General features: G+C 66.1%; 103 protein-coding genes, 1 pseudogene and 2 riboswitches (1 of these 106 running past the window's edge). Of the genes and pseudogenes, 48 read left to right on the forward strand and 56 right to left on the reverse strand.

Annotation, left to right across the window (positions count from 1 at the left end; all coding sequences use genetic code 11):
* Window positions 1-770 precede the first annotated feature (770 nt).
* On the reverse strand, window positions 771-1,691 hold the full coding sequence (locus tag ACEN9N_RS27870) for a LysR family transcriptional regulator (RefSeq protein ID WP_028253983.1): 921 nt from the start codon (window positions 1,689-1,691) through the stop codon (window positions 771-773).
* Window positions 1,692-1,854: 163 nt separating this feature from the next.
* On the opposite strand from ACEN9N_RS27870, the gene ACEN9N_RS27875 reads away from it, so the two are divergent.
* Together ACEN9N_RS27875 and ACEN9N_RS27880 are read left to right on the forward strand one after the other, a co-directional pair.
* Window positions 1,855-2,463, forward strand: a complete 609-nt coding sequence (locus ACEN9N_RS27875; RefSeq protein ID WP_028253982.1) for an FMN-dependent NADH-azoreductase — start codon at window positions 1,855-1,857, stop codon at window positions 2,461-2,463.
* Window positions 2,464-2,495: 32 nt separating this feature from the next.
* A complete protein-coding gene (locus tag ACEN9N_RS27880; RefSeq protein ID WP_028253981.1) occupies window positions 2,496-3,083 on the forward strand; it encodes an NADPH-dependent F420 reductase in 588 nt (195 codons plus the stop codon).
* A 650-nt stretch (window positions 3,084-3,733) separates the two neighbouring features.
* On the opposite strand, the gene ACEN9N_RS27885 is transcribed toward ACEN9N_RS27880, so the two are convergent.
* The 8 genes from ACEN9N_RS27885 to ACEN9N_RS27920 form a co-directional block, all read right to left on the reverse strand.
* A complete protein-coding gene (locus ACEN9N_RS27885) occupies window positions 3,734-4,609 on the reverse strand; it encodes a toll/interleukin-1 receptor domain-containing protein (protein WP_028253980.1) in 876 nt (291 codons plus the stop codon).
* A 59-nt stretch (window positions 4,610-4,668) separates the two neighbouring features.
* Window positions 4,669-5,148, reverse strand: a complete 480-nt coding sequence (locus ACEN9N_RS27890) for a DUF6650 family protein (protein WP_413747850.1) — start codon at window positions 5,146-5,148, stop codon at window positions 4,669-4,671.
* A 94-nt stretch (window positions 5,149-5,242) separates the two neighbouring features.
* Window positions 5,243-6,916, reverse strand: a complete 1,674-nt coding sequence (locus ACEN9N_RS27895; protein ID WP_028253979.1) for an ApeA N-terminal domain 1-containing protein — start codon at window positions 6,914-6,916, stop codon at window positions 5,243-5,245.
* 239 nt (window positions 6,917-7,155) lie between these two features.
* Window positions 7,156-8,034: a hypothetical protein gene (locus tag ACEN9N_RS27900; protein WP_413747849.1), complete on the reverse strand. Its 879-nt coding sequence runs from the start codon at window positions 8,032-8,034 to the stop codon at window positions 7,156-7,158.
* Between the two features lie 45 nt (window positions 8,035-8,079).
* The gene (locus tag ACEN9N_RS27905; RefSeq protein WP_028253977.1) at window positions 8,080-8,370 is read right to left on the reverse strand and encodes a helix-turn-helix transcriptional regulator; all 291 of its coding nucleotides are present in this window, start codon (window positions 8,368-8,370) and stop codon (window positions 8,080-8,082) included.
* A 47-nt stretch (window positions 8,371-8,417) separates the two neighbouring features.
* On the reverse strand, window positions 8,418-9,389 hold the full coding sequence (locus tag ACEN9N_RS27910) for a hypothetical protein (RefSeq protein WP_028253976.1): 972 nt from the start codon (window positions 9,387-9,389) through the stop codon (window positions 8,418-8,420).
* Window positions 9,390-9,394: 5 nt separating this feature from the next.
* Window positions 9,395-9,784, reverse strand: a complete 390-nt coding sequence (locus ACEN9N_RS27915; protein ID WP_028253975.1) for a hypothetical protein — start codon at window positions 9,782-9,784, stop codon at window positions 9,395-9,397.
* A gap of 267 nt (window positions 9,785-10,051) precedes the next feature.
* Complete coding sequence (locus ACEN9N_RS27920; protein WP_028253974.1) at window positions 10,052-11,338, reverse strand: tyrosine-type recombinase/integrase; 1,287 nt, start codon at window positions 11,336-11,338, stop codon at window positions 10,052-10,054.
* Window positions 11,339-11,492: 154 nt separating this feature from the next.
* On the opposite strand from ACEN9N_RS27920, the gene ACEN9N_RS27925 reads away from it, so the two are divergent.
* Window positions 11,493-12,563 (forward strand): AraC family transcriptional regulator, encoded by a 1,071-nt coding sequence (locus ACEN9N_RS27925; RefSeq protein WP_413332732.1) that lies wholly within the window; start codon window positions 11,493-11,495, stop codon window positions 12,561-12,563.
* A gap of 33 nt (window positions 12,564-12,596) precedes the next feature.
* Here ACEN9N_RS27925 and ACEN9N_RS27930 read toward each other — a convergent pair whose 3' ends face one another.
* On the reverse strand, window positions 12,597-13,505 hold the full coding sequence (locus ACEN9N_RS27930; RefSeq protein ID WP_007831090.1) for a LysR family transcriptional regulator: 909 nt from the start codon (window positions 13,503-13,505) through the stop codon (window positions 12,597-12,599).
* 179 nt (window positions 13,506-13,684) lie between these two features.
* Here ACEN9N_RS27930 and ACEN9N_RS27935 point away from each other — a divergent pair, with 179 nt between their 5' ends.
* The 10 genes from ACEN9N_RS27935 (at window position 13,685) to ACEN9N_RS27980 (ending at window position 22,011) form a co-directional block, all read left to right on the forward strand.
* Window positions 13,685-14,404 carry a pirin family protein gene (locus ACEN9N_RS27935; RefSeq protein WP_495655014.1) on the forward strand — a complete coding sequence of 240 codons (720 nt, stop codon included), beginning with the start codon at window positions 13,685-13,687 and terminating at the stop codon, window positions 14,402-14,404.
* Between the two features lie 141 nt (window positions 14,405-14,545).
* Window positions 14,546-15,199 (forward strand): hydrolase, encoded by a 654-nt coding sequence (locus ACEN9N_RS27940; protein ID WP_007831100.1) that lies wholly within the window; start codon window positions 14,546-14,548, stop codon window positions 15,197-15,199.
* 20 nt (window positions 15,200-15,219) lie between these two features.
* The gene (locus ACEN9N_RS27945; protein WP_413313613.1) at window positions 15,220-15,513 is read left to right on the forward strand and encodes a DUF1427 family protein; all 294 of its coding nucleotides are present in this window, start codon (window positions 15,220-15,222) and stop codon (window positions 15,511-15,513) included.
* Window positions 15,514-15,617: 104 nt separating this feature from the next.
* Complete coding sequence (locus tag ACEN9N_RS27950) at window positions 15,618-17,507, forward strand: amidohydrolase (protein WP_495655015.1); 1,890 nt, start codon at window positions 15,618-15,620, stop codon at window positions 17,505-17,507.
* Window positions 17,507-17,914 carry a DoxX family protein gene (locus ACEN9N_RS27955; protein WP_200955479.1) on the forward strand — a complete coding sequence of 136 codons (408 nt, stop codon included), beginning with the start codon at window positions 17,507-17,509 and terminating at the stop codon, window positions 17,912-17,914. Before ACEN9N_RS27950 ends, ACEN9N_RS27955 begins: the two co-directional genes overlap by 1 nt.
* On the forward strand, window positions 17,907-19,508 hold the full coding sequence (locus ACEN9N_RS27960; protein WP_413313606.1) for an MFS transporter: 1,602 nt from the start codon (window positions 17,907-17,909) through the stop codon (window positions 19,506-19,508). Before ACEN9N_RS27955 ends, ACEN9N_RS27960 begins: the two co-directional genes overlap by 8 nt.
* Before the next feature lie 45 nt (window positions 19,509-19,553).
* On the forward strand, window positions 19,554-20,102 hold the full coding sequence (locus ACEN9N_RS27965; RefSeq protein ID WP_007831109.1) for a Dps family protein: 549 nt from the start codon (window positions 19,554-19,556) through the stop codon (window positions 20,100-20,102).
* Between the two features lie 58 nt (window positions 20,103-20,160).
* On the forward strand, window positions 20,161-20,982 hold the full coding sequence (locus ACEN9N_RS27970; protein ID WP_495655016.1) for an alpha/beta fold hydrolase: 822 nt from the start codon (window positions 20,161-20,163) through the stop codon (window positions 20,980-20,982).
* A gap of 82 nt (window positions 20,983-21,064) precedes the next feature.
* Window positions 21,065-21,382 (forward strand): GNAT family N-acetyltransferase, encoded by a 318-nt coding sequence (locus ACEN9N_RS27975; RefSeq protein WP_007831113.1) that lies wholly within the window; start codon window positions 21,065-21,067, stop codon window positions 21,380-21,382.
* A gap of 14 nt (window positions 21,383-21,396) precedes the next feature.
* Entirely contained in the window at window positions 21,397-22,011 is a 615-nt protein-coding gene (locus tag ACEN9N_RS27980; RefSeq protein WP_495655017.1) for an antibiotic biosynthesis monooxygenase, read from the forward strand.
* Here the strand turns inward: ACEN9N_RS27980 and ACEN9N_RS27985 are convergent.
* From ACEN9N_RS27985 to ACEN9N_RS27995, 3 genes are all read right to left on the reverse strand, one after another.
* Window positions 22,002-22,712, reverse strand: coding sequence for a DUF1275 family protein (locus ACEN9N_RS27985; RefSeq protein ID WP_007831116.1), 711 nt, complete (start codon window positions 22,710-22,712; stop codon window positions 22,002-22,004). The two genes, ACEN9N_RS27980 and ACEN9N_RS27985, sit on opposite strands and share 10 nt — an antisense overlap.
* Window positions 22,713-22,830: 118 nt before the next feature.
* Window positions 22,831-23,778 carry a helix-turn-helix domain-containing protein gene (locus ACEN9N_RS27990; protein WP_007831117.1) on the reverse strand — a complete coding sequence of 316 codons (948 nt, stop codon included), beginning with the start codon at window positions 23,776-23,778 and terminating at the stop codon, window positions 22,831-22,833.
* A gap of 234 nt (window positions 23,779-24,012) precedes the next feature.
* Window positions 24,013-25,395 carry an MFS transporter gene (locus ACEN9N_RS27995; protein ID WP_495655018.1) on the reverse strand — a complete coding sequence of 461 codons (1,383 nt, stop codon included), beginning with the start codon at window positions 25,393-25,395 and terminating at the stop codon, window positions 24,013-24,015.
* A 318-nt stretch (window positions 25,396-25,713) separates the two neighbouring features.
* On the opposite strand from ACEN9N_RS27995, the gene ACEN9N_RS28000 reads away from it, so the two are divergent.
* From ACEN9N_RS28000 to ACEN9N_RS28010, 3 genes are read left to right on the forward strand one after another with little or no spacing between them, the layout of a single operon-like run.
* Window positions 25,714-26,697 carry an amidohydrolase family protein gene (locus ACEN9N_RS28000; RefSeq protein WP_495655019.1) on the forward strand — a complete coding sequence of 328 codons (984 nt, stop codon included), beginning with the start codon at window positions 25,714-25,716 and terminating at the stop codon, window positions 26,695-26,697.
* A gap of 25 nt (window positions 26,698-26,722) precedes the next feature.
* Window positions 26,723-27,592, forward strand: a complete 870-nt coding sequence (locus ACEN9N_RS28005) for an intradiol ring-cleavage dioxygenase (protein WP_495655020.1) — start codon at window positions 26,723-26,725, stop codon at window positions 27,590-27,592.
* A gap of 4 nt (window positions 27,593-27,596) precedes the next feature.
* Window positions 27,597-27,911, forward strand: a complete 315-nt coding sequence (locus ACEN9N_RS28010) for a Dabb family protein (protein WP_413313601.1) — start codon at window positions 27,597-27,599, stop codon at window positions 27,909-27,911.
* On the opposite strand, the gene ACEN9N_RS28015 is transcribed toward ACEN9N_RS28010, so the two are convergent.
* Window positions 27,887-28,837, reverse strand: a complete 951-nt coding sequence (locus tag ACEN9N_RS28015) for a LysR family transcriptional regulator (protein ID WP_007831123.1) — start codon at window positions 28,835-28,837, stop codon at window positions 27,887-27,889. The two genes, ACEN9N_RS28010 and ACEN9N_RS28015, sit on opposite strands and share 25 nt — an antisense overlap.
* A gap of 7 nt (window positions 28,838-28,844) precedes the next feature.
* On the reverse strand, window positions 28,845-29,228 hold the full coding sequence (locus tag ACEN9N_RS28020; RefSeq protein ID WP_007831124.1) for a MarR family winged helix-turn-helix transcriptional regulator: 384 nt from the start codon (window positions 29,226-29,228) through the stop codon (window positions 28,845-28,847).
* A gap of 286 nt (window positions 29,229-29,514) precedes the next feature.
* Between ACEN9N_RS28020 and ACEN9N_RS28025 the strand changes: the two genes are divergently transcribed.
* Together ACEN9N_RS28025 and ACEN9N_RS28030 are read left to right on the forward strand one after the other, a co-directional pair.
* Window positions 29,515-30,780 carry an acyl-CoA dehydrogenase family protein gene (locus ACEN9N_RS28025; RefSeq protein WP_007831126.1) on the forward strand — a complete coding sequence of 422 codons (1,266 nt, stop codon included), beginning with the start codon at window positions 29,515-29,517 and terminating at the stop codon, window positions 30,778-30,780.
* Window positions 30,781-30,794: 14 nt separating this feature from the next.
* Window positions 30,795-31,340: a flavin reductase family protein gene (locus tag ACEN9N_RS28030; RefSeq protein ID WP_007831128.1), complete on the forward strand. Its 546-nt coding sequence runs from the start codon at window positions 30,795-30,797 to the stop codon at window positions 31,338-31,340.
* 16 nt (window positions 31,341-31,356) lie between these two features.
* Here the strand turns inward: ACEN9N_RS28030 and ACEN9N_RS28035 are convergent, their stop codons facing one another.
* The gene (locus tag ACEN9N_RS28035) at window positions 31,357-32,139 is read right to left on the reverse strand and encodes an IclR family transcriptional regulator (protein ID WP_413332748.1); all 783 of its coding nucleotides are present in this window, start codon (window positions 32,137-32,139) and stop codon (window positions 31,357-31,359) included.
* A 108-nt stretch (window positions 32,140-32,247) separates the two neighbouring features.
* Between ACEN9N_RS28035 and ACEN9N_RS28040 the strand changes: the two genes are divergently transcribed.
* Genes ACEN9N_RS28040 through ACEN9N_RS28060 form a run of 5 tightly spaced genes read left to right on the forward strand, consistent with a single transcriptional unit; the run spans window position 32,248 to window position 36,621 of the window.
* Window positions 32,248-33,258 (forward strand): TRAP transporter substrate-binding protein, encoded by a 1,011-nt coding sequence (locus ACEN9N_RS28040; RefSeq protein ID WP_495655021.1) that lies wholly within the window; start codon window positions 32,248-32,250, stop codon window positions 33,256-33,258.
* A gap of 26 nt (window positions 33,259-33,284) precedes the next feature.
* A complete protein-coding gene (locus tag ACEN9N_RS28045) occupies window positions 33,285-33,731 on the forward strand; it encodes a type II 3-dehydroquinate dehydratase (protein WP_056512998.1) in 447 nt (148 codons plus the stop codon).
* 15 nt (window positions 33,732-33,746) lie between these two features.
* Window positions 33,747-34,313 carry a TRAP transporter small permease gene (locus ACEN9N_RS28050; protein WP_495655022.1) on the forward strand — a complete coding sequence of 189 codons (567 nt, stop codon included), beginning with the start codon at window positions 33,747-33,749 and terminating at the stop codon, window positions 34,311-34,313.
* Window positions 34,310-35,590: a TRAP transporter large permease gene (locus ACEN9N_RS28055; protein WP_495655023.1), complete on the forward strand. Its 1,281-nt coding sequence runs from the start codon at window positions 34,310-34,312 to the stop codon at window positions 35,588-35,590. Before ACEN9N_RS28050 ends, ACEN9N_RS28055 begins: the two co-directional genes overlap by 4 nt.
* Before the next feature lie 23 nt (window positions 35,591-35,613).
* A complete protein-coding gene (locus tag ACEN9N_RS28060; protein ID WP_495655024.1) occupies window positions 35,614-36,621 on the forward strand; it encodes a TRAP transporter substrate-binding protein in 1,008 nt (335 codons plus the stop codon).
* A gap of 13 nt (window positions 36,622-36,634) precedes the next feature.
* On the opposite strand, the gene ACEN9N_RS28065 is transcribed toward ACEN9N_RS28060, so the two are convergent.
* Both ACEN9N_RS28065 and ACEN9N_RS28070 read right to left on the reverse strand, forming a co-directional pair.
* Window positions 36,635-37,330: an aspartate/glutamate racemase family protein gene (locus ACEN9N_RS28065; protein ID WP_495655025.1), complete on the reverse strand. Its 696-nt coding sequence runs from the start codon at window positions 37,328-37,330 to the stop codon at window positions 36,635-36,637.
* Window positions 37,331-37,386: 56 nt separating this feature from the next.
* Window positions 37,387-38,805, reverse strand: coding sequence for an MFS transporter (locus ACEN9N_RS28070; protein WP_495655026.1), 1,419 nt, complete (start codon window positions 38,803-38,805; stop codon window positions 37,387-37,389).
* Between the two features lie 260 nt (window positions 38,806-39,065).
* Here ACEN9N_RS28070 and ACEN9N_RS28075 point away from each other — a divergent pair, with 260 nt between their 5' ends.
* From ACEN9N_RS28075 to ACEN9N_RS28085, 3 genes are all read left to right on the forward strand, one after another.
* A complete protein-coding gene (locus ACEN9N_RS28075) occupies window positions 39,066-40,415 on the forward strand; it encodes a dicarboxylate/amino acid:cation symporter (RefSeq protein ID WP_413313598.1) in 1,350 nt (449 codons plus the stop codon).
* 76 nt (window positions 40,416-40,491) lie between these two features.
* Window positions 40,492-42,348: a sensor histidine kinase gene (locus ACEN9N_RS28080; protein ID WP_495655027.1), complete on the forward strand. Its 1,857-nt coding sequence runs from the start codon at window positions 40,492-40,494 to the stop codon at window positions 42,346-42,348.
* Between the two features lie 7 nt (window positions 42,349-42,355).
* Window positions 42,356-43,732, forward strand: a complete 1,377-nt coding sequence (locus ACEN9N_RS28085; protein ID WP_495655028.1) for a sigma-54-dependent transcriptional regulator — start codon at window positions 42,356-42,358, stop codon at window positions 43,730-43,732.
* A gap of 18 nt (window positions 43,733-43,750) precedes the next feature.
* On the opposite strand, the gene nadE is transcribed toward ACEN9N_RS28085, so the two are convergent.
* The 5 genes from nadE to ACEN9N_RS28110 form a co-directional block, all read right to left on the reverse strand.
* A complete protein-coding gene (gene nadE / locus ACEN9N_RS28090; protein WP_007838875.1) occupies window positions 43,751-44,590 on the reverse strand; it encodes an NAD(+) synthase in 840 nt (279 codons plus the stop codon).
* A gap of 121 nt (window positions 44,591-44,711) precedes the next feature.
* A complete protein-coding gene (locus tag ACEN9N_RS28095; protein ID WP_413313595.1) occupies window positions 44,712-45,890 on the reverse strand; it encodes a phospholipase A in 1,179 nt (392 codons plus the stop codon).
* Window positions 45,887-46,351 carry a hypothetical protein gene (locus ACEN9N_RS28100; protein ID WP_007838878.1) on the reverse strand — a complete coding sequence of 155 codons (465 nt, stop codon included), beginning with the start codon at window positions 46,349-46,351 and terminating at the stop codon, window positions 45,887-45,889. Before ACEN9N_RS28100 ends, ACEN9N_RS28095 begins: the two co-directional genes overlap by 4 nt.
* Window positions 46,348-48,444, reverse strand: coding sequence for an ATP-dependent helicase (locus ACEN9N_RS28105; RefSeq protein WP_007838879.1), 2,097 nt, complete (start codon window positions 48,442-48,444; stop codon window positions 46,348-46,350). Before ACEN9N_RS28105 ends, ACEN9N_RS28100 begins: the two co-directional genes overlap by 4 nt.
* Before the next feature lie 262 nt (window positions 48,445-48,706).
* A complete protein-coding gene (locus ACEN9N_RS28110; RefSeq protein ID WP_495655029.1) occupies window positions 48,707-49,381 on the reverse strand; it encodes a hypothetical protein in 675 nt (224 codons plus the stop codon).
* Between the two features lie 236 nt (window positions 49,382-49,617).
* On the opposite strand from ACEN9N_RS28110, the gene ACEN9N_RS28115 reads away from it, so the two are divergent.
* Window positions 49,618-49,827, forward strand: a complete 210-nt coding sequence (locus tag ACEN9N_RS28115; RefSeq protein ID WP_007838881.1) for a hypothetical protein — start codon at window positions 49,618-49,620, stop codon at window positions 49,825-49,827.
* A 33-nt stretch (window positions 49,828-49,860) separates the two neighbouring features.
* On the opposite strand, the gene priA is transcribed toward ACEN9N_RS28115, so the two are convergent.
* The 7 genes and pseudogenes from priA to ACEN9N_RS28150 form a co-directional block, all read right to left on the reverse strand.
* Window positions 49,861-51,960, reverse strand: a complete 2,100-nt coding sequence (gene priA, locus ACEN9N_RS28120) for a replication restart helicase PriA (protein WP_495656428.1) — start codon at window positions 51,958-51,960, stop codon at window positions 49,861-49,863.
* 451 nt (window positions 51,961-52,411) lie between these two features.
* The gene (gene hemE / locus ACEN9N_RS28125; protein ID WP_007838885.1) at window positions 52,412-53,521 is read right to left on the reverse strand and encodes a uroporphyrinogen decarboxylase; all 1,110 of its coding nucleotides are present in this window, start codon (window positions 53,519-53,521) and stop codon (window positions 52,412-52,414) included.
* A 64-nt stretch (window positions 53,522-53,585) separates the two neighbouring features.
* Window positions 53,586-54,923, reverse strand: coding sequence for an MFS transporter (locus tag ACEN9N_RS28130; RefSeq protein ID WP_007838887.1), 1,338 nt, complete (start codon window positions 54,921-54,923; stop codon window positions 53,586-53,588).
* Between the two features lie 81 nt (window positions 54,924-55,004).
* Window positions 55,005-55,640 carry a methyltransferase domain-containing protein gene (locus ACEN9N_RS28135; protein ID WP_495655030.1) on the reverse strand — a complete coding sequence of 212 codons (636 nt, stop codon included), beginning with the start codon at window positions 55,638-55,640 and terminating at the stop codon, window positions 55,005-55,007.
* Between the two features lie 11 nt (window positions 55,641-55,651).
* Complete coding sequence (locus tag ACEN9N_RS28140) at window positions 55,652-56,344, reverse strand: thioredoxin family protein (protein ID WP_495655031.1); 693 nt, start codon at window positions 56,342-56,344, stop codon at window positions 55,652-55,654.
* Between the two features lie 93 nt (window positions 56,345-56,437).
* Window positions 56,438-58,658: pseudogene (locus ACEN9N_RS28145) on the reverse strand (protein-disulfide reductase DsbD family protein).
* 44 nt (window positions 58,659-58,702) lie between these two features.
* Window positions 58,703-59,461, reverse strand: coding sequence for an alanyl-tRNA editing protein (locus ACEN9N_RS28150; protein ID WP_413313586.1), 759 nt, complete (start codon window positions 59,459-59,461; stop codon window positions 58,703-58,705).
* A gap of 130 nt (window positions 59,462-59,591) precedes the next feature.
* Between ACEN9N_RS28150 and ACEN9N_RS28155 the strand changes: the two genes are divergently transcribed.
* Window positions 59,592-60,935 carry a PQQ-dependent sugar dehydrogenase gene (locus ACEN9N_RS28155; protein ID WP_495655032.1) on the forward strand — a complete coding sequence of 448 codons (1,344 nt, stop codon included), beginning with the start codon at window positions 59,592-59,594 and terminating at the stop codon, window positions 60,933-60,935.
* 6 nt (window positions 60,936-60,941) lie between these two features.
* Here ACEN9N_RS28155 and ACEN9N_RS28160 read toward each other — a convergent pair whose 3' ends face one another.
* Window positions 60,942-61,496 (reverse strand): GNAT family N-acetyltransferase, encoded by a 555-nt coding sequence (locus tag ACEN9N_RS28160; RefSeq protein ID WP_495655033.1) that lies wholly within the window; start codon window positions 61,494-61,496, stop codon window positions 60,942-60,944.
* A 72-nt stretch (window positions 61,497-61,568) separates the two neighbouring features.
* Here ACEN9N_RS28160 and ACEN9N_RS28165 point away from each other — a divergent pair, with 72 nt between their 5' ends.
* Window positions 61,569-61,994, forward strand: coding sequence for a MarR family winged helix-turn-helix transcriptional regulator (locus tag ACEN9N_RS28165; RefSeq protein WP_007838903.1), 426 nt, complete (start codon window positions 61,569-61,571; stop codon window positions 61,992-61,994).
* A complete protein-coding gene (locus ACEN9N_RS28170; RefSeq protein ID WP_495655034.1) occupies window positions 61,991-63,757 on the forward strand; it encodes a chloride channel protein in 1,767 nt (588 codons plus the stop codon). The genes ACEN9N_RS28165 and ACEN9N_RS28170 overlap by 4 nt, the downstream gene beginning before the upstream one ends.
* A gap of 1 nt (window position 63,758) precedes the next feature.
* Here ACEN9N_RS28170 and ACEN9N_RS28175 read toward each other — a convergent pair whose 3' ends face one another.
* Complete coding sequence (locus tag ACEN9N_RS28175) at window positions 63,759-64,769, reverse strand: zinc-binding alcohol dehydrogenase family protein (protein WP_495655035.1); 1,011 nt, start codon at window positions 64,767-64,769, stop codon at window positions 63,759-63,761.
* Between the two features lie 86 nt (window positions 64,770-64,855).
* Here ACEN9N_RS28175 and ACEN9N_RS28180 point away from each other — a divergent pair, with 86 nt between their 5' ends.
* Window positions 64,856-65,764: a LysR family transcriptional regulator gene (locus ACEN9N_RS28180; protein WP_495655036.1), complete on the forward strand. Its 909-nt coding sequence runs from the start codon at window positions 64,856-64,858 to the stop codon at window positions 65,762-65,764.
* A gap of 81 nt (window positions 65,765-65,845) precedes the next feature.
* On the opposite strand, the gene ACEN9N_RS28185 is transcribed toward ACEN9N_RS28180, so the two are convergent.
* The 6 genes from ACEN9N_RS28185 to ACEN9N_RS28210 form a co-directional block, all read right to left on the reverse strand.
* Entirely contained in the window at window positions 65,846-66,643 is a 798-nt protein-coding gene (locus tag ACEN9N_RS28185) for an SDR family oxidoreductase (RefSeq protein WP_495655037.1), read from the reverse strand.
* A 113-nt stretch (window positions 66,644-66,756) separates the two neighbouring features.
* On the reverse strand, window positions 66,757-67,338 hold the full coding sequence (gene pgaD / locus ACEN9N_RS28190; protein ID WP_495655038.1) for a poly-beta-1,6-N-acetyl-D-glucosamine biosynthesis protein PgaD: 582 nt from the start codon (window positions 67,336-67,338) through the stop codon (window positions 66,757-66,759).
* Window positions 67,328-68,605, reverse strand: a complete 1,278-nt coding sequence (gene pgaC / locus ACEN9N_RS28195; RefSeq protein WP_495655039.1) for a poly-beta-1,6-N-acetyl-D-glucosamine synthase — start codon at window positions 68,603-68,605, stop codon at window positions 67,328-67,330. Before pgaC ends, pgaD begins: the two co-directional genes overlap by 11 nt.
* On the reverse strand, window positions 68,602-70,662 hold the full coding sequence (gene pgaB, locus ACEN9N_RS28200; protein WP_495655040.1) for a poly-beta-1,6-N-acetyl-D-glucosamine N-deacetylase PgaB: 2,061 nt from the start codon (window positions 70,660-70,662) through the stop codon (window positions 68,602-68,604). Before pgaB ends, pgaC begins: the two co-directional genes overlap by 4 nt.
* Complete coding sequence (locus ACEN9N_RS28205; RefSeq protein WP_495656429.1) at window positions 70,662-71,867, reverse strand: PgaA family protein; 1,206 nt, start codon at window positions 71,865-71,867, stop codon at window positions 70,662-70,664. Before ACEN9N_RS28205 ends, pgaB begins: the two co-directional genes overlap by 1 nt.
* A gap of 5 nt (window positions 71,868-71,872) precedes the next feature.
* On the reverse strand, window positions 71,873-73,147 hold the full coding sequence (locus ACEN9N_RS28210) for a PgaA family protein (protein ID WP_495655041.1): 1,275 nt from the start codon (window positions 73,145-73,147) through the stop codon (window positions 71,873-71,875).
* 371 nt (window positions 73,148-73,518) lie between these two features.
* On the opposite strand from ACEN9N_RS28210, the gene ACEN9N_RS28215 reads away from it, so the two are divergent.
* The gene (locus tag ACEN9N_RS28215; RefSeq protein WP_495655042.1) at window positions 73,519-74,349 is read left to right on the forward strand and encodes a creatininase family protein; all 831 of its coding nucleotides are present in this window, start codon (window positions 73,519-73,521) and stop codon (window positions 74,347-74,349) included.
* A 78-nt stretch (window positions 74,350-74,427) separates the two neighbouring features.
* Here the strand turns inward: ACEN9N_RS28215 and ACEN9N_RS28220 are convergent, their stop codons facing one another.
* From ACEN9N_RS28220 to ACEN9N_RS28270, 11 genes are all read right to left on the reverse strand, one after another.
* Entirely contained in the window at window positions 74,428-74,637 is a 210-nt protein-coding gene (locus tag ACEN9N_RS28220; protein WP_495655043.1) for a hypothetical protein, read from the reverse strand.
* Between the two features lie 172 nt (window positions 74,638-74,809).
* Window positions 74,810-75,781 carry a threonine dehydratase gene (locus ACEN9N_RS28225; protein ID WP_007838927.1) on the reverse strand — a complete coding sequence of 324 codons (972 nt, stop codon included), beginning with the start codon at window positions 75,779-75,781 and terminating at the stop codon, window positions 74,810-74,812.
* Between the two features lie 12 nt (window positions 75,782-75,793).
* Complete coding sequence (locus ACEN9N_RS28230; protein WP_007838930.1) at window positions 75,794-76,426, reverse strand: LysE family translocator; 633 nt, start codon at window positions 76,424-76,426, stop codon at window positions 75,794-75,796.
* A gap of 2 nt (window positions 76,427-76,428) precedes the next feature.
* The gene (locus ACEN9N_RS28235) at window positions 76,429-77,121 is read right to left on the reverse strand and encodes a VOC family protein (protein ID WP_495655044.1); all 693 of its coding nucleotides are present in this window, start codon (window positions 77,119-77,121) and stop codon (window positions 76,429-76,431) included.
* A 23-nt stretch (window positions 77,122-77,144) separates the two neighbouring features.
* A complete protein-coding gene (locus tag ACEN9N_RS28240; protein ID WP_007838935.1) occupies window positions 77,145-78,068 on the reverse strand; it encodes a PhzF family phenazine biosynthesis protein in 924 nt (307 codons plus the stop codon).
* A gap of 132 nt (window positions 78,069-78,200) precedes the next feature.
* Window positions 78,201-78,842, reverse strand: a complete 642-nt coding sequence (locus tag ACEN9N_RS28245; RefSeq protein WP_007838937.1) for a glutathione S-transferase family protein — start codon at window positions 78,840-78,842, stop codon at window positions 78,201-78,203.
* Window positions 78,843-78,856: 14 nt separating this feature from the next.
* Window positions 78,857-79,495: a LysE family translocator gene (locus ACEN9N_RS28250; RefSeq protein ID WP_495655045.1), complete on the reverse strand. Its 639-nt coding sequence runs from the start codon at window positions 79,493-79,495 to the stop codon at window positions 78,857-78,859.
* A 14-nt stretch (window positions 79,496-79,509) separates the two neighbouring features.
* Window positions 79,510-80,712 carry an aminotransferase-like domain-containing protein gene (locus tag ACEN9N_RS28255; RefSeq protein WP_007838940.1) on the reverse strand — a complete coding sequence of 401 codons (1,203 nt, stop codon included), beginning with the start codon at window positions 80,710-80,712 and terminating at the stop codon, window positions 79,510-79,512.
* Between the two features lie 58 nt (window positions 80,713-80,770).
* A complete protein-coding gene (locus ACEN9N_RS28260) occupies window positions 80,771-81,178 on the reverse strand; it encodes a VOC family protein (RefSeq protein WP_413315850.1) in 408 nt (135 codons plus the stop codon).
* A 2-nt stretch (window positions 81,179-81,180) separates the two neighbouring features.
* Window positions 81,181-82,128: a DMT family transporter gene (locus ACEN9N_RS28265; protein ID WP_495655046.1), complete on the reverse strand. Its 948-nt coding sequence runs from the start codon at window positions 82,126-82,128 to the stop codon at window positions 81,181-81,183.
* A gap of 8 nt (window positions 82,129-82,136) precedes the next feature.
* On the reverse strand, window positions 82,137-82,736 hold the full coding sequence (locus ACEN9N_RS28270; protein ID WP_413315846.1) for a LysE family translocator: 600 nt from the start codon (window positions 82,734-82,736) through the stop codon (window positions 82,137-82,139).
* A gap of 113 nt (window positions 82,737-82,849) precedes the next feature.
* Here ACEN9N_RS28270 and ACEN9N_RS28275 point away from each other — a divergent pair, with 113 nt between their 5' ends.
* The 3 genes from ACEN9N_RS28275 (at window position 82,850) to ACEN9N_RS28285 (ending at window position 86,428) form a co-directional block, all read left to right on the forward strand.
* Entirely contained in the window at window positions 82,850-84,274 is a 1,425-nt protein-coding gene (locus tag ACEN9N_RS28275; protein WP_413335051.1) for an aminotransferase-like domain-containing protein, read from the forward strand.
* A 78-nt stretch (window positions 84,275-84,352) separates the two neighbouring features.
* Window positions 84,353-85,102, forward strand: coding sequence for a PhaM family polyhydroxyalkanoate granule multifunctional regulatory protein (locus tag ACEN9N_RS28280; RefSeq protein ID WP_495655047.1), 750 nt, complete (start codon window positions 84,353-84,355; stop codon window positions 85,100-85,102).
* 45 nt (window positions 85,103-85,147) lie between these two features.
* The gene (locus ACEN9N_RS28285) at window positions 85,148-86,428 is read left to right on the forward strand and encodes an FIST signal transduction protein (protein ID WP_495655048.1); all 1,281 of its coding nucleotides are present in this window, start codon (window positions 85,148-85,150) and stop codon (window positions 86,426-86,428) included.
* A 6-nt stretch (window positions 86,429-86,434) separates the two neighbouring features.
* On the opposite strand, the gene ACEN9N_RS28290 is transcribed toward ACEN9N_RS28285, so the two are convergent.
* Window positions 86,435-87,736 carry a D-amino acid dehydrogenase gene (locus ACEN9N_RS28290; protein ID WP_413335057.1) on the reverse strand — a complete coding sequence of 434 codons (1,302 nt, stop codon included), beginning with the start codon at window positions 87,734-87,736 and terminating at the stop codon, window positions 86,435-86,437.
* Between the two features lie 91 nt (window positions 87,737-87,827).
* Window positions 87,828-87,933: riboswitch (glycine riboswitch) on the reverse strand.
* Window positions 87,934-87,940: 7 nt separating this feature from the next.
* Window positions 87,941-88,037: riboswitch (glycine riboswitch) on the reverse strand.
* 115 nt (window positions 88,038-88,152) lie between these two features.
* On the opposite strand from ACEN9N_RS28290, the gene rfbB reads away from it, so the two are divergent.
* Genes rfbB through rfbC form a run of 4 tightly spaced genes read left to right on the forward strand, consistent with a single transcriptional unit; the run spans window position 88,153 to window position 91,572 of the window.
* A complete protein-coding gene (gene rfbB, locus ACEN9N_RS28295) occupies window positions 88,153-89,223 on the forward strand; it encodes a dTDP-glucose 4,6-dehydratase (protein WP_495655049.1) in 1,071 nt (356 codons plus the stop codon).
* Window positions 89,220-90,110, forward strand: coding sequence for a dTDP-4-dehydrorhamnose reductase (rfbD, locus tag ACEN9N_RS28300; RefSeq protein WP_495655050.1), 891 nt, complete (start codon window positions 89,220-89,222; stop codon window positions 90,108-90,110). Before rfbB ends, rfbD begins: the two co-directional genes overlap by 4 nt.
* A 20-nt stretch (window positions 90,111-90,130) precedes the next feature.
* Window positions 90,131-91,027 (forward strand): glucose-1-phosphate thymidylyltransferase RfbA, encoded by an 897-nt coding sequence (rfbA, locus tag ACEN9N_RS28305; RefSeq protein WP_495655051.1) that lies wholly within the window; start codon window positions 90,131-90,133, stop codon window positions 91,025-91,027.
* On the forward strand, window positions 91,024-91,572 hold the full coding sequence (rfbC, locus tag ACEN9N_RS28310; protein ID WP_478179903.1) for a dTDP-4-dehydrorhamnose 3,5-epimerase: 549 nt from the start codon (window positions 91,024-91,026) through the stop codon (window positions 91,570-91,572). Before rfbA ends, rfbC begins: the two co-directional genes overlap by 4 nt.
* Here the strand turns inward: rfbC and ACEN9N_RS28315 are convergent.
* Together ACEN9N_RS28315 and gmd are read right to left on the reverse strand one after the other, a co-directional pair.
* The gene (locus ACEN9N_RS28315) at window positions 91,565-92,452 is read right to left on the reverse strand and encodes an NAD-dependent epimerase/dehydratase family protein (protein ID WP_495655052.1); all 888 of its coding nucleotides are present in this window, start codon (window positions 92,450-92,452) and stop codon (window positions 91,565-91,567) included. The genes rfbC and ACEN9N_RS28315 overlap by 8 nt on opposite strands.
* A complete protein-coding gene (gene gmd / locus ACEN9N_RS28320) occupies window positions 92,449-93,486 on the reverse strand; it encodes a GDP-mannose 4,6-dehydratase (protein WP_478179905.1) in 1,038 nt (345 codons plus the stop codon). Before gmd ends, ACEN9N_RS28315 begins: the two co-directional genes overlap by 4 nt.
* Before the next feature lie 263 nt (window positions 93,487-93,749).
* Here gmd and ACEN9N_RS28325 point away from each other — a divergent pair, with 263 nt between their 5' ends.
* The 5 genes from ACEN9N_RS28325 to ACEN9N_RS28345 all read left to right on the forward strand — a co-directional run bounded on the left by ACEN9N_RS28325 (window position 93,750) and on the right by ACEN9N_RS28345 (window position 103,814).
* Entirely contained in the window at window positions 93,750-96,983 is a 3,234-nt protein-coding gene (locus ACEN9N_RS28325) for an FkbM family methyltransferase (protein ID WP_495656430.1), read from the forward strand.
* 115 nt (window positions 96,984-97,098) lie between these two features.
* Window positions 97,099-99,498 (forward strand): glycosyltransferase, encoded by a 2,400-nt coding sequence (locus ACEN9N_RS28330; RefSeq protein WP_495655053.1) that lies wholly within the window; start codon window positions 97,099-97,101, stop codon window positions 99,496-99,498.
* 3 nt (window positions 99,499-99,501) lie between these two features.
* Complete coding sequence (locus tag ACEN9N_RS28335) at window positions 99,502-100,659, forward strand: glycosyltransferase (RefSeq protein ID WP_495655054.1); 1,158 nt, start codon at window positions 99,502-99,504, stop codon at window positions 100,657-100,659.
* A 64-nt stretch (window positions 100,660-100,723) separates the two neighbouring features.
* A complete protein-coding gene (locus ACEN9N_RS28340; RefSeq protein WP_495656431.1) occupies window positions 100,724-101,677 on the forward strand; it encodes a GDP-L-fucose synthase family protein in 954 nt (317 codons plus the stop codon).
* Window positions 101,670-103,814 (forward strand): glycosyltransferase family 4 protein, encoded by a 2,145-nt coding sequence (locus ACEN9N_RS28345; RefSeq protein WP_495655055.1) that lies wholly within the window; start codon window positions 101,670-101,672, stop codon window positions 103,812-103,814. Before ACEN9N_RS28340 ends, ACEN9N_RS28345 begins: the two co-directional genes overlap by 8 nt.
* Window positions 103,815-103,823: 9 nt before the next feature.
* On the opposite strand, the gene ACEN9N_RS28350 is transcribed toward ACEN9N_RS28345, so the two are convergent.
* Genes ACEN9N_RS28350 through ACEN9N_RS28360 form a run of 3 tightly spaced genes read right to left on the reverse strand, consistent with a single transcriptional unit; the run spans window position 103,824 to window position 106,747 of the window.
* Window positions 103,824-104,525, reverse strand: a complete 702-nt coding sequence (locus ACEN9N_RS28350; RefSeq protein ID WP_478179909.1) for an ABC transporter ATP-binding protein — start codon at window positions 104,523-104,525, stop codon at window positions 103,824-103,826.
* Window positions 104,526-104,528: 3 nt separating this feature from the next.
* Complete coding sequence (locus ACEN9N_RS28355; RefSeq protein ID WP_478179910.1) at window positions 104,529-105,332, reverse strand: ABC transporter permease; 804 nt, start codon at window positions 105,330-105,332, stop codon at window positions 104,529-104,531.
* Window positions 105,329-106,747, reverse strand: coding sequence for a mannose-1-phosphate guanylyltransferase/mannose-6-phosphate isomerase (locus tag ACEN9N_RS28360; protein WP_478179911.1), 1,419 nt, complete (start codon window positions 106,745-106,747; stop codon window positions 105,329-105,331). The genes ACEN9N_RS28355 and ACEN9N_RS28360 overlap by 4 nt, the downstream gene beginning before the upstream one ends.
* Window positions 106,748-106,962: 215 nt before the next feature.
* On the opposite strand from ACEN9N_RS28360, the gene ACEN9N_RS28365 reads away from it, so the two are divergent.
* Entirely contained in the window at window positions 106,963-108,825 is a 1,863-nt protein-coding gene (locus ACEN9N_RS28365) for a glycosyltransferase family 2 protein (protein ID WP_478179912.1), read from the forward strand.
* Window positions 108,825-109,808, forward strand: a complete 984-nt coding sequence (locus ACEN9N_RS28370; RefSeq protein WP_413315825.1) for a glycosyltransferase family 2 protein — start codon at window positions 108,825-108,827, stop codon at window positions 109,806-109,808. The genes ACEN9N_RS28365 and ACEN9N_RS28370 overlap by 1 nt, the downstream gene beginning before the upstream one ends.
* 1 nt (window position 109,809) lies before the next feature.
* Here the strand turns inward: ACEN9N_RS28370 and ACEN9N_RS28375 are convergent, their stop codons facing one another.
* Window positions 109,810-110,511, reverse strand: a complete 702-nt coding sequence (locus ACEN9N_RS28375; RefSeq protein WP_495655056.1) for a glycosyltransferase family 2 protein — start codon at window positions 110,509-110,511, stop codon at window positions 109,810-109,812.
* 89 nt (window positions 110,512-110,600) lie between these two features.
* Here ACEN9N_RS28375 and ACEN9N_RS28380 point away from each other — a divergent pair, with 89 nt between their 5' ends.
* Together ACEN9N_RS28380 and argB are read left to right on the forward strand one after the other, a co-directional pair.
* The gene (locus ACEN9N_RS28380; RefSeq protein WP_413316088.1) at window positions 110,601-111,698 is read left to right on the forward strand and encodes a glycosyltransferase family 4 protein; all 1,098 of its coding nucleotides are present in this window, start codon (window positions 110,601-110,603) and stop codon (window positions 111,696-111,698) included.
* Window positions 111,699-111,886: 188 nt separating this feature from the next.
* A protein-coding gene (gene argB, locus ACEN9N_RS28385; RefSeq protein WP_007838986.1) for an acetylglutamate kinase crosses the window boundary here: on the forward strand, window positions 111,887-112,562 show its 5' portion. The gene runs 218 nt beyond the window's last position; only the first 676 of its 894 coding nucleotides appear in the window; its start codon is at window positions 111,887-111,889; its stop codon lies off the right edge, out of view.

Here is a 112,562-nt window from a genome sequence, read left to right on the forward strand (position 1 = left end):
TGCGCTGGTCTTGACTTCGTAGGGTGCCCTCCGTAGGTGCATAAGCATTCGCAGAACGCGCGGCGACCGCCTCAAGAGAAGCAGGATTTCGCAAAATGTGGGCGCCTTTGGCATCTCGAAGCTCGAGCGCCGAGCCGGGACTTGCGTCTGGCGAGCCTGCTTCGCGCCACTGCAGGCTGCGCCGGCATCGCGTTGCACGAATGCGAGATCTACTCGCTCTTCGAGGTATCCCGGTACCGAGACGCTCAAGCCGATGGTCGTGGCCGGATCCGTCGGAAGACCAGGATAGGGAGTTCGCGATTACAGGTTGAGTTCTCTGGTCATCGTATGCTGTTGGCTAGGACACGATTGATGAAATCATCGCTGGGTCTTTATGACAAGAGTGCGTGTTGCCGCCTGCGCGGCGGGCGGTGTTCCCCATTGGGCGGCTCACGCGCCAGGGCCAACGGTTTTTAACCAACCAACGGTAATTGGGTGTTTACGTGCCCGTGGTTATCGACGGTTGGGCGGTCCGCCTCATCGTTGGCGCTAAAGCGGCTTGTATCCGAAGCGTTTCGCTAGGGCAGGGAATTGCTCCCCAAGCCGACTTACGGAATGTCGCGCGCTAAACGGCCGCTTCAGACTGGGAGCGGTCGTTTGGCGCCGGACGATCAATGACGGTGAAGGGCATGAAGCGGTCTCTGGCCTCAGTCTGCGTCGTGACCGTTCTACAGAGAGATCAGACGCAAGTCTGGGCCACCACCGAGTCACGGCGTGAGCGTTTCAACAGGCTAAGTCTTTAACTCCATTGCGTCGTGCGCAAAGCGCGCCTTCAGGTCGTCGACGAACCACCTGGCCGCGGGTCCGGGCGGCTCCGAGGCGCGACGGAACGCCGCCATCGTCAGTGAAAAGCCGGCAGGCAGCATGTCCTCGACATCGAGTGAAACAAGCGCGCCGCTCGCAAGGTCGCCCTGCACCATGTGCATCGGCATGTTGCCCCAGCCCACGCCGTCCCTGAGAAATGCGTGCTTTGTGGAAAGGTCTGCCAATCTCCAGGTTGAAGCCGACTTGACGCCGAAGTCCCGGCCCGCGCTCAACTCCGACCGGTCAGTGAGAACGAGTTGGACGTGCTTGGACAATGCAGCCTTTGGAATTCTTCGCTTGAAGCTCGCCAGCGGGTGGTCAGGTGCGGCCACGGTGACCAAAGTCACCTGGCCAATGCTCTCGCTGCTCAGCGACGGAAACTCGACCGCCAGCGGCGCCAGTATTCCCAGGCTGCAGCGTCCGTCCAGCACCGGCTCGTATCCCGCACCCAGACCTTCCACGAACAACCTCAACGGCGTGAGCGGAAATCGGCTCACAAACGCCTTCGCAGCCGCACTGACGAGCGCCGTCGGAAAAAAGACGTCCACCACGACAGAGAGTTCCGCTTCCAACCCGGCAGACATCAACCTTGCGCGGGCCTTCATCGTGTCGACGCCGGACACGATGTTGCGTGCGTCCGCGAGCAAGAGAACGCCCTCAGGTGTCAGCTTGGGGTACCGGCCTGACCTGTCGAACAGCACGACTCCGATTTGGCCCTCCAGGCTGCTGACCCACCCGCTCACCGCGGACTGGACGCGATTGAGCCGCCGGGCCGCCGCCGAGAAGCTGCCTTCATCCACGGCCGCGATGAAGGTTCGCAGCTGGTCCAGGGACACGCCATCGAGCATTTGAACTCCTTCCATCTCCAGGGCAGATGGATTAAATCTCAATATACCGGCTTCTCAGAATGATGCTGTGTCTCCACCATTCAAGCCACGGGAAAAGACTTCCCGAGGCCCTGTACGCCGAAGCGGGCAGGTCGGACTTCTTCATCAATCTTTCGAGGCTCTCATGCAACTCCTTCATCTCGACTCCAGTGTGCTCGGCGGCGCGTCCGTCAGCAGGCAACTTTCCGCCGAACTCGTCGCGCGCCACCGCGCCCTGCACCCCGGCATCCAGGTCGTGTCCCGCGACCTGGCGGCCGACCCGGCGCTGCACCTCTCCGGCGCCCACATGGCCGCCTTCAACGGTGCAGCCACCGAAGACGCGACCATCACGGCGGATCTGGTCAAGGGCAACGCGTACATGGACGAACTCTTCGCGTCGGACATCCTCGTCATCGGCGCGCCCATGTACAACTTGTCGATTCCGACGCCACTCAAGGCTTGGATCGACCGTATCGCAGTCGCAGGCAAGACCTTCCGCTATACCGCCACCGGCCCCGAGGGCCTGCTGAAGGGCAAGAAGGCATTCATCGCCTCGGCGCGAGGGGGTGTGTATTCGGCTGGAAGCCCGGCGGCGGGTCTAGAACACCAGGAGAGCTACCTCATCGGCTTGCTTGCGTTCCTGGGAATCACCGACGTGACCGTTGTGCGAGCTGAAGGCATCGCCATGGGCCCCGAGGCCAAAAAGGCTGCCGTCGCAGAGGCGCTTGCCGACATCGCAGCCATCTCGGCCTAAGGCCTCAACGTTCAATCATTCAAGGAATTCTCATGACTTACGCCATCATCGGCTCAGGCAACGTCGGCTCGGCGCTTGCCCGACAGTTCGCACGCAGCGGCATCGCTGTCGGCGTCGCCAACACCCGCGGCCCCGACTCCATCGAAACCCTCGAGAAGGAACTCTCTGGCTACGTCACTGCATTGACATTGCAGGACGCGGTCAAGGCAGACGTGGTCATTCTCGCGGTGCCGTTCAGCGCACACGTCGATGTCGCCCGCGCTGGAGGGCAGTGGACCGACAAGATCGTGGTCGACGCCATGAACACCTACGGCGTTCCGCCGGAAGCGCTGAAAGGTCAGCCGTCCACGGTCGTGGTGGCTTCTGCCTTTCCTGGTGCACGCGTGGTCAAGACGTTCAATCAACTTCCGGCCAGGCTGCTTGCGATGAATCCGGTCGAGCAAGGAGGACGGCGGGTAATGTTCGTGGCCGGTGATGAGACGCAGGCCACCGCCGTCATCTCGAAGCTGGTCGGCGACCTGGGCTTTGCACCGATCGTCCTCGGGACACTCGCGGAGTCCGGTACCTTGCTGGACAAGGGCGGCGCGCTGGTTCTGCAGAACCTCATCAAGCAGGGGTGACGCTCGCTCGCGCTTGTGCTTGTGCTTGTGCTTGTGCTTGAGATCTTCGAATAGCTCATCGCATCACGGCACGTCCGACGACTGCGATGAGTCGCGAAGCAGTCATTCAAAAATCGGCGGCCAACGACCGTAGTCGCTGCAAAGCCGCCGTGCTTTCTAAATGCCCCAGAAGAAGCAATGAAGTCCTAAGGCGACGCTCACCGAACTCTGAAGCAGCCATTTGGCCGGATCTCTTCAGAAGCGCGAGCGTGTCAGTCATGTGACGAAGGACGTGGTGTCCTCCAACACGTACCTTCATCAAGGTTACCCATCGTCACGTAGTGCTCATTCACACTTTGGATGCCGACCTTCACTTAACCCCCTTAGGAGGACCAGTGAACAGTCTGAGGTCGCGGTTCGAATTACCCGTAGTGCAATCCTCTGCGGAAGGACCCCTGACCTCACGCGCGCAGTGCCCGAAGGGGAGGCCGTCTACTCCGTAGAAATTGCGGGCTGTCGCTGGCGGCCCCTCAGAGTTTGAGGTCCTGACAGGAGCGGCTACAACTCACTTTCAAGACCTAGCGTTCGACAACTGAATTTGGCGAATGCCACAAGCTGCCCGGTGCTAGGAGGGCTAGCCCACGCGCCTGGCGGGGCGAGCGTGCATTGGCCTACATTCCGTAGTACTTGCTGCTGAAGCTGACCGAAAGCGGCGCCCCGTCATAAAGGCACGAGACGCTGACCTTCAATCGCTTCTTATGATCGTAGTAAGTATGGAAGTGAGTCTTCTTGCGAACCAATTCCAGCTCTGAAGGATTGATGCTCAAGGCTCCCAGAACCCTCTCGGAATCGAACTCCTGATCTTGCCGATGGGGTGCGGTTCTCTTGAGTTCTACGTCAACGTAGCTGATGAAGTTTCCTTCGGCTTCAAGGCACATATGACATTCATCTGTATCAATGATGATGTTCCCTACATCGTTTGGAGTGCCACCTGTGGCATGCGCTGCATCTTGAATAGTCATGCCCATGTACTGGAACGGGCGATGAAAAGGCCGTGAGAGCATCGGCAGCGCCGTACTCCACGCCTTGTCTAGTGCTTGACCAAGAGTTGTGACACCGGTCGACGGAGTAAATGCGTTTCTATTGAAAACTACACCAAGGCTCCGAACAAGGTCCTCGAAGGCAACTGGATAGCGATCTTCCCCGGTGAAGTCTGCGTAGCGCTTACCCAGTAAGAATCCTGGCAGATCGCACTCTCGGTACATCAATGGCAGGACCTTTACCTGACGCCCCATGATTTCCTGATTCATGGCGACGTCGACTTCTCGTTGAACCCAAGGAGACGCCACAGAGTTGGGCGAAAGCACGACAGCGACAAAGTGAACTTTGTCGATCCCGGCACGAATCTTTTCGATCAGCGACTCACCGACTTTGATTTCAGCTTCGTCGAGCCAGTAAGGAATTCCTTGATTGTCCAAGTCAGTGGCGAGGCGTCGGACAAAGGGCTTGTCAGCATGGTTATGGCTTAAAAAAACGCTGGGAATCATGGTGTTGATGAATGGTCTTAACAAAATAAGCCAGCGAACGCTGAAAGCGATCCGCCGAATCAGCCTGTCTGGGGCAAGTTGTTGAAGGGCATGATGGATGCGAGGTCGTCTTCAACATCGAGGCCGTACGCTATAGCGATAGCCGCCACAGCACCTCCAACAGTCTTCCGAAGCTTGACAAGTTCGCGAGAAAGCAGCGACCTTTGGATAGGAAGCACGGACTGAATAAATGCAGGCGAACCGACTATGTCGCAGAATTCGCGGCAGGCTCTACGAATCTTCGCGAACTGTTTTCCAAGAGGATTTTTAGGATTGACTTGCTGAAGAGCGCCCGTGAGGGCGTGACGCATATCTTCAACGGAGCGAAGGCAGTATTCAGCGCCCTCCATTTCTTGAGGCCGGTAGAGCACACGCTTGTCCTCCAACGTTCTGAGAACACTGCGAGCAACGGTTACCTCTGCCATCACTGGCTTCCATTGGATGCCAAAAATTGGGATGCTGACGCCAGTCACACTTGCGAGAATTTCTTTGAAATGCAATGACGTCTCCCTGTTTTCCGCACGCAGTTCAGATCATGTCAATTTGCCAGAACTATCTGGCGCGGCCAAGTCCATCTTAGTATTTGCATCCAGCTTAATCCGGAAGGCGAGAAAGGTCGATGAGCACCGTGGAATGAAGAGCCTCTATCTGCTTGCCGTCCTCGAAGTATGCGTCACCAATGTAAGTCACTGCCTCCTCGGGCAGGCGAAGGAGTTCGTGGTGACGCACTCCAAGGCGCGCACTCAGTGCGTTTTCAATCTCCTCCGAATGGCTCGCCGAGTATGAAATGACGCCACTCCGGTCTCGAACAAAGCAGTTGCAGAGCAGCCTCCGCGAACGCTGTTGAATCACTTGCAGCGCCTGCGGAGATACTCGGAAGAACGACGTTGGCTTGAGCGTTCGATCAAGATGCACTTGGTCCACGTCGGAGTCCATGCGCAATCTGTTGAGCGGCCTCGCGAGGCACTGAAGGAACACGTCGCGCCCCAAGCCGACGTCAATGAAGAAAAGGTGCGTCAGTAGCAGGATGATCCGGTTCGTTATCACGAAGATGGGCGTTATGTCTGGCCCGGCGAACGAGGGCTGCTGGCCATGCGCAACCTCGTCCCGCAGATCCTTGATAGTCTCGAAGTCGGCATGTGACAGGTTGATAACCTTGAGGACGTCCGCGTCGAGGGTGTTCAGTAACTGCTGGAACTTGCTCGCGAAGGTGTCGTTCGCTGAGAAGATTTGCGTTGCAGCTTTCATCACATCGCCCTGCTGTGCTTGGTCGAGTGGCGGCTTGATGGCACCGAGGGCCGCTTGCAAGCGCAGGAGCTTCTTCGTCGGCGGCGCGGAAGGTCCCTTCTTTGGGATTTGTGAGACATAACTGTCCAGGAGGGTCACGTAGCCAAGGACGCGATGCTCCCAGAAGCCCTCATAGCTCTGCATCCCCGCAACACGGCTCCAAATGACCTCCCGATAGTTCGAGCGGAAGAATCTGTTGACGATGTCATCCCAGTAGGCGTCGACATCACTCTTCGCTGTGAGGAATGTTCGCCACGAGACTCGGTCTTGGTCGTTCTGGAGCGGTTCCCGCTTCGGCGGTGACTTGAAGAGTCCATAGAACAACCGCCAGCCGTGCTTGCCATCCGCGGACACGTCGACAGAGACGATCGAGCACGGATGCCCCAACAGGAGGGAAAAGAGATTCGAGAACCGTTGCGCGCGTTGCTTGACCTCGGCGAGTGAGAAGCGGTCTTGGGTAGCCGTAAAGCAGAACTCGAAATGCTGGTGGAGGTTTCGATCCTCTCCTTGACGCTCGAGGGAGCCGACGTAGAAGCTCGACGATTTGAAGTGGTGGCCTGGCAGGGAGACTTCCGCAACGAGTGGCACAGGCGCACCGCCCCATTCAAGCCTTTCGCCGGGATCGCCGTCGATGGACATCTGCTGGAAGAACCATTCCGATACGTTCGAATACCGGACTTCGAAGCTTAGGAACTGCGAAGCCTTGACCTCGCCGCCGATGACGAATTCTGGAAAGAGCGTGCGATCTCTGCACTCGCAATTGAACAGGCTCAATCGCGTACCGTCGTCCGCATGCGCCAGCAGCCCCTCGGCCAACTGGGCATCGCTCAACGAAATTTCGCGGCCCAGACCGTCGAGGACGAACCGCGCTAAGCAGCTGTATCCGAAGGTGATTGAGCCCTCGCCAATGTCTCCCACGTCGGGATGCGACAGCCTGACGCGTAGCGTCCGCTGGTGGTTGGAATCGTTCGATAGCCCCATCTAGTATTCCAGCGACTTCATGTCCTATGAACCCGGCACGATTGTGGACCGACTCGGCAATCCGCACCGGGTTCGCATCCCCATCCCCTCCAGGATGGTCCAGCGTGTATCGACCGGCTCTGCCGGAACTCGTGCGTTCTGGCACGGCTGCAACCATTCAGAGGTTGCGTCCTCGTGCTGGAGCGCGCGCAGTTGAGGGACAAATGGCCACTTGGACGTGAAATCCGATGGGGCGATGCTCAAGCGCACACGTCCGCCCCTGATTTCTCCGCGGCACGCTTGACCCGTGCGGTGAACGCGACATAGTTCTCGCCTTGCCCCACCGAGAACGCCGCTTCGTCCCATGCATCGAGGCCGAGGGCGCTCGCCTTCGCATCGATCCCGCTGCGCGTCTGGTCCCATGCGACAGCAGGCAGATCCGGACTCTCGCCGATCTCTTCCGCCTCCTGCACCTGGCGCTTCACGATGCTGAGCAGGTATGCCATCCCCTTCGACGGGTTCGCCTTGACGCACACCTCCGCAGCCCGCTTGAAGACCTCCACGTCGACACCTTTTTCGACGAGGGCGCGTAGCGTCGGGTGCGAGGGGTTCACGTCAGTCACACCGATGGCATGGATGGCCTTGCAAATCGCGGCTGCTTTCGTTGAGATCCGAGCTTCGTCAGCCGAGCTATCTGCCGATTGCCGAGCGTCCGGCGTCATCTTCTCCGCTCCGTTTTCACCGTCTGCTGAAGGTGCAGCGATATGCAGATCCCGAAGATGGGAAGAGACAGCGCCACCAGCTGCCGCATTCCCCGTCTCGCGCTCCCGCTGCCGACGCTTTCTTTCGGCGCCCCCATCGTCCTCACGCTCCCTCTTGGGCTGGCGCCGCTCCCAGGCCACCAGACGGCCGGTGTCTTTGGCGATCAGCGCCTTGTCCCGCATCAGTCCGTAGACCCGCTGCGTGATGCCTTCCTCCACCCCAAGGGCAAAGTCCATCGATTCAAAATCCGGTACCCCGGGATTGCCCCGGTCCTCGGACTCGCTCGCCGCCTCCAGCAGATGGGCCCAGATGGCGATCACCTCCGCCATGGACACGCCGGCCTTCTTGGCGATCAACCCGAGCTTCGGATCGGTCACGGTTCCGTGATGCCATCTGAACCAATGCATATCCGCCATGACGCGTCAGACCTCCGATGCTTGCGTCTCGCGGAGCCTGGGGGACCGCACATTCGCGCCGTTCGCCGAGTCGACCTGCTCGACGATCCAGGCATCGATGGACGACTTCAGCCAGACGGTGCAGCGCCGGCCCAGGGAGATGCTGCGGGGAAAGGCCCCAGCGGACATGCGCGCATAGATCGCGCTCTTCTTCAGACACACGCGGCGCTCGACCTCCTGGATGCGGAGGAAGCGATCTCCTGGCGCTGCTTTGAGGACGGGTGGGGCTTCCATACGGACAGATTCGGAATTGAACATGGAGCGAGGATCGCGCGACAAAGCTGACATCCGTAAGGCACGCGATGTCACGTGGAAACCATTTCCAGATCGGCTGCGCGGTGGTTTTCGTGCCCCCTCGCTTCGCGTTCGACCGCCTCCTTGACGCGACGGAAGTACGCCGGCCAGTGCTCGCGATCGGCGCCGAGGTCGAACTCCCGCCATCGCCCGATGCCAAGCTCCTCGGCTTTCGCCTCGATGCTGGCCCGGCTTTCGTCCCATGCAGCCTGCGGCATCCCCGGTCGCTCGCCGATGTCCACCGCCTCCCGCAACTGGCGCTCCACAATGCCAAGCAGGTATCCCATGCCCTTGGCGGGGTGCGCTCTGGTGCAGATCTCGGCGGCCTGCTCGAAGGTCTCCACGCCGATGCCTTTGTCGATCAACGCGCGCAGCTTCGGATGCGACGGGCTCACATCGGTCACCCCCTTGGCCCTGATCGCCTTGCAGACGGTTCCCGCTTTCGTGGAGGTTTGAGATTCGTCGCCCCCCACTTCCCCCGCTTGCGGGGGGTAGGGGGGTGTTCTCTTATCTCTTCTCCTCTCCTCTCCTCTGGGTGTGACTTGGCGGGACATGGCGTGACATGGCGTGACACTGATGGATTCGGTGTGACCTGGCGGGACAGCCGCCGTCACGCCTGCCGCTTCGCGTTCCCGCTGGCGGCGCTTTCTGTCCGCGCTGGTCTCGTCGTCGCGTTCACGTCTGGGCTGCCGCTTCTCCCATGCGGCAAGGCGTCCGGTGTCGCTGTCGATCAGGGCCCGGTCCTGCATGAGCCCGTAAACCCGCGCGGTGGTGCCCTCATCAACCCCGAGGGCGAAGTCGAGGGCCTCGAAGTCAAGCGCCCCCGGATGGCCGCGATCCTCGGAAGCGCTGGCCGCTTCGAGCAGGCAGGCCCATACCGCGATGACCTCGGCCATCGAGGTGCCCGCCTTCTTTGCAATCAAACCCAGCTTCGGATCAGTGACCGTTCCGTGGTGCCATCGGAACCAATGCATGTCGGCCATGGTGGCTAGGCTCCCTGTTCTTCGGGTCTCGGGCATCCCTGGCGGCGGGCCCCGTCCAGCGCATCGCATTGGCGCTCGATCTGGGCGCTGAGCAGTCCCAGCGACACCGACATGAGCCGTTCCAGCGCGCCGCGGTGGCATGCGTTGAAGAAGGGCGCAGGGCTTGCGTCGGAGCAAGCCGCCTCGCGCCGGTCTTCGTCCCAGGAAAGCAATTGGGCGAGCATGTGCGTGCCTTGCACCACGTCGCGCGCGTCGTTCAGGAATTCGGCGAGCCGCTGCTGCGGAGGGCTCAACCCTTCCCCTCGAACCCATTCGAAGGGCTTGAATTGAGCGGTGGGGCGATAGCTCGCGAAGGAGCTGCCGGCGTCGGCGCCAGCGTCAGAAGAATCGGCCATGGGCCTCCAAGGACTTCGGTTTGCAAAAACCGCCGTCCCTGAGACCAATCAAAGGCGGCAGCTCGACGGGTTGGTCTACCGGGAAGTCCTTGCGGAAACCGGCCGGGCTTGCGCCCGCCCATCGAGCCGCCAAAAAAGGGGCACGAACGACAAAGCCGCAGACCAAGGCGGTAACTGCGGCTTTCGTCGCAGGACTTCTTCGGGAGACCAATCCCGACCTCGCTCATCGCGAGGCGACATAACTGTAAGCGGTGTCCGCCGCCCTCGTCAAGCTGCGCGCAGCTTCACCACGTCGGCGCCATGGCGCAATTCGTCAAGGTAGTCGGCCCACTTTTGCATCATCGAGAAACGTTCCACGCGAAACTCCGTGCGGTTGTAGGCGCGGCCGAGGCTGTCTTTGACGGCATGTGCGAGCTGCGCCTCGATCACCGACTCGTCGACGCCCAGGCGCTCCGCGAGGATGGTGCGCGCGGTCGCTCGGAAGCCATGGGCGGTCACTTCGTCTTTGCCGAAGCCCATCGCGCGCAGCGCGGCGTTGATGGCGGCATCGCTCATGGGGCGTTCGTGGCTGCGCTCGCCGGTGAAGACATAAGCGCTTCGCCCCGTGAGCGGGTGCAGGTCGCGCAAGGCTTCGACCGCCTGCCTCGCCAGGGGCACCAGGTGCGGTGCGCCGTGCAGCTTGCCAACCTTCTTGCGCTTCATGCGTGCAGCGGGCACGGTCCACAACGCAGCATCAAGGTCGATCTCTTCCCACTTCGCATGCCGCAGCTCGCCCGGACGCAGCAGGACCATGGGGGCCAGCTTCAGCGCGGTGCGGACCACGTGTGTGCCCTTGTAGCCGTCGCAGGCGCGCAGCAGCTCGCCCAGGCGCTTGGGGTCGGTGATGGCCGGGAAGTGCTGCACGAGCGGTTTGCGCAAGGCGTCCTTCAGGTCGCGGGCCGGATTGCTCGTCGCGCGGCCGGTGGCGACGGCAAAGCGGAAGACCTGGCCGCAGTTCTCCAGCGCGCGGTGGGCGGTCTCGACCACGCCGCGCGACTCGATGCGGCGGATGACCGTCAGCAGCTCGGGCGGGTCGATCTGCGCGATGGGGCGCGTGCCGATGTAGGGGAACACATCGTTCTCCAGCCGGCCGATGATCTTGACGCCGTAGCTCTCGGCCCAGTCGGCGCGGCGCACGTCGTACCACTCGCGTGCGACGTGCTCAAAGCTGTCGAGGACAGGCAGGCCGGCGTCGGCGCGCGCCGACGCTTCACGGGCCTGGACATGCGCCGCACGGACGGCCTTCCTGGCCTCGCTGGGGTCGATGCCCTGGGCCACCTTCCTGCGGGCGTCCTCGGCGCGCTCGCGGGCCAGGGCGATGCCGATGGTGGGGTAGGTGCCGAGCGAGAGCGTTTTGCGCTTGCCGGCGAAGCTGTAGTCAAAGCGCCAGCCGTGGGCGCCGCCGTTCACGAAGAGCAGGATGTAGAGGCCGTCACCGTCGGAAATGCGCCGGCGCGGATCGCCGGGTTTGATGGAGCGGAGGGCGGTGTCGGAACCGATTAGATTGCGTGGCATGTTGATTTTGGGGTGCAGTAACTGATGCAGGAACTCAGGTTCACACCCGAACCAAATTCTAGAGCTGGCGCGGCTTTCAAGGCATCTTGCGGTAGAGCCCCAGGCCACCATCTTTTCATCCTCGGAAGTCCGGGGAATGCCCAAAAGCCCTCACGTGACAACACGTCAGGGCTTTTTTGTTGTCCAGGTGAATCCGGGACAAACCAACTCACTGCAGTCGGTCGAACAACGGATCGTCGGTGACCCGGAGCGGGGTGTGCCTGCCGAACTAAGATGTGCCCGGACAGCGCCACAGCACTTCGCTTACATGCCGACCGCACACTGCCCCAACAACCGATTCGGCCAACACCTGGCGAAGCAGTACGGCGTCGATGTCGTCCCGTCGCTCGTCGCTACGTCGCGCTGGGGGTCGGAGCTCGGCATTGCGCGCCTTCACTACGATCTCCCGCATCTTTTCGTCCTGCCGCCCTTGCCGGCCGAAGACGCTTTCGTGCTCAGCGTGGAAATCTCGTCGGGCGGCTCCCGGCGGATTCGCAGCGGCGGCACCGTGCTGCGGCTCGGCCCGCAGCGAGAAGGCGCTTTTCACATCACCGACCTGTCGGAATGCAACTCTGCCTATGTGTGCAGCCCGTTTCATTCGATGCTGTTCCACGTGCCGCGCGAAACCATCGACTCCTTTGCCGAGGAAATGGACGTACCCCGCGTGCGTGCACTGCGTTGCGACGCGGGCACGGTCGACACCGTGGTGGCGAGCCTCGGCCGCGCGATGCTGCCGGCATTGATGCAGCCCGGAGAGGCGAGCACCTTGTTCGTCGATCACCTCGCGCTGGCATTGAAGGCCCATGTGCTGCATGCCTACGGTGGCGCGGCGGGCGTGGCCAATGCAGACTCACGAGGCCTGGCGCCCTGGCAGGAGCGCCGTGCCAAGGCCTTCCTGATGGCGCACCTGGCCAGTGATGTGTCACTCGCCGAGGTTGCGCGCGAGTGCGGGCTGTCGCGCAGCCATTTCAGCAAGGCCTTCAAGCAGACTTTCGGCCAGGCCCCGCACGCGTGGCTGGTGGCGCAGCGCGTCGATGCCGCGCGCCGCCTGCTGCGCCAGCCCGATCTTCCAATCGCGGAGATCGCCGCGACCTGCGGCTTTGCCGATCAGAGCCATCTGACGCGTGTGTTCTCCGCGCACATCGGGACTCCGCCGGCGCGCTGGCGTCGCCTGAACGCCGGCTGATCCGCGCGCCGCTTCCGGCTGCGGCTCAGGGCATCACGCCGAGCGTGGCAACAAGGCCGGCACCAACGGCCGATTCAGCTGCTTCACCCACCACTGCAGCGCCTGCCCCGTGGCACCCGTCTTCCACCCCAGCCAGAACGCCTCCGGCGCGCGCGGCTCCTCGGTCTGCAATTCAATCAGCGTGCCGCGCGCCAGCTCGCCCTCGACGCAGGCGCGCGGCAGGAAGCCGTGGCCGAGCCCGGCCACCTGGCACGCGACCTTCGCGGTCATCGACGGCACCGCGATGCGCGGCTGGCCCGCCAGCAGGCCCACGGTGCGGTCCGACAAGGTACGCGCGCTGTCGCTCACCACGATGGCGTTGTGCTCCAGCAGGTCGCCTCGCCGCACCGGGCGCATCACACGCGCCAGCGCATGCGTAGGGGCGACGCAGAAAGCGAAATCGAGACTGCCCACCATCACGGCCTGGTAGCCACCGCCCGCCGGACCTTCGCCCGCGGCAATGACCACGTCGGCGCGGCCCTCGCGCAGCGCCTCCCAACTGCCGGTGAGCGCCTCGCAGCCGATGCGCAGCCGCGTGCCGCAGCGCAGCTCTTCGAAGGCGCGGACGTCGTCGATGAGCGACTGCGTGGGAATGAGCGAGTCGTGCACGAGCCGCAGCTCTGACTCGAAGCCGGTGGCGATCTGGCGCATGCGCGATTCGAGGTCGCTCGCCGCGCCGAGCAGCCAGCGCCCCTCCTTGAGCATCTCGCGGCCCGCGTCCGTGAGCGCGATGCGCGGCCCGTTGCGCTCGAACAGCTGCATGCCCAGTTGCTCCTCCAGCTTGCCCACGGCGTACGAGATGGTGGAAGGCACCTTGTTCAGGCGCGTGGCGGCGGCGGCGAAGGAGCCGTGGCGGTCGATCGCATCGACCACCTCGATGGCTTCCAGGCTGAGCTTGAGCATGCGGCGTTTCCTTCAAAAAAATGGCGCCCGGATCAATGATCGAAAAATTCGATGATAGATGGCAAAAACGTTCGTCAACAAGACCTTCTTGAAGGTCGATGATTCATCCCATGCCTCGGAAACTCCTCCGATGCCAATTATGAATTCAATCGAATTCAAGAACCGCAAAGGAATGAACCATGTTGGAAATTCGCAGTGCCGCCGACCGCGGAATCGCAGACTTCGGATGGCTGAAGTCCCGCCACACCTTCTCGTTCGGCCATTACCACGACCCGAAGCAGGAAGGCTTCTCCGACCTGCTAGTGATCAACGACGACCGCGTGACCCCCGGCCGCGGCTTCGGCACCCATCCGCACCGCGACATGGAGATCTTCTCGTACGTGCTCGACGGCGCGCTCGAGCACAAGGACTCGATGGGCACCGGCTCGGTCATCCGCCCCGGTGACGTGCAGATGATGAGCGCCGGCACCGGCGTGCGCCACAGCGAGTTCAATTCTTCGTCCACCGAGGCGCTGCATTTCCTGCAGATCTGGATCGTGCCGGCCAAGAAGGGCGTGCCGCCGCGCTACCAGCAGGTGCACTTCGCACCGGAAGAAAAGCGCGGCGGCCTGCGCCTGATCATTTCGCCCGAAGGCACCGACGGCTCGCTCGCGGTGCACCAGGACGCCCGCGTCTACGCAGGGCTGTTCGACGGCGCCGAGCAGGCCTCGCTCACGCTCGATGCCGACCGTTACGCCTATGTCCATGTGGCTCGCGGCAGCGTGGCGCTCAACGGCCAGCGCCTGAACGAGGGCGACGGTGTGCGGCTGCGCGACGTGCGCCAGCTCGACTTGGCCCAGGGTGAGGGCGCCGAAGTGCTGGTGTTCGACCTTCGCCCCAACGAGCTGCCTGCGTTCTGAGCCACGCGACGGCAAATGTCCAAACCGCCTCATTAATCGACAAGACACGCACCCTCGCTCCCAACGAGGATTGCTTCACGGGTTAACCCCAGTTTTTTCTCTCGCCGATCTCTCATCCCATCCCATTCACGGAGTTATTTCATGTCCATCAAAGCCACCCCCACCGCCGGCGCCAAGCTGCTCACCCCCAAGGACCACACGCTCGTCATGATCGACTTCCAGTCGCAGATGGCCTTCGCCACGCACTCGATCGACGCGGTCAATTTGCGGAACAACGCCGCGCTGGTGGCCAACGCGGCCGCAGGCTTCGGTGTGTCGACCATCCTCACGACGGTGGCCGAGAAGAGTTTTTCGGGCCCGATGTTCAGCGAGATCACCGACGCCTTCCCGGGCCAGAAGATGCTCGACCGTACCTCGATGAACACCTGGGAAGATGCCGCCGTGATCGACCGCATCAACGAGATCGGCAAGAAGCGCATCGTGCTGTCCGGCCTGTGGACCGGCGTGTGCATCGTCGGCCCGGCGCTGTCGGCGCTGGACCAGGGCTTCGAGGTGTACGTGATCGCCGACGCCTGCGGCGACGTGTCCGCCGAGGCGCACAACCGCGCGATGGACCGCATGGTGCAGGCCGGCGCGCAGCCCATGACCTCGCTGCAATACCTGCTCGAGCTGCAACGCGACTGGGCTCGCACCGACACCTACGAGCTGACCACCGGCATCGCCAAGAAGTTCGGCGGCGCCTACGGCCTGGGCGTGACCTACGCCAAGACCATGTTCGGCGCGCACGAAGGCTGAATCCCGCGGTGAGCACGAAGATGAAGCCCTATGTCCTGTCGCTTGCGCTCGGCCTGCTGGTCGGCGTGATCTACGCACTGTTCCAGGTGCGCTCGCCGGCCCCGCCGGTCATCGCCCTGGTGGGGCTTCTCGGGATCCTGCTCGGCGAGCAGATCCCGCCGCTCATCAAGAGCGTGATCAAGCCCGATACCGTGGCCACCTCGTGGCTGCAGCACCAGGTCGCGCCGCATGTGTTCGGCGAGTTGCCGCAGCGCGCGAAGGCCGAGCCCGCTGCCGCAGCCGCCGCCGTATCGACCACACACAAAGAGTCATGAGCGATCTGTTCGACGAACAACGCCGCCGCCTGTGCCTGGGCACACTCGGTGCCGCCATTGCCGGCTCGGCAATGACCCCCTCTCATGCCCAAAGGAAGTCTGACATGGCCAGTTCCTCCGCCCCCGATCTGATCCTGCATAACGGCCGCTTCACCACGCTGGACCGCGCCAACCCCGAGGCCAGCGCCGTGGCCATCAAGGACGGCCGCTTCCTGCGGGTCGGTCGCAGCGAAGACGTGCTGCCGCTGGCCGGCACCGGCACCCGCGTGGTCGACCTGCAGGGCAAGCGCGTGCTGCCGGGGTTGATCGACAACCACCTGCACATCATTCGCGGCGGGCTCAACTACAACCTCGAACTGCGCTGGGACGGCGTGCGCAGCCTGGCCGATGCCATGGGCATGCTCAAGCGCCAGGTCGCCATCACGCCGGCGCCCCAATGGGTGCGCGTGGTGGGTGGCTTCACCGAGCACCAGTTCGCCGAGAAGCGCCTGCCGACCATCGAGGAACTGAACGCCGTGGCGCCCGACACGCCGGTGTTCATCCTGCACCTGTACGACCGCGCGCTGCTCAACGGCGCCGCCATGCGCGCCGTGGGCTACACCAAGGACACACCCGCACCGCCCGGCGGCGAGATCGTGCGCGACAGCGCCGGCAACCCGACCGGCCTGCTGCTGGCCAAGCCCAACGCGTCCATCCTGTATGCCACGCTGGCCAAGGGCCCGAAGCTGCCGTTCGACTACCAGGTGAACTCCACGCGCCACTTCATGCGCGAGCTCAACCGCCTGGGCGTGACCGGCGCCATCGACGCGGGCGGCGGCTTCCAGAACTACCCCGAGGACTACCAGGTGATCCAGCAGCTGGCCGATGCCGGCCAGCTCACCATCCGCCTGGCCTACAACCTGTTCACGCAGAAGCCCAAGCAGGAGAAGCAGGACTTCCTGAACTGGACCGCCACCTCCAAATACAAGCAGGGCGACGACTACTTCCGCCACAACGGCGCGGGCGAAATGCTGGTGTTCTCGGCCGCCGACTTCGAGGACTTCCGCCAGCCGCGCCCCGACATGGCGCCTGAGATGGAAGGCGAGCTGGAAGAAGTGGTGCGCGTGCTCGCGCAGAACCGCTGGCCCTGGCGCCTGCACGCCACTTACGACGAAACCATCGACCGCGCGCTCGATGTGTTCGAGAAGGTCAACCGCGACACGCCGCTGGCCGGCCTGAACTGGTTCTTCGATCACTGCGAAACCATCTCCGAGAAGTCGATCGACCGCATCGCGGCGCTCGGCGGCGGCATTGCCGTGCAGCACCGCATGGCCTACCAGGGCGAGTACTTCGTCGAGCGCTACGGTGTCGGCGCGGCCGAGGCCACGCCGCCCGTGAAGCGCATGCTCGAGAAGGGCGTGAACGTGTCCGCCGGCACCGACGCCACGCGCGTCGCGTCGTACAACCCGTGGGTGTCGCTGTCGTGGCTCGTCACCGGCAAGACCGTGGGCGGCATGCAGCTCACGCCGCAGCGCAACTGCATCGACCGCGAGACGGCGCTGCGCATGTGGACCGAGAAGGTCACCTGGTTCTCCAACGAGGTCGGCAAGAAGGGCCGCATCGAGGCCGGCCAGCTGGCCGACCTGATGGTGCCCGACCGCGACTTCTTCGCCTGCGCCGAATCGGACATCGCCGGCACCACCGCGCTGCTCACCATGGTGGGCGGCAAGGTGGTCTACGGCGCCGGTCCGTTCGCACCGCTGGACGAAGGCACGCCGCCGCCGGCCATGCCCGACTGGTCGCCCGCGCGCACCTTCGGCGGCTACGCGGGCTGGGGCGACAAGGAAGGGCGCCCCTTGCAGCAGACGATCCGTCGCATGGCGGCGGATTGCGCCTGCGCCAACGACTGCAACGTGCACGGCCACCAGCACGCCACGGCCTGGAGCAGCAAGCTGCCCATTGCCGATCTGAAGAGTTTCTGGGGCGCGCTGGGCTGCGCCTGCTGGGCGGTGTGATGAAGACGATGCACTGGCAACCTTCACCCGTGCTGCGCTGGATCGCGCTGCTGCTGCTGTGCGCGGCCTACCTGCAGGGTGGTTTCAACAAGGCGATGGACTTCGGCTCGGCCATCGCCGAGATGAACCACTTCGGCGTGTCACCCGCGGCACCGATGGCGGCCGCCGTCATCGTGCTGGAGCTGGGCGCCTCGGCGCTCATCCTCACGGGCTTCTATCGTTGGCTGGGTGCCGTGGCGCTGGCTGCGTTCACACTGTTCGCCACCTTCGTGGCGCTGCGCTTCTGGCAGATGCCGGTGGGCCAGGAACGCTTCATGGCCGCCAACTCGTTCTTCGAGCACCTTGGACTGGTTGGCGGCTTCCTGCTGGTGGCGTGGCACGACTTGCAGGGACGCAAGAATGACTGAGGCCGTCAAAGCCGCGCAGCCAGCCGGTGGCGGCGGTGGCAGCTTCGCGCCGCTGCGCCAGCCCGTCTTCGCCGTGCTGTGGACCGCCACCGTGCTCGGCAACATCGGCAGCTTCATGCGCGACGTGGCGAGTTCATGGCTGGTGACCGACTTGTCGGCCAGCCCGACGGCCGTGGCGCTGATCCAGACCGCGGCCACGCTGCCGATCTTCCTGCTGGCCATTCCAGCGGGCGTGCTGTCGGACATCCTCGATCGCCGGCGCTTCCTGATCTTCGTGCAGCTGGTGCTGGCCAGCGTGAGCAGTACGTTGCTGGTGCTGTCGCACACAGGCGCGCTCACCGTCGAGTACCTGATTGCGCTGACCTTCGTCGGCGGCGTCGGCGCGGCGCTGATGGGGCCGACCTGGCAGTCGATCGTGCCGGAGCTGGTGCCCAGATCCGACCTGAAGGGCGCGGTGGCGCTGAACTCGCTGGGCATCAACATCGCGCGTTCCATCGGCCCTGCGGCGGGCGGCCTGATCCTCGCGAGCTTCGGTGCGGCCCTGACCTACGGCGCCGACGTGCTGAGCTACGTGTTCGTCATTGCCGCGCTGATCTGGTGGAAGCGCCCGGCCGCGGTCGACAGCGGCCTGTCGGAGAACTTCCTCGGCGCCTTCCGTGCCGGCCTGCGCTACACGCGCGCCAGCAAGGAACTGCACCGCGTGCTGTTGCGCGCGGCCGTGTTCTTCCTGTTCGCAAGTTCGGTGTGGGCATTGCTGCCGCTGGTGGCACGCCAGATGCTGGGCGGCACCGCCGGCTTCTACGGCGTGCTGCTGGGCGCCGTTGGCGCGGGCGCCATTGCCGGTGCGCTGGTCATGCCGCGGCTGCGCCAGCGGCTCGATGCCGATGGCCTCGTGCTGCTGGCCTCGGTGATTACCGCCGCCGTGATGGGCGCGCTCGTGTTCGCACCGCCGAAGTGGCTGGCCATCGTGCTGCTGTTGCTGCTGGGCCTGGGCTGGATCATTGCGCTGACCACGCTCAACGGCGTGGCGCAGGCCATCCTGCCGAACTGGGTGCGCGGCCGCGGGCTGGCGGTGTACCTCACCGTGTTCAACGGCGCCATGGCGGCCGGCAGCCTCGGCTGGGGCCTGGTTGCACAGGAAATTGGCGTGCCCTACACGCTGGTGGCCGGCGCCATCGGCCTGGTGATCGTGGCCGTGCTGTTCCACCGTGCGCGGCTGCCCACGGGCGAGTCGGACCTGCAGGCTTCCAACCATTGGCCCGAACCGCTGGTGGCCGAGCCCATTGCGCACGACCGTGGCCCGGTGATGATCCAGGTCGAGTACCGCATCCGCAAGGAAGACCGCCCGGCCTTCCTCGACGCGATGAAGCGCCTCTCGCTGGAGCGCCGCCGCGATGGGGCGTACGCATGGGGCATCACCGAGCACACCGGTGACACCGAGCGCGTGATGGAGTGGTTCCTCGTCGAATCGTGGGCCGAGCACCTGCGCCAGCACCACCGCGTTTCGCACGCCGACGCCGACTTGCAGAGCGAGGCCGTGCGCTTTCACATCGGGCCGGACAAGCCCGCGGTGCATCACTTTCTTTCTCTCTGACGACAGATGAATTTCGCCGACAACCCGGGCGTACCAAGGAAAAACATGGCTACTTCAAAATCCACCAAGGCCGCCAAGGCCCTGGCCAGCAGCACCAAGGCGCGCCGCGTCGCGTCGCTGCACACCCCGAGCGACCTGGGCGCCGACGCCACGCGCGACATTTCCGCGGCGCTCAATGTGCTGCTGGCCGACGTGTTCGCGCTGTACTTCAAGACGAAGAACTTCCACTGGCACATGTCGGGCCCCTCGTTCCGCGACTACCACCTGCTGCTGGACGAGCAGGCCGACCAGATCTTCGCCACGGTCGACCCCATTGCCGAGCGCGTGCGCAAGGTGGGCGGCACCACGCTGCGCTCCACCGGCCACGCCGCGCGGCTGCAGCGCCTGTCGGACAACGACGCCGACTTCGTGACCCCCATCGGCATGCTGGCCGAGCTGCGCGAGGACAACCAGCGCCTGGCCGGCTTCATGCGCGGCACGCACGCAGTGTGCGACGAGTACGGCGACGTGGCCACGGCCAGCGTGCTGGAGAACTGGATCGACGAGGCCGAGCAGCGCACGTGGTTCCTGTTCGAGTCCGTGCGCCAAGGCTGAGCGCACCCGCCTTCCTGCATCTTTTTTTCCCCTTCACACCATTCCGAAAAGGAAGACCATGACCACACTCACCCTGCGCGACGGCACCGAGCTCTACTACAAGGACTGGGGCTCGGGCCAGCCCATCCTGTTCAGCCACGGCTGGCCGCTGAGCGCCGACATGTGGGACGCGCAGATGCTGTTCTTCGCGGAGCGCGGCTACCGCACGATCGCGTTCGACCGCCGCGGCTTCGGCCGTTCGAGCCAGCCCTGGACCGGCTACGACTACGACACCTTCGCCGACGACATCGCCGAGCTGATCGAGAAACTCGACCTGAAGGACGTGATCCTCGCGGGCTTTTCCATGGGCGGCGGCGACGTCACGCGCTACATCGCGCGCAAGGGCAGCTCACGCGTCGCCAAGCTCGCGCTCATCAGCGCCGTGACGCCGCTGTTCATGAAGACGGCCGACCATCCCGGCGGGCCCGATGCGTCGCTGTTCGCCAGCATCCGCGCCGGCCTGGCTGCCGATCGGCCGCAGTTCCTGGACGACTTCAGCACGCTGTTCTACGGCACCAACCGCCCGGGCGCCAAGGTGTCCCAGGGCGTGTTCAAGCAGACGCTGCAGATCGCGCTGCAGGCCTCCATCAAGGCCACCATCGACTGCGTGACGGCCTTCTCCGAAACCGATTTCCGCCCCGACATGGCGAAGATCGACGTGCCCATGCTCGTGATCCACGGCGACGACGACCAGGTCGTGCCCATCGAGGCCACGGGCAAGCTGGCGGCCGAGATGATCAAGGGCAGCCAGTTCAAGGCGTACGCCGGCGCGCCGCATGCCACCTGCAACACGCACGCCGACCAGGTGAATGCCGACCTGCTGGCTTTCATCAAGGGCTGATGCTGCCGCCGCCCCGGCAGGGCGCCTGTAGCGACCTGCCGGGACGGTGCTTCATGCGCGCCCGGCACATCAAGAATTTCTCATGACCACTTCTCCTTCTTCCATCCAGGTCCGCGACAACCCCGCAAAGCACCGCTTCGAATACGCGGCTCAGGGTGAGCGTGCCGTCGCAATCTATTCGCTCGAAGGCAACGTCATCACTTTCATCCACACGCTGGTGCCCGAAGCCCTGCAAGGCCAGGGCATCGCGAAGCAGCTGGTGCTGGCCGGCCTCGCTTCGGCGCGTGAGCGCGGGCTGCGCGTGGTGCCGCAGTGCCCCGTGTTCAACGCCTACATGCGGTCTCACCCCGAGACGCACGACCTGCTGGCCGACGAAGGCCGCAAGCTGCTCGGCCTCTGAGAAAGGCACCGCGCATGACCGCCGACGACCGCCAACCCGGGTTGCGCACCGCCACGCTGGACGAGATTGCCGGGCGCGTGCTGCCGGGTGCCGAAACCGTCACCGCCGTCATCCAGCAGACGGTGAAGCGCGAGTCCGTGGCCGCCTACGAGCAATGGCTGAAGAAGGTGGTGCCCATCGCCTCGCGCTTTCCCGGGCACCGCGGCGTCAACATCATCCACCCGGCCGGCGGCGGCCTGCAGTACACCATCGCCATCCGCTTCGATTCGCTCGCGCATGCGCAGGACTGGTTTGCCTCCGTCGCGCGCCGCCAGCTGGTGGAAGAGGTGGCGCCGTTCCTCGACGCCGACGAGAAGGTGGAAACGCGCAGCGGGCTCGAGTTCTGGTTCCATCCGCCCGCAGGGCAGCCGCTGGCCAAGCGCTACAAGCAGTTCCTGTTGACGCTGTCGGTGATCTATCCGCTGACCATGCTGGTGCCGGCGGTGCTGCACCGTCTGCTGGCCTCGGTGCCCGTGCTGTCCGACTACTGGCTGGCGCACTTGTTGGCCGCGGCGACCATCGTCGGGCTGATGGTGTACCTCGTCATGCCGAGGTACACGCGCCTGATGGCGCGCTGGCTCTACAGGTGAGGCGCAGCTGACGCCGGCGCAGGATCGCCTTCGTGCGTACTGCGCTGGAGCATCACGGCGCAGGCTGCCAGCACGGGCGGCACGGCAAAGCACCATACGTTCCACTGCAGGTAGATGAGCGCCGCCGCCGCGCAGCCGGCGGCGAACCAGACCACCGCGGCCGACATGCGCCGCATGCGCGCGCGGGCGGCGGCCGCTTCTTCGGGCGCCTGCTTGCCGCGCATCAGGTCGGCGAGATCGACCATGACCTGCGTCGTCGTGCCGGTCATCAGCGTGGTCGGCGGTGCGCTGCCCAGGTGGATGCGGTGCACCGCGTTCTGGATCGCCATGGCCGACACCAGCACCAGGCCCGTGAGCATCGCGCTTGCGCTGTCGCCATCGGCGAAGGGGCCGAAGCGGATGGCCAGGATGGCGCCCGCCAGCAGCAGCGCGGCCTTGAGCACCAGCATCGTGCGCAGCACCGGCAGGCCGAAGCCGGGAAGGCCATAGCTCAACAACCGTGCGAGCACGACCACGATGCAGAACACCGGCAGCGCAAGCAGCTTGGTGATCGTGCCCGAGGTGCCATGCACCAGCGCCGCGCCGATGGTGACGAAGTTGCCGGTGACGTGCGCGGTGAACAGGCCATGCAGCGCCAGGAAGCCGGCGGTGTCGACGAAGCCGCCGTTGAGGCTCATGAGCTGCGGCAGGGAGGGTTTCATGGTGGTTCCTTCGATGGGGATCCCATGGTGCGCGCAGCGGCGCGCGCCGTCTTGCAGGGTTGGACGCGGCTTTGCATATTCGGACGCATTCCGTATCGGCGTCCGCATTCGGATCCTTTCACATGCCGATTCGGATCTCTCTGCGCCAGGCGCCTGGCGGCTTGCCGGTGTACTGGGAAAAGACGCGTGTGAAGTGGCTCTGGTCCGCAAAGCCGCAGGCCGTCGCAATCTCCACCAGCGGTCGTTCGAAGTCCATCAGCAGCGCTTGCGCACGTTCGATCCGCTGCGCGATCAGCCATTGGTGCGGCGTCTGTCCGGTGGTCTCGCGGAAGGCGTGGATGAAATAGCTGCGCGACAGGTTGCAGGCGTCGGCGATCTCGGCAATCGAGATGCCGCCATTCATCTTGCTGCGCAGCATCTCCTTGACCCGCGCCTCGTGCGAACGCGAAAGCAGCCGGTTCGTCCGGGGCCCGGTTGCCGTGGCTCCGCGGCCGTAGTTGTCGACCAGGTAGCTCGTCATCGCGACGCCGATCTGGTCGATGAACAGCTGGCTGACCTCGGCAGGGCGTTCCAGCGCAGGGGTCAGCGCGCTCGCGAGGTGGGCGAGCACGTCGTCCCTGGCGCCCGCAACATCGACGAGGCCGCCGACGCGAGGCCCCTGCTTTTCGTCGATGGCGCGTTCCAGGGCCGGATGCGAGATCTCGAGCAGCACGAAGTCGAAGCCGCTTTGCATGTCCGCGCGGTAGCGGTCGCAAAAATCACGGACATAGATCGAGCCCTTGCCGAAGTCATGGCACGACGCATGGTGCTCATGGAGGATTCGCCTGCGGTGGCCGTCGCGCAACGAGATGCCGAGCAGCACCCCGCGCGCGCTTGCAGCTGTTTCCACGTAGTGGAGTTCATTGGCGTTCACGGTCTTGCGGTAGATCCGCAAGCCGTTGGCCGACAGTGCCTGGTCTTTCTGGAGATGACCGACCGTGCATCCCAGCATGTCTTTTGGCGTGGGCCCTGCCGCCGGCTGGGGGAGGCCACTTCGTGCCTCGAGGAGACCGCTTTCAGCGCGCATGGATGGAAGAGAGCGGAGATTGAATTAGCCGAGTATCCGATCGGCGACGCTGCGGCCGATCACATATGGGAATTTTGCACACTTTCCTGGTGAAGTTTCGTTCGGAATCGAGCGAGAACGCGAATTTTCAGGTAATGCACCGGCGGCGCCCGTTTTTGGACAATGACCGTACGATGAAAAAAGCGGCCTTGTCAGGCCGCCCGGAAGAGGTGCAGGAGCAGATCGCCTTGTCGCTCACGAGCCGGCCAATTGCTTGCCGTCGTTCCCCGGCTCGGTTCGCGGCCGGCCGGCATCGACCATCTGCGCAGACGCAGACGCAGACCGGCCGTGATTGATCAGAAGAACCGCAACCATGCCGATCACGGCCGGAATCGCGATCGCCATGAAGTTCTGCTGCAGCGGCAGGTTCATGCCCACGAGCACGCCGATCAGGATGGGAGCCAGGATCGCGCCGCTGCGCCCGATTCCCAGTGCCCACCCGAGACCCGTGGCGCGCACTGCCATCGGATAGAACTGGCCGGTGTATGCGTTGGCCACGATCTGCGTGCCGATGGTCGACGCACCGGCCAGGCCGATGAGGACGAACAGCACCGGCGTCGGCATCTTGTAGCCAAGCAGCGTGAGCGAAATCGCGGCCAGCGCATACATGCCTGCCAGCACGTACTTGATGTGGAAGCGGTCCGCGAGCCAGCCGCCGCCGATTGCACCGACCATCGCGCCCGCGTTGAGCACCAGCACGAACGTCAATGCCGAGCCGAGGCTGTAGCCCGCACCGGCCATGAGTTTCGTCAGCCATGAACTCAGCGCGAACACCATGAAAAGGCACATGAAGAATGCGAGCCAGAACATGACGGTGCTGAAGCCGCGGCCCTCCTGGAAGAGATGCCTGATCGGTGCGCCGGCAGCCCGGTCGGCGGGCGGCACGACGAAGCGGTCGGTTGCCAGCGGCTTGTAGCCCGGGTCGAGCCTGGAGGCGATCTTCTTCAGCTCTTCGGTTCGTCCCCGGGCCAGCAGGAACGGCATCGATTCCGGCATGTACTTCAGGATGAAGGGGATCAGAACCAGCGGCATGCCCGCCGCGAAGAACACCGACTGCCAGCCGTAGGTTTCGATCAGGCCCTTGCCGAGCAGCGCGGCGATGATCCCGCCGACCGCATAGCCGCTGAACATCAGCGTGACGAGGGTCGCGCGCATCTTCTTCGGCGAGTATTCGGTCATCTGCGCAACGACGTTCGGCATGACCCCGCCGATGCCCAGCCCCGCGAGGAAGCGGACCACGCCGAAGGTGACGGGGTCCCTGGCGAACCCGGCTGCCGCGGTGAACACGCTGAACAGGCCCACGCAGATGACGATGGCCCATCGACGGCCGATCCTGTCGGCGATGGTGCCGAGAAAGATGGCGCCGAACATCATGCCGAAGAGTGCTGAACTGACCATGAAGCCGGCGTTGGTGGGCTGGACGCCCATGTTCGCCATGATCGAAGGCAGCGCGATGCCGACCACGGAGAGGTCGTAGCCATCGAACACGATGATCAGGGCGCACCAGAACAGCACGAGCCCGTGGAAGCGGTTGAAGCGGGTTTCGTCGGCCAGCTTGTGAAGGTCGATCTGACGCATGACTCGTGTCTCCGAGTTGATGGAAAAAGGGGTGCGTCAGCGCCTTGTCGGCGGGCGAACGTTGACGGCGTTCGCATGGTGGATTGCGGGTGCGCGAAGGTCCAACGCATTTTCAGGATGTTCTCTATGAAGCCTGGAAATGTTGGGGCGGGTCTACCCACAAGCTGCCCTTCATGCGAAATCCAGATGTGCGCCATCACCGAATTTCGTTCGACGCTGCAGCGAGGCTTTCGTAAATTGACCTGCAAGGCAAGCGCCGCTGTTGGCGCTGCCGCGAATCAACAGCTGCGGACCGTGCCCGCAAAAAAGGAAACAGCCATGCAAGGAAAGATCGGCCTCGAGGAACACTTTGCGCTTCCCGAGACGCTGCAGGACTCGGCCGGCTTCGTGCCTGGGGATTACTGGAAGGAACTCAGCAGCCGTCTCATCGACATCCATGAAGGGCGCTTGCGCCAGATGGACGAAAACGGCATGGAGATGATGATTCTTTCGCTCAACGCGCCCGCCGTGCAGGCGGTTCCCGATCCGGTCAAGGCCCATGAACTCTCTGTCCGCGCCAACGATTTCCTGGCGGAGCAGGTCGCGAAGCGGCCCGACCGCTTCCAGGCATTCGCCGCCTTGCCGATGCAGGACCCCGACAAGGCGACCGAGGAGCTCGAGCGCTGCATGACCGTGCTCGGTTTCCGTGGCGCGCTGGTCAACGGGTTCTCGCAGGTCGGCACGGCCGACAACGCCGTCTACTACGACGCGCCGCAGTACGCGTCCTTCTGGGCCGCGGCGGAGCGGCTCGATGCGCCGTTCTATCTGCATCCGCGCAACCCGCTCGCGAGCTGGGCCCAGATCTACGAAGGCCACCCGTGGCTGCTCGGGCCCACGTGGGCCTTTGCACAGGAAACCGCCGTCCATGCCCTGCGCCTCATGGCCAGCGGCCTCTTCGACCGGCATCCCGGCCTGAAGATCATCCTTGGCCATCTCGGCGAAGGCCTCCCATACAACATGTGGCGGGTCGACCACCGCAATGCCTGGGTCAAGGCGCCCAAAGGCTATCCCGCCAAGCGCAAGCTTTGCGAGTACTTCCACGAGAACTTCTATCTCACGACGTCCGGCAACTTCCGCACCCAGACGCTGATCGACGCGATGCTGGAAGTCGGTTCGGACCGGATCCTGTTCTCGACCGACTGGCCCTTCGAGAACGTGGACCACGCATCGAACTGGTTCGACGGTACGAGCATCAGCGAAGCCGACCAGCTGAAGATCGGCCGCACGAACGCACTGTCGCTGTTCAAGCTGAAGCAATCCTGAGGTGCCGGCGCGGCGAGAAGACCAGATGATCGACATCGACGAATGGACCATCACCGGCGCAACGCTGAAGGCGCAGGGCGGAACAGCCAGCGCGCGCCTGAAGACGGTGATGGACAGCCTTGTGCGCCATCTGCACGATTTCGCGCGAGAGGTGCAGCTCACCGAAGCCGAATGGTCCCGCGGCATCGACTTCCTCACGCGCGTCGGCAGGATCACCGATGACAAGCGCCAGGAGTTCATCCTGCTGTCGGATGTGCTCGGGCTTTCGACGCTCGTTACCGCGCAGTGCAACCGGCGTCCGACGGGCTGCACGGAGGCGACCGTCTTCGGTCCCTTCTATGTCCCCGACGCACCGAAGTACCAGAACGGCGACGACATCTCCAACGGCGCGCACGGCATGCCCTGCTTCGTCCGGGGCAGCGTGCGGGGCATCCAGGGCGAGCGCATCGCCGATGCGCGGATCGACGTCTGGCAGTCCGACGACGAAGGCTTCTACGACGTCCAGCGCCCCGAACTGAGCAGTGCCCAGGGCCGTGGCCAGCTGAGCACGCGCGAGGACGGCCGCTTCGATTTCAGGTCCATCCTGGCCGTGCCGTATCCCATCCCCCACGACGGCCCCGTGGGGCAGCTGCTGGAGCAACTCGGCCGCCATCCCTGGCGTCCTGCCCACCTGCACTTCATGATCCAGGCGCCGGGGTACGAGACGCTCATCACCCACGTGTTCCGCTCGGGCGGCACGTACCTGGATTCCGATGCCGTGTTCGGCGTGCGCTCCTCGCTCATCGCCGACTGGAAGCGCCATGAGCCCGGCGTCGCGCCGGACGGAACGCGCATGGACGAACCCTTCTACACGCTCGACCACGACTTCGTGCTGAACAAGGCGCCACGGGATTGAAGGCATGGAAATCAAGCACATCGTCATGTGGCGCGTCGCCGGAGCCTCGGCCGCGGAACGAAGCGCGAACTGCATCGCGGTGCGCGATGCATTCGAAGGGCTGCGCGGCCGCATCCCGGGGCTCCTGGAGCTGGAAGTCGGAATCGATGTGAGCCGCATCGACTACGCCTGCGACGTGGTGCTCTGCACGCGCTTTCGCGATGCGCGCAGCCTCGAAGACTATGCGACCCATCCCGAGCACCTTCGCGTGAAGCGCGAACTCGGCAGCATCCGCACCGAGCGCCATCAGGTCGACTACGCCTGCTTGCCGGCGCCCTGATGCCGCTGCGAGCGCTCATGGAACAGGCCGAATATCAGCTCGCGCAGCCAGCGGTTGCCGCTGTCCTGGTGAAATCGCTCGTGCCACTGCTGCCGGATCTCGAAGGGCACGACCTCGAACGGCGCATTGACGATGTGCAGGTCAGTGCGCGACGCCACCATCGCCTGGGCGAGGCGCGCCGGTGCCGTCAGCAGCAGTCCCGACGAGGCGACGATCGAAGACAGGCCCAGTGAATGGGCGGCCGTCAGCACCACGCGCCGCCGATCGAGCGCGCCGGCTCGTTCCAGTGTCTGCTGCAATTGAAAGTCGGTCGTTCCATGGGGGCGGTACGCGATGTGTTCGGCCGCAAGATACTCGTCGAGACCAATGCTGTCGCGCCCGCCCAGGGGCGAGGCCCTGGACGTGAGCACGACGAATGTCTCGTCGAACAGCCGCTGCTGGTAGAACGACGGCCCTATAGGCTCCCAGCTGCCCAGGGCGATGTCGATCTGCCCGTGGAGCATGCGCTGGCGCGCCTCGGCAATGGGCACATCGACGGTCTCGAATCGCACCCCTGGCGCTATGCCGCGCGCGACCAGGAGCAGCTCCGACATCATGACCAGCTGCCCGATGTCGTTGACGGCAATTCGAAACGTGCGCCCGGATGTCTGCGCCTCGAAGGTCCTGCCCTGGTCGACCGCCTGCATCAGGCAGGCGAGGCCTTCCTCGATCGGGGTGATGAGCCGCTCGGCGACCGGCGTCGGGACCATGCCGTCGGTCGAGCGCACGAACAGCGCGTCGTTGAAGCGCTCGCGCAGGCGCTTCAGGGCATTGCTCATCGCCGACTGGGTCATGCCGAGGCGCTCGCCCGCCAGCGTGACGCTGCGCGTGGCGTAGATCGCCTGGAACGCCAGGAAGAGGTTCAGGTCGATGGTGTTGATGTTCACCGCGGCATCACTCGTTGTCGAGCACTTCCAGGTTGTCGTAGACCATGCGAAGCATGTCCCTCAGCGACTCGGCCTGCGCGAAGCTCAGCCCTGACAACGACACCCGCTCGTAGAGCTGCGCCAGCGGAATGATCCGCAGCGCGAGGTCGCGCCCCGCGTCGGTCAGGCTCAGGGCAAGCGCGCGGGCGTCTTCGTCCGACCGGTCGCGCACCAGGATGCCGCGCTGCAGCAGCCCGTCGACCACCCGCGAAAGCGTGGAGGGCTCCGTCGAGGTGTGCAGCGCCAGGTCGGACAGCCGCTGATGCGCCGCGTGGTGCAGTGCGACGCACACCCGCCACTCGGTCAGCGAGAGGTTGAACTGCTTGAGCTCCCTGCTGAACGATTGCCCCATCCTTGTTCCTGCGCGCGCAAGCAGGTAGGGGATTGCGCGCTCCAGGTCGTGCTGGGGCAATTTATCTGTAGATGCATTCAATTCACGCGCCAATTCCGCCGACGGACCGGGCCGCTCGGAGGAAGGAAGCGAGGAGGGTTTTCTCTTTGCCATGGCCGATCTTACAAACAATCATCGGTGCCTTCATAGCGTTAATACCTAGGCTTATTTGATTGCATTTGCAAATGTTTTCTTCTCCAATCAAGGCTCCAACCCCGAGATTCATCCGACCCTTCCTGGAGACCCCATGACAGATGCCGCGAACCCGTTTGCCCAACTCAATCACGTCGACCTCCCGGCCCCCGGCAGAAAATCGCCCGTGAAAGACGCGCCTCCGATCGAATCGATAGTTGCATCCGCAAGCGAATTGGTGCCGCTGCTTCGTTCCCGAGCGCAGCGCACCGAGCAGGATCGACGCGTTTCCGACGAAACCACGCGTGCCTTCCACGATGCGGGCTTCTTCAAGCTGATGCAGCCGGCGCGCTATGGCGGCTTCGAGTACGGATTCACCGCCTTCATCGATGTGGTGAGCGAACTGGCGCGGGGCTGCACCTCGTCGGCGTGGGGCTGCTCGCTGGGAGCCATCCACCAGTGGCTCGTCGCGACCTTTCCCGAGGAGGCACAGGACGACGTGTGGCGCAAGGACCCCGGCGCGATCGTCTGCGGTTCGTACGCGCCCGCGACGATGGCCGAGAAGGTCGACGGCGGCTACCTCGTGCAAGGCAAGTGGCTCTTCGCGTCCAACGTGGACAACTCTCAGTGGGCCTTGCTGGGCGTGCAGTTCCCGCCCGAGGAAAAAGGCGCGCCGCCGACTGCGGGCTTCCTGCTCGCCCCTCGGTCGGACTGGTCGATCGAGGACAACTGGCACGTCGCTGGCCAGGCGGGCACGGGCTCGAAGGCGGTCGTCATCGACAAGCCCGCCTTCATCCCCGGGCATCGCAAGCTCACGTTCGCCGAGGCCTCCTCGAACTGCCCGCCCGGCGCCAGCGTCAATGCGAATCCGATCTACCGCATTCCCTTTCTCTCGGCGGTGCCGGTCTGCCTCGTGTCGCCCATCCTCGGCACCGCTCAGGGCGCGGTCGACGAGCTGATCGAGCTGGCCGGCTCGCGCGTCACCCGCGGCGCGGTGGCCGGCGCAGGCAGCAGGCTGAGCGAGTTCTTCCCTGTGCAGTCCCGCCTGGCCGAGGCGTCGGCAAGCGTCGATGCGGCGCGGCTGCTGCTCTACCGCGACACCGCGCAGGTGGAGCAGATGGCGCTCGACGGCCATGTCATCAGCGTCGAGCAGCGCATCCGCAATCGCCGCGACCATGCCTTCGCCGCGCGCCTGTCGCGCGATGCCGTCGAGGCGGTTTTCGCCAGCGTGGGAGGCGCGGGCCTGTCGCTGAACCAGCCGATCCAGCGGATGTGGCGCGACGCCAATGCCATCTCGCGCCACATCAGCCTCAACTGGGACGCGGTCTCCTCCATGGTGGGGCAATACCTGCTCGGCCTCGAGCCGAAGGGCCAGTACTGATCGAGGCGCCGGCCATGTACTCCTGGGCTCTGATCACGGGCGACGCCGCCGAAACGGCCGATGCCCGCCAACTCCGGCAGGCGCTCGGCGCCTTTCCCACGGGGGTGTGCCTCGTGACGACCACCACGCCGGACGGCAAGCGCGAGGGGATGACGATCAACTCCTTCTCGTCGGTGTCGCTGGACCCGCCGCTGATCCTGTGGAGCATCCGCGACGACACGCGCAGCGCCGACGCGTTTCTTGCGGCGCGCTCCTTCAACCTCAGCGTCCTGGCTGCCGAGCAGCGCGACCTGGCCTGGCATTTCGCCAAGCCTGCGGCGGACAAGTTCGAGCGCTTCGGCGAAGCCTTCGCCCTTGCATCCAACGGATGCGCGCGATTGACGCGCAGCGTCGCGACATTCGAATGCTCGACGTATTCGCGCCACCAGGAGGGGGACCACACGATCATCCTCGGTCGCGTGGATCGCTTCTCGCGCACCGACACGCCGCCCTTGCTCTTTCATTCGGGGCAGATGGGCTCGCTGTGGGAGCTTGCGGAAACGCTGGCGAGGCCGCAGTAGCGTTGCGTGTGTCCGGTCAGGCCCTTCGCTTGAACAGCGCGGAGGCCCCGCTGGCCAGCGCCACGTCCTCGGCCGACGCCAGCAGCACCGGTCCGAGCTCGAGCATCCGTTCTTCCGTGAGCCGCACCAGCGGCCCGGCGATGGTGATCACGCCGATCACCGCGCCGTTGCCGCTGCGCACCGGTGCGGCCATGGCCGTCATCGCCGGTGCGAACACCTCGCTGATCATCGCGAAGCCGCGCTTGCGTGCCGCGCGCAGGTATGCGAGCAATGCCTTCACGGTGGTCGGCGCCTTCGGGCCATAGTCCTCGGGCTTGCCGAAGCCCCGCTTTGCCACGAGCTGCAGCGCTTGCTCGTCCGTCATCGTCGAAAGCCAGGCGTGGCCCGCGGAGCTGCACGAGAGGTTCACCGACAGGCCCATGTCGGGGTCGTAGCGCAGGCCGCGCGTCGCGCCCTGGGCCTTGGCGACGAAGGTGAGTTCCTCGCCGTCGACAACGGCCAGCCGCACCAGTTCGCCAGACTCGGCCGCGAGCCGGTCGAGCAGCGGTTGCGCCACGTCGACGATGCCGCTGTTGCTCAGGAAGCTCAGGCCCAGCGATACCAGCTTGATCGTAAGAAAGTAGTCGCCGTGGCTCTGGTCCTGGCGCACGTAGCCGCAGCGCACCAGCTCGGCCAGCAGGCGATGGGTGGCGCTCAGCGGCATTTCCAGCTCGGCCGAGAGGGTGGACAACGCCCGGCCTTCGGGGTGGCCGGCCAGGTGTTCGAGGACCTTGAAGCTGCGTTCGAGTATGGCTGTCATGGCGGCACTCTAGCGTTTTTGCCAAGCGTTTTCACTAGTGGAAATACTTTCCACATTCCGCCTAAGATCGCGCCGCACTGCACCTTCGCACCGCTGGAGACATACATCTTGAGAACCCTTCATCGCTCGCTGGCCGCCGTCGGCCTGACCCTCGCGCTGGCCGTTCCCGCGCTCGCGCAGGGCGTGCAGGACCGTGTGATCCGCTTCGGCCACCTCAACAACGCCGACCATCCCGTGAGCTTCGGCGTGAAGCGTTTCGCCGAACTGCTCGCAGCCAAGAGCGGCGGCAGGATGAAGGTGCAGGAGTTTCCCGCTTCTCAGCTGGGCAACGAGATGCAGCAGCAGTCGGCGCTGCAGGGCGGTGTGCAGCAGATGTCGGCGCCGGCCACCACTTCGCTGGCGGGCATCGTCAAGGAGTTCGGCCTCATCGACTTTCCGTTCGCGGTGGGCAGCTTCGCGCAGGCCGATGCGCTGCTCGACGGTCCGCTGGGGCAGGCGCTGATCGCGAAGCTGCCGGAGAAGGGCCTCGTGGCGCTGGGCTACTGGGACCTGGGCTTTCGCAACGTCACCAACAGCAAGCGCCCGATCACCAAGCCCGAAGACCTGGAAGGCCTGAAGATCCGCGTGATTCCGAACCCCGTGTTCCTCGAGACCTTCAAGGCCTTCAAGGCGAACCCTGTGCCGATGCCCTTCGCCGAGCTGTACGGCGCGCTCGAGGCGAAGGCGGTCGACGGCCAGGAGAACCCGTACTCGGTAATTCTGTCGAACAAGTTCTACGAGGTGCAGAAGTACGTGAGCGCCACGAACCACGTGTACGCGGCCAACATCGTGCTGGTCAGCAAGAAGTTCTGGGACTCGCTGAGCCCCGCCGAGCAGAAGATGATGCACGAGGCCGCCGACGAAACGCGCGGCTACCAGCGCCAGGTGAGCCGCGCCGCCGCGCAGCGCGCCGTGGGCGACCTGCAGGCCAAGGGCGCGCAGTTCAACGAACTCGCACCCGCCGAACAGGCGCGCATGCGGCAGGTCGCCAGGCCCGTCACCGAGCGCTTTGCCGCGAGCTACGACCCCGCCATCGTCAAGCTCTACACCGACGAGCTTGCGCGCATCCGCAAGCAGTAAGCAAGACTCCGACCGAAGGCGCCTCCATGAAGATCCTCGTGCTGCACGGGCCGAACCTCAACCTGTTCGGCCGCCGCGAACCCCATATCTACGGCAAGACCACGCTGGCCGAAATCAACGCGCAGCTGCAGCAGCTCGCCAACGAACTCGGCGTGGCGCTGGACATCATCCAGTCGAACCACGAAGGCGAGCTGGTCGACTTCCTGCACACGCATATCGATGACGCCCAGGGCGCGCTGGTCAACCCGGCCGGCCTCACGCAGCACGGCGTGCCGCTGCACGACGCGATCAAGGCCATGCCGTTCCCGATCATCGAGGTGCACATGTCCAACATCGCCGCGCGCGAAGCATGGCGCGCGCATTCGATCATCTCGCCGGCCGTGAAGGGCACGGTCCAGGGGCTGGGTCCGCACTCGTACCTGGCTGCGCTGCGCGCGCTGGTCGAGATGCAGAAGCAGCCCGCGTCGGCCTGAGTGGGAAGCACACCCATGAATCGATGGATCGACCGATGCTGCGCCGGCATCGAAGCCGTGATCGCGGCCGCGCTCGCGGTCATGGTCGTGCTGGTCTTCGGCAACGTGGTGCTGCGCTACGGCTTCAACTCGGGCATCACGGTGTCCGAAGAGGTCTCGCGCTGGCTCTTCATCTGGATGACTTTTCTCGGCGCGGTCGTCGCGCTGAAGGAGCACGGCCACCTGGGCGTCGACATGGTGGTGCAGAAGCTGCCGCCCATCGGCAAGAAGATCTGCCTCGCGGTGGGACATGCGGTGATGCTCTACATCGTGTGGCTGCTGTTCCAGGGCAGCGTGGTGCAGGCGCGCATCAACTGGGACGTGACGGCGCCGGTCACCGGCGCATCGATGGCGGTGGTGTACCTGTCGGGCGTGGTGTTTTCGGTGCTGGCTGCATTCATCCTCGCGCTCGATCTGCTGCGCCTGCTCACCGGGCGCATTGCCGAAAGCGATCTCGTGATGGTGCAGGAGTCCGAAGAAGCGGTGCAGCTGCAGCAGATCCTCGGTTCGCAAGGCGATGCACAACAGGGGCCGCGCAAATGACCATCTTCGTCTTCGTCGGCTCACTGCTCCTCGCCATGGCGATGGGCATTCCCATTGCGTTCTCCCTGTTGGCCAGCGGCGTTGCGCTGATGTGGCATCTCGACCTGTTCGACGCGCAGATCCTTGCGCAGAACGTGATCGGCGGCGCAGACAGCTTTCCGCTGCTGGCCGTACCCTTCTTCATGCTGGCCGGCGAGATCATGAACGTAGGCGGCCTCTCCAAGCGCATCGTCGACTTCGCGCTCGCGGTGGTTGGCCACGTGAAGGGCGGCCTGGGCTACGTGACCATCATGGCTGGCTGCCTGCTCTCCGCGCTTTCAGGCTCCGCTGTGGCCGACGCGGCCGCGCTCACCGCGCTGCTGCTGCCCATGATGGTCAAGGCGGGCCACGACAAGGCGCGCGCGGGCGGGCTCATCGCGGCAACCGGCGTCATCGGGCCCGTGATACCGCCGAGCATCGGGCTCGTGATCTTCGGCGTGGCCGCCAACGTGTCGATCTCCAAGCTGTTCCTTGCGGCCATCGTGCCGGGGCTCCTGATCGGCGGTGCGCTGTGGATCACCTGGGCATGGCTGGTGCGCCGCGAGAAGATCGTGCCGCCGCCGCGCAAGTCGGGCGCCGAGATATTCACCGCGTTCCGCAAGGCGCTGTGGGCGCTGATGCTGCCGGTGATCATCCTCGTGGGCCTGCGCATGGGCGTGTTCACGCCCACCGAGGCGGCCGTGGTGGCCGCCGCCTACGCGCTCTTCGTGTCGATCGTGGTCTACCGCGAGCTGAGCTGGAAAGACCTCTACGCGGTGTTCGTGGGCGCGGCCAAGACCAGTGCCATCGTGATGTTCCTGATCGCCGCGGCCATGGTGAGCGCATGGCTCATCACCGTGGCCGACCTGCCGTCGAAGGTGGTCGGCCTGCTGCAGCCCTTCATGGGCAACCAGATCCTGCTGATGTTCGCGATCATGGTGCTCGTGATGGTCGTGGGCACCGCGATGGACATGACACCGACCATCCTGATTCTCACGCCCGTGCTGATGCCCATCGTGAAGGCCGCAGACATCGACCCCGTGTACTTCGGCGTGCTCTTCATCATCAACAACTCGATCGGGCTGGTGACACCGCCGGTGGGCACGGTGCTCAACGTGGTGGCCGGCGTCGGGAAGATATCGATGGACGACGTCACGCGCGGCGTGGTGCCTTTCATGATTGCCGAGTTCGCCGTCATGTTCCTGATGGTGCTGTTCCCGTGGCTGGTGACGGGGCCGGCCAGGCTGTTCCACGGATAGACAACTACAAGGAGATATTCACCATGAAGAAGCGTTCGATTCTAAAAATGCTGGTTGCTGCCGTTGCGGTGTTCACCGTGTGCAGCGCCGGCGCGCAGGTCAAGGAGCGCACGCTCAAGTTCGCATTCCAGAACCAGACCGGCCATCCGCAGGCGCAAGGCGCGCAGAAGTTCGCCGACCTCGTGGCAGCCAAGTCGGGCGGCAAGATCACCGTCAAGCTGTTCGCGGGCGGCGCGCTCGGCGGCGACCTGCAGACCGTGTCGGCGCTGCAGGGCGGCACGGTGGAACTCACGGTGCTCAACGCCGGCATTCTCTCGGCGCAGGTGAAGGAGTTCGCGGCCTACGACTTTCCGTTTCTGTTCAACAGCGGCAAGGAGGCCGATGCCGTCACCGACGGGCCCTTCGGCCAGAAGCTGATGGCCAAGCTCGAAGACAAGGGCCTGCACGGCCTGGGCTACTGGGACCTGGGCTTTCGCAATCTCACCAACAGCAAGCGGCCGGTCGTGAAGGCCGACGACATCGCGGGGCTGAAGATCCGTGTGATCCAGTCGCCGATCTACATCGACCTGTTCAGCGCGCTGGGCGCCAATGCCACGCCGCTGCCGTTCCCCGAGCTGTACCCGGCGCTCGACCAGAAGGCGGTCGACGGGCAGGAGAACCCGAACACCACCATCCTGTCGTCCAAGTTCGCCGAGGTGCAGAAGTACATCACGCAGACCCGGCATATCTACAACCCGCAGGCGCTGCTGATCAGCAAGAAGACCTGGGACGGCATGAGCGCGGACGAGAAGAAGATCATCACCGAGGCGTCGGCCGAATCGACCGCGTTCCAGCGCCAGGCCTCGCGCGGCGCCGCCGACAGTGCACTCGATGCGCTGAAGAAGGCGGGCATGACCGTGTCGGAGCTGCCGCCCGAGGAAATGGCGAAGCTGCGCGCGAAGGTCAAGCCGGTGATCGACAAGTACTCGGCCTCGGTCGGCGAGGCCACCGTGAAGGAGCTGATGGCCGAGATCGACAAGGTGCGCAAGTAGGCGGCAGCGCCTCTCAGCCGGCTGTCGCGCGCCGCAGCGCTGCGCGTGCCAGCAGGCGCGTCGAGTCGAGCGTCGGCAGCGCGGAGTTGCCGTCGCTCAGCACCAGCGGCAGCTCGGTGCAGCCCAGCGCTACGGCATCGCAGCCGCGCGCCTTCAGGTTTTCGATCATGCGCTGCAGCGCGGCCGTGGATTCCGGCCGGAACACGCCGCACACCAGCTCGTCCATGATGATGCGGCCGAGCTCGGCGCGTTCGCCGGCATCCGGCCGCACGGCGTCCAGCCCGGCGGCCGACAGCGCCTGCGGGTAGACCTCGCTGTCGACCAGCCAGCGCGTGCCCAGCACCCCCACGCGGCGAAAGCCCCGCGACAGCGCCTGCGCCGCGACCACCTCGGCGATGTGCAGCCATGGCAGCGGCGAGTGCGGCAGCACAAGGTGCATCGCCTGGTGGATCGTGTTGTCGGGGCAGACCAGGAAATCCGCACCGGCCGCCGCCAGCTTGCCCGCCGAGGACAGCATCAGCTGCGCGACGCCGTCCAGGTCGCCGCGGTCGAGGCAGTCCACATACGCGGCGAGCGAGTGGGTATGCATCGACACCTCCGGGTGCGCGTGGGCCGCGCCAAGGTGCGAGGCGCCTTCAACGCAGAGCGTGCGGTAGCAGAGCGCGGCGCCTTCGGCCGAGCAACCGACCACACCGATATGCAATGGCATGACAACTTCTCCTGAACGGGTGAATGGAAGATCGGGCGCGTCCACGGCTGTAGCGTTCATCGCCTGTGCGATACCGCCATGCCGGCCTGGCGATCGAGCCGCAGCGTCATCAGCGTCGCGATGGCCATCAGCAGGCCGACCACGTACCAGGCATGGTGGAAGTCCGCGAGCTGCACGGCCGGCGCGCCGCGCAGCGCCTGCGATGCGCCGAGCACCATCGCGCCCAGCGCCACGCCGAGCGCGAGCGACACCTGCTGCAGCATCGTGCCGAGCGTGCTCGCGCCGGCGCGCGATTCGTCGGGCACGTCGGCAAAGGCCAGCGTGTTGACCGCGGTGAAGTTCATCGAGCGCGCCATGCCCGCCGCGACGAGCAGCACGCACACCCACGGCAGCGGGTCGCCCGGCGACAGCAGCCCGCAGCCGAACAGCGTGGCGGCGCAGATCGCGCCGTTCACCGTCAGCACCCTGCGAAAGCCGAAGCGCCGCAGCACCGCCGTGGTGGCGCTCTTCATCACGAGGTTGCCGCCCATGTACACCAGCAGCATGGAGCCGGCCTGGAACGCGTTCATGCCGAAGCCGATCTGGAACATCAGCGGCAGCAGGAAGGGCGAGGCGTTGATCGCGACACGCGAGACGAAGCCGGCCGTCGCGGTGGCCAGCGCATAGGTCGGCACCGCCAGCGCGCGCAGGTCGAGCAGGGGCGCCGCCGTCCGCCGCGCATGACGCACCGCGGCGGCAGCCGCCACGGCGCCCAGGGCCAGCAGGCCGAGGGTGGTGGGCGAGCCCGGCTGCGGCCCGCCCAGGCGCGTGAGGCCTTCGACCAGCGCGGCCAGCGCGATGGCGGTGAGCACGAAGCCGGCCGCATCGAAGCGCGCCGGAGCCGCGTCGGTGCGGCGCGGAAACAGCCGCATGATCAGCCACAGCCCCGCGAGGCCCAGCGGCACGTTCAGCAGGAAGATCCAGCGCCACGATGCATGCGTGGCGATGAGCCCGCCCAGCGGCGGGCCGATCACCGGCGCGATGAGCCCCGGCCAGGTGATGGTGCCGATGGCCTCGATCAGCCGGTGCTTCGGCGTCTCGCGCAGCACCACGAGCCGGCCCACCGGCGACATGAAGGCCGCCGCCGCGCCCTGCAGCACGCGCGCCGCGACGAACACCTCGAAGGTGGGCGCGAGCCCGCAGGCGAGCGAGGCCGAGGTGAAGGCGCCGACCGCGAGCGCGAACACCCGCCGCGCCCCGAAGCGCCCGGCGCACCAGCCCGCCGCCGGCACCAGCGCCGCCATCGCGATCAGGTAGACGGTGACGCCCAGGCTCGCGTCGAGCGCGCCCATGCCGAAGCCGGCGCCGATGGCCGGCAGCGCGGTGACGATGATGGTGGCGTCCAGCGTCTCCATGAAGAAGGCGGCCGCCACGGTGAGCGCGATGCGCTTCGAGGCGCCGTCCGTGGCCGCTGGCGGCTGCGCGGTGTCGTTCATGGAACCGAGTCTGACACCGTCCCGGGCCTAGGGTTTTCCCCGAGATGTCGATCCGGCAGATCGGACGGGCCCTGCCTGCGCCATCCGGATCGTCGGCGGGGCGCCGTTCGACCGTTCGTGAAAAGGTCCATCAAATCAAGGACTTGGCGCGCAGTCGACGCGCCCTTGGCGGTGGCATGTCGATTGCTCAATCACAAGGCCGGCCGTGCGCCCTGCTACGGAGCCTGGCCCGAATTGGAGACAAACCGATGAGCACCCCCATGGAACATCCCACCGCACCCAAACCCTTCTACAAGTCCCTGTACTTCCAGGTCATCACCGCCATCGTGCTCGGTGTGCTGCTGGGGCATTTCTACCCCGACACCGGCGCGTCGATGAAGCCGCTGGGCGACGGCTTCATCAAGCTGATCAAGATGATCATTGCGCCGATCATCTTCTGCACGGTGGTGGTCGGCATCGCCGGCATGGAGGACATGAAGAAGGTCGGCAAGACCGGCGGGCTGGCGCTGCTGTATTTCGAGATCGTGAGCAGCGTCGCGCTGGTGGTGGGCCTCGTCATCATCAACCTCGTGCGGCCCGGCGCGGGCATGAACGTCGACGTGAGCCAGCTCGACACCAAGGGCATCGCGGCCTACACCGGCCCGGGCAAGATGACCGGCACGGTCGACTTCCTGCTCAACATCATCCCGAGCACGCTGGTCGATGCCTTCGCCAAGGGCGAGATCCTGCAGGTGCTGCTGATCGCTGTGCTGTTCGGCTTCGCGCTGCACCGCTTCGGCGGGCGTGGCACGCTGGTGTTCGACGTGATCGAGAAGGGCTCGCACGTGCTCTTCGTGATCGTCGGCTACATCATGAAGCTCGCGCCCATCGGCGCCTTCGGCGCGATGGCCTTCACCATCGGCAAGTACGGCGTGAGCTCGCTGCTGCAGCTGGGCCAGCTGATGGCCACCTTCTACGCCACCTGCCTGTTCTTCATCTTCGTGGTGCTGGGGCTCATCGCGCGCTTCCACGGCTTCAGCATCTGGAAGTTCATCAAGTACATCAAGGAAGAGCTGCTGATCGTGCTGGGCACGTCGTCGAGCGAATCGGTGCTGCCGCGCATGATGGCCAAGCTGGAGAACCTGGGTGCGAAGAAGTCGGTGGTCGGGCTGGTGGTGCCCACGGGCTACTCGTTCAACCTCGACGGCACCTCGATCTACCTGACGATGGCGGCCGTGTTCATCGCGCAGGCCACCAACACCGACATGACGCTCACGCAGCAGCTCACGCTGCTGGCCGTGCTGCTGCTCACCTCGAAGGGCGCGGCCGGCGTCACGGGCAGCGGCTTCATCGTGCTGGCGGCCACGCTGTCGGCCGTGGGCCATGTGCCGGTGGCGGGCCTCGCGCTGATCCTGGGCATCGACCGCTTCATGTCGGAAGCCCGCGCGCTGACCAACCTGATCGGCAACGGCGTGGCCACGCTGGTCGTCGCCAAGTGGACCGGCGACCTCGACACCGTGCGCATGCACCAGCATCTGAACCAGGAAAGCACCGCCGAAGCCGACGAGCCCGAGCGCGTGCTCGACGCCGCCCAGGCGCACATGCCCGCCGGCCAGGCACGGCAGGCCTGACCCTGCCTTCGGCCCCGCCAGGGGCCATCGGGCTGCCACCGATGCGGACGGCCCGGCCTTGTGCAATAACGCTCCCATGATTTCAAGGGAGCCGGGCCTGCATTTCGATGGACCTTTCGACCACACGAGGGGATGGCGCGCCCTGCCGCGCTGGTGTGGCGCGCTGGCGCTGGTGGCCGTGGCCGCCTTCGCCGGCCAGCAGATCGCCATGCAGGCCGGCCTGGCGCGCCTGCGCGAGGCGGCCGAGCACCGGCTCGACATGCTCGCGACCGGGCTCGACGCCGACCTCGCCCGCTTCGACTACCTGCCCGCGCTGCTGGAGATGACGCCCGTCGTGCCGGAGCTGCTCGGCACGCCGTCGGACACGCGCCTGCGCGACGCGGTCAACCGCTACCTCGACGGCGTCAACGCCACGGCCGGCGCCGAGATGCTCTACGTGCTCGACGCCTCCGGCACCTCGCTGGCCGCGTCCGACTGGGACAAGCCCGGCACCACCGTCGGCCAGGACCTGTCGTTCCGGCCCTACGTGATCGACGCGCTGGGGCAGGGCCGGGGCCGCTTCTACGGGGTGGGCATCACCAGCAAGAAGCCGGGCTACTACCTGTCGTATGCGCTGCGCCGCGGCCAGTCCTCGCGCGGGGTGGTGGCCGTCAAGATCAACCTCGAGGAGGCCGAGCGCGCCTGGCGCAAGCTGCCCGGCGACGTGGCGCTGATCGACCAGCGCGGCGTGGTGATCCTTTCCACCCGCGAAGACCTCAAGTTTCGCCCGCTGCTGCCGCTCGATGCGCTGCAGCGCGCCGAGGTGCTGCGCTCGCGACCCTACGGCGAGGCCAGCCTGCAGCCGCTGCGGTGGACGCAGAAGGAGGCGCTGGACCGCGACGTGCAGGTGATCTCGCTCGACGGCGTGGACCAGCTCGCGTCGGCGCGCATCCTGCGCGGCGCACCGTGGCAGCTGGTGGTGCTCGACGACCTCGCGCCGCTGCGCACGGCGGCACGCTACGCGGCGATCACCGCCAGCCTGGCGATGGCGGTGCTGCTGCTGGTGGCCGTCGCGCTGTGGCAGCGCCGCCGCGCGGTGCGCCAGAAGCTGGCCAGCCAGGCTGCGCTGCAGGCGGCGCACGACACGCTCGAATCGACCGTGGTGGCGCGCACCGCGCAGCTGCGCGCGGCGCAGGGCGAGCTGGTGCATGCCGGCAAGATGGCCGCGCTGGGCCAGATGTCGGCCGGCGTGGTGCACGAGCTCAACCAGCCGCTCACGGCCATGCGCACGCTGTCGGAAAGCGCCGTCATCCTGCTCGACAAGAACCGCATCGACGACGTGCGCGGCAACCTTCAGCGCATCCGCAACATGGTCGACCGGCTCGCGCGCCTGACCTCGCAGCTGCGCACCTTCGCCTACAAGGGCGAGGTGCCGCTGGCGCCGGTGCCGCTGTCGCAGGCGATCGCCGAAGCGCAGGCGATCGTCGCCGACGCCGCAAAGAAGCAGCGCGTGGCCATCGAGGTCGACGTGCAGCCCGCGGCGCTGAGCGCCATGGCCGAGGACGCCGCGCTGGGCAGCGTGCTCGCCAACCTGATGCGCAACGCCATCGACGCCATGCAGGACGCGCCGCTGCGCACGCTGCGGCTGGAAGCGCGGCCGAAGGAGGGGCGCGTGCTCCTTTCGGTGACCGACACCGGCCCGGGCATTCGCCCCGATATCCTGCCGCGCCTGTTCGAACCCTTCGTCACCGGCAAGGCCGCGGGTTCCGGGCTGGGCCTGGGGCTCGTGATCTCGGCACAATTGGTGCGCGCCATGGACGGCACGCTGCGCGCGGCCAACCTGGATGGCGGCGGCGCATGCTTCGTCATCGACCTGCCCGCCGCCATTGCCGTGATCCACAACCCGCCCGTATCCTCTCATTCACCCCCCCTTTCCACTGCACAACAGGAGTGACCCCCAAGTGAGCGAAGCCCCTGCCATCCGGGTGCTGCTGGTCGAGGACGACGAAGACGTCCGCATCAGCACGACCCAGGTGCTGACCCTGGCCGGTTTCGAGGTCGAATCCTTCGCGAGCGCCGAGCGCGCGCGCCCGCACATCGGCTTCGGCGTGCCGGCCGTCGTGGTCAGCGATGTGCGCCTGCCGGGCCTGAGCGGCACCGAGTGGCTGCCCGAGCTGCGCAACGTCGATGCCGAGCTGCCCGTGATCCTGGTCACAGGCCACGGCCACATCGCGATGGCCGTGCAGGCCATGCGCGAGGGTGCCTACGACTTCATCGAGAAGCCTTTCAGCTCCGAGCGGCTGGTGGCCATCGTGCGCCACGCCATCGAGCGCCGGCAGCTCAGCCTGCAGGTGCGCGCGCTGCGCGACGCGCTGGAAAACTGGCAGGGCATCCAGTCGGTGCTGATCGGCCGTTCGGCGCAGATGCAGCAGGTGCGCCAGACCGTGAAGACGCTGGCCGAGACCTCGGCCGACGTGCTGGTCTACGGCGAGACCGGCACCGGCAAGGAGCTGGTGGCGCGATGCCTGCACGACCACAGCGCGCGCCGCCGCCAGCATTTCGTGCCGCTCAATTGCGGCGGCCTGCCGGAGTCGCTGGCCGAGAGCGAGCTGTTTGGCCACGAGGCCGGCGCCTTCACCGGCGCCAACCGCGTGCGCGTGGGCAAGTTCGAATACGCCAGCGGCGGTACGCTGTTCCTCGACGAGATCGAGAGCATGCCGATGGCTGTGCAGATCAAGCTGCTGCGCGCGCTGCAGGAGCGCAGCATCGAGCGCATCGGCTCCAACAAGACCATTCCCTTCGACTGCCGCGTGGTGGCCGCGAGCAAGGACGACCTGAAGGCCATGAGCGACCAGCAGAAGTTCAGGGCCGACCTGTACTACCGCCTGGGCGTCGCCTTCATCGAGCTGCCGCCGCTGCGCGAGCGGCGCGAGGACATCCCGCTGCTGTTCGAGCACTTCACGCTGCAGGCCGCGAGCCGCTACGAGCGCTCCGCGCCGCTGCTGAGCAACGCGCAGCTGGCCGACCTGATGGCCTACGCCTGGCCCGGCAACGTGCGCGAGCTGCGCAACGTGGCCGACCGCTTCGTGCTGGGCCTGCTCGGCGAGCGCCTGACGCAGACGCGCGGCGGCAACGGCGCCGACGGCGTGCCGGCCTTGCCGCGCGGGCTGCCGCAGCAGGTGGAATCGTTCGAACGCGCGGTGATCGTCGAGGAGCTGCGGCGGCAGCACGGCGACCAGCCCGCCACGGCCGCCGCGCTCGGCATCGCGCGCCAGACGCTGCACGACAAGGTGCGCAAGCTCGGCCTGACGGTGGAAGAGTTCAAGCCCGCGGCCTGACCGGCAGCAGGGCCGCCGTCAGAAGGGTTCGACAGGCAGCGCGCGCTTGTGCGCGCTCCTGCGGTGCGTCGCAAGAATGATCCGGCGGGCTTCGGCCGACACCGGCTTGCCTTCGAGGAAGTCGTCGATCTGCTCGTAGGTGACGCCGAAGGCGTCTTCGTCGGGCTTGCCCGGCACCAGCGATTCGAGGTCGGCGGTCGGCACCTTGTAGACCAGCGCGTCGGACGCGCCCAGCAGTTGCGCCACCGCGCGCACGCGGCGCTTGTTGAGACCCGTGAGCGGCGTGATGTCGGCCGCGCCGTCACCGAACTTGGTGAAGAAGCCCATCAGCGCCTCGGCCGCGTGGTCGGTGCCGATGACGATGCCGTCGTGCGCGCCGGCCACCGCGAACTGCGCGATCATGCGCTGGCGCGCCTTGATGTTGCCGAGCACGAAGTCTTCGTGCGCCGCATCGCGGAACGCCAGGTCGCCAGCCTTCAGCGCCGCGAGCATGCCGTCGGCGGCGGGGCGGATGTCGACGGTGATGGTGCGGTCGGGCTTCATCACTGCGAGCGAGGCCTGCGCCTCGGCTTCGTCCTTCTGCACGCCGTAGGGCAGGCGCATCGCGATGAAGGTGGCGTCGTAGCCCGTGGCGCGCAGCTTTTCGACGGCGCGCTGCGCGAGGCAGCCGGCAGTCAGCGAATCGACGCCGCCGCTGATGCCCAGCACCAGCGTCTTCAGGCCGGTCTGCTTCAGGTAGCCGGCGAGAAAGTCGACGCGCCGCTCCAGTTCGCGGGCGGCATCGAAGACGGGCGCGACGTGCAGCGCGGCGATGATCTCGCGCTGCGTGTCGTCGACGGGAGTGAGGTCCTGATTCATACGGCGATTCTTCCTTGCATTCTTTCAGTGGAACACCGCGGAACCGGCTTTGCCGGGCCGCAGGTGTTGCCCCCGGCAGGGGGGCGAAGCGACACGAAGCGCGCGAAGCCTGGGGGCGAGCTTAAAAATCCACGAGGCTGAGGCCGATGCTCAGGACGGTCCGCTTGCGGTTGTAGTCCACCAGCGTATCGCCATAGCCCGAGAACAGCTGCGTGTGGAAGCGCAGGTTGCTCTTGGTCGGGTCGCCGATGGCCTTGAGCCATTCGAGGCGCACCGAGCCGCGGCCGCTGTCGCGCAGGTTGTTGCGCACGGTCACGGCGAGCTGGTTGTCGCGGTTGAGGTTCCAGCGGCCGGTGAGCTCGGCGCGGCCGATGTAGTCGGAGATGTCGGGGTTGTCGTCCTTGGCGGCGCTCTCGGAAACGCGCTTCCAGATGCGCCCGGTGATGGTGAAGCGGTCGTCGAGCTCGGCGCCGCCCATCAGGTAGACGCGGTTCCAGCTGCGCGACAGCGGCAGGGTCTGGCCGTTCGACTGGTGCACGATGCCAAGGCCCGAATAGCGCCAGCGCCAGCCCCCGGGCAGCTTGAAGTCGGTCGGGTAGACGTACATCAGCTCGGGTTCGTGGTCGGTGGTGCGGAAGGGCCGCGAGATGGCGCCGTTGAACAGCTGCCACGTCGACTGCTGGCTGTAGGCGAACCACAGCGAGTCTTTCCTGCTGGCCGGATCGTTCTGCGTGAGCATGCCCTGGGCGAGCTTGGTGCGCACCGACAGGCCGATGCGCATTTCGTTGGCCTGGTAAGCCACGGGGTCGGCGGTGTGGCCGGCCGAGGGCGAGGTCGGCGTCTCGGGTTTCTTGGTGGCGGCCGAGACCGACACGTTGAGCGGGCGGTAGCCGCGGAAGCCGAAGGTGCCGCAATCGGTGGCCTCCTCCAGTTCCCAGAAGCGCGAGAGCACCGAGTACTGGCGGTCGCGGCAGCCTTCGGTGGTGGCGACCGAGACGACGCGCGTGGCCGGGATCGAGGCGTCCACCGGCGGCTGGGTGTTCGCCAGCACGGGCGGCGCGGCGGGAACCGACACCGAGGGCAGCGTCTGCTGCTGCGACCAGCGGTCGAAGCAGGCCAGGCGCGCCTCGTTGTTGGCACCGAGTGCGGCGCACTGCTGCCAGGTGAGCTGGGCGTCGGCCAGCGGACTCGCGGGCTTGTCCACGGCCTGTGCGTGCGCCGTGGCGCCGCCGCCGAGGCAGGCGGCCACGGCCGCGAGCGCGGCCAGGTTGAAGTGAGGTTGTCGTCGTGTCGTCGTCATTGCTTTCCTTCCTGCGCGACTGTCTTGCTGAGCACGAACGGGTGCGTGCTCTCGTCCGCGGCGTTGCGCCACGTGCCCCTGAATTCGCGCCCGCACGAGCCGGCCTGCAGCTTGCCCGACCAGACGGCGCTGATGGCGCGGCCGTCCTGCGATTCGTCGATGGAGAGCGCGCCTTCGTCGTCCACGTCGCCCGCGAGTTGCGCGACCGCGGCTTTCGCAGGGTTGGCGCCGTGGCGTGTGATGGTTCCGCGCACGCCGTCGTAGTCGGGGTGCTTTCCGAGCTGCACGGCGGCCACGGCCGGCAGGCCGTCGAAGTGCGCATCCCAGCGGCCGTAGAGCGATTGCAGCGGCAGGTCGCGCGCGTCGGCGGGGCAGTCGGCGCTGCCCCGCACGGAGGCGCAGCCCGACAGCGAAAGAAGAACGGCGCCGGCCAGCAGCGCGGAAAAGCTGTTCGCCTTCATGACGCTGCCGCCGCCTTCGCCGCGTTGTCCTGTGCCTTGCGCGCGAACTCGGCGCGCAGCGCCTTGAGTTTCTCGCGCGGGTCTTCCTTGATGGTTGTCTTGTCGAGGCCCATCTCGGCGATGAAGCGGCTCGGCACGCAGGGCACCATCTCGCGGCCCTGCTTGCGCTTCTTGGTCCAGCTCACGGCCAGGCTGCGCTGCGCGCGCGTGATGCCCACGTACATCAGGCGGCGCTCTTCCTGCAGGCGCTGCAGCGTGTCGTCGCTCACCACCTTCTGGCGGCCGTTGTCGTCCTCGAGCTTGAAGGGCAGCAGGCCCTCGGTCACGCCGATCAGCATCACGTGCGGCCATTCGAGGCCCTTGGAGGCGTGCAGCGTCGAGAGCGTGACCACGTCCTGGTCCTGCTCGCGCTCGCTGATGGTCGACAGCAGCGAGATGGTCTGCGCCACTTCGAGCAGGCTCTTGCGCTCGGTCTCGACGTTGTCGTTGGCGCCCGAGGCATCGTCGAGCGTGCCGCCGGCGCGCTGCGACATCCAGTCGACGAACTCCAGCACGTTGGTCCAGCGCGAGGCCGCGGCGGCCTCGCTGTCCTCGCCGTCGTAGAGGTGCTTCTCGTAGTCGATCTCCTTGAGCCAGTCGAGCATGAAGGTGCGCGAGTCTTCGGCGCCCATGGTGCGGCGCGCGCGGTATTCCAGGTCGTTGATGTAGCGGCCGAACTCGTGGATGCCTTCGAGCGTGCGCTTGGGCATCACGCTCGGCAGCGAGGGGCTGAACAGCGCCTCGAACAGGCTCAGCTTGTACTGGCTCGCGAAGGTGCCCAGGCTCGCCAGCGTGGTGTGGCCGATGCCGCGCTTGGGCGTGGTGATGGCGCGCAGGAACGCGGGGTCGTCGTCGTTGTTGACCCACAGGCGGAACCAGCCGCACAGGTCCTTGATCTCGGCGCGGTCGAAGAAGCTCTGGCCGCCCGACACCTTGTACGGAATCTGCGCCTTGCGCAGCGCCTGCTCGAACACGCGCGCCTGGTGGTTGGCGCGGTACAGGATCGCGAAGTCGCGGAACTCCTTGTACTGCTTGCCCTGCGCGATGACGTCGCCCGCGCGGATGCTGACGATGCGCGCCACCGCGCGCTCGGCCTCGTGCACTTCGCTGTCGGCATCGACGATGCGCACCGGCTCGCCTTCGCCGAGCTCGGAGAACAGCGTCTTCGGAAACAGCTTGGGGTTGGGGCCGATCACGTTGTTGGCCGCGCGCAGGATGGCGCTGGTGGAGCGGTAGTTCTGCTCCAGCTTGATGACCTTGAGCGTGGGGTAGTCGACCGGCAGCTTGCGCAGGTTGTCGAGCGTGGCGCCGCGCCATCCGTAGATCGACTGGTCGTCGTCGCCCACGGCGGTGAAGTGGCCGCGCTCGCCGGCCAGGGCCTTGAGCACTTCGTACTGCGTGGCGTTGGTGTCCTGGTATTCGTCCACCAGGATGTGGCCGAGCGCGGCCTGCCACTTGGCGCGCACCTCGGGAAATTCGTAGAGCAGCTTGAGCGGCATGCCGATCAGGTCGTCGAAGTCCACGCTCTGGTAGGCCGCGAGGCGCTCTTCGTAGCGCGCCATGATCTTCGCGGTGATGCGCTCGTTGTCGTCGGCAGCCTGGGCTTCGGCCTGCGCGGCGTTCAGGCCCATGTTCTTCCACTTGCTGATGGTCCACTGCCAGATGCGCGCGGTGGCCGCATCGGTGGTGCCGCCGGCGTCCTTCAGGATCTTGGTGACGTCGTCGGAATCGAGGATGCTGAAGGCCTTCTTCAGGCCGAGCACCGCGCCGTCCTCGCGCATCATGCGCACGCCCAGCGCGTGGAAGGTGCAGACCACGACCTTGCGGGCGTCCTTGCCGATCAGGTCCTTCGCGCGCTCGCGCATCTCGGCGGCCGCCTTGTTCGTGAAGGTGATGGCCGCGATGCGCTGCGGCTCGATGCCCGACTGGATCAGCCGGCCGATCTTGTGCGTGATCACCCGCGTCTTGCCCGAGCCCGCACCGGCAAGCACCAGGCAGGGACCATGCATGTAGTTGACCGCTTCTTGTTGCGCGAGATTGAGACCGTGAGACATGGGAGAAAAAGAACCGGGAAGGCCGCGAAGAAGGCCGTGGGGAACGGCTGGCGCAAAGCGGGCAATGATACGGGGCCGGCCTTTGCGGGGTTATAGCCCGGACACCCCCATGCAGCCCTGGAGCGGCCCGGCGACAGCGGACCGGTGCCGCCTGTAGTCCTTGTTACTTTCCCTTTCTTTGCGCCGAGCGCGGCCGCACCGCCCGCGTCGTCCACTGGACGACGGGGGACCGCCTTCTTCAGCTTTCCGCTCGCGGCGCGCGCTACGGGGTCAGCACGCCGAGCTTGTACGGATCGGCATCGGCGAGGCGCTCGCACTTCGAGAAGTCGCGGCCCTGCGTGCCGTCGCAGTAGTAGGTGTTGTAGACACGCCCGAAGAGCGTGGGACTGGCGGTGAAGAGCACGCCGTGGTCGGGCTGCCAGTTGTCCTTGGGCGGCGGGGCACTCGCTTCCACCGGCTTGGCCGCCGACCCGGCGGTCGGCGTGAAGTCGGCCAGCGTCTTGTGGGTTTCGTCGCCGCGCCAGCGCACCGCGAGCTCGGCAGCCGTGGGCCGCGCCGCCACCGGCAGCAGGATGCCGTTGACTTGCGGGCCGTAGCCGAAGCGGTGCGTCCTGCCCGCCAGGAAGGCATAGGCACAGGCCGCCATGCACTGGCCGCGAACCTCGGTCTGCACGCCGCTCGCACGGATGGCGTCGGCAAAGGCGCCGGCCGCTTCGGCGGTGCCGCCGAACGAATCCTTGAAGACCACGACATGCACCGTGCCGCTGGCCAGCTGCTCGGTGAATTCCTTGATGGCGCTGCCGTCGAGCATGCCCGACACCAGCAGCCGGCTGCCCTGCACCTCCAGTTCGGCCGCGCAAGCCGAAGGCACGCCCGCGATGCAGGCGAGGCTCGAAGCGAGCGAGAGGACCCAAACAGAGAAAGACGACGGTTTCACGGCGACCCTTGCCTTTGCGACGAGCGAGCTTGCTTGGAACACGGTCCCCGCGGGGGGCTGGCGCTGTGACAGCTTGGCCAGCGCCGGGGTATGGCGTCAACTCTTTTTTCACAAATTTTCGGGTAGGCCGAGGCAGGCCGTAAGGCATAGCTATCGCTATCACTTCAGATGAATACTTGAGTTTGCAGATGAGCTGCTACAGTGTTTGCAAGTCAAAGATGTGAATGGAGCGCGCGATGGCAATTCTTTCTCGCATCCTGCTGTGGTTGGCCTGGCTCTTCGTGGTCGGCTGGTTCTGGCATGCCGACAGGTTCGGCACTGCCACCGCGATAGCGCTCGCCGCGCTGAGCCTCGTGGTGTTCGCGTGGCCCGGGAGCATCGTGCGGCGCAGGCATGGCGAGCTGCGCTACGTCGACATGGGCAAGGAGCCCGTCGGCCACCACTGAAACCGCGGCTTCAGGGTCGCTGGCGTTCCAGGTTCAGATGCTGTGCGGGTCGACGTCGACCAGCCAGCGGATCACGCCCTTGCCCTCGGGCGTGCGCCGCAGTTCGTGCAACAGCGGCTGCCAGGCGGCCAGCAGGCGCTGCAGCGCGGCGCGCGAGGGGCTTTCGATCAGCATCTGCGCACGCTCCACATTCGCCACGCGCTGGATCGCCAGCGGCACGGCCGGGTAGCGCGTGACGAGCTCGGCACCCGGCAGCGCCTCGGCCTTGTCCGCGGCCGTGTTCAGGAAGCCCTGCGCCACCGGCTGCTCGCGCGCGTCGGCCCGCAGCAGCGCCTGGAACGCGAACGGCGGCATGCCGGCGGCGCGGCGCTCGTCGAGCTGCTGCTGCGCGAAGCTGGCGTAGTCGTGCCTGCGCAGCGCCATGAACAGTGGGTGCTGCGCATGGTGCGTCTGGATCCACATCTCGGCCTTGGCGCCTTGCGCGGCGAGGTAGGCGGCGTCGCGGCCTGCGCGGCCGGCCGACTGCATCAGCAGGCTGAACAGCCGCTCAGGCGCGCGGAAGTCGCTGGAGAACAGCGCACCGTCGGGGTTCACCGCGGCCACCAGCGTGATGCGGCGGAAGTCGTGGCCCTTGGCGATCATCTGCGTGCCGACCAGCACGTCGACCTCGCCCGCGTGCACGGCCGCGAGCTGCGATTCGAGCGCGCCCTGTTTCTTTGTGCTGTCGGCGTCGATGCGCGCGATGCGCACCGCACTGCCGTCCGGGTGCTTCACGCCTGCGAACAGCTCGGCCAGGTGTTCTTCGAGCCGTTCCGTGCCGCGGCCCACGGGCGCGATGTCGGGGTTGCCGCAGGCCGGGCAGGCGCGCGGCACGCGCTCGGTGAAGCCGCAGTGGTGGCAGCGCAGCGTGCGGTCGATCTTGTGGAACACGCGGTAGGCGCTGCAGTGCGGGCACTCGCTCTTCCAGCCGCAGTCGCCGCAGGCCAGCACCGGCGCATAGCCGCGCCGGTTCAGGAAGATCATGCTCTGCTCGCCGCGCGCGATGCGCTGGCCGATGGCGTCGAGCAGCGCGGCGGAAATCACCGTTTTCGGCGGCTGCAGGTTCATGTCGACGAGCCGCACGGCGGGCAGCTCACCGGCGCCGATGCGCGAGGGCATGGCCAGCCGCACGTAGCGCCCGCCCGGGTCGTCGCCCTCGGCGGGCCGGCTCTGGTGCCAGCTCTCGAGCGAGGGCGTGGCCGAGCCCAGGATCACCTTGGCCTTCTCGCGCTGGCCGCGCCACACGGCGAGGTCGCGCGCCGAGTAGCGCGCGCCTTCCTGCTGCTTGTAGCTCGGGTCATGCTCCTCGTCGACCACGATGAGCTTCAGCCCCGGGATCGACGCGAACACCGCCATGCGCGTGCCCAGCACGATGCGCGCGGCGCCGCCGTGCGCCGCCAGCCAGCTCGCGAGCCGCTGCGGATTCGTCATGCCGCTGTGCAGCGACACCACGGCCTCGTCGCCGAAGCGGGCCTTGAAGCGGGCTTCGAGCTGCGGCGTGAGGTTGATCTCGGGCACCATCACCAGCGCCTGCGCCTCGGGGTCGCGCGCGAGCAGGTCGGCCACGCAGCGCAGGTAGACCTCGGTCTTGCCGCTGCCGGTGCTGCCGACCAGCAGGAAGGTGCCCGTTTCTGCCTCGATGCGCGCCAGCGCGGCGGTCTGCTCCGCGCTCAGCGCGATCAGGTTGGCGGATTCGGCCGTCTCGGCCACCGGCCCGGCCGCCGTCCCGCGCTTGAGCCGGCGCGCCAGCTGCGCGGTCGACAGGTCGCGCAGCTGCGGCGGCAGCGCGGCCAGCGCGATCTCGCCGATCGAGCGCTGGTAGTAGCGCGCGGCGAAGGCCACCAGGTCGCGCCAGGCCTCGCCCAGCGGGGCCAGTGCGTCGAGCGCCGCGCCCACGGGCTTCAGCGCCATGTCGGGCTCGACGCCCGCCAGCGAAACCGGCTCGTTCCAGACCACGCCCAGCACCTCGCGCTTGCCCAGCGGCACGCGCACCAGCGTGCCCGGCACCAGCGGCTCGGTGCCGGCGTAGCTCAGCAGGTCGCCGAGCGCGGCATGCGCGGGCGTCTGCACCGCGATGTCGAGCCGCCACGGCAGGGCCGGCGAAGCGCCGTCCGTCGTCTGGTGAGCCCCGCCGAGGGGTGAGCCGGCTGTGGAGATGAGCGGTCCTTCTTGGAAAGGTTTGTTAATGCGACTTTGAGCAAAAGCGCTTAAGTCATTGATTTGTCTGGGCTTTGAGGCCCATCCAGAGTTTCTGTGGATAACTTTGTTGACAAGCGGGCTCGACTCGCTGCGAGGCCTTGAAAATCAAGGCTCTGGCTGGAATGCCCGGAAAAAAAGCAAAGTTCAAATCCTATATAAATCAACAACTTAGCTTCGCTATTTCTTTAGGAGCAAAGAAAGAGGCCACTCAGATAATCTTGCGCGGTGCAACACCTGTTTTGTGCATAAGTCAGCGCTGATAGACCGTTTTTGTGCTTGACAAACGGCTGCAAACCCACTTTCGGGCAGGTCCGGCGCCATCGCCGGCCCGCCTCGGGTGACGACTTCAACCGCGCAGCGCGCGCGACTGGGCATGCACCGCCTGCACCAGCGCCGCCACGTGCTCCGGTGGCGTGAACTGGCTGATGCCATGGCCCAGGTTGAAGATGTGGGTCGGGCCCTTGGCGTTGCGGTCGGCGTGAGGCTTGCCGAAGGCGTTCAGCACCTTCGCCACCTCGGCCTCGATCTGCGCGGGCGGCGCGAACAGCACGTTGGGGTCGATGTTGCCCTGCAGCGCCTTGGCCTTGCCGTCGGTGCCTTCAGCGATCTGCCTGCGCGCGGTGGCGAGGTTCACGGTCCAGTCGACGCCCAGCACTTCGCAGTCGAGCTCGCGCATGGCGTCGAGCCACAGGCCACCGCCCTTGGTGAACACGATGCGCGGCACGGGCTGGCCGTCGGCGCCGGTGCGTTTGAGGCCTGCCAGCACGCGGGCTGTGTAGGCGAGGCTGAATTCCTGGAACGCGCCGTCGGCCAGCACGCCGCCCCAGCTGTCGAACACCATCACGGCCTGCGCGCCGGCGTCGATCTGGGCGTTGAGGTACGTGGCCACCGAGTCGGCATTCACGGCCAGCAGGCGGTGCATGAGGTCGGGGCGGCCGTACAGCATGCTCTTCACGAGGCGGTAGTCGCTGGAACCCGCGCCTTCCACCATGTAGCAGGCCAGCGTCCACGGGCTGCCCGAGAAGCCGATCAGCGGCACGCGGCCATCCAGCGCCTTGCGGATCGAGGCCACGGCATCGAACACGTAGCGCAGCTTGTCCATGTCGGGCACTTCGAGCGCGGCCACGGCCGCCTCGTCGCGCACCGGGTGCGCGAAGCGCGGGCCCTCGCCGGCTTCGAACGACAGGCCCAGGCCCATCGCGTCGGGCACCGTCAGGATGTCGGAGAACAGGATGGCCGCGTCCAGCGGGTAGCGCGCCAGCGGCTGCAGCGTGACCTCGGTGGCGTAGTCGGTGTTGGTCGCCAGCCCCATGAAGCTGCCCGCCTTGGCGCGCGTGGCGACGTACTCCGGCAGGTAGCGGCCGGCCTGGCGCATGAGCCAGACGGGTGTGTGGTCGGTGGCCTGGCGCCAGCAGGCTCGCAGGAACGTGTCGTTTTGCAGGGGGGCGAAAGGCATTCCGCGATTGTCGCAGGGGTGTGTCCCGGGTCCCCGCAGCCCGGCCTATCGCCTATCGATGCGCTCAGACCACCGGCACGCGCCGCGCATCGGCCGGGTCCACGTTGCGCCGGTACAGCAGCAGCGTCGCAATCAGCCCGCACACCGCGGCGGCCGTCATCCACAGCCCCGGCGCGCCCTTGTCGCCGGTCATCTCGATCAGCCCTGTCGCGATCGCCGGCGTGAAGCCGCCGAACAGCGCCGTCGCCAGGCTGTACGCGAGCGAGAAGCCGGCGGTGCGCACGTTCACCGGCATCACCTCGGTGAGCGCCACGACCATCGCGCCGTTGTAGCTTGCGTAGAGGAACGACAGCCACAGCTCGACCTCGAGCATGCGTACAAAACTCGGCGCGCCGACCAGCCACTTGAGCGACGGGTACGCGGTCAGGATGGTCAGCACCGTGAACAGGATCAGCAGCGGCTTGCGGCCCACGCGGTCCGACAGCGAGCCCATGATCGGCAGCCAGATGAAGTTGGAAATGGCCACGCACAGCGTGACGATCAGCGCGTCGGTCGTGCTCAGGTGCAGCACGGCCTTGCCGAAGGTGGGCGTGTAGACGGTGATCAGGTAGAACGACACGGTGGTCATCGACACCAGCATCATCCCGGCGAGCACGAGGCCCCAGTTGGCGATCATCGACTGGAAGATCTCGCGCGCGTCGGGCCGGTGCTTGCGCGCCATGAACTCCTCGGTCTCCTGCAGCGAGCGGCGGATGATGAACAGCGCCGGCACGATCAGGCAGCCCACGAAGAACGGAATGCGCCAGTAGAAGTCGCCGATCTCCTGCGGCGTGAAGGTCACGTTGAGCCAGTAGCCGAGCGCAGCCGCCACGACGATGGCCACCTGTTGGCTGGCCGACTGCCAGCTCACGTAGAAGCCCTTGCGGCCCGGCGTGGCCATTTCCGACAGGTACACCGACACGCCGCCCAACTCCACGCCGGCCGAGAAGCCCTGCAGCAGCCGGCCGACCAGCACCAGCAGCGGCGCGACGAGGCCGATGGTGGCGTAGGAAGGTACGCAGGCGATCAGCAGGGTGCCGACGGCCATCAGCGCGAGCGTGACGATCAGGCCCTGGCGGCGGCCGACGCGGTCGACATACGCACCGAGAAAGATCGCGCCCAGCGGCCGCATCAGGAAGCCCGCGCCGAAGGTCATGAACGTGAGCATCAGCGAGGCGAACTCGTTGCCCGCGGGGAAGAACGCCTTCGAGATCTGCGTGGCGTAGAAGCCGAACAGGAAGAAGTCGAACATCTCCATGAAGTTGCCGCCGGTCACGCGCAGGACGGTGGCGAACTTGGAGGAAGAGGCGGAGGAGGCGTGGGCGGCCGTGCCCGGTTGCGCGGCGGTGGGCGCAGGATTCATCTGGTTGTCCCCTTGGGCGATATTGGCGATGTGCTCGCCCGAGGGTAGGTGGGCTTCCCGACCGCTGGCTGACTGTGCGAGTCAGGTAGCTGTCACTGGCAGCGTCACGCGCGAGGCCCGGGCCCCGAGGACGAGGACGCTCCATGTCACATCTGCGCGGCCGAGCATGTCCTCGCGCTGGCCTAGAAACCGGCGCCGCAGACCGTGCGCTTCGGCAAGCTCGCAGGTCTCCTGAGCCGACACCTCGAACATCCGCCGGCCCGCGGGCACGGGGCCATGGCGCAGCGACATTGCAATCTGCCCGCCGTCGGCCACCAGTCCGGCAAGGGCCGCCATCGCGGCGCGGCGTTCCGCGTCGTCGAGGTGCATCCAGACGGCGGTCAGCAGGATCAGGTCGTATCGCTCGCCGAGCGCCCGGGTGCGATGCAGGCCGGGCAGGTGGTCGTCGACCCACTCGATGGGCAGCGCGGCGTGGCGGCGCAGGCCTTCGGCGCGGAGTTCGGCGGTCGGTTCCACGGCCACGACCTGGTGGCCCAGCGCGGCCAGCGCCGCCGCGTCGCGCCCGGCGCCGGCGCCGATGTCGAGCACGCGGGCCGGCGGCGGGGGAAAGAGATGCAGCACCTCGCGGTGTACGTCGGCGAAGCGCAGGCTTTCGTACTGGGTGGCCAGCGCCGCGGCGTTGGCTCCGTATCCGGCGGTGCCCGGGACTTGCGCCATCCGGGTCGGGCTCAGGTCTTGTACTTGATCGAGCAGCCGTAGGGCCGCGTGCTGGCGGCCGAGATCGGCTTGCCGCCGAAGGCCTCGCCCAGTGCCTGGTTCACGTAGTTGGTCGCGGTCTTGATGTCGTCCGCCCGCGCCGAGGCGATGCTGTCGATGCCGCCCGCGTACACCAGCGTGCCCTTGGGGTCGATGATGAAGATGTGCGGCGTGGTGCGCGCGCCGTAGACCTGGCCGATGACGCCGTCCTCGTCCATCAGCACGGCGGTGGGCGCGGCCTTCTGCGACTTCATCCAGGCGTCGAGCGCATCGGGCTTGAGGTAGTCGGTGGCGGCGCGCTCGGTGGAATTGATGGCCAGCCACACCACGCCCTTGTCGGTCGCGGCCTTCTGGGTGGCGGGCATGTTGCCGCTGCCGTAATGCTTGCGCACGAAGGGGCAGCCGGGGTTGGTCCATTCGAGCACCACGAACTTGCCCGCGAAATCGGACAGCTTGTGCTTGGCGCCGCTGGTGTCGACGGCGATGAAATCGGGCGCCTGCTGGCCCACCGCGGGCGCGGCGGCGGCATTGGTACCCATCAGGAAGGTGGCGCCGAGCGCCACGGCGGCGGCAACGACCGCACGGCGGGAGGCCCGGCTCAGTGCGGCGCGGGCATGGCGCGCGGCACGGCGGGAGCGCGAGTCTGTGGTTGACGAAAGAGACATGGCCAGCTTGAACTCCAGAACAAATTCCAAACAACAACTGCAGCTTAGAACGGTTTCTTCAAGTGCATGTGACAACCCATGTCACGCTGGTGGTCAAAGCGCGGCGAGGGCGGCGCGGACTTCGTCCTTGCCCAATATCTCGGTCAGCACGACGGGCGGCTTGCCCGGCGCCTGCAGCACGTACACCGGCACGCCGCTGCGGCCCAGCGCGGTGAGCGCGGCGGTGATGGCGGGGTCGCGCCGGGTCCAGTCGGCGCGCAGCATGGCGACCTTCTTCGCGTCGAAGTCGGCCAGCACCGCGGCATCGGAGAGCGTGCTCTTCTTGTTGTACTGGCAGGTCACGCACCACGCAGCGGTGAAGTCGATGAACACCGGCTGGCCGGCGCCCGACAGCTCGGACACTCGCTCGGCGGACCAGGGCTGCCAGCGCTGGCCGGCGGTGCCGGATGCCGCCGCCAGCCGGGCCGGCTCCACCACCTGCAGCACATTGCGGCCGATGGTGGCGGTCAGCACGGCCGTGAAGCCGATCAGCACGGTGGCGATCACGACCCGCGTGCGCCCGCGCAGCGTGAGCGCCCAGACGATGGCGGCCAGGCACACCAGCAGCGCGAGCAGCGTGCCCGCGCCGTCGATGCCGCTTTGCTGGCCCAGCACCCACACCAGCCACGCCACGGTGGCGAACATCGGAAAGGCGAGCAAGCGGCGCAGCGTGCCCATCCACGGGCCGGGCTTCGGCAGCAGGTACGCCACGGCGGGCACGAAGCCGGCCACGAGGTACGGCAGCGCCAGCCCGAAGCCCAGCGCCGCGAACAGCAGCAGCGCCTGGCCGGCCGGCAGGCCGATGGCGAAACCCAGCGACACGCCCATGAACGGCGCGGTGCAGGGCGAGGCGATGACCACGGCGAGCACGCCGGAGAGGAAGTCGTTGGCCAGCGGGTGCTTGGCCTGCGCGCTGCACACCGACGAGGGCGCCGCGCGGCCGAACTCGAACACGCCCACGAGGTTGAGCCCGATCAGCGTGAACAGCGCCGCCAGCGCAGCGACCACGCCCGGCGACTGCAGCTGGAAGCCCCAGCCCAGCCCGGCGCCGGCCGCGCGCAGCGCCAGCATGCCGCCGCCCAGCGCGAGGAAGGACAGCATCACGCCGCCGGTGTAGGCCAGCCCGGCCTTGCGGTGCGCGCTGGCGTTGCCCGCCTGCCGCGCGAAGCCCAGTACCTTGATCGCGAGGATCGGGAACACGCAGGGCATGAGGTTGAGCAGCAGGCCGCCGATCAGCGCGCCCAGCAGCGCGGCCATGAAGGTGGTCGAGGAGGGCGCCGGAGCATCGCCGGCCGGGGCTGTTGCCTTGGCCGCATTGGCGGTGAGCGCAGCCTGCAGCGCCGGCGACACCTCGGCGCGCGGCGCAGCGCCTGCCGGCCAGGCGCCCGTGACCGGCGCTTCGGCGCGCCAGGCCGACCGGCTGGCCGGCCTGCCGGTCGGCCTCGGCCAGCGCCACCACCACCGGCATCACCGTGGGGCTCGCGCTACGCTGATCGGCCAGCGGCAGCGTCGCCGTCCAGGTGCCGCCCTGCCAGGATTGGGTCCAGTCCTTGCCGGAGACGGCCGCGGTGCGGATCACCTCGGGGGTCTCGGGGAAGAAGCCCAGCGTCTTGCCCTGCACGGCGGCGGGCAGGCCTTCGAGGCGCACTTTCAGGTTGTGGCCATCGACCTCGATGGTGCCGGCCTTGGCCAGCGGCTGCGGCTGGGCCGCCAGTGCGGCGTCGAACTCGGCCTTGTGCAGCGCGGTCGAGCCCTGCAGCGGCAGGGGCAGCGTGAACGTGCCTTCTTCGGGGATGCATTCCTTGCGGCAGACCAGCCAGGAAGCCTTGAGCCGGATGTCCATGGCCGGCGTGCCGCCGCCCAGCGCCACCGGCGGCTTGTAGAGCGTCGACACCTCCAGCGGCACCGGCAGCAGCACGGTGTTTTCGTAGCCGTAGTTGGCGAGGTTGCCGACCGGGATCTTCGTCGGCACCGGCCAGGCGATCTCGCCGGTGGACACGCCGGCCGGCAGCGTCCACGCCATCTCGGTGGGCAGGCCCGAATCGCCGGCGTTCTTCCAGTAGGTGTGCCACTCGGGCTGGTGCGTGATCTGCAGGCCGACCCAGACCGGGGCGCCGGGCGCCACGCCGTCGGGGGCGTGGGCGATCAGTTCGGCGCGCACGTGGGGGGTGGTCACCACGGCGCCTGGTTTGGAAGCCAATTGCGCCGCAGCCGGCATGCTGGCTGCGGAGATTGCTATCAGAAGCGTAGCGAAATGGATGCGCGAAAAGATCATGCCGTCAGTCGGAGCATTCAATGGGGGCGAAGTTCCGGGCCGTTTCAGGCCGCCGCAGGGGCCCAGCCCAGCACCACGCGGCGGCTGTTGGCGCTCTTCTTCTCGATCTTGGTGACCATCACCGCCCCGATCTCGGAAGTGTTTGCAACATGCGTGCCGCCACAGGGCTGGAAGTCGATCTGGGCATCGCCGTCGCCGCCGATGCGGATGGTGCGCACCGTGCCCGTGCCGCGCGGCGGCTGCACGCTCATGCTCTTGACCAGCGCGGGGTTGGCGTCGAGTTCCTCGTCGGTGATGGCGCCCACGGTCAGCGGATGGGCCGCTTCGACCAGTTTCGCGAGCCCGGCGGTCAGCGCTTCCTTGTCCAGCGGATCGGTCATGTGGAAGTCGATGCGTGCGTATTCGGGCGTGATGGAGCAGCCGTTCACCGGCACCGGCACGAGGTGGCACAGCAGGTGGGAGGCGGTGTGGAAGCGCATCAGGCGATGGCGGCGCTCCCAGTCGAGGCGGGCGGTCACGGTGTCGCCGGGCTTCAGCGCGGCCAGCAGGTCGGCTTGTTCCGGGGCGGGCACGTGCACGAATTCATTCGTGGGCTGGCCTTCTTCGTTCCTGGCCTTGCGGGTGTCGGCAATGACCAGTTCGCGCCCGTCGGCCAGCGCCAGCACGCCGGTGTCGCCGGCCTGTCCGCCGCCCAGCGGATAGAACACCGTGCGGTCCAGCACGATGCCGGTTTCGTCGATGCGCAGGACGCGGGCGTCGCAGGTGCGCAGGTAGGCGTCGGCTCGGAACAGGTCGTCGGTCATCCGGCGATGGTAGCGGCGATGCGCAAATGAGGTGCGCCCACGCCAGAAAGCGCCCGTGGCCGACAACCCCGGGGCTGCCCGGCTGGGGATCATCCGGTGCATGCGGCACCCGGCCGCGCAAGGAATACGCATGACAGCACCGCAGCAAGCATCCGCACTGGCCCTGGCCGCCGCGCTGCTGCTTGTCGCCGGCTGCGGCGAGACCGCCAAGCTGGCCCCGGAGCTCACGACCGGCCCTCGCCCGCAACTGGCCCAGCCGAACAAGACCCTGATTCCCACCGTCAACGTCGCGACCGCCGTCGGCTGGACCGACACCGCCTCGCCCATCCCCGCCGAAGGCCTGCAGGTGACGGCACTGGCGCGCGGCCTCGACCATCCGCGCTGGGTCTATACCCTGCCCAACGGCGACATCCTCGTGGCCGAGAGCAACAAGCCGCCCAAGCCGGGCGGCAGCAGCGACGGCGGCAGCGGCGTGGTCGCGAAGGTGCGCAACTGGGTCATGGGCAAGCTCATGGCCCGCGCCGGCGCGGGCGTGCCCAGCGCCAACCGCATCACCCTGCTGCGCGACGCCGACGGCGACGGCCTCGCCGAGGTGAAGCAGGTGTTCATGACCAACCTGATGTCGCCGTACGGCATGGCGCTGGTCGGCAACGAACTCTTCATCGCCAATGCCGACGCGCTGGTGAAGGTGCCGTATACCGAGGGCCAGACCTCCATCAGCGCCAACCCGACGCTGGTGACGCAGCTGCCCGCCGGCATCAACCACCACTGGACCAAGAACGTCATCGCCAATGCCGACGGCAGCAAGCTCTATGTGACGGTCGGCTCCAACAGCAACATCGGCGAGAACGGCCTCGCGGCTGAAGAGGGCCGTGCCGCCATCTGGGAAGTCGACACGAAGAGCGGCGAGAAGCGCCTGTTCGCGAGCGGCCTGCGCAACCCCAACGGCATGGGCTGGGACCCGGACACGAAGGCGCTGTGGACCGTGGTGAACGAACGCGACGAGATCGGCAGCGACCTCGTGCCCGACTACCTCACCTCGGTGAAGGACGGCGCCTTCTACGGCTGGCCCTGGAGCTACTACGGCGGCATCGTCGACGCCCGCGTCACGCCGCAGAACCCCGAGATGACGGCCAAGGCCATCGCGCCCGACTACGCGCTGGGCGCGCACGTCGCGCCGCTGGGCATGGCGTTCTCGCGCCCGGGCGGCATGCCCGAGCAGTTCGCCAGCGGCGTCTTCATCGGCGAGCACGGCTCGTGGAACCGCAAGCCCAAGTCGGGCTACAAGGTGGTGTTCGTGCCCTTCATCGGAGGCAAGCCCAGCGGACCGCCGGTCGATGTGCTGACCGGCTTCCTGACCGCCGACGAAAAGGCGCAGGGCCGGCCGGTGGGCGTGGCGCTCGACAAGGGCGGGGCACTGCTGGTGGCCGACGATGTCGGCAACGCCGTGTGGCGGGTGTCGAGGGCGAAGTAGCTTTCTTCAGCGCTGCGGTCGGGCGATGCGGTAGAGCCTGTGCCGGCGCAGTGCGTGTCCTTCGGGCACCAGCGGATGGTCGAAGGCGCCGGCCGCGTCTTCCTTCATGCCGATGCGCTCCATCACCGCGCTCGAGCGCGTGTTGTTCCAGGCGGTGAAGGCGACGATCTCGTCCAGCCCGATCCGCTCGAAGCCGACCTGCAGCGCAGCGCGTGCGGCCTCGCTCGCGAAACCCTGGCCCCACCAGCCGCGCCCGAATCGCCAGCCGATCTCGACGCACGGCGAGAACGCAAGCGTGACCGCCGGTGAGTTCAGGCCGGTGAAGCCCATGAACCCGCCGGACGCCTTGTGCTCCACCGCCCACAAGCCCCAGCCGTTTTCCGCGAAGCGCGCGCGGATGCGATCGGCCAGCGCATCGCTGTCGGCGCGCGTGGGCAGCGGCAGCAGGAACTCCATCACCTGCGGGTCGCAAGCCAGCGCGAAGAAGGGCGCCAGATCGCTCTCGCGCCACTGGCGCAAGCGCAGGCGCGGAGTGTCGAATTCGATGGGGTCGGCGGTCATGCACCCATTGTGTCGCACGGTATATATGTCACGACGTGATATATTTCGGCCATTCCGGCATCTCCCATCGCCATGGCTTCCACCCCCCGCAAGCTCGCCAAGAAAGACTTCGAGGCGCTTTCCCAGTTCCGCTACCAGATGCGCCGCTTCGAGCGCTTCTCCGAGCGCGCCGCGCAGGCCGAGGGCCTCACGCCGCAGCAATACCTGGTGCTGCTGCACATCAAGGGCGTGCCCGGCCGCGACTGGGCCTCGGTGGGCGAGATCGCCGAACGCCTGCAGCTGCAGCCGCACGGCGCGGTTGCGCTCGTCACGCGCTGCGAAGCGCTCGGACTGGTGCAGCGCCGGCCCAGCGAAACGGACCGCCGGCAGGTCGAGGTGCACCTGCTCGCCGAGGGCGAGAAGCTGCTGCTGCGGCTGGCCGAGCTCCACCGCGCGGAACTGCGCTCGCTCAAGGGCGTGTTCGACGTGCCGCAAATCGATCTTCCGGAAATTCCATGAGCTCCAAAGCCAACTCCCATCCGCCGCGCGGCGACTTCGCGCTCAACACGCGCCTCATGCGCATCACCGTCATGGCGGCCGTCATCGGCGCCGTCAGCACCGTGGCCGCGCGCGTGCTGCTCGACCTGATCCGCTTCTTCACCAACCTGTTCTTCTTCCAGACTTTCTCGCTGGCCGACCGTTCGCCGGCCACGCACACGCTGGGCGCCTGGGTCATCGTGGTGCCGGTGATAGGCGGTCTGATCGTCGGCCTGGTCGCGCGCTACGGCTCCGACAAGATCCGCGGCCACGGCATTCCCGAGGCCATCGAGGCGATCCTGTTTGGCAAGAGCAAGATGTCGCCGAAGGTCGCGCTGCTCAAGCCGCTGTCCTCGGGCATCGTCATCGGCAGCGGCGGCCCGTTCGGCGCCGAAGGGCCGATCATCATGACCGGGGGCGCCATCGGCTCGCTGATCGCGCAGCACTTTCATCTCACGGCGGCCGAGCGCAAGGCGCTGCTGGTGGCGGGCGCCACGGCCGGCATGACGGCCGTGTTCGGCACGCCCGTGGCGGCGGTGCTGCTGGCCGTCGAACTGCTGCTGTTCGAACTGCGCCCGCGCAGCCTGCTGCCGGTGGCCGTGGCCTGCGCGGTGGCGGGCTTCGCGCGGCCGTTGCTGATGGACGCCGGCCCGCTGTTCCCGCTGCAGACGGCCGTGCCCGGCCCGCTCGCCATGCTGTCGTGCGTGATCGCCGGCGTGCTGTGCGGCGCGCTGTCGGCGTCGTTGTCGATCTCGCTCTACAAGGTGGAAGACTGGTTCGGCAAGCTGCCGCTGCACTGGATGTGGTGGCCCGCCATCGGCGGCCTCGCGGTCGGCATCGGCGGCTGGCTGCAGCCGCGTGCGCTGGGCGTGGGCTACGACGTGATCGGCGACCTGCTGCACAACCACCTCGCGCTCGGCGTGGTGATCGCGCTGCTGGCGGTGAAGGCCGTCATCTGGGTCATCTCGCTGGGCTCGGGCACCTCGGGTGGCGTGCTGGCGCCGCTGCTGATGATGGGCGCCGGCCTGGGCGTGGTGCTCTCGCACATCCTGCCGGGCAACGACCCGATGCTGTGGCCGCTGGTCTGCATGGCGGCCACGCTGGGCGGCGTGATGCGTGCGCCGCTCACCGCCACCATCTTCGCCTTCGGGCTCACGCACGACAGCAATGCGCTGCTGCCGCTGCTGACCACCTCTGCCGTGGCCTACGGCTTCACGGTGCTCACGATGCGCCGCTCGATCCTCACCGAGAAAATCGCGCGCCGCGGCTATCACATTTACCGCGAGTACGGCATCGATCCGCTGGAGCGGCATTCGGTCGAGGAGGTGATGACGCGCGAGGTGCGCAGCATCGACGCGGCCATGCCGGTGGCGCAGGCGCTGTTCAGCTACTTCGGCGAAGGGCAGGCGCACCGTGCGTTCCCCGTGCTGCGCAACGGCGCGGTGATCGGCGTGGCCGACCGCGCGATGCTGGCCGCGCGCGGTACGTGCGACCCGATCGCAACCGTGGGCGATGCCTGCGCCGACGCGCCGCTGTACTTCGCGCTGCCTGGCGAGAACTGCCGCGCCGTCGCGACCCGGCTCGCGCGCCACCGGCTCGAACGGCTGCCGGTGGTGAAGGACCCGCAATCGCTCGCGCTGGCCGGCATCGTGGCGCGCAGCGACCTCATCAAGCCTTCGCTCGCGCACTTCGACGAGGAAGAAAAGCGCGAGCGCATGCGCGGGCTGCCGTGGCAGTCCACGTAGCTCAGAACCCGGCCAGCACGACTTTCCCTTGCGCCTTGCCGCTCTCGATGAGCGCATGCGCCTTCTTCAGGTTCGCCGCATTGATGGTGCCGAAGCTCGCATTGGCGGTGGTGCGGACGCGGCCCGCGTCGACCAGCGCCGCAACCTCCGCCAGCAGCGCGCCTTGCTCGGCGACGTCCGGCGTCTCGAAGCGCGAGCGCGCGAACATCATTTCCCAGTGCAGCGAGATGCACTTGGTCTTCAGCGGCATCGCATCGAGCATCTTCATGTCGTCGATCACCGCGATCTGGCCCTGGGGCTTGAGGCTCTCGATGATCTGCGCGTAGTGCTGCTCGGTCTGCGTGAGGCTGGCGACCATGTCGACTTCGCCGATGCCGGCCGCCTTGAGCTCGGCCGCGAGCGGCTTCGAGTGGTCGATGACGGTGTGCGCGCCGAGCGCCAGGCACCATTCGCGCGTTTCGGCGCGCGAGGCGGTGGCGACGACGCGCAGCTTCGTGAGCTGGCGCGCGAGCTGGATCAGGATCGAGCCCACGCCGCCCGCGCCGCCGGTGATCAGCAGCGTCTGGCCTTCGCCGCCGCCCTTGGGCACCCGCAGGCGGTCGAACAGCAGTTCATACGCGGTGATGGTGGTCAGCGGCAGCGCGGCGGCCTGCGCGTCGTCGAGGGTCTTCGGCGCGATCGCCGCGATGCGCTCGTCCACCGCATGCAGTTCGGCGTTGGCACCCGGGCGGACGATCGAGCCCGCGTAGTACACGCGGTCGCCCACCTTGAAGTTCTTCACGCCGCTGCCGATGGCCTCGACCGTGCCCACGGCATCCCAGCCCAGCACCTTGGCCTGGCCGGCCTCGGGTGCGGCGTTCTTGCGGACCTTGGTGTCCACGGGGTTGACCGACACCGCCTTCACGCGCACCAGCAGGTCCCGCGGGCCGGCCACGGGGGCGGGCAACTCGATGTCCTGCAGCGATTCGGGGTTGTCGATGGGAAGGGGCTGGTAGTAGCCGACGGCTTTCATGGGGAGGAACCTTTCAGTGACGATGCCTGAACTGTAGGATTGCAAGGAAGGTTTGATAAGGCGGCTTGAATCAGCAACACTTTCAAATGAAGATTGAAAATCTCTCCGACCTGCAGGTACTGGTGCAGACAGCGCGCGGCGGCACGCTCACGGCGGCGGCGCATGCGCTGGGCATCACGCCCGCGGCCGCCAGCGCCACGCTCAAGCGGCTGGAGGCACAGCTCGGCGCGCGCCTGTTCGAGCGCTCCACGCGCGCCATGCGCCTCACGCCGCAGGGCCAGACGCTGCTCGACTACGCGGTGCGCGCCTTCGAGCTGCTGGACGAGGGCGAGTCGCTCGTCACGGCCGACCGCGGCGATCTGGTCGGCACCTTGCGGGTGGCTTCGCCCTCGGACCTCACGCGCAGCACGCTGCTGCCGTGGTTCGACGAATTCCTGGCGCTGCATCCCGGCGTGCAGCTCTCGCTGTCGGTCGGCGACCGTCCACTGGACGTGATGCGCGACGAGGTCGATGTGGCGTTGCGCTACGGTGCGCTGGCCGATTCGCGCCTGGTGGCGCGGCCCTTCGCGCTGACCAACCCGGTGCTCACGGCGTCACCGGGCTACCTGCGCCGCCATCCCGCGCCGAAGGTGCCGCACGACCTGGTGCACCACAACTGCCTGATCTTCAACCGCTCGGGGCGCCGCCACCGCGTCTGGCGCTTCGCGCAGAACGGCCAGTGGACCGAAGTGCGCGTGAACGGCAACCGCAGCGTGGACGACGCCTCGCTCGCGCGCGAATGGACGGTGGCGGGCTACGGCGTGTCGCTCAAGTCCGCGCTCGACGTGCGCAACGACATCCGCGAAGGCCGCCTCGTGCGCCTGCTGCCCGACTGGGAGACGGAGCCCTACCCGCTGCATGCGCTGCTGCCGAGCGGGCGCTTCGTGCCCGCGCGCGTGCGGGCGTTCGTCGATTTCCTGGCGCTGAAGTTCGAGGCGTTGCAGGCTGTTGCCTGAGTAAAGAGGCTGCTCCGGATCGGCTCCCTCTCCCTCCTGGAGAGGGTTGGGGTGAGGGCGGCGGCGCTTGAAACCGCGCCTTCAGATCATCGGCGTCACCGCGCCGTCCATCGCCACGATGGCGCCCGTCACGTAGCTCGCCTTCGGTGACGCGAGGAAGACCACCGTGTTGGCGATTTCCTCGGGCGTCGCGATGCGCCCCAGCGGCAGGCGTGCCTTGGCGCGCGCCAGCGCCTCATCGGTGCCGATGCCCTGCAGCTTCGCGTCGGCCTTCATGCCTTCCTGCAGCCGTTCGGTCAGCGTGAGCCCCGGGTTCACCGCGTTCACGCGCACGCCCTTGGCGGCATAGGCCGCGGCCATGCCGGCACTCACCAGCATCAGCGCTGCATTGGCCGCGCCGCCGGCCATGTGCACCGGGCTCGCGACCTTGCCGCCCTGGCCGATCACGTTGACGATGGCGCCGCGGCCGCGCTGGCCCATGCGCTTCACCACAGGGTCGATCATGTGGATGTAGGTGAAGTATTTCGCGTCCATCGCGTCGTGCCACGACGCGGCCGTCAGTTCGTCGGGCGGGGTGCGGCGCGCGGCGCCGGCCGAGTTGACGAGCACGTCGACCGCACCGAACACCTGCTCGGCCGCGTCGAGCGCGGCCACGGCGCCGGCCGGGTCCTTGAGGTCGGCCGCATGCACCGAGATCCGGCCTTCGGCCTGCGCGAAGGCATCCACCAGCGTCCTGCGGCCCTGTTCCAGATTGACGAGATCGCGCGACACGAGGCTCACGCGTGCGCCTTCGCGCAGGAAACCCAGCGCGCACGCCAGGCCGATGCCCTTGCTGCCGCCGGTGACGAGAACGTGCTGGTCCTGGAGCTGGAGATCCATGAAAGAGTCCTTGATGGAGGGTGGAGGGTGGAGGGTGGAGTGTGGCGGCGATTGGAGCACCGCCGCGAAACCCCTGCACGGATGCGGCCGTATGCCGCCGTGCCCGTCCGGCGTCAGTGCCCCGCGGCCGCGCGCTGCAGCGGCTCGGGCTCCAGCGCTCCCGGCGCGGTGTCCGTGGCGTCGCGCAGGTGGCCGTTGTTGTCGTGGTGCACCAGCAGCTGCCGCGCGCGCTGCCAGGCCGACAGCCGCGCCGGCGGCACCTCGATGTAGGAGGCCAGCGCGAACAGCGACGACTGTTCCTGGTCCGGCGGCGTCTCGCGCGTCTGCTGGCGGCGGCGCAGCGGCGCCATCACCAGCATCGAGACCATGATCGCGCCGATCGCGATGGCATAGAAACCGAGCAGCTGCATCACCTCGGGCTGCGAGCGCGCGCCGAGCACATAGGGCCATGCGTACCAGATCGCGCAGAGCCAGACGCCGAGGGTGACCGCCGGGCGCAGCACGCGCAGCCACAGATACATGGCCAGCGTGCGCAGTGGCGAGCGGCCCGAGCCGAAGGCGCGCAGCGGGATTCGTGCAGCGTCGATGATCGGCTCGTCCACCGCGGGCTGCCCCCAGGAGCGCTGGCGGCTCGGGGGCGGCCTGTCGTCGTGCGTCTCGTGCAGGCGGCTTGGGGCATGGGTCTCAGGGCGCATCGGAAACTCCTCGGTCGGGGCTCGTCCACACCGCGCGCTTGCCGCGGCGGCGTATCAGAGCATTGGGAAGGGCGACGACGGTGGTCGCCATCGTGATGATCCAGAAGGCGATCGGGTACCAGATCGTTCCGGCGAAATAGCGCATCAGGTCGCGGTCGTAGCGGCGGTCGATCCACAGGCTCAGCAGCATCTGCAGGATGCAGGTCATGGCCAGCAGCGTGCCTTGCCAGTGCGGCAGCAGCGCCGAATGCCAGGACGAGTTCGCCGGCAGCAGCGGCCGCACGAGGCCGATCGCCAGCACCGCTGCCATGCAATAGGCCCACACCACGCTGGTCATGTATTCCAGGTAGATCGGCCACATCCGCCAGTGGCGCGGCCGCAGGATGCGCGAGGTGTAGCGCAGCATGGTCTGGATGCCGCCGACGGCCCAGCGCAGGCGCTGTTTCCAGAGGCCGCGCAAGGTCTCGGGCATCAGGATCCAGCACAGCGCGCGCGGCTGGAAGCGCAGCTTCCAGCCGCCGAGCTGGAGCTTCCAGCTCATGTCGATGTCCTCGGTGAGTACGTCGGGGCTCCAGAAGCCGACCTCGATCACGGCGCGGCGCCGGAACATGGCGAGCACGCCCGAGACGGTGAAGAGCGTGCCCACCAGCTGCTGCGAGCGCTTGATGAGCCCGATGATCGAAGAGAACTCGCCCACCTGCATGCGTCCGAGCAGCGTGGTGCGCGTACGGATGCGCGGATTGCCGGTGACCGCGCCGATGCGTTCGGAGCGCAGCATCGGCCGCAGCATCCATGCGATGGCGTCGACGTCCACCAGCGCATCGCCGTCGATGCCCAGGATGTATTCGCCGCGCGCGAGCTGGCAGGCGGTGTTGAGCCCGACCGCCTTGCCCTGGTTGCTGGCGTTGTGGATCACGCGCAGGCGGCTGTATTCCTGCGTCATCTGGTCGAGCAGCTCGCCGGTGCCGTCGGTGCTGCCGTCGTTCACGGCGATGACCTCGTAGTGCGGGTAGCGCGTGCGCATCAGCTGCTCGATCACCTCGCGCAGGTGCGGCGCTTCGTTGAAGCAGGGCACCACCACCGTGACCAGCGGGCGCGAGGGCAGCGAGTCGAGCGGATTGGCGTCGGCGTCGCGCCTGCGCTCGAACACCCATGCATGCGAGAGACCGCCCGCCATCCACACGTAGGCCATGAAGAAGGGGTAGTAGAAGACGAAGCCGAACAGCAGCGTGGGCAACGAGTGCGCGAGGATCTGGACGGTGCTCATGGCGCGGGCTGTGCAGGGGTCGTCGCGGCGGCCGGGGCACGCAGCGCGCGCGGCAGCAGCGTGCGCATCGAGATCGCGCGGCGCACGGTTTCCAGCGAGGGTTGGTCGTTCAGGAAGTCGTCGGGGTAGTAGCCCAGGTGGCGCACGCCGGCGCGCTGCAGCAGCGTCCATTGGCGGGTGAGCTCGGCGTCGGGCACGGGCTTGCCGGTGTGCCAGTCGCGCGCCTGCAGTTCGAACACGGTGCCGTCGAGGCCGCGCGGCGTGCCGGCCGCACGCTGCGCGAGCCGCGAGAGCCAGGCATCGCTGTCGGCGTCGGTTCGGGCCTCGCGCTCCATGCGCGGCATCGCCATGAGCCCGACGTAGTCGTAGGCCGCGAGCGAGGCCTCGTAGTTCTGCGCGAACCATTGCTCGGCCTGGGGGTCGAGAACCGGTCGTGCATAAAGGTTGCGCGCGGTTTCCAGCGCGGGCCGCCATGCGCCCACGCGCGCGGCCAGTTCGTGCGTGAAGTCGATCAGGTAGCGCGTCTTGGCGGCGGTCCAGCGCGCCGTCAGTTCCGGCTTCGCGCGGATCGCGGCCACGTCGGCCGGCAGGCCCCAGCGGGCGTAGGTGGCGAGGGCGGCGGGGCTCGCATCCTCGTCGTCGGACAGCGTCGCGTCGTCGTGGAACAGCAGGCCGCCGAAGAAGGCGTGGCGGCCGAGGTCTTCGTAGATGTCGCCGACCAGCGCGCGCACCGCGGGGTCGAAAGGCGTGAGCCGGTGGTAGCGGCCGGCCGGCATCGCGCCGCCCTGCGCCATCACCGTGTGGGTGGCGAGCGGATTCGAGGCCGGCAGGCGGAAGGCCGTCACCGGCATCCATGCATAGACCTTCACGCCGGCGCGGCTGCGCAGCTGCCAGGCCGCGCGGCTGAACAGGTCGGCGCGCATCGGCAGGTGCCGGTTGGGAAAGTACAGCGCGTCGGCCACGCCGTCGCCGTCGGGGTCGGCGTAGGCCTGCAGGAACACCGAGCGCGGGCGCACGGCGGCCACGCGGTCGATCAGCTTCGAGAGGTTGCGCTCCTGCTGGGCCGGGTCGGGGTCGTACACGTAGTCGAGGTCCACGTGCATCACGCGGTTGACGGGCCAGACCTCGCCGCCTGCGGGGCTGCGCAGCAGCCGGGCGTATTCGGGCGCCTCGTTGTCGTACTCCGCAAGCGCGCGGCGGACGCGCGCGAGCGGCACCGTCGGCGTGTTCGAGCCGTCGTCCAGCGTGAGGGTGATGGGCATGCCCGCGCGCTCGGAGGCTTTCAGCGCTGCCGCGTTGTAGGCGCCATAGGGCCACACCATCGAGCGCACCTTCGCGCCGGTGCGCTTTTCGATGAGTTCGCGGCTGCGGCGCAGGTCGGACTCGATGCGCTGCGTGTAGGCGGCATCGTCCTCGTAACGCCCGGTCTTGGGGTCGTAGCGGTGCGTGGCAGCGGCCGGCAGCATGTTGCCCTGCGGGTTGGCGAGGATGCCGGTGTGCATGGCGTCGCTGTGGCTCGCGAATTCGACGAGGCCCGAGCGGGCCATCTCGGCGGCCTCGCTCCACAGCAGGAAGTTCTCGCGCGGCGCGGGCTTGTCGCCCCAGTGCACCGGCTGACCCTCGGGCACCTCGAGCCAGCTCGTCACCAGCGCGAACAGCGCCGGGTAGTTGTAGCGCTTGAGCAGCGGGAACACCTTGGTGTAGGCGCTGCGATAGCCGTCGTCGAAGGTCAGCAGCACGGGCTTGGGCGGCAGCGGCTTGCCGCCGGCGCGCGCATCGACGATCTGCTGCAGGCTCACCGGGTGGTGGCCGTTGTACTGCAGCCAGGCCAAGGTCTCGGCGAAGGTGCGCTCGTCCACCGCGGTCGCCTCGGGCGAGGTTTCGAAGCTCGCGCGCACGTTGGCGCGCACGTCGTGGAAGGCGATCACGCGAAAGCTCACGCCGTCGTCGGGGTCGGCGCTCGGCAGGGGCTGCGCAAGGGCCGGCAGCGAAAGCGCCAGCAGCAGCCACGCAAGGGCCGCGCGCAGGAAGGTGAAAGGGTTGTTCGTCGTTCGCATCACTGCAGGGGCATCGAGAGGTTCAGGAAAACGCCGCGCTGTAGTTCGCGCACGCCGTCGTAGGGGTGGCTGGCAATGCGCAGGCCGTAGCGCAGCGCGAGCTTGGAACCGAGGTTCCAGCGGTGCTCGTAGCGCAGGCTCCACGTCGGGCCGCTGCCGAAGCCCGCCTGCCGATAGGTGCCCCCGCCGAGCTCGACGACGTGGAAGAACTGTCGGTCGTCGCGCTTCCAGCCAAGCCATTGCGCGCGTGCCGAGAGCTGCGCGCTGCCGTCGCTCGACGGGTTGAAGTAGGGCGCGGTGTCGATGTCGCGGCCGCGGCTCGCGTCGGCGCCGAGCGTCGTTTCGAGCTGGAACGCCGGCGTGCTCACCCAGCGTTCGCGCCAGCCGAGGCCGAGACCGCTGCGCAGGTTGCCGTCGCTGAAGTCGAGCTGCTGCCACTTCAGGTCGAAGCGGCGCGATTCGTTCACCACGTAGCCCACGCTCGCGCCGGCCTCGTGCGCGCCGATGCCGGCCACGCGCGCTTTCCACGGCAGTTCCTTGCTGTCGCCGTCGTAGGTGGCCGACAGCCGCCAGGCGTCGCTTGCGCGGTAGTCGAGCCGGCCAGCCGCGCTGTTGCGGTAGGGGCCGCCGTTCGCATGCTGCAGCACGCCTTCGGCCAGCCAGCGGCCGCGCTGCCAGCCCAGGCCGAGGCCGCCGCGCGCCCAGTTCGCGCTGCCGAGGTCGGTGGTTCCGCGGCCCAGCGACTGGTCGTAGAACACGCGCCACTGGTCGTCGATGAGGCCCGAGGCGAGCCGGCTGTCGATGCGCCATTCGCGGTTGGCGATGGCCGCGCCGCCGGAGGAGGCTCCGGCGTCCACGTCGAGCCGTGGGCCGACCTGGGTGAGCCGCCTGCGTTCCATGTCGCGCACCTGCTTAGAGTCGGGCAGGTCGGCGGCGAGCGATTCCGCGCGGCGGCGGGCTTCGCCGAATTCACCGGCATCGAGCAGCGCCTCGACGTGGCCGGTGCGCGCGCCGACGTCGTAGGGCGCGTCAGTCGCCAGCGCCTCGAAGCGTGCGAGCGCGGCTTCGGGGTGCTCGCGCAGCCGCTCGGTGAGGGCGGCGCCAGAGGCGTAGCCGGCGTTGAACGGCGCTTCGCGCGCCAGGGCCGCGAAGCTTTGCTGCGCGAGCGCCGGCCGGTCGGTGTAGAGCTGCATCAGCCCGCGCATGCCGCTCACCTCGGTGTACTCGCCGTTGGGGCGGCCGGCTTCCGGCGCGAGGTGCAGCAGGGCCGGCGTGGCGGCTTCGAGCCGCTGCAGCAGTGCCTCGGCATCGCTGAAGCGGCCGACGTCTTGATAGGCGTAGACCAGCCCCAGGTGGATGTCGTTGGGCATGGGCAGGTCGGCGCCGCCGCGGGCGATGGCCGTTTCGTAGATCGGCACGGCCTCGGCCGAGCGGCGCCGAGCCCGTAGGGCGGCAGTTCCGTGCCTGTGGCGCGCACTGTGTCGTAGAGCGCGACGGCGTCGGCCGGGTGGCCGCGTTCGACCAGCGCGAGCAGGCGATCGGACAGCAGCCGCGCGCGCACGGTGCGCCATGCGCCGGCGTCTTCGGGCGCGGCTTTCGAGGCCGCGGCGTCGGCCCGTGCCAAGGCGGCTTCCTGGTCGCCGAGCACGCGATCGAGTGCAGTGACGCGCTCCGCGCCAATGCGCTGGTCGCGCGCCTGGATCGCCCATCGCAGCCGCTGCGCCAGCGCCTCCTGCTGCAGGGTGGAAAACGCCAGCGGCGAAAAGCTGCCCGGCGCGGCGCGCTCCGCCGCCTCGGCGTTGTCGAAGGCGCTCGATGCGGCGCCGCTGCTCGCGAGCAGGAAGTCGGCCTCGCGCCGGATGTCGCCGCGCCCGGGCCGCAGTGCGCCGGCCTCGGTATAGGCGGCGAGCGCCTGCAGCGGATCTTTTTCGGCGCGCGCCAGGGCGGCGCGCAGCTCCAGCAGCGCGACGCGGTCTTCGACCTGCGTGGGCGCCGGCTGCGACAGCGCGCGGTACAGCGCCTGCGCGCCCGCGACGTCGCCGCTGTCGAGGCGCCAGTAGGCCTCGTGGATGCGCGCCTCGCGCGCCCCGGGCTGATGCGCGCGCCAGAGGCCGATGGCCTCGCCCTGCAGGGCAAGGTCATGCGTGCGCCGCGCGGCCAGTGCGAGCGGGCCCAGGGCGTAGTCGCTCAGTTTCGACGGCTTGGCCTGGCGGCCCAGCGCGGCGGCTTCGGCAAAGCGGCCGTCGGCGGAGGCGATCGCGATCGCATCGGAGGCCACTCGCTGGCGGGCTGCGCCGTCGATCGGCGCGGCGAGCCAGTCCTTCAATTGCTGCAGCGCCTGGGCCGCGGTGATGCGGCCTTCGCGGCGCGCGACGATCAGCGCATCGTGCCGCTGGGCGTCGTAGGCTGATGCACTCCGGTCGACCGCGGGTGCCGCGGTGACCGACGGTCCTGCGAATACCCCGGACGCGCCGAAGGCCAGCATGCAGACGAGGGACGGAAATTCTCGTGCCGCCTGCGCGAGATGGCGAGGCAACGATCGGGCGGACGCCGATTTGCGTCCGTCCGTGATCGTGCCTCCAGTTATTTTCTGGATGAACACTCTGCTCCCTTGGAATCACAGCTTTCACGACTAAAGATGCCGCCGCGAAAGCCGAACCACCGATATGTGACAGGTCGGCGGTTCTAGAAAATCAAATCAAGAATCACTCTAGACAGAACTGTTAACTAACGCAAACCAAAGTGCCACGAACTGGTTGTATGTGTGAATAGCTTGGCGTTTTTGGCGTCCGCGTCGACCGCCTTGTCCGGACCGAAGCTTTCGAGGCCGGCTCGCCACCAGCCTAAGATTGCGTGATGAATGCTCCTTCGGCCCCTTCGTTGCCCCGCTTCTGGTCCCAGCTCACCACGCGCGATTTCGCGTCGCTCGATGCGGCGACCACCGTCGCGGTGCTGCCGCTGGGCGCGACCGAGCAGCACGGCCCGCACCTGCCGCTGGGCGTGGACACCGTGCTGGCCGACGGCATCGTCGCCGCCTCGCTGCCCCTGCTGCCGGCCGAACTGCCGGTGCTGTTCCTGCCGACCCAGCAGATCGGCCTGAGCCCCGAGCACGCGCGCTTCGCGGGCACGCTCACGCTGTCGGCCGAAACGCTGATCCGCATGTGGAAGGAAATCGGCGCCGGCGTTGCGCGCGCCGGGGTGAAGAAGCTGGTGCTGTTCAACGCCCACGGCGGCCACGTGGGCCCGATGGACATCGTGGCGCGCGAGCTGCGCGCCGAGCATGGGCTCATCGTCTACAGCGTGAGCTGGTTCAACCTGCCGCTGGGCGACGCGGGCGCGCAGTTCAGCGCGCAGGAGCACCGGTTCGGCGTGCACGCGGGCGAGATCGAGACCTCGATGATGCTGGCGCTGTCGCCGCAGCTGGTTCGCATGGGCGAGGCGCAGGATTTCGACTCCACCTCGCGCCAGCGCGCGGCCGACTACGCGATCCTGGGCAACGGCAAGAGCGCCAAGCTCGGCTGGGCCATCGAGGACTACAACCCGCACGGCGCCGCCGGCAACGCGGCCGCCGCCACGGCGGCGCATGGGCAGGCGGTGGTCGACGAGGCCGCGCGTCAGCTTGCGCTGCTGCTGGAAGAGGTGTCGAGGCTGCCGCTGGACACGGCCAATACCGGTCCGCTGCCATGAGCTGGTGACGTCCTCACGCGCGACAGCAGAGTGATTGGCGCCTTCGCGAAGCTCAGCTCCATGGCCGAGGCGACGAGGTCAGGGCCTGATGATCCAGCGCAAAGGTTCCTCGGCGCCGATGCCGCTCTCGCGGCGGCGCTGGCCGCAGTCGCTGTTCCATTCTTCCGGGAAGGTGGGCCAGTAGCACAGCCGCTCGGCCAGGCTGTGCAGCGGCGCCCAGATGAAGTTCACCGCGTAGCTGGTGAAGGTCGCACCTGAGGTGCCTTTGCCCAAGATGTCGTCCGGCATGGCACCGGGGACCCGATGCACACGCATGTGGTCCACGCCGACTCCAGCCGGGTCGATGTCCGGATTGAACGGCCTTCTGGCGTTGGCCGTTCCCGGCGTGCAGGCACGCGGTGGCGGTGCCGATGAGACATCGCCAACACCGGCCCGCTGCCCAGGCCCTGCTGACTCCGGATTACGAAGCGCTGTGCCCCAGCACCGCGGCAAACATGCCGGTATCGACATTGCCCCCGCTCAGGCACACGCCCACCGTCTTGCCGCGCCAGCGTTCCTGCTGCTGAAGCGCGCCCGCCAGCGCCGCGGCGCCCGCGCCCTCGGCCACGTTGTGCGTGTCGCTGAACAGGATGCGCATGGCCTCGGCGATCTCGTCGTCGGTGACGGTGATGACGTCGTCGGCTTCGCGCAGGATCACCTCGACCGACTCGGGCACCGGCACGCGGCAGGCCATGCCGTCGGCCAGCCGCGTGGTGACGGGCGACTCGACGGGCTTGCCGGCGCGGAAGGAGTCGCGGTAGGCCGTGGCGTGCGCCGACACCACGCCGATGAGCTTCGTCGACGCGCCGCAATGCGCACGCGCCGCCGCTGCCGCGGCAAAGCCGGAGCCCAGGCCGATGGGCACGAACAGCACGTCGGGCGGCGTGGCCGACAGGGCGTCGAAGAACTCCACATACGCGGTCGACACGCCGCGCACCAGTTCGCGATGGAACGATGGCACGCGGTGCAGGCCGTCGCGCTCGGCCAGCGCGGCCGCGTGCTCGGCAGCCGCCTGGAAGTCGTCACCGTGCTCCACCAGCGTGACGCCGAGCGCGCGCATCGCGGCGTTCTTCTCGGTCGAATTGCCGTGCGGTACCACGATGGTCGCGCCCAGCCCATGGCGCCGCGCCGCGAAGCCGACCGACTGGCCGTGGTTGCCGCGCGTGGCGCTGATGGCGTGGCGCACGCCCGGCTGCTCGCGCGCCAGGGTCTCGAAGTAGGTCAGCCCGCCGCGGATCTTGAAAGCGCCGGCCGGCGTGTGGTTCTCGTGCTTGGCCCACACGTTGGCGCCCAGGCGCTGCGACAGAAGCGGCCAGGCGTACTGCGGCGTGGGCGGCATGGCCGCATGCACGGTGCGCTGCGCGGCTTCGATTTCTTCGCGGGTGAACCTCATCGGGTGTCCCATCTATTTGCGTTCCGTCAGCGCGACGCGCACGGCCAGGGCAGCGAGCACGCTGCCCATGATGTAGCGCTGCGCGCGCAGCCAGCCGGCGCTTTGCGACAGCACGGCCGTGATGCTCGCGGCGCCGACGATCATCACCGTGTTGACCGCGGCGCTCGCGGTCATCTGCGCGACGCCCAGCTGCATGCTCTGCAGCAGCACCGATCCGCGCTCGGGATGGATGAACTGCGGAAAGAACGAGAGATAGAACATGGCCACCTTCGGGTTCAGCAGGTTCGTCAGAAAGCCCATGCGGAACAGCCTGGCCGGCGGATCGGCCGGCAGCACGCGCGCCTCGAAAGGTGCATTGCCGCCGGGCCTGACCGCCTGCCACGCGAGCCACAGCAGGTAGGCCGCGCCCGCGATGCGGATCGCGTCGAACGCGAGCGGCACGGCCAGCAGCAGCGCGGTGAGCCCGAGCGCGGCGGCGAACAGGTGCGCCAGGAAGGCGATCAGCACGCCGCCCAGCGAGATGAGCCCGGCGCGGCGGCCCTGGATCAGCGTGCGCGAGACGCAATAGATCATGTTCGGCCCCGGCGTGAGCGCCAGCAGCAGCGAGGCGAGGGCGAACAAGGCGATTTCAGGGAGGCTCAGCATGGTCAGAGTCCTTGGGATTCGAGGGTGACGGGGCCGCGCGGCGTGTCGAGCACGGCGATGAGGTTGGGCGCTCCGGCAGCGACGGCCATGCCGGTCATGCCGATGGCCGACAGCGCGGCGGAGAGCGCGGGCGCACGCGGATGCACGGCGCGCAGCGAGCGCATCGAAAGACCCGACGCAGGCATGGCATCGGTCGGATGCACCGGCCCCCACTGGATCAGCGTGGGCAGCGCGCCGTAGAACAGCCGCTGGCCGTCGTCGCGCACGGTGATCTGCCACTCGAGCCGGCCGGCGGGCGTGTCGCGCGAGGCTTCGAGCAGCTGGCCGCGGTCGATGTGCGCGTGCTCTTCATGCGCGAGCGCACGCGTTGCCGCATGCGCATCGGGCACGCGGGCGACGAAATGGATCAGCCGCGGCCCGTGCCGCGCGAGCCCGGCCTGCATCGCGGCGTCGTCGAGGTCGAACCAGCGGTGCGTCTTGGGGCGCGAGGGCCGCTTGCCCGGCTCGATCGCGATGATCTCCGCGTAGGCGGCAGGAAAGGCGTCGCTCGCGATGTTCAGCAGGCGGTTGTGCGTGCCCATCAGCGGATGCGAGCCGCCCGGTGCCGGCGTCACGCCGAGCGTCGCTTCGCACCACGCCACGCCCTCGGCGAGCGAGGCGGCGGCAATCACGAGGTGGTCGAGCTGCGCGTGCATGGTGCGATGGTTCTCGCCGAGGTTCAGAGCGTGACGTGGCCGTCGATGCAGGTCACGGCATCGCCGCCGACCCAGATCTTTCCCTCGGGGTCGCGCTCGATGTGGACGCGGCCCGCGCGGCCCAGGCACTGGCCTTGCGCGGCGAGGTAGCGCTCGGGCATGTGGCCGTCGGCGATCAGCCATTCGGCCAGGCTCGCGTTGAGGCTGCCGGTGACCGGGTCTTCCTGCACGCCGATGGGTTCGGCGAAGGCGCGCACTTCGAGGTCGATCTTCGCGCCGTCGTCGTAAGCGGCCGCCGGGCGGTTGCCGAAGGCGCGCGCCTCGCGGTTCGAGCGGCCGATCAGCGGCGAGGTGTCGAGCGCGGCGGGCACGCCGGCCACACCCGCCTTCACGCCCAGCTCCTTGAGCATGCGGTGATCGGGCGCGAGCGCCAGCACGGCGTCGGCATCGTTGACCAGCAGGCCGAACCAGACCGGGCCGTTGTCGAGCACCTGCGCCGCGATGATCTGCTGCGCCTTCAGGCCCAGCGCGCCGGCCACCTTGGCCAGCAGCGCGGGGCTCGGGGCGCTGCGCCTGAGCGGCGGCGCGGCGAAGGCCAGGCGGCTGCCTTCACGGCGCAGCGGCACGAGGCCGGCGCCGCACTGCTGCACCACGAGGCCGGCGGCCTTCGGCTTGCCGCCGGCCTGCAGCCACGCATGGCAGCTGCCGATGGTCGGGTGGCCGGCGAACGGCAGCTCGCCGCCGGGCGTGAAGATGCGCACGCGATAGTCGGCGCCCGGGTCGGTGGGCGGCAGCAGGAAGGTGGTCTCGGACAGGTTGGTCCACTGCGCGAAGCGCTGCATCGCGGCGTCGTCGAGGTCCGTGCCGTCGATGACGACGGCGAGCGGATTGCCGCGGTAGGCCGTGGCGGTGAAGACGTCGACTTGCTTGAAGGGGCGGGATTTCATTGGAGACTCGGGAGGATCAGATCAATGGGCGATGTCAGTCGGGGAAACACCGTGGATCGGCTTTCCCGGGCCACAGGTGCTGCCCCCTGGAAGGGGGTGGCGAAGCGACACGAAGTGCGCGGAGACCGGGGGTCATTCCAGGCTCAGGTCGAGCACGCCGCGCGTGCCCGGGCGGGAAAGCAGTTCGGCATACCAGCGCTCGACGTTCGGCCACGTCGGCCGGCGGTATTCGGCGGGGGGCAGGCCGAACCAGCGGTGCGCCTCGCAGCCGATGGGGATGTCGGCCATGGTGAAGCGCTCGCCGGCCATGTACGGCTGGCGGGCGAGGTGCGCGTCGAGCATTGCGAACAGCGCCTCGCTGGCGCGCACCGAGTCGTCGATGAGCGTCAACTGTCGCTCCGACGGCGGCGTGCGCACCCATTGCACGAAGGCGTCGCGGCTCGCGCGGTTGAGCGTGGTCTGCTGCCAGTCCATCCAGCGCTCGGCGTCGAAGCGCGCGGGCAGCTCGCTCGGGTAGAGGGTGCCGTGCGAATGCTTCGCGCAGAGGTAGCGCACGATCACGTTCGACTCCCACAGCGTCACGCGCTCGGCGCCTTCGCCGTCGTCGATGGTGGGCACCATCGCATTCGGGTTGAGCGCGAGGTATTCGGGCGTCTGCACCACGCCGAACCTGCCGCCGGCCTCGGTGCGCTGGAAGTCGAGCCCGAGTTCCTGTGCGCACCACACCACCTTGCGGACGTTGATCGAACTGATGCGGCCCCAGATGTTGAGCATGGTCGGTTTCTTTGTCAGCGGGGTGAAGGACGGTCGAGGAAGAGCAGGCGCACGGCCAGCCCCAGCATCACGGCGGCCAGCAGGCCGCTCTGGAACCGTGCCGCACCGGGTCGGCTGTGCAGCCAGCGGCCGATCTGGCCGCTGCATGCGCCCAGCAGCGTGTTGAAGGCCAGCGCGGCCATCGACAGCACCACGCCGAGCTGCACCAGCTGCAGCGGCACGCTGCCGCGCGCCGGATCGACGAACTGCGGCAGGAACACCATGAAGAACAGCAGCGCCTTCGGGTTGACGAGGTTGTTCAGCAGCGCCATGCGCACGATGCGCCCGAACCCGGCCGGCTGCGCCTGCGCGCCCGTGCGAAGGCCGCCGCCGCTTCGCAGCGCCTGCACTGCCAGCCACACCAGGTACAGCGCGCCCGCATAGCGCAGCACGTCGAACGAGGGCGGCCACGCCGCCACCAGCGCGGTGACGCCTGTGGCGGCGAACAGCGTGTGCACGAGGTCGGCCGCCGAGATGCCGAGGGCCGCCGCAAAGCCGCCGCGCGGACCGTGGGCCACGCCGTGCGAGAGCACGAAGGCCATGTTCGGGCCGGGCGACAGGAACAGCGCCAGTACCGCGAGCAGGAAGAGCGAGAGCGTTACGAGGCCGATCAAGGGAGGCTCCTGGGTCAGACCTGCGCGGCGGCCAGTTGCCTGTCGCCGAGCAGCACCAGCTCTTCGCGCAGCGTCTGTGCCAGCGCGGCGATGGCGATGTCGATTTCTTCCACGCTGGCCGTCACGAACGACAGGCGCAGCGTGCGCGGATCGCCTTCGCCCGCATAGAACGGCGCGCCGGGCACGAAGGCCACGTTGCGCTCCACCGCCTTGGGCAGCAGCGTGACGGTGTCGACGCCCTCGGGCAGCCGCGCCCACAGGAACATGCCGCCCTTGGGCGCGTTGAACTTCACGTCCAGGCCCTTCATCTCGCGCGTGAGCGCGGCGATCATCGCGTCGCGCTGGCGCTTGTAGAGGGCGCGGATGGTGGGCACGTGGCGGTCGAGGAACTTGTCCTTCATCACGGCAGAGACCATGCGCTGCGTGAAGATCGGCGTGTGCAGGTCGACCGCCTGCTTGGCCTGCAGCAGCTTCGGGTAGATGGACTTCGGCGCCACCAGGAAGCCCAGGCGCAGGCCGGGCGCCAGCACCTTCGAGAACGAGCCCAGGTAGATCACGCCCTCGGGGTTGCGCGCGGCCAGCGGCAGCGGCGGGGCTTCGTCGAACCAGAGTTCGCCGTAGGGGTTGTCCTCGACGATGGGCAGGTTGGCGGCCGTGGCGGCGGCGGACACGGCGGCGCGGCGCTCCTCGGTCATGGTGCGGCCGGTGGGGTTCTGGAAGTTGGGCAGCAGGTAGACGAAGCGAGCGTCCTTGGCCTTGGCCACGAGGTCTTCGACGATCACGCCGTCATCGTCGCTGGCCACGCCCACCGGGTGCGGCTCCATCGGGCCGAAGGCCTGCAGCGCGCCGAGGTACGTGGGCGTCTCGACCAGCACCTTGCTGCCCGGGTCGATCAGCACCTTGGCCACCAGGTCGAGGCCCTGCTGCGAGCCGGTGGTGATGAGCACCTGCGAGGCATCGACGTCCCACGGCAGCATGTCGGCCACGGCCTGGCGCAGCGGCGCGTAGCCTTCGCTGGCGGCGTACTGCAGCGCGGCCTGGCCGTCGTTGTGCAGCACTTCGGCGCAGGCATCGGCAAAGGCCTGGATCGGGAAGGTCTTGGGCGAGGGCAGGCCGCCGGCCAGGCTGATGATGCCGGGGCGCTCGGTGACCTTGAGGATTTCACGCAGCACCGAAGGATTCATCTTGGCGGCGCGGGCGGCGAGTTTCCAGTTCATGGCTTTCTTCTTTCAGGCGGTGAGGTGAGATTCGGATAGGGGGCAGGCGGGCCGGAGGTCAGTCCGTTGGGATGTCGCCACGGTACACGACATGGATTTTGTTGCTGTCCGGGTCGCGCAGGTAGGCGCCGTAATAGCCATGGCCATAGCGTGGGCGGGGGCCCGGCGCGCCTTCGTCGCGGCCGCCGTGGCGCAGGGCCGCCTCGTGGGCGGCATTCACGGCTTCGGCCGAGGCCGCGGAGAACGCGACCATGCTGCCGTTGCCGGCGCTGGCGGGTTCGCCGTCCAGCGGGATGTACACGTAGAAGCGCGGCAGCACCTGCCCCGGCACGACCCAGCAGGCCGCCTCGGGCCCGCCGTCGGGCGTGACCGGGCGGCGCTTCAGGCCGAGCGGGGCGAGCAGCGCGTCGTAGAAGGCGGCGGCGCGCGGCAGGTCGGTGCAGCCGACGGTGATGTGGCTGAACATCGTCAGCTTCTCCCCGGGCCGACGGCGCCTGCGGGCAGCGATGCTGCAGCTGGCGCGGCCTGCGGTTGCGACAGGCGCTTGCCGATGACCACCGTGGCCACCACCGCGATGGCGAAGCCCAGCGTCACCACGTCGAGCGGTTCGCCCAGCAGCGGGATCGACGCGAGGATCGACAGGAAGGGCTGCAGCAGCTGCGTCTGGCTTACGCGCAGCGCGCCGCCGAGGGCGAGGCCGCGGTACCAGGCGAAGAAGCCGATCCACATCGAGAACATGCCGACGTAGACGAAGCCCACCCAGGCCGACACCGCGACGGGCTGCTGCGGCCACAGCGCCAGCGCGGCCGGCAGCGTAAAGGGCAGCGCCATCACGCAGACCCAGCAGATCACGCGCTCGGCGCCTAGCGATGGTGTGACCTGTGCGCCGTAGATGTAGCCGAAGGAGGCGGCGATGACCGCGCCCACCAGCAGCAGGTCGGCCCACTCGAAACCGAAGCCATGGCCACCCTGGCTCGCGCGCAGTACCGAGAACGCCACCACCAGCAGGCTGCCCGCAATGGCGCAGAGCCAGAAGCCGAGCCGCGCGCGCTGGTGCAGCACCCGGGCCGCCACGGCGGCCGTGACCAGCGGCAGCAGCGCCGTCACCACCGCCGCGTGGCTGGCCGTGACCACGCGCAGCGCAAAGGCCAGCAGAAGCGGAAAGCCGATGGCGTTGCCCAGCACGGCCATGCCCAGCGGCTTCCACTGGTGCGCGGCGGGCCTCGGCGAGCGCGTTGCCAGCAGGAAGATGGCCGACAGCACGCCTGCCAGCGCCGCACGGCCGAGCGTGACGAACCACGGCGACAGCTGCGGCGCGTCCTGCGAGCCGGTGGCCAGGCGCGTCATGGGCAGGGTGACGGCGAACATCGCGACGCCGATGACGCCGAGCCACATGCCCAGCGTCTCGTCTTTCATGGCGAGCTTCATACGCTCACCATCCACCAGGCGGTGAGCACGAGGACGAGACCCATCGCGCGGTTGAACCACAGCAGCCGCGAACCCTTGGCAAGCCATTCGCGCAGCAGCGCGCCGACCATCGCATAGGCGAAATTGCTCGTGAAGGCATAGATGAGCATTACCGGCGCCACGATGGCGAAGCGGCCCAGGGCGTCGGGCTGGCCGGCGATCCAGCCCGCCACCAGCGTGAGCGCGAGCAGCCACGCCTTGATGTTCACGAACTGCAGCATCACGCCCTGTCCGAAGCCGACCGACAGGCTCGCCCCGTCGGCCTTGCCGAGCGTGGCGCTGCCGCTGAGCTTGTACGCGAGCCACAGCAGGTAGCCGATGCCCAGCCCCTTGATGGCCAGGCGCAGCGAGGGCATGGCCACCACCAGCGCGCCAATGCCGGCGGCGCACAGCGCCAGCAGCAGGGTCCAGCCCACGGGCACCGCGACCACGAAGCGCATGGCGCGCGGCAGGCCGCCGTTGGCCGCGAGGGCGGTGGAGAGCGTGGTGTTGGGACCGGGCGAGAAGCTCATCGCCGTGGCCAGCACCAGCAGCGCGGTGAATTCTTGCCAGTTCATGACACACACTCTAAACTTGAGACCATTACAGTTCCGGTACAGATGATCGAACAATCAGGCAATCTGTATTGGTCAGTCCTTCGACACAGAAGCCGGCCCGGCCCGGAAAACGCATGCTGACACGCACCTCCACCCAGTCGCTGACGGGGCAGTTGGCCGACCGCCTGGCCGAGCGCATCCGCACCCGCCTGCTGCCGCCCGGCGCCCGCCTGCCCTCGGTGCGCGAATGCGCGCGGCAGCAGGGCGTGAGTCCCTATACCGTCGTCGCCGCCTACGATCAGCTGCTGGCGCAGGGCCTCGTCGAGGCCCGCCGGCAGCGCGGCTTCTATGTGCGGGATTCCGCCCCTGCGCAGGAGGGCCGTCCGCCGAATCCGGCCGCGGCCGCGCCCATGGTCATGCAGATGATGGCCTCGCGCATACCGGCGGATGCGAGCTCGCTGATCCGCAGCATGTTCCACCGCCCGAGCGACAAGCCGCAGCCGGGCATGGGCGTGTTCCCGCCGGACTGGATGGCGTCGACCTTCATGCCCACGGCCGTGCGGCGCATGACCAGTACAGCCGCCCTGCAGGAGCTGTCGCTCCAGTACGGCGAGCCGGCCGGCGACATGAGCCTGCGGCGCAGCCTCTCGCAGAAGCTGGTGGGCATCAACGTGCCGGCGTCGCCCGAGCAGATCGTGACCACCATCGGCGCCACGCATGCGCTGGACATCGTGAGCCGCACGCTGTTGCGCGCGGGCGATCCGGTGATGGTCGAGGAGCCGGGCTGGGCGCTGGAGTTCGCGCGGCTCGAGGCGCTGGGCATGCGCATCCTGCCCGTGCCGCGCCGTGCCGACGGGCCCGACCTGGAGGTGATGGCGCAGTACTGCAGGCTGCACAGCCCCAAGCTGTTCGTCAGCGTGAGCGTGCTGCACAACCCGACCGGCTACAGCCTCACGCCGGGCAGCGCGCACCGCGTGCTCAAGCTGGCGAACGAGCACGACTTCCACATCGTCGAGGACGACACCTACAGCCACCTCGCACCCGAGCACGCCACCCGGCTCAGCGCGCTCGACGGGCTGCAGCGCACCATCTACGTGAGCGGCTTCGCGAAGATCCTGGCGCCCAACTGGCGCATCGGCTTCCTGGCCGCGCCGCCCGCGCTGAAGGAACGGCTGCTCGAAACCAAGCTGCTGGCCACGCTGACCTCGCCCACGCTGTTCGAGCGGGCCTTGTCGTGGTGCATCGACCAGGGGCAACTGCGCCGGCATTCGGAGCGCGTGCGCATCCGCCTCGACGGTGCACGGGGACGGGCGGTGAAGCTGGCCATGTCGCATGGCTGCACTTTCGCCTCGGAGCCAGCGGGGCTGTTCGGCTGGGTCGATACGGGCGTGGACACCGACGCGCTCACCCAGCGCATGCTCGACCAGGGCTACCTGTTGGCGCCGGGCTCGCTGTTCCACGCGCGCCGCCCGCCGAGCACCATGATGCGGATCAACTTCGCGACCTCGCAGGACGCGGCCTTCTGGAAGGTCTTCAGCAAGGTCCGAAGCGAACTCTGACGGTGCCGAAAGGCCGAAAAAGGCCGGGGGCTTGGAGTAAGCTGGCAACACAAGAAAACCATCCCAGGAGACCTCCGCATGAGCAACGCCAGCAAGCCCTTCGACTTCAGCCAGTTCGTTCCCGGATTCGACTTCTTGAAGAACCTCGCCGGCGGCGCCGCGGCGGGCTCGGGCGCCGGCTCGGTGCCGGGGATGCCGAGCCTTGCGAGCTGGGTGGCGCCCACGCTGAGCGTGGAAGAGGTCGACAAGCGCATCCAGGAACTCAAGACCGTGCAGTACTGGCTCGAACAGAACGGCCATGCCCTCAAGGCCACCATCCAGGCGCTCGAAGTGCAGAAGATGACCTTGTCGACGCTGCGCGGCATGAATGTGCGGATGGAAGACATCGCCAACGCGTTCACCAAGCAGGCAGCCGCGATGGCGCCAGCGGCATCCCCCGAGCCCGAACCCGACCCCGAACCCGAAGAGGTCGAAGACGCGGACGAGATGCCCGAGGAGCAAGCTCCGGCGCCGAAGAAGCCGCGCAGCAGGCCTGCTGCGGCCAAGGCGAATGCCGGCTCGCCCGACGGCCCCGGCGTGGTCGACCCCATGCAGTGGTGGGGCTCGCTCACCGAGCAGTTCCAGCAGATCGCAAGCTCGGCGCTGCAGGACGCGGCGCAGCTGAAGGTGCCGGCCATGGCCCAGCCGTTGGTCGACGCGGTCGACACGGTCATGGGCAAGCCCGCTGCGGCTGCCCGCAAGCCCGCAGCAGCCAAGAAGACTGCAGCGCCGGCCGCAAAGAAAAGGCCGTCGACCGCCGCCCGCAAGCGAACCTCCGGCCGGCGTTGACGTCATACACATTCATTCGTTGAAGAGAACGGGTTGGCACGCACCATGAAGTTGTTTCCCTCCGGCCACGCCACCCATCCGCAATGGCGTATGGCGGCCGGCCTCGTGCTGGCCCAGCTGCGCGCACAGATGGCCTTGCCCGACTACGCGTCTTCGCCGACGCTCGGGCTGCTCTACATCACCGACCACTATGCGAGCGAGGCGCAGGACATCCTCGATCACCTGAGCGCGGAGCTGCCCGAAGTGACCGACTGGTCGGGCACGGTCGGCGTCGGCGTGTCGGCCAACAATGCCGAGTATTTCGACGAGCCCGGGCTGAGCCTGATGCTCTGTGCCCTGCCCAGCGACCAATACCGCGTGTTCTCGGGCGTGGCGCCGTTGGGCAACTCCGAGATGAGCGGCTTCGAGGCCCACACGGCGCTGGTGCATGCCGACCCGGCCACCCCCGACCTTGCCGAGCTGATCGCCGAGATGGCGGGGCGCACGAACACGGGCTACCTGTTCGGCGGCTTGTCTTCGGGGCGTGGCAGCGCGCTGCAGTTCGCGGTCGGCGGCAACGGCAACATCCGCGGGCACGGGGCGGCGGGCGGGGTGTTCTCGGGCGGCCTGTCAGGCGTGGTTTTCGGCGAGGGCGTGCGGCTGGTGTCGCGCGTCACGCAGGGCTGCCAGCCGCTGCGATCGGGGGCGGCGCGCGAGCGCGAGATCACCGAGGCCGACGGCAACCTGCTGCTGAAGCTCGACGGCGAGCCGGCGCTCGACGTGCTGCTGGCCGACCTGCAGGTGTCGCTCGAGCGGCCGCAGGAGGCCATCGACGCCGTGCGTAACACGCTGGTCGGCCTGGCCGACGCGGGCAGCGACGGCATCCGCCGCACCGGCGACCTGGGTGCCGACGTGCTGGTGCGCCACATCATCGGGCTGGACCCGACGCGCCGCGGCATCGCGATCGCCGACGTGGCCGAGGCCGGCATGCGGCTGAGCTTCTGCCGCCGCAATGCGCAAGCCGCGCGTGCCGACCTGATGCGCATCTGCGCCGAAATCCGCGAGGAACTGGAGCCCGAAGAGCAGACGCTGGCCACGGCGCGCGCCGTCGCGGCGGGCGAGGCCGAGGCGGCGCCGCATCCGGCGCGGCACATCGCGGGGGCGGTGTACGTCAGCTGTTCCGGGCGCGGCGGTCCGCCCGGCGGCGCGCCGGGTGCGGAACTGCAGATCGTGCGGCACGCGCTGGGCGACGTGCCGCTGGTGGGGTTCTTCGCGGCGGGCGAGATCGCCCGCCACCATCTGTATGGCTACACCGGCGTGCTGACGGTGTTCGCCAGCAACGACTGACTGCGATCAGGCCGGCTGCAGCGCGCGCGGCGCGGGCGCGGGCATGCCGGTGAACGCGAAATCGACCTCCGGCGCCAGCCCGCTCACGATGCGCGCGATCGACTTGCCCGAACCGCAGGCGTGCGTCCAGCCGAGCGTGCCGTGGCCGGTGTTGAGGAACAGATTTGGGAGCTTCGTCTTGCCGATCAGCGGTACGTTGCTCGGCGTCGCGGGACGCAGGCCGGTCCAGAACTGCGCCTGTGTGGTATCCCCGGCGCCCGGGAACAGCTCTTCCACGCGGCGCACGATGGCTTCGCAGCGCACCCGGTTCAGGTCGCGGTCGTAGCCATTGAGCTCGGCCGTGCCGGCGATGCGCAGGCGGTCGCCCGACTCGGATGTGTAGCGCGAGAACACGAGCTTGAATTCGTCGTCCGTCAGCGAGACCTGGTGCGCCTTCGAGGCGTCCTTCACGGGCAGCGTCACCGAATAGCCCTTGGCCGGGTAGATCGGCAGGCGGATGCCCAGCGGCGCGGCATACAGCGGGCTCAGCGAACCCATCGCCAGCACGAAGGCGTCGCCGCGGATGCGCTGGAAGCGGCCTTCGCTGTCGGTGGCCTCGACGTGGTCGATGCTGCCGCCGGCCTCGCGCAGCGCGGTCACGGTGTGGCTCATCAGGAACCTGACGCCCGCTGCCGTGGCCAGGCCCACCAGTTCGCGCGCGAAGCGGTTGGCGTCGCCGGACTCGTCCTCGGCCGTGTAGGTGGCGCCGGCCAGCTTGGGCCGGATGTGGGCGAGGGCGGGCTCGATCTTCACGGCTTCGTCGGCCGAGATGACTTGGCGCTCGCAGCCCAGGGCGCGCATCTGCTCGGCGGGCGCGAGGGCGCCGTCGAACTCTTTCTGCGTCGTGTAGAAGTGCAGGATGCCCTGCGTGCGCTGGTCGTAGTTCAGACCGGTGTCGCGGCGCAACTGTTGCAACATCGAGCGGCTGTATGTACCAAGACGCACGATCTGCTCGATGTTGTGGCGGGTGCGCGCCGGCGTGCATTCGCGCAGGAACTGCAGGCCCCAGAGCCACTGGCGCATGTCGGCGCGGATGCGGAAGAGCAGGGGGGCGTCTTCCTTGCCCAGCCACTGCAGCACCTTCAGCGGCGCGCTGGGATTGGCCCAGGGTTCGGCATGGCTGACCGAGATCTGCCCGCCGTTGGCGAAGCTGGTTTCGGCGGCCGGGGTGGCCTGCCGGTCGATCACGGTCACTTCGTGGCCGAGTTGCTGGAGGTAGTAAGCCGAGGTCACGCCGAGCAGGCCGGCGCCAAGAACGATCACGCGCATTTCAAGTACCTTTGAGGTTGCAGCGCTTGAACGGCGGGCGTGGTGTGCTATTGAATCAATAGCTAGCAACCGGACGACCGCCGTCCAAGTTGCCGCTCCCCCTGTCCTTGGTACCTGAGAGATTCACCCGCTGCGCCCGCAGTGGGTTTGCTCCTTCGGTGCGCCACATGGCGTGGCGGCTCTCCAGACGGCGTTTCAGTTGGTGCAGTACAGACCCCTTGTTCGGGCCGACCTGAGCGTTTATGGGAGTTTGCGCCTTCGGTAGGGCCACCTGGGTGGCCCGCTCTCCTGCAGTGGGGGGATTGTAGGCGGGGCTTGCGCGACTGCCAATCTCGCGGGTTCTGCGTTTCGGCCCAATGGGATAATCATTGGTTGATTTGCCGCAGGGCGATCGTTCCACAACAACAGGGGACCCCATGATCCTGGTAACCGGCGGCGCCGGCTTCATCGGCGCCAATTTCGTACTCGACTGGATCGCCAACAGCGACGAGCCGGTCGTGAACCTCGACAAGCTGACCTACGCAGGCAATCTCGAGACGCTCGCATCGCTCAAGGACAACCCGAGGCACATCTTCGTGCAGGGCGACATCGGCGACAGCGCGCTGCTCGACCGCCTGCTGGCCGAACACAAGCCTCGCGCCGTGGTGAACTTTGCGGCCGAATCGCATGTGGACCGTTCCATCCACGGCCCTGAAGACTTCGTGCAGACCAACGTCCTCGGCACCTTCCGCCTGCTCGAATCCGTACGCGGCTTCTGGAGCGCACTGCCGGCCGAGCAGAAAGCCGCCTTCCGCTTTCTGCACGTATCAACCGACGAGGTCTACGGCTCGCTCTCCAAGACCGATCCGGCCTTCACCGAAGAAAACAAGTACGAGCCCAACAGCCCGTATTCGGCCAGCAAGGCCGCCAGCGATCACCTCGTGCGCGCCTGGCACCACACCTACGGCCTGCCGGTGGTCACCACCAACTGCTCGAACAACTACGGCCCGTTCCATTTTCCCGAGAAGCTGATCCCGCTGATGATCGTCAACGCGCTGGCCGGCAAGAGCCTGCCCGTATACGGCGACGGCATGCAGGTGCGCGACTGGCTCTACGTGAAGGATCACTGCAGCGCCATCCGCCGCGTGCTCGAGGCCGGCAAGCTGGGCGAGACCTACAACGTCGGCGGCTGGAACGAGAAGCCCAACATCGAGATCGTCAACACCGTGTGTGCGCTGCTCGACGAGCTGCGCCCGCGCGCGGACGGCAAGCCGTACAAGGAGCAGATCACCTACGTCACCGACCGCCCGGGCCATGACCGCCGCTACGCCATCGACGCGCGCAAGCTGGAACGCGAACTCGGCTGGAAGCCCGCCGAAACCTTCGACACCGGCATCCGCAAGACCGTCGAGTGGTATCTCGCGAACAGCGAATGGGTGCACAACGTGCAAAGCGGCGCCTACCGCGAGTGGGTCGAAAAGCAATACGACGCGAAGGCTGCGGCATGAAGTTGCTGCTGCTTGGCAAGGGCGGGCAGGTCGGCTGGGAACTGCAGCGCAGCCTTGCGCCGCTGGGTGAGCTGGTCGCGCTCGATTTCGACAGCACCGATTTCAACGCTGACTTCAGCCGCCCCGAGCAACTGGCCGAGACGGTGTTGAAGGTTCGCCCCGACGTGATCGTCAATGCCGCGGCGCACACGGCGGTCGACAAGGCTGAGAGCGAGCCCGATTTCGCACGCAAGCTCAACGCCACCTCGCCCGGCGTGGTGGCCGAGGCCGCGCAGCAGATCGGGGCGTTGATGGTGCACTACTCGACCGACTACGTCTTCGACGGCAGCGGCACCAGGCCCTGGAAAGAAGGCGACGCGACCGGCCCGCTCAGCGTGTACGGACAGACCAAGCTCGAAGGCGAGCAACTGGTGGCGCAGAACTGCCCAAACCATCTGATCTTTCGCACGAGCTGGGTGTACGCGGCGCGCGGCGGCAACTTCGCCAAGACCATGCTGCGGCTGGCGAAGGAACGCGAGAAGCTGACCGTCATCGACGACCAGTTCGGTGCGCCGACCGGGGCCGAGTTGTTGGCCGACGTGACGGCGCATGCCATTCGAGCCACGCTGCAGGATCCGGCGAAGGCGGGTCTCTATCACGCGATTGCCGGTGGCGAGACGACGTGGCACGGCTACGCGCGTTTCGTGCTCGAACTGGCGCAGCAAGCCGGCGTCGAACTCAAGGCCGGCCCGCAGGCTGTCGAGGCGGTGCCCACCAGCGCTTTCCCGACTCCGGCGAAGCGCCCGCACAACTCCCGGCTCGACACCTCCAAGCTGCAGACCACTTTCGGCCTGCGCCTGCCGCCCTGGCAGGAAGGCGTCGCGCGCATGCTGCGCGAAATCCTTTGAATCTTCACGAGAAAAAGTACATGACCAAGACGACGCAACGCAAAGGCATCATCCTGGCCGGTGGTTCGGGCACTCGCCTGCATCCGGCCACATTGGCCATGAGCAAGCAGCTCCTGCCGGTGTACGACAAGCCGATGATCTACTACCCCCTGAGCACGCTGATGCTCGGCGGTATGCGCGACATCCTGATCATCAGCACGCCGCAGGACACGCCGCGGTTCCAGCAGTTGCTGGGGGATGGGAGCCAGTGGGGGATCAATCTGCAGTATGCGGTGCAGGCCAGTCCTGACGGATTGGCGCAGGCGTTCATCATCGGGGATAAGTTCCTGGGCAATTCGTCCAGCGCGCTGGTGCTCGGCGACAACATCTTTTATGGGCACGACCTTGTGCATCTGCTGGCCGACGCCGATGCGAAGACGTCGGGTGCCACCGTATTCGCGTATCACGTGCAAGACCCCGAGCGTTATGGCGTGGTGGCCTTCGATGGCAAAGGCAAGGCCAGCAGCATCGAGGAAAAGCCGCTAAAGCCCAAGAGCAGCTATGCGGTGACGGGGCTCTACTTCTATGACAACAAGGTCGTAGACATTGCCAAGGCCGTGGAGCCCAGTGCGCGCGGCGAACTGGAGATCACGGCCGTCAACCAGGCTTACCTCGATCTCGATCAGTTGAACGTTCAGATCATGCAGCGCGGTTATGCGTGGCTTGATACCGGTACGCACGACAGCCTGCTGGAAGCTGGGCAATTCATTGCGACTCTGGAGCATCGCCAGGGGCTGAAGATTGCTTGTCCGGAGGAGATTGCGTGGCGCAACCGGTTCATTTCGACGGAGCAGCTCGAGAAGCTGGCCGCGCCGCTGGAGAAGAGCGGCTACGGAAAGTATCTGAAGCACCTTCTGAGTGAGGAGATTCGCTCGTGAAGGCGACACCTACGGCGATTCCTGATGTGCTGGTAATCGAGCCCAAGGTGTTCGGGGACGCTCGGGGGTTTTTCTTCGAGAGCTTCAACCAGAATGCGTTCGATGCGACGCTTGGCAAGCACGTCGATTTCGTTCAGGACAATCACTCGCGCTCGGTGAAAGGAGTGTTGCGAGGATTGCACTATCAGGTGCAACAACCGCAGGGGAAACTGGTCCGCGTCGTGCGCGGCGCAGTGTTCGATGTGGCTGTGGACATACGCAAGACATCGCCGACATTCGGAAAATGGGTTGGTGTCGAGTTAAGCGAGTCGAATCACAAACAGTTGTGGGTGCCCGCAGGCTTCGCTCATGGTTTTCTCGTACTGAGCGACATCGCGGAGTTTGTCTACAAGACAACCGACTACTACGCGCCCGCATATGAGCGAGCAATCAAGTGGAACGACGCGGATCTGGGGATTGCATGGCCCGCTACAGGGGGTGAGCCTCAGTTGTCGGAAAAGGACAAGGCAGGCTCGGACTTTGTCCACGCCCAGATCTTTACTTGATCTGGTGATTACTGTCTTGCTTGGCTGCGAGAAGCATCCGCGCCAGCGTTTCTTCAAGCGTCGGCGCTCCTAGCGCGACGTCGTGCTCCGCCAGCAAGGCATGGAGTTTGGCCGGATCGCCGCACAGTCGGTGCACTTCGTTTGCTCTGACGAAAGCGGGGCTGACTTCGATGCGGGGACTGTGCGAGGTCATCCGTGAAAGTACATCGATGACTAGGCGTAACGCGTAGGGCCTGCCCGAACAGATGTTGTAGGCCTCGCCAGCTGTGCCATGCGCGAGCAGCAGTAAGTACGCATCGCAAACCGTCTGTACATCATTGAACTCGCGTTCCACATCAAGGTTGCCAAGCGCAATCGAGGGCGCGCGATGGGCGAAGTGCATCGCTAGCTTGGGGATGAGGAAATTGACGTCTTGTCCCGGCCCTGTGTAGTTGAACGGACGCGTGATCACCAAATTCAACCGGTCGCTGTATGTTCTTGCCATGTATTCCATCGCAAGCTTGCTCATGCCGTAGTGGTTGACAGGTGCCGGCGGCTGTAACTCGTCGATGGGTGAGTTGGTCGTGTTTCCGTAGATGTTGGCGCTACTGGCCAAGAGAACGCGCTTCGGTCGAACTGGAAGCGCCACCAGCGCGTCCAAAAGGTTTGTAGTCCCAACTACATTGACGGCGTAAAACGCCGCATCGTTGGCGTGCCCCGCAAAACTGATTGCGGCCAGGTGCACGACAGCTTCCGGCGCGACCTCCCGTATTTCCTTGCGAAGCGCCTCATAGTCGGTGAGGTCGGCCTGAAGTTCGTGGATTGTGTGGCCCGCTGAAACAGCGCGCTCGGCGAACAATCGGCCGGTAAACCCTTTGGCGCCGGTGAGCAGAATCCTCAAAATGAAAAGCCCTGCTTGTTGCGTCGAATGTCGGCCTCCACCATCATCTGGCAGAGCCCTTCCAGCGTGGTGGTGGGTTCCCAGCCAAGCTTGGCCTTGGCCTTGGCGGGATTGCCGATCAACAGTTCGACTTCGGCGGGGCGATAGAACTTCGGGTTGATGCGCATCACCGTTTTGCCATTGGCCGTGTCGATCGCGGACTCTGTTTCGCCTGCGCCCTTGAACTCAATGCCAATGCCTGCAGCCTTGAATGCCATCAAGACGAAATCTCGCACCGTTTCCGTACGATTGGTGGCAAGCACATAGCTGTCGGGTTCGTCGGCCTGCAGCATGCGCCACATGCCCTCAACATACTCCTTCGCATAGCCCCAGTCGCGCTTGGCATCGAGGTTCCCGAGTTCCAGTACGTCGAGCTTGCCGAGCTTGATCTTCGCGACGCTATCGGTGATCTTGCGCGTCACGAATTCGCGGCCGCGCAGCGGGCTTTCATGATTGAAGAGGATGCCGCTGCAGCCGAAGATGCCGTAACTTTCCTGGTAGTTGATCGTCATCCAGTGCGCAAACAGCTTTGCGACGCCGTAGGGGCTGCGCGGATAGAACGGCGTGCTCTCGATCTGGGGAATGGCTTGCACCTTGCCGAACATCTCTGAGGTGGATGCTTGGTAGAAGCGGATCTTCGTGTTGGTGAGGCGAATCGCTTCGAGCAGATGCAGGGCGCCCATGGCGGTGATCTGGGCCGTCGCTTCAGGCTGGTTGAAGCTCACGCCGACAAAACTCTGGGCAGCTAGGTTGTAGACCTCATCGGGCTGTGCTTCTTTGATGAGCGTCAGGGAGCTGCCAAGATCGGTCAGGTCGTACTCGATCAGATGTAGATCCGGATTGTCTTGGATGCCGAGTTCTTCGATGCGCCAGAAATTGACTGAACTGGTCCGGCGGTAGGTTCCGTAGACGACATAGCCTTTGCTGAGCAGCAGCTCCGCAAGGTAGGCACCGTCCTGGCCTGTGATGCCCGTTACTACTGCACGCTTTTTCATTGAAACTCCTTCTAGATCTGATCGACGACGTAGCGGGGGACTGCTCCGGATCCTCGCCTTGCGTAAACCGTCAATTTTGCCCGAAAACGAATGTGTGTCTGAATGTCGCCGAGGAGGAGACTCTCCCGCCCTATAAAATGAATCAGCGACCTTCGTTCTGTTTTGTGGGCTGATCGCGCCCTATCTGCGTCTTTGCAGCACGAGAGCTTTTTTGGGAGCGGCGATGGTTCAATCCTTCCGACGCCCGCAGTTCCGACTTGACCATGCCATTTGTCTCCTACGCCCAGAATTTCGAAGACGTCATGTTGTGGCGTGCGCTTGGCCACATCGAGCATGGGTTCTACATAGATGTGGGAGCGCAGTCGGCAGATCTGGATTCCGTTACGCGCGCGTTCAGTGAGCGGGGGTGGAGGGGCATCAATATCGAGCCGCATCCGTTTTACTATGCGCACTTGTTGGAGCGCCGCCCTCTCGATATCAATCTCTGCACTGCCGTGGGCGATAGCGTTGGGATGCTCACGATGAATTTCGTTGGAGCAACGGGCTTGTCCACTGCGGACGATCAAATAGCGGCGAGGCATGTCGCAGCCGGTCACGCATTGAATCGCGCCCAGGTAGAACTAACCACGCTCGCCAAGCTATGGAAAGAGCATGTGGCCCATGGTCAAACGGTCCATTTTCTCAAGGTCGATGTGGAAGGGTTCGAGACGGCAGTTCTGGCCGGCAACGACTGGGTCGCGAATCGACCGTGGATCGTCGTTGTGGAAGCAACACTTCCCAATTCGCGAACCGAGAGTCATGGCGAGTGGGAGGGCGCGCTCTTGAAGGCCGGCTACGAGCACGTCTATTCAGACGGCCTGAATCGCTTCTATGTTGCGGATGAACACCGCGAGTTGTCGGACGCGTTCAAGTATCCGCCGAACATCTTCGATGATTTCGTTCCGGCGCAATTGATCGATCTGCAACGGCGTACGACGCACGCGGAAGGTGAATTGGCTGAATGGCAACGGCGTACGGCGCACGCGGAAGGTGAGTTGGCCGAATGGCAACGGCGTACGGCGCACACGGAAGGTGAGTTGGCCGAATGGCGGCGGCGCGCCGGATTGACTGAGAACGAACTGATCGAGGAGCGTATACGTCGCTCTTACGCCGAAAAGGCGCTGATCGAGTCGCGACAACGTATCGAACTGACAGAGGCGAGTGCCATTGACGCAAGAGCTTGGGGTCGGCAAATGCGAGCGCAAGTCGATGGGTTGCGGCGGGAGATCGATGCGCGCGATGTGCTGGTCTCGCAGGCGAATCTACGAGCCGAAGGCTTGGCCACTCAATACCGCGAAGTTTTGGCATCGAGCTCCTGGCGCATCACTGCCCCATTGCGCAAGATTGCCTCCGCAATTCCCGGGTCGTTCTGGCGCTACTCGCGTCGCGCGGCAAAGGCCGGGTGGTGGGCCGTTACGCCGTGGCGCTTGCCGGCACGCCTGAGATTTCTTCGCGATCGGCGCGCCATGATGCCGCATGGCAATTGCGTCAGTGAATCCAATCTCCCCGTGACGCTCGATCTGGCTAACGACCAAGCCTTGGTGGATGCGAGTGGGCTCTCATCCGATCAGGTGCTATGGCCGACGCAGGCCCCCCACGCCGTTGTCGATAAATGGTCGGCGGCGAGATTCTGCATCGATACATTGCGCAAGCGCGGCGATGTGCGCACGCAGTTCCCCCTCGCGCTCTCCGATCCTTCGGGTAGTGGCTTTGCACACTGGCTCATTGATGAGTACGGCAGCCAACTGGGCCTTTCCGAAGTTGCAAAACAGGCGTTGCGGAACCTCCTGAGCGAGGATATTTCGGCATCCGCCCGGCAAATGTTCTTGTTTCGCGCGGACGTCAGGGTGAACATTCCACACGGTTTGACGCCGCGCGGTCAGGCGGCGTTGTACCGATGGCTCATGGACGAAGGACGGCGCGAACTCGGTCTGCGGGCTGAGGAAATTCTCTGGCTGCTGATGCAAGCCGCAGAGAACCCCGCCTTGGAGTTGGTGCGGGCGTTCCTGTTCACCCCGGAATGGCAAAGAGTTCATCCGGGCGGATTGACCGTATTCGGGCGCGTGGCATTCTCCAAATGGTTCGCTGCAAATTATCAAGTGGCCCCCGACCACTGGTTGGCTCCGGTCAATTGGCCTGTGAGCATTTCTGCAGCGCGCCAACTACGTGAGTTTTATCATGCGAGCGATGACTGGCGGAAGCGCCATCCAGGTGCTTTGCAGAGCGCCGCCGCTGCGGCGGCGTTGATCACTTGGCTGCAATCGGAAGAGGCCTCGCTGGACGAAGAAGCCCGGGCATGGTGTGCCGCGCTGGATGTGCAGAAGGTCTCTGAAGAATTGGTCTCCGAAGGAGTCAATTTGATTGGCCATTTCTGCTGTCCCTCGGGCGTTCGGGTGTCGGCCGAAGCACTGGTTGCGGGTATGAATGACCTTGGTATTCAAACTTCGCTGCGAGATTTGAGGACGGATATCAAGGACGAGCCGAACCATTTTCGTTTTCAGGGGTTAGAGGATTTCGACATCACCATCATTCATACCCAGCCTGAACCGTTCTTCGAAAATGCGTACGCGCGCAGTGATCTGCAGGAGCGTTCTCCTCGAACGTACCGGATCGCCTATTGGTACTGGGAGTTTGACTCCGTGCCTGAAAGCTGGATTGACCGTTCGGCAAACGTCGATGAGGTTTGGACCGCTACCGAGTTCATCGCAAAGGGGCTGCGCGAACGGCTGTCGATACCTGTCAGGACTTTGTTCCCTGGCGTACGACTCGGCAACTACACCCCTCGTGACCGCTCATATTTTGGGATCCGGGAAGACACCTTCACCTTCCTGTTCAACTTCCACATGAACAGCGTGATGGAGCGCAAAAATCCCCTTGGCCTTATTCGTGCCTTCAAGCTGGCGTTTCGGGTGGATGAGCCGGTTTCCCTGGTGGTGAAGACGATGTTCGGTCACCATCATCCCGCCCAAATGGATCTATTGCGCGAGGCGGCAGTTGGCGCCAATGTACAGATCATCGACGAGGTGTACGACGCCGACGAGATCTTGTCGCTTACGGATGTTTGCGATGCTTACGTGTCGCTTCATCGCAGTGAGGGCTTGGGCCTCACGATGGCTGAGGCGATGCTGATGGGGAAGCCAGTCATCGCTACCAACTATTCCGGCAATACTGATTTCATGAACGAATCAAACAGCTTACTGGTGCCCTTCGAACTCGTGAAGGTGGGGCGCCAGTTGCCCCCTTACGATGCCGATCTGGTATGGGCCGAGCCTTCGGCGGAGCACGCTGCGGCGCTGATGCGCCGGCTCGTCGACGAACCCGAATGGGCTCGCGAAGTTGGCGCAAGAGCTAAGGCCAGTGCGGAAGAAACTCTCTGTGTGGAGGCTGCTGCCCCCAAGGTCGCACAACGGCTGGCGGAAATCAGAGCACTCCGAAACCGAGCGTCCGGATTCCAGTGAGCGAGCGTGGCGGCTGGCAGAGGAGTCGATCCTGAGTAAATGCATGGGATTTCTTGCGACGCTGATGTAGGCGCTTCGCAGTACCGCTTTTTTCAAACAAACTTGTGATCTGACAATGAATGAGCTGCATCCGCGCTTGGCGCTGGATATGTATGTATTGACGCAACGAGTCGAAACTGGAGTATTTCGGGTCTGCGATGAGTTATTTCCGTTGATCGCACGATCGCCCAAGTTCAATACGCGGCTTTTCTACAGGCCAGGAAGTGAGGGGAGTGCAGCGGCGCGTGTGCTGGACGAGCGCGTGCCTGCCCCGCGACATGTGGCAGGCGAAGCGCCCTCACAGGACGCTGACATTCTGTTGTCCCCATTCGGCGTGGCACCTAGGGACTGGTTGCTGGACTCGCGCCTGCTGCAGGCTCATATTGTTTACGATTTGATCGCCATAAATCGCCCCGATTTCTTCTCGCTCGAGGCAGCGGCGGAGGTGCGAAGTATTGTTGACAGCCTGGACGAACACACCGTCATCTTTGCCATTTCGGAGTTCACGAAAAAGGACCTGTTGACTTGCAGGCCAGACCTCAATCCGCGGCAGATCACGGTCATTCCCCTGGCTGCAGGGGCGTCCTTCAGGCCTTGCTCAGACTCGAGGGCGAAGGCTGGAGTGCGTGCGAAGTATGGAGTTCCGCCTCAAGTTCCATTCATCCTTAGCTTGGCGACTCTGGAGATACGCAAGAACCTTGACCAGGTTGTCAATGCGTTCGTTCTGCACATGGAGCAGAACACATCGAGTCCGATCCACCTCGTGCTCGCCGGTATGTCCGGCTGGAAGTTGGAGCAATTGCAGCACGCGCTGGCGACGGCTGACCGTTGGCGCCATCGAATCATTCTGACCGGTTTTGTCGAAGACGCTGATTTGTCTGCGCTCTATAGCGAGGCGTTGTGTTTTGTCTATTTGTCCCGCTACGAAGGTTTTGGCCTTCCCCCTTTGGAAGCAATGGCGTGTGGCACGCCGGTGATCTGCGCCGATAACTCGTCGCTGCCAGAGGTTGTCGGTCAAGCAGGGTTGCTGTTGGACGCAGACGACATACAAGGCGTGGCCGATGCAGTGCAGAAGATTTTCGTGTCCCAGGAGTTCCGGACGGAACTAGCGCGCGCAGGCATGCAGAGAGCTCGGCTCTTCAGCTGGGAGCGCTGCGCAGAAATTGTCATCACGACACTTTCCACGGCCTATGCACGTCATGCAGAGCGCCCGACGAACCGTCGACAGCGGCCGCTGGCTCCCGGCGCGACGGCCACGAGGTACGCCCGCCCAGACGGCATTGTCGAAGCCAACTTTCTCGACTATCAGAACGGCAGCCATGGCCCACATTTCGCGCGGCATGATACTGCGCCTTTGAAGGTGGCCGGCAGCGAAGGCTGGCCCCGTTGGGCCGATGCAATTCCTGCTCAAGGGGCTCGATCGGAAGAGGGCGGATTGCGTACGCGCGGCCACTACAAGACGGGTACGGCATCGTTGCCGCTTGTGACGTACATCACCGTGGTGCGCAACAACGCTGCCACGTTGGCGCGCACTATCGAGAGTGTGCAACGCCAGACTTATCCCAATGTGGAGCACGTGGTGCTTGACGGTGCCTCCACCGACGGCACCCTGGACTTGATCCGCCAGTATGCCGACAGAATCGACTACTACGCTTCCGAGCCGGACAAGGGCCTGTATCAGGCCGTCAACAAGGCGATACCTCTGGCGAGGGGCCAACTGATCTGCATCCTCAATTCGGACGATTGGCTAACGCCAGATGCTGCCGAGATCGCTGTTCATCGGATGGGCGATTGCGAAGGGGCCGCCATTCTGCTGACCGCCGCGAACGTCGTGCAGGCGGACACGGTGGTCCAAGAGTGGTATCCAGCGTTTGTTCATCCCGGTAGCTACTTCATGTGCGCGAATGATTGCCATAACGGCATCTATGCCACGCGGGCCGCGTATGAGAACTCCGGTCCCTATGACGAGTCCTACAAGATTGTCGCGGACTTCAAATGGATCATGACGTGCCTGGAGGCGGAGGTGACCTTCGTTTACACGCGCGAATTGACGGTCAATTATTCGCTCGGCGGCACATCTGGTGACGTGCGTCAGCACAGCATCGAGTGCATGCGAGTGGTCGGCGAGCGCTTTTCATTTCTGTCGCCTTCCGACATCACGGGGCTGTATCACTGCTTTTTCCTGTTTGCCGGCGCCGCGCGTCTGGAGGCCGCGCCTCTCCGGCGAACGGAATTTTTGCGCGATGTGCATGCTCGGCACGCAGCAAATCCCGATTTCCTCTCAGCGCTTGGCTGGGCATCGATCGAGAAGCTTCAGCACCCCGCCGATGGCGAATCGACGAAGCCTCCAGTTGTCGATGCAAAGGTCCCATCCGGCAGATGGCTTGTCAAAGAGTTGGCAAAGAAAATACTGTCGCCATTTCCGCGTGTGTACTTGGTTGCCCAACGCCTGTTTTGGTCACTGCGAAAGAGGTGAGTCGTGGCAAGAATTGCCTATCTGGACCATTCGTTTCACCGGACAACCAAGTCAACTGCGTTTTTGCCTGAGATTCTGGAGCGTCACGGGCACAGTGTCGATTTCTTTTGGGACGATGCATGGCAGGGGGGGATGCCGGTCGCATGGGCGGACGTGCAACCCTACGATGTCGTCATCATGTTTCAGTCGTACTGCCGGCCGGAGGAGCAGTATTTTCGGCGTTCGCATCCGAACGTTGTCTATATACCGATGCTTGATCAATTTGGAGTATGGCAGGGGCCGGTCTTCAATCTGTCGGCATTCTGGGAGCCATTCCAAGGATCCAAGGTTCTGAATTTCTCGAACGCGGTGCATTGCATGACAACGGGCTTTGGCATCGTCAGCCACTTCGCACGTTTCTATCAGCCAATTGAAGCGATGCCTGCACCGTCGCAGCAAGGCCTTCACGGATTCTTTTGGCTGCGCCGCGAATTGCAGTTGCCTTGGCGCGTGATTCGCAAGCTTATAGAAAACACGAGATTCGATAGTTTTCATATTCATCTGGCGACCGATCCAGGCAGCCCGCCTGCCGAACTGCCATCCGCGGAGGATATTGCTCGGCATCGAATCACCACTTCCGCATGGTTCGAGAACAAAGCAGACCTGAACGAGTTGATGGCGCGCGCCAATGTTTTCTTCGCTCCACGGCTGGAGGAAGGAATCGGTCAGTCTTTTCTCGAAGCAATGTCTCGCGGCCAGTGTGTGGTGGCGCCCAATCAGGGAACGATGAACGAGTACATTGTTCCGGGTGTCAATGGATTGCTGTACGACCACCAGAATCCGCAGCCGCTCGATTTTTCCCATGTGAACAAGCTCGGCGCCGAGGCGCGAGAGGGCGCATTGGCGGGCCGTGCCCTGTGGGAGAGCGCGGAAGCGGAACTCGTGAGCTTCATCTTGACGCCCAGCGAGACGCTTTACGCAGGCAAGTACCAGCATGCGTTCGTGGGCACTCCTCTGCAGGCAGGTCCCGGGAAGACTGCCGCGGCAAACCAGGCGAACGATCCTGGCGCCCCGTCAGCGGCCAGCTTGCGTCGCCTTGCCCAGAGCCACGCGATCTTCAGGACGACGAGGTTCATATGGCATCCCATGGTCAGATTCGTTCGTCATATCATTGGGCGCTGAGAGTGATACCGCACAGTTTTTCGTCGCATTCGCTGCGCAACTAAACAAGGGAGCCACGTTGCAAATGAAGAAGATTTTTATTGCCGGTCATCGCGGTCTGGTAGGTTCGGCCACGCTCGCGGCGCTCGAGAAGCAACCGGGGGCTTACGAGGTGCTAACGCGAACCCGCACAGAGCTTGATCTTGAAGATCGAGACGCGACGCGTGCATTTTTCCTGCAGCATCGCCCTGACTACGTGGTCATGAGTGCTGCCAAGGTTGGCGGGATCCTTGCGAACTCCAATTTTCCCGTCGACTTCCTTCACAACAACCTGCGCATCCAGTTGAACGTCTTCGATTCCGCTCACGAGGCGGGTGTGGATCGAATGCTCTTCCTGGGGTCCTCATGCATCTATCCGCGAGATTGCCCGCAGCCGATCAGGGAAGAGTACTTGCTGACCGGTCCGTTGGAAGCTACCAATCGCCCGTACGCGCTCGCTAAGATCGCCGGCGTGGAGTCTTGCTGGGCTTTCAATCGACAGTACGGCACGCGTTATCTTGCCGCTATGCCGACGAACATGTACGGCCCGGGAGACAACTACCATCCGCAGCACTCTCATGTGCTGCCTGCGCTAATTCGCCGGTTTCACGAGGCCAAGGTAAAGGGCGATCCCGAGGTGGTCGTTTGGGGATCCGGCACTCCTCGCCGGGAGTTCATGTATTCCTCCGACTTGGGCGAGGCAATCCTGTTCCTTCTCGGTCTTCCCGATGAGCGGTTCGCAGAGCTCACGCATCCCGACGTCACGCCTTTGATCAACATTGGCGTGGGCGAGGACGTGACCATTCGCGAGGTGGCGGAGCTCGTGAAGCAGGCCGTCGGCTATGAAGGCGAGCTCAAGCTCGACGCGACCAAGCCCGATGGAACGCCGCGCAAGCTGCTGGATGTAGGGCGGCTTTCGGCCCTCGGATGGGAGGCCCGAACGCCCCTCGTTACCGGCCTCCAGAATGCGTATCAGGACTTTCTCGGGCGCCATGGCTGAACACCCGCTGAAGCGTTACGCGAGGCGCCTCGCCAAAGGTGCGTGGTGGCTTGCAACGCCGTGGTGGACGCGTAGACGGTTGGCTTTCTTGCGTCAGCGCTCAGAGGTCGCGGCGCGCACCACCGAGTTCGAGCTGATGATCGGTGCCGAACGCGAGCAGGGCGAGTTGCGCAGGCGCGGAATACCGGTGGCTATGTCGGTTCCATTTGATCTGTTTGACGATGAAATGGTCTGCGAGGTGGCCGGCTTGCCACGAGACAAGGTCCTGTGGCCACCTGTGGCCACCGCAGACATAGCCGATCGCCAGTCGGCCGCGCGCTTCCTCATCGATTTGTGGCGTAAGCGCAGTGATCTGCGCGGGCGTTTCCCGCAGGCTCTTGAAAGTGGTCGGCATGGGGAGTTCGCGGAGTGGCTGCAAGGCGAGGGCGCCTCGGAGGCGGGCCTGAACGAGTCGGCCTTGTCATTGCTGCTCGACGCGTTGGACGTCGGCTTGGCCGACCCTGCTCGCCAAGCATTCCTTGCAAACATCGCACTGTCTGCCGCGATGCCGCATGGCCTGACTCCGGTTGGTCAACGGAAGCTGTTTCGATGGTTCATTCGGCATGGGGCGGAGGAGTCGGGATTGCGTCTCGAGGAGCTCTGGTGGCTTTTTCTGCAGGCAGAGCGCAACCCGGCGCGCGAGCTGATGCTGGCCTACGATTTCAGCCCGGCATGGCAACGTTCGCATCCCGATGGGCTGACCATCTTCGGTCGAGAGGCATTTTGTGCCTGGTTCGCGTCGGAATACGGCGCCTCGGGTGGCTGGATCGACCCGGTGAATTGGCCTGCGTGGGAGGCGCCCGCACTGCAAATTCGAAGTGCTTATTGGGCGCGGGACGAATGGCGTGCAGCTCACCCAAATGCGCTGCTGCATGAAGAGAGTGCCGGCGTATTTCTGACGTGGTTGGCATCGCCCGCGGCGGGCTTGCCAGAGACCGCCCGCAAATGGTGTGCGTGCCTCGATGTGTCTAGCGTAGCCCGCGAAATTGCGCAGCCAGGCATCAACATGATTGGGCACTTTTGCTACGCGTCGGGTTTGCGCGTTTCGGCCGAATCGATGGTCCAGGCTGTGAACTCCGCCGGTGTGTCCACTTCACTGCGCGACCTGTGCACGGACGTCAAGGATGAGCCCCGCCATGCTGAGTTCGGTGGTATGGAATACCACGACGTTACGGTCATACACACACAGCCCGAGCCTTTCTTCAAGACGGCTTATGAGCGCGCTCACTTGTGCCCCCGAAGTCCGCGCACCTACCGCGTCGGCTATTGGTACTGGGAGTTCGACTCCATTCCTGAATCCTGGTTGGCTCACGCCGAGCAAGTAGATGAAGTTTGGACTGCGACCGAGTTCGTAGCACGTGGGCTGCGCGAACGACTACATGTACCGGTTCGTACTCTGTTTCCGGGGGTCAAGCTGGCGCCTTACAAGAAGCGCGGCAAACGCCACTTCGGGTTGAGCGGTACGGACTTCACCTTCCTTTTTACGTATCACATGATGAGTGTGATGGAGCGTAAGAACCCGAAGGGGCTAATACGTGCGTTCAAACAGGCCTTTACTCCCGACGAGCCTGTGCGACTGGTCCTGAAAAGCTCATTTGGCGATCGCCATCCCGAGCAAATGAAGGAGTTGCGAGATGCTGCCCGCGGCGCCAACGTCACCATCATTGACGACATTTTCAGTCCTGACGAGGTGCTTTCTCTCATGGACGCTTGCGATGTTTACGTTTCTTTGCATCGCAGCGAAGGGCTCGGTTTGACAATGGCCGAAGCAATGCTGATGGGGAAACCCGTGATCGCCACGGCCTTTTCAGGCAACATGGATTTCATGAGCGAGGACAACAGCTTGTTGGTGCCCTATGAGCGCGTGAAGCTGGGGAGTCCGATTCCCCCCTACGACGCCGATCTTGAATGGGCCGAGCCCTCCGTTGAGCACGCGGCGCTGTACATGCGACGTTTGTTCGAGGATCAGGAGTGGGCTCGGCAGATTGGGGAACGCGGCAAACTGAGTGCGCAAGCCAATTTGTCACTGGAGGCCGCGGGGCATCGCATCGCATGCCGCCTTGACGAGATCAGGGCCTTGCGGGCAACGACGACTTGAATCGAGCGGTTATTTCTCGACGATTCGTCCGTGCTCCATGTGGATCACGCGGTTGCATTCCTTGGCAATGAGTTCGGGCGAATGCGAAGCAAGCACCAAGATGCCGGACTTCGAGACCACATCCCGCATCCGTTTCTCGGCCTTTTCCGTGAACTCCGCGTCTCCAACCGATAGCCATTCGTCCATAAGGAGAATGTCGGCCTCGACGCTTGTGGAAATCGAGAATGCCAAGCGCATCATCATGCCGGTAGAGTAAGTGCGCACAGGCATGTTTACGTATTCGCCCAAGCCGCTGAACTCGCAGATGTCGAGCGTCAGGTTGTCGATCTCTTTCTTGCTCATCCCCATGACGAGTCCGCGCAGCATGATGTTCTCAATGCCCGTTGCGTCCATCTCGATGCCAAGCGACGGGTCGATCAGGCTGGCAATCGAGCCTTGGCGCTCAAACTCGCCCGACGACGGTTCGTAGACGCCGGCCAGCGTGCGCAGCAAGGTCGACTTGCCCGCGCCGTTGTGACCCACCAGACCTAGCCGGTCACCGCTCTTGAGTTCGAGGTTGACGCCACTGAGCGCTTGAACCACGGTCACACCGGTTTCCTTGCCGAAGCGTCCGCCAGTCACGGAGGCTGCAAGCGTCTTCTTGAGGGAGTTGGCGCCAGCGCCGTAGATCGGGAAGTTGACTGCGACGTTTTTGAGTGAAATGAATGCCATGGATCAGAGCCAGTAGACGACGCGGCGGCGGTACTTCGAGAACAGAAGAATGGCCAGCGTCAGACACATCGCCGTCCAGACCAGGATGCCGATCCAGCTGTGGATGTGTGCAACGCCGCCCATCAGAGGGGTGCGCAGAAGGTCCAGCATTTGCGCGAACGGGTTCCACAATACGTACTTGGCGCGTCCGGGAAGGCTCTCGGGCAGCCAGAAGACGGGCGTCAGAAACATCAGCATCTGCATCACGCTGGTGACGATCTGCGTGACGTCGCGATAGCGCGTGCAAATCAGTCCTAGCAGGAGGCCGAGGGCGTGCGCATTGACGATCAGGATGGCAAAGGCTGGCAGGACAAGAAGCACAGACCAGGACAGCGAAATGCCGGCCCAGATCGCCACCGGGATGTAAAGCACGATCTGATGGGCAAACTGGATCAAGTTGCGAGCCAAGCTTCGCCAGACGAACAGGCTGATCGGAAAGTAGCCTTGCTTGAGATAGTTGGACGACCCGACGAAGGCATTGCAGGCGTCCGTAACGATGCTGGAGAAGAACCCCCAGAAGATGATGCCGAGCGCCAGGTGCGGAAAGAACCTGGAAAGCTCGGTGCCGAACAGCGAGCTATACAGCGGGCCCATGCCGCCGATCATCACGCCCATGCTCAAGGTGAGCCACATCGGGCCGAGCATCGAACGGCGATAGCGCAGAACAATGTCGAACCAGGCGAGGGTCCACCAGATGTCGGTGCGGCGGGTGCCTTGCCACCAGTCAGATAAGGCGCTTCGGTGTAGATTGGAATGGACTTGGCTCATGTACGTCCGTAAGTGTCCGCAAGGCGGACGATGTCGTCTTCGCCCAGGTAGCCACCACATTGCACTTCGATGAGCACGAGCTCTTCGTCGCCGGTGTTGGTGAGGCGGTGTTTCTCTTTCAGGGGAATGTAGCGGTATTGGCCGGGGAGGGTCTGATGCTCGACGTCTCCGATCTGCACGATGCCCTGGCCTTGTACCACCACCCAATGCTCGGCGCGCTGGTGATGATATTGGAGCGACAGTGCTTCACCAGGCCGGACCGTGATTCGCTTGACCTTGTAGCCTTCTTCTTCCTTGAGCGAGGCGTACGTGCCCCACGGGCGGTGGACCACTGGCGGCAGATGCACGGTCTCGTGCTTGCGGGCCTTCAGTACATCGACGACTTTTTTCACCTTCTGTGCACTGTCCTTGTGGAGGACGAGCAGCGCGTCTGGCGTATCGACGATCACGAGGTCGTGGACGCCCACAGTAGCAACGACCTTCGGTCCATAGCTTTCGACCTGCACATGCGTACCGGTCGTGTCGAGTGCCACCACGTCGTCGGGCAGCGTGTTGCCGCTGGCGTCGGGGGTCAAGGCGTTGGCAACGGCGGGCCAGGAGCCCACGTCGCTCCAGCTGAACTTGGCGGGAACCACATGAACATTGGAGGCGCGTTCCAGCACTGCATAGTCGATGCTGATATCCGGTTGGAGGCCGAATGCATGAAGATCGAAATTCACGGATTCGCCTGCGGTCTTGGAAGTTTCCAATGCATACCTTGCTGCCCGAATCACGTCGGGGGCATGCTTTTCGAGGGCCGCGATGATTGTGTCTGCCGTGAAGGCGAACATGCCGCTGTTCCAGTAGTAGCGACCCGTGGCCAGGTACTTTTGTGCTGTCTCGAGGTCGGGCTTCTCGACAAACCGCTTGACTCCCTGGCTCTCGCGCGAGACATGCTCGACTTCGATGTAGCCGAAACCCGTGTCGGGGCTCGTCGGGCTCACGCCGAACACCACGAGATTGCCTTCCTCGGCCAGGCGGAAAGCCTCGGTCGCACTGGCCACGAAAGCATGAACATCGGGCACGAGATGGTCTGCCGAAAGAACCAGCATGACCGTATCACCGCTGAACTGGCGCGCGCACTGCAGCGCAGCCAGCGCGATGGCCGGGCCGGTGTTGCGCCCCTTGGGCTCGAGCAGAAAAGTCGTCGCCGGTGGATCGCTCATCTGCTGGAGCACGTCCCGGGTCAGGAACAAGTGATCCTTGTTGGTCACGACCATCAGATCGCCAGTGCCGCAAGCCTGACCTCGTTCGATGGCTTGCTGGAGCAACGTGGAGTCCCCGATTTTCATGAATGGCTTGGGGAAAGCCTGGCGCGACGCAGGCCAGAGCCTGGAACCGGCGCCTCCCGACAGCACCACTGAGAGTAGCCTCATCTTTTTTCCTTTTGCTTTAAAACCGGATCAATTTTACGGGCAGCCCTTTCAGGCATCGGTGCGAGGGTGCCGCAACCGATACCGCGCTGCCTATCCGGGCGTTACGAAGATAATCCTCTGCCCTGCGGCCGGCGGTCCATGTGTCGGGCACCGCCCCATTTTTCACCCATCACCCTGCAAGCTCCGTTTCCATCCGCTCCTCGGGTGCGCATCCTATGAAATCTGTCTATCGATTCATTCTCGGCCTGGCCGGACTCTGGCAAGGCCCCGGGCTGATGGGGCGCGTGCAGCGGGCGTGGCGAATGTTCAGGAAATCGGGCTGGCCCGGCATCCGCTGGGAGCTGGGCCGGCGCTTCGGCGGCTACAACAACTATTCGTCCTGGGTGCGCCGCTACGACACACTGACGCCCGAGCTGCGCGACCGCATCGCCCAGCGCGTGGCTGCCATGAACGACCGGCCCCTGATCTCGGTCGTCATGCCCACCTACAACCCGAACCCCGGCTGGCTGCGCGAGGCCATCGAATCGGTGCGGGCGCAGATCTACCCGAACTGGGAGCTCTGCATCGCTGACGACGCCTCTCCCTCGGCGGAGGTGCGCCAGATCCTCAAGACGTACAGCGAGAGCGACCCTCGAATCAAGGTCTTCTTCCGCCCCGAGAACGGCCACATTTCGGCCGCTTCCAACAGTGCGCTGGAACTGGTCTCGGCCCCTTGGGTCGCGCTGATGGACCACGACGACCTGCTGCCCGCGCATGCGCTCTTCTGGGTGGCAGATTGCATCGCGGCCCATCCCGATGTGAAGCTGATCTATTCCGACGAGGACAAGGTCGACGAGGGCGGCCACCGGTTCGGCCCGTACTTCAAGTGCGACTGGAACGTCGATCTCTTCCGCTCGCAGAACATGTTCAGCCACCTCGGCGTGCTCTCGACCGAGCTCATGCGCTCGGTCGGCGGTTTCCGCGTCGGCATGGAAGGCTCGCAGGACTGGGACCTCGTGCTGCGCTGCATGGAGCGCGTCGAGCCCGGGCAGATCCGGCACATTCCGCGCGTGCTGTACCACTGGCGCGTGCACAGCGAGAGCACGGCCCGTTCGATGAGCGCCAAGCCCTATGCGGCCATCGCGGGCGAGCGCGCGCTGAACGAGCACTTCGTGCGCACCGGTGTGCGCGCCACGGCCGAACACCTCGACTTCGGCTATCGGGTGCATTACGCCTTGCCCGATGTCTTACCCTTGGTTTCGGTAATCATCCCCACGCGCAACGCCCTGAAACTGACGCGCCAGTGCGTGGAGTCGATCCTCGCGAAGACCAGCTATTCGAACTACGAGATCATCATCGTCGACAACGGCTCCGACGATCCGGACACGCTGGCCTGGTTCAAGCGCATTGCTTCGGAAAAGCCGAATGTCCGCGTGCTGCGCGACGACCGCGACTTCAATTATTCGGCGCTCAACAACGGTGCGATCCCCGCAGCGAACGGCGAAATCCTCGCGCTGGTGAACAACGACATCGAGGTCATCACGCCCGACTGGCTGAGCGAGATGGTTTGCCTGGCCGTTCAGCCGGGTGTGGGAGCGGTGGGGGCCCGGCTCTGGTATCCGAACAGGACACTGCAGCACGCAGGCGTGATCCTCGGCATCGGCGGCATTGCGGCGCATGCGCATCGGGGCATGCCGGTCGGGCGTGAGGGTTATGGCGGCCGCGCCGCACTGATTCAATCGTTCTCCGCTGTCACGGCGGCCTGCCTCGTGATTCAGAAACGGCACTACCTCGCCGTGGGCGGCCTCGACGAAGTGCATCTGAAGGAGTCCTTCAACGACATCGACTTTTGCCTGCGCCTGCGCGAAGCGGGCCTGCGCAATGTCTGGACGCCGTATGCGGAACTGTTCCATTACGAGTCCGCGACCCGTTCGAAGAACATGTCCCCGAAGAGGCAGGCCCAGTTCCAGGAAGAGTCCGCCTACATGCACCAGCGCTGGGGCGATCTCATCCAGAACGACCCCGCCTACAGCCCCAACCTCATGCTGGCCCGTGAGGACTTCAGCTACGCCTGGCCGCCCCGCCTGCCCCCGGTCTGATGGCTCTCGACGTCTCCGTCGCGCTCTGCACCCGCAACGGCGCGCGCTATCTCCCCGAGCAGATCCGCAGCATCTGCACGCAGGCGCCGTTGCCGCGGGAGATCGTGCTGTCCGATGACGGTTCGACCGACGACACCCTGGCCGTCGTGCGCGACACCCTTGCGCAGTGCGGCGTGGCCGATCGGATCGAATTGCGCGTGTTCAGCAACACGCCGCCGCTGGGCGTCACGCGCAATTTCGAGCAGGCCGTGCGCGCCTGCAGCCATGACCTCATTGCCTTGTGCGACCAGGACGATGCCTGGCATCCTGGCCGGCTCGCGCGCATGGTGGCGCAGTTCGAGGCGCGTCCCGACCTGCTGCTGCTCCATACCGATGCGCGCCTGGTCGATGCCCAACTCGAACCCCTGGGCTCCACACTCTTCCACGCGCTGGAAGTGCAGCCCGCGGAACTGTCGGCCATCGCGCATGGCGAGGCCTTCGGCGTGCTGCTGCGGCGCAATCTCGTGACCGGCGCCACCACGATGTTCCGCAAGACCCTGCTCGACACGGCGTTGCCGTTCGCGCCCGAATGGGTGCACGACGAGTGGCTGGCCGCCGTGGCCGCGGCCATCGGCCGCATGGACGTGCTGCCCGAACCGACTATCGACTACCGCCAGCACGCCAGCAACCAGATCGGCGCGCGGCGGCTCACCTTGTCCGAGAAGATCGCCAAGGCATTTGTCGAGCGTGGCGACAAGCACGTGGCGCGTCTGCGCCGGGCCGAGGCGCTGCTGCGGCGCCTGCAGCAGCTCGGCACCAGGGTGCCAGCCCGTTACCTGGAGGCACAGCGCGACAAGGTTGCGCACCAGAGGTTCCGGGCCGAACTTCCGTCAGCGCGGCCGCTGCGCCTTTTGCCGATCCTGATCGAGGCGGCGCGCGGGCGCTATGCGCGCTTTGGCCGCGGTGGGCACGCCATCGTGCAGGACTTGCTCGAACGCGGCTGACTCAACCGCGAAGCCGCCAGTACCGCCAGAACGCCCCCGACAGCCACACCTTCAGCAGGCTGGTCACGTGCCAGTACAGGTATTTCTTGCTCCGGTGGCTTTCGCGTTGTGCGTCGTGTCGCGCCACCAGGTCCTCGCCCACCTGCAGCTTCCAGCCAGCGAGCCGGGTGCGTGCGCAGATGTCGAAGTCTTCCCCGTACATGAAGAAGCGCTCGTCGAAGCCTCCGACTTCCCGGTACGCCTCGCTGCGAAACAGCATGAACAGCCCGGGGATCCACGCCGGCACGCTGGGCCGCACGTAACCTGGCTTTTTGCGCCCGACGATCTCGAAGGGGGTGAGCAACGCCCGGTGCGGCTCCGGTGTGTTCTTTCCCGGCTCCAGGATGCGCGGCGTCAGCAACCCGGTGTCAGCCGCGGCTTGCGCCAGCAGCGGCGTCAGTACGTCGCCGTCGAAGCGGATGTCCGGGTTCAGCACCAGGAACCACGGCGTGCCGCAGCGCTCGAAGGCCTGGTTGTGATTGGCGCCGAACCCCTTGGGGCTCGCGTTCCCGATCCGCTCCACCTCGAAGCCCCAGTTGCGGCCGGCGAGCACATCGGGCTCGGGAATGTTCAATGTGAGCACGACCTTGGCAATGATGGCTCGGCTGTGCCGGTCCAACTGCTCGAGCAGCGGCAGCACCAGCGGGAGCTGGCCGTGGCTCACGATTGAAATGGTGATCGGGGGGCGGGGGAGGGAGGCGTGGGCATGGTCTAATTTCGCTCGGGAATTCTAGGGTTCCCCAACTCCCACACATGATTGCTCTGATCGTCATCAGTTTCTTCGTCGCCGCTTTCGCGGTCCAGCTGTTCATGCGCCGCGCGCGCAGGCATGCCCGCCTCTATGGCGCCGACATGCCTCAGCGCTTCCACAAAGGCCATGTGCCGCGCCTGGGCGGTGCGGGCATCCTGCTGGGCATGGGCGTGGCATGGCTGGCGGCCGGCGTCACCGGCACCGATCCGTTCAACGTGTCGTGGCCCGTCAAGACCTCGATGCTCACGCTGCTGTGCATCGCGCCGGCAGTGCTGGGCGGCATCGTCGAAGACGTCACCCAGAACGTCAAGGTGCGCTACCGACTGGGGCTCACCATCGGCTCTGCGCTGCTCGTGTGCTGGGTGCTTGGGCTGGGCGTGGCGCGCACCGGCTCCGAAACGGTCGACGGCTGGCTGGCGATGATTCCCTTTGCCACCGTGCTGTTCGCGGCCCTGGCCATCGGCGGCCTGCCGCATGCCTTCAATATCATCGACGGCTACAACGGCTTGGCGGGCACGGTCGCCGTGCTGGTGTGCCTGGCAATTTCCCACGTGGCGCTGCAGGTCGGCGACCGGCAGCTGGCGGCCATGGTGATCTGCCTGGTCGGCGCCACCTTCGGCTTCCTGGTGTGGAACTACCCGCGCGGCAAGATCTTCGCCGGCGACGGCGGCGCCTACGTCTGGGGCATGGTGATCGCCGTGGCCTGCGTGACGCTGGTGCAGCGCCACCGCGTGGTGTCGCCCTGGTTCCCGATGCTGCTGCTGATCTACCCGGTGTGGGAGACGCTGTTCTCCATCTACCGCAAGCTGGCCCGCGGGCAGTCGCCCGGCACGGCCGATGCACTGCATTTCCACCAGCTGATCTTCCGCCGCATCGTGCGCGTGGCCTTCGCGGACGACGAAGCACGGCAACTGCTCGCGCGCAACAACCGCACCTCGCCGTACCTCTGGATGTTTGCTGCGCTGTCGGTGGTACCGGCCGTGCTGTTCTGGAACAACACCATCGTGCTGATGTTCTTCTGCCTGCTGTTTGTCACGACCTATGTGGGCGCGTACCTGATGATCGTGCGTTTCAAGGTGCCGCGCTGGCTGCGCCCGTGAACCGGCACACCCCCAGGCTTCGCGCACTTCATGTCGCTGCGCCAACCCCCTTGCAGGGGACAACACCGGTGTGGCCCGGCAAAGCCGGTTCCACGGTGTTCCCGCGCAGTCAGTCGGCTGTCACCGCGATTGCGCGAGAATTTGAGCCTCACCTGATCGTCCACTGTTGCTTTGGAGCCTGACCGCCCATGACCGACCCCGTCCTCAACATCCCCCCCCGCGACAAGGCCGAGATCCTGGCCCAGGCGCTGCCGTACATCCGCAAGTTCCACGGCAAGACCATCGTCATCAAGTACGGCGGCAATGCCATGACCGATCCGGCGCTGCAGGCCGACTTCGCGGAAGACGTGGTGCTGCTGAAGCTGGTCGGCATGAACCCGGTGGTGGTGCACGGCGGCGGCCCGCAGATCGAGGCGGCACTCAACAAGCTCGGCAAGAAGGGCAGCTTCATCCAGGGCATGCGCGTGACCGACGCCGAGACCATGGAGGTCGTCGAATGGGTGCTGGCCGGCGAGGTGCAGCAGGACATCGTGGGCCTGATCAACCAGGCTGGCGGCAAGGCCGTGGGCCTGACCGGGCGCGACGGCGGCCTGATTCGCGCGCAGAAGCTCAAGCTGGCCGACCGCACCGACCCGAACCTGCACCATGACGTAGGGCAGGTCGGCGACATCGTCTCCATCGACCCCAGCGTGGTCAAGGCGCTGCAGGACGACGCCTTCATCCCCGTCGTGAGCCCGATCGGCTTCGGCGAGGAGAACGAGAGCTACAACATCAACGCCGACGTCGTCGCCGGCAAGCTCGCCACCGTGCTCAAGGCCGAGAAGCTCATGCTGCTGACCAACACGCCCGGCGTGCTCGACAAGG

Source organism: Variovorax sp. Varisp46 (genome assembly GCF_059491885.1).

Bases quoted from the DNA above. Each gene is read 5' to 3' on its own strand.
- ACEN9N_RS27870 (WP_028253983.1), bottom strand. From the start codon at position 1,691: ATGCTCGATGGCGTGTCCCTGGACCAGCTGCGAACCTTCATCGCGGCC.
- ACEN9N_RS27875 (WP_028253982.1), top strand. From the start codon at position 1,855: ATGCAACTCCTTCATCTCGACTCCAGTGTGCTCGGCGGCGCGTCCGTC.
- ACEN9N_RS27880 (WP_028253981.1), top strand. From the start codon at position 2,496: ATGACTTACGCCATCATCGGCTCAGGCAACGTCGGCTCGGCGCTTGCC.
- ACEN9N_RS27885 (WP_028253980.1), bottom strand. From the start codon at position 4,609: ATGATTCCCAGCGTTTTTTTAAGCCATAACCATGCTGACAAGCCCTTT.
- ACEN9N_RS27895 (WP_028253979.1), bottom strand. From the start codon at position 6,916: ATGGGGCTATCGAACGATTCCAACCACCAGCGGACGCTACGCGTCAGG.
- ACEN9N_RS27905 (WP_028253977.1), bottom strand. From the start codon at position 8,370: ATGTTCAATTCCGAATCTGTCCGTATGGAAGCCCCACCCGTCCTCAAA.
- ACEN9N_RS27910 (WP_028253976.1), bottom strand. From the start codon at position 9,389: ATGGCCGACATGCATTGGTTCCGATGGCACCACGGAACGGTCACTGAT.
- ACEN9N_RS27915 (WP_028253975.1), bottom strand. From the start codon at position 9,784: ATGGCCGATTCTTCTGACGCTGGCGCCGACGCCGGCAGCTCCTTCGCG.
- ACEN9N_RS27920 (WP_028253974.1), bottom strand. From the start codon at position 11,338: ATGCCACGCAATCTAATCGGTTCCGACACCGCCCTCCGCTCCATCAAA.
- ACEN9N_RS27930 (WP_007831090.1), bottom strand. From the start codon at position 13,505: ATGCTCAAGCTCAGCCTGGAAGCCATCGAGGTGGTCGATGCGATCGAC.
- ACEN9N_RS27935 (WP_495655014.1), top strand. From the start codon at position 13,685: ATGTTGGAAATTCGCAGTGCCGCCGACCGCGGAATCGCAGACTTCGGA.
- ACEN9N_RS27940 (WP_007831100.1), top strand. From the start codon at position 14,546: ATGTCCATCAAAGCCACCCCCACCGCCGGCGCCAAGCTGCTCACCCCC.
- ACEN9N_RS27945 (WP_413313613.1), top strand. From the start codon at position 15,220: ATGAAGCCCTATGTCCTGTCGCTTGCGCTCGGCCTGCTGGTCGGCGTG.
- ACEN9N_RS27950 (WP_495655015.1), top strand. From the start codon at position 15,618: ATGGCCAGTTCCTCCGCCCCCGATCTGATCCTGCATAACGGCCGCTTC.
- ACEN9N_RS27955 (WP_200955479.1), top strand. From the start codon at position 17,507: ATGAAGACGATGCACTGGCAACCTTCACCCGTGCTGCGCTGGATCGCG.
- ACEN9N_RS27960 (WP_413313606.1), top strand. From the start codon at position 17,907: ATGACTGAGGCCGTCAAAGCCGCGCAGCCAGCCGGTGGCGGCGGTGGC.
- ACEN9N_RS27965 (WP_007831109.1), top strand. From the start codon at position 19,554: ATGGCTACTTCAAAATCCACCAAGGCCGCCAAGGCCCTGGCCAGCAGC.
- ACEN9N_RS27970 (WP_495655016.1), top strand. From the start codon at position 20,161: ATGACCACACTCACCCTGCGCGACGGCACCGAGCTCTACTACAAGGAC.
- ACEN9N_RS27975 (WP_007831113.1), top strand. From the start codon at position 21,065: ATGACCACTTCTCCTTCTTCCATCCAGGTCCGCGACAACCCCGCAAAG.
- ACEN9N_RS27980 (WP_495655017.1), top strand. From the start codon at position 21,397: ATGACCGCCGACGACCGCCAACCCGGGTTGCGCACCGCCACGCTGGAC.
- ACEN9N_RS27985 (WP_007831116.1), bottom strand. From the start codon at position 22,712: ATGAAACCCTCCCTGCCGCAGCTCATGAGCCTCAACGGCGGCTTCGTC.
- ACEN9N_RS27990 (WP_007831117.1), bottom strand. From the start codon at position 23,778: ATGCGCGCTGAAAGCGGTCTCCTCGAGGCACGAAGTGGCCTCCCCCAG.
- ACEN9N_RS27995 (WP_495655018.1), bottom strand. From the start codon at position 25,395: ATGCGTCAGATCGACCTTCACAAGCTGGCCGACGAAACCCGCTTCAAC.
- ACEN9N_RS28000 (WP_495655019.1), top strand. From the start codon at position 25,714: ATGCAAGGAAAGATCGGCCTCGAGGAACACTTTGCGCTTCCCGAGACG.
- ACEN9N_RS28005 (WP_495655020.1), top strand. From the start codon at position 26,723: ATGATCGACATCGACGAATGGACCATCACCGGCGCAACGCTGAAGGCG.
- ACEN9N_RS28010 (WP_413313601.1), top strand. From the start codon at position 27,597: ATGGAAATCAAGCACATCGTCATGTGGCGCGTCGCCGGAGCCTCGGCC.
- ACEN9N_RS28020 (WP_007831124.1), bottom strand. From the start codon at position 29,228: ATGGGGCAATCGTTCAGCAGGGAGCTCAAGCAGTTCAACCTCTCGCTG.
- ACEN9N_RS28025 (WP_007831126.1), top strand. From the start codon at position 29,515: ATGACAGATGCCGCGAACCCGTTTGCCCAACTCAATCACGTCGACCTC.
- ACEN9N_RS28030 (WP_007831128.1), top strand. From the start codon at position 30,795: ATGTACTCCTGGGCTCTGATCACGGGCGACGCCGCCGAAACGGCCGAT.
- ACEN9N_RS28035 (WP_413332748.1), bottom strand. From the start codon at position 32,139: ATGACAGCCATACTCGAACGCAGCTTCAAGGTCCTCGAACACCTGGCC.
- ACEN9N_RS28045 (WP_056512998.1), top strand. From the start codon at position 33,285: ATGAAGATCCTCGTGCTGCACGGGCCGAACCTCAACCTGTTCGGCCGC.
- ACEN9N_RS28050 (WP_495655022.1), top strand. From the start codon at position 33,747: ATGAATCGATGGATCGACCGATGCTGCGCCGGCATCGAAGCCGTGATC.
- ACEN9N_RS28055 (WP_495655023.1), top strand. From the start codon at position 34,310: ATGACCATCTTCGTCTTCGTCGGCTCACTGCTCCTCGCCATGGCGATG.
- ACEN9N_RS28060 (WP_495655024.1), top strand. From the start codon at position 35,614: ATGAAGAAGCGTTCGATTCTAAAAATGCTGGTTGCTGCCGTTGCGGTG.
- ACEN9N_RS28065 (WP_495655025.1), bottom strand. From the start codon at position 37,330: ATGCCATTGCATATCGGTGTGGTCGGTTGCTCGGCCGAAGGCGCCGCG.
- ACEN9N_RS28070 (WP_495655026.1), bottom strand. From the start codon at position 38,805: ATGAACGACACCGCGCAGCCGCCAGCGGCCACGGACGGCGCCTCGAAG.
- ACEN9N_RS28075 (WP_413313598.1), top strand. From the start codon at position 39,066: ATGGAACATCCCACCGCACCCAAACCCTTCTACAAGTCCCTGTACTTC.
- ACEN9N_RS28080 (WP_495655027.1), top strand. From the start codon at position 40,492: ATGATTTCAAGGGAGCCGGGCCTGCATTTCGATGGACCTTTCGACCAC.
- nadE (WP_007838875.1), bottom strand. From the start codon at position 44,590: ATGAATCAGGACCTCACTCCCGTCGACGACACGCAGCGCGAGATCATC.
- ACEN9N_RS28095 (WP_413313595.1), bottom strand. From the start codon at position 45,890: ATGACGACGACACGACGACAACCTCACTTCAACCTGGCCGCGCTCGCG.
- ACEN9N_RS28100 (WP_007838878.1), bottom strand. From the start codon at position 46,351: ATGAAGGCGAACAGCTTTTCCGCGCTGCTGGCCGGCGCCGTTCTTCTT.
- ACEN9N_RS28105 (WP_007838879.1), bottom strand. From the start codon at position 48,444: ATGTCTCACGGTCTCAATCTCGCGCAACAAGAAGCGGTCAACTACATG.
- ACEN9N_RS28115 (WP_007838881.1), top strand. From the start codon at position 49,618: ATGGCAATTCTTTCTCGCATCCTGCTGTGGTTGGCCTGGCTCTTCGTG.
- hemE (WP_007838885.1), bottom strand. From the start codon at position 53,521: ATGCCTTTCGCCCCCCTGCAAAACGACACGTTCCTGCGAGCCTGCTGG.
- ACEN9N_RS28130 (WP_007838887.1), bottom strand. From the start codon at position 54,923: ATGAATCCTGCGCCCACCGCCGCGCAACCGGGCACGGCCGCCCACGCC.
- ACEN9N_RS28135 (WP_495655030.1), bottom strand. From the start codon at position 55,640: ATGGCGCAAGTCCCGGGCACCGCCGGATACGGAGCCAACGCCGCGGCG.
- ACEN9N_RS28140 (WP_495655031.1), bottom strand. From the start codon at position 56,344: ATGTCTCTTTCGTCAACCACAGACTCGCGCTCCCGCCGTGCCGCGCGC.
- ACEN9N_RS28150 (WP_413313586.1), bottom strand. From the start codon at position 59,461: ATGACCGACGACCTGTTCCGAGCCGACGCCTACCTGCGCACCTGCGAC.
- ACEN9N_RS28155 (WP_495655032.1), top strand. From the start codon at position 59,592: ATGACAGCACCGCAGCAAGCATCCGCACTGGCCCTGGCCGCCGCGCTG.
- ACEN9N_RS28160 (WP_495655033.1), bottom strand. From the start codon at position 61,496: ATGACCGCCGACCCCATCGAATTCGACACTCCGCGCCTGCGCTTGCGC.
- ACEN9N_RS28165 (WP_007838903.1), top strand. From the start codon at position 61,569: ATGGCTTCCACCCCCCGCAAGCTCGCCAAGAAAGACTTCGAGGCGCTT.
- ACEN9N_RS28170 (WP_495655034.1), top strand. From the start codon at position 61,991: ATGAGCTCCAAAGCCAACTCCCATCCGCCGCGCGGCGACTTCGCGCTC.
- ACEN9N_RS28175 (WP_495655035.1), bottom strand. From the start codon at position 64,769: ATGAAAGCCGTCGGCTACTACCAGCCCCTTCCCATCGACAACCCCGAA.
- ACEN9N_RS28180 (WP_495655036.1), top strand. From the start codon at position 64,856: ATGAAGATTGAAAATCTCTCCGACCTGCAGGTACTGGTGCAGACAGCG.
- ACEN9N_RS28185 (WP_495655037.1), bottom strand. From the start codon at position 66,643: ATGGATCTCCAGCTCCAGGACCAGCACGTTCTCGTCACCGGCGGCAGC.
- pgaD (WP_495655038.1), bottom strand. From the start codon at position 67,338: ATGCGCCCTGAGACCCATGCCCCAAGCCGCCTGCACGAGACGCACGAC.
- pgaC (WP_495655039.1), bottom strand. From the start codon at position 68,605: ATGAGCACCGTCCAGATCCTCGCGCACTCGTTGCCCACGCTGCTGTTC.
- pgaB (WP_495655040.1), bottom strand. From the start codon at position 70,662: ATGCGAACGACGAACAACCCTTTCACCTTCCTGCGCGCGGCCCTTGCG.
- ACEN9N_RS28205 (WP_495656429.1), bottom strand. From the start codon at position 71,867: ATGCGCGGGCTGATGCAGCTCTACACCGACCGGCCGGCGCTCGCGCAG.
- ACEN9N_RS28210 (WP_495655041.1), bottom strand. From the start codon at position 73,147: ATGCTGGCCTTCGGCGCGTCCGGGGTATTCGCAGGACCGTCGGTCACC.
- ACEN9N_RS28215 (WP_495655042.1), top strand. From the start codon at position 73,519: ATGAATGCTCCTTCGGCCCCTTCGTTGCCCCGCTTCTGGTCCCAGCTC.
- ACEN9N_RS28220 (WP_495655043.1), bottom strand. From the start codon at position 74,637: ATGCCGGACGACATCTTGGGCAAAGGCACCTCAGGTGCGACCTTCACC.
- ACEN9N_RS28225 (WP_007838927.1), bottom strand. From the start codon at position 75,781: ATGAGGTTCACCCGCGAAGAAATCGAAGCCGCGCAGCGCACCGTGCAT.
- ACEN9N_RS28230 (WP_007838930.1), bottom strand. From the start codon at position 76,426: ATGCTGAGCCTCCCTGAAATCGCCTTGTTCGCCCTCGCCTCGCTGCTG.
- ACEN9N_RS28235 (WP_495655044.1), bottom strand. From the start codon at position 77,121: ATGCACGCGCAGCTCGACCACCTCGTGATTGCCGCCGCCTCGCTCGCC.
- ACEN9N_RS28240 (WP_007838935.1), bottom strand. From the start codon at position 78,068: ATGAAATCCCGCCCCTTCAAGCAAGTCGACGTCTTCACCGCCACGGCC.
- ACEN9N_RS28245 (WP_007838937.1), bottom strand. From the start codon at position 78,842: ATGCTCAACATCTGGGGCCGCATCAGTTCGATCAACGTCCGCAAGGTG.
- ACEN9N_RS28255 (WP_007838940.1), bottom strand. From the start codon at position 80,712: ATGAACTGGAAACTCGCCGCCCGCGCCGCCAAGATGAATCCTTCGGTG.
- ACEN9N_RS28260 (WP_413315850.1), bottom strand. From the start codon at position 81,178: ATGTTCAGCCACATCACCGTCGGCTGCACCGACCTGCCGCGCGCCGCC.
- ACEN9N_RS28265 (WP_495655046.1), bottom strand. From the start codon at position 82,128: ATGAAAGACGAGACGCTGGGCATGTGGCTCGGCGTCATCGGCGTCGCG.
- ACEN9N_RS28270 (WP_413315846.1), bottom strand. From the start codon at position 82,736: ATGAACTGGCAAGAATTCACCGCGCTGCTGGTGCTGGCCACGGCGATG.
- ACEN9N_RS28275 (WP_413335051.1), top strand. From the start codon at position 82,850: ATGCTGACACGCACCTCCACCCAGTCGCTGACGGGGCAGTTGGCCGAC.
- ACEN9N_RS28280 (WP_495655047.1), top strand. From the start codon at position 84,353: ATGAGCAACGCCAGCAAGCCCTTCGACTTCAGCCAGTTCGTTCCCGGA.
- ACEN9N_RS28285 (WP_495655048.1), top strand. From the start codon at position 85,148: ATGAAGTTGTTTCCCTCCGGCCACGCCACCCATCCGCAATGGCGTATG.
- ACEN9N_RS28290 (WP_413335057.1), bottom strand. From the start codon at position 87,736: ATGCGCGTGATCGTTCTTGGCGCCGGCCTGCTCGGCGTGACCTCGGCT.
- rfbB (WP_495655049.1), top strand. From the start codon at position 88,153: ATGATCCTGGTAACCGGCGGCGCCGGCTTCATCGGCGCCAATTTCGTA.
- rfbD (WP_495655050.1), top strand. From the start codon at position 89,220: ATGAAGTTGCTGCTGCTTGGCAAGGGCGGGCAGGTCGGCTGGGAACTG.
- rfbA (WP_495655051.1), top strand. From the start codon at position 90,131: ATGACCAAGACGACGCAACGCAAAGGCATCATCCTGGCCGGTGGTTCG.
- gmd (WP_478179905.1), bottom strand. From the start codon at position 93,486: ATGAAAAAGCGTGCAGTAGTAACGGGCATCACAGGCCAGGACGGTGCC.
- ACEN9N_RS28325 (WP_495656430.1), top strand. From the start codon at position 93,750: ATGCCATTTGTCTCCTACGCCCAGAATTTCGAAGACGTCATGTTGTGG.
- ACEN9N_RS28330 (WP_495655053.1), top strand. From the start codon at position 97,099: ATGAATGAGCTGCATCCGCGCTTGGCGCTGGATATGTATGTATTGACG.
- ACEN9N_RS28340 (WP_495656431.1), top strand. From the start codon at position 100,724: ATGAAGAAGATTTTTATTGCCGGTCATCGCGGTCTGGTAGGTTCGGCC.
- ACEN9N_RS28345 (WP_495655055.1), top strand. From the start codon at position 101,670: ATGGCTGAACACCCGCTGAAGCGTTACGCGAGGCGCCTCGCCAAAGGT.
- ACEN9N_RS28350 (WP_478179909.1), bottom strand. From the start codon at position 104,525: ATGGCATTCATTTCACTCAAAAACGTCGCAGTCAACTTCCCGATCTAC.
- ACEN9N_RS28355 (WP_478179910.1), bottom strand. From the start codon at position 105,332: ATGAGCCAAGTCCATTCCAATCTACACCGAAGCGCCTTATCTGACTGG.
- ACEN9N_RS28360 (WP_478179911.1), bottom strand. From the start codon at position 106,747: ATGAGGCTACTCTCAGTGGTGCTGTCGGGAGGCGCCGGTTCCAGGCTC.
- ACEN9N_RS28365 (WP_478179912.1), top strand. From the start codon at position 106,963: ATGAAATCTGTCTATCGATTCATTCTCGGCCTGGCCGGACTCTGGCAA.
- ACEN9N_RS28370 (WP_413315825.1), top strand. From the start codon at position 108,825: ATGGCTCTCGACGTCTCCGTCGCGCTCTGCACCCGCAACGGCGCGCGC.
- ACEN9N_RS28380 (WP_413316088.1), top strand. From the start codon at position 110,601: ATGATTGCTCTGATCGTCATCAGTTTCTTCGTCGCCGCTTTCGCGGTC.